Origin of the sequence: Mesorhizobium sp. M0189 (assembly GCF_040322135.1) — a bacterium.
In the GTDB taxonomy this organism is placed as follows: domain Bacteria; phylum Pseudomonadota; class Alphaproteobacteria; order Rhizobiales; family Rhizobiaceae; genus Mesorhizobium.
The window spans coordinates 1-110,601 of the sequence record NZ_JAMYSW010000017.1 but is presented as its reverse complement, the minus strand read 5'-3'; the positions used below and the strand labels follow the sequence as shown (position 1 = coordinate 110,601).

Annotated in this window: 113 protein-coding genes, 1 tRNA gene and 1 pseudogene (1 of these 115 only partly in view); 58 read left to right on the top strand and 57 right to left on the bottom strand. The window is 63.1% G+C overall.

The features are described 5' to 3' along the window. The 3 genes in view from mltA to NKJ09_RS25940 are tightly spaced (at most 38 nt apart) and all read left to right on the top strand, a layout consistent with a single transcriptional unit that may run on beyond the window. Nucleotides 1-869 carry the 3' portion of a murein transglycosylase A gene (mltA, locus tag NKJ09_RS25950; protein ID WP_352481332.1) on the top strand. It extends 238 nt beyond the left edge of the window, so only the last 869 of its 1,107 coding nucleotides appear in the window; the start codon falls outside the window, past its left edge; it ends in the stop codon at nucleotides 867-869. Beyond that, on the top strand, nucleotides 866-1,402 hold the full coding sequence (locus NKJ09_RS25945; protein ID WP_352481333.1) for a Smr/MutS family protein: 537 nt from the start codon (nucleotides 866-868) through the stop codon (nucleotides 1,400-1,402). The genes mltA and NKJ09_RS25945 overlap by 4 nt, the downstream gene beginning before the upstream one ends. Nucleotides 1,403-1,440: 38 nt before the next feature. Further along, nucleotides 1,441-1,809 carry a helix-turn-helix domain-containing protein gene (locus NKJ09_RS25940; protein ID WP_352495417.1) on the top strand — a complete coding sequence of 123 codons (369 nt, stop codon included), beginning with the start codon at nucleotides 1,441-1,443 and terminating at the stop codon, nucleotides 1,807-1,809. Between the two features lie 9 nt (nucleotides 1,810-1,818). Here NKJ09_RS25940 and NKJ09_RS25935 read toward each other — a convergent pair whose 3' ends face one another. The 3 genes from NKJ09_RS25935 to NKJ09_RS25925 form a co-directional block, all read right to left on the bottom strand. Continuing rightward, a complete protein-coding gene (locus NKJ09_RS25935; protein ID WP_023718769.1) occupies nucleotides 1,819-2,436 on the bottom strand; it encodes a transglutaminase-like cysteine peptidase in 618 nt (205 codons plus the stop codon). Nucleotides 2,437-2,648: 212 nt separating this feature from the next. Beyond that, nucleotides 2,649-3,926, bottom strand: a complete 1,278-nt coding sequence (locus NKJ09_RS25930) for a polyhydroxyalkanoate depolymerase (RefSeq protein WP_352481335.1) — start codon at nucleotides 3,924-3,926, stop codon at nucleotides 2,649-2,651. A 253-nt stretch (nucleotides 3,927-4,179) separates the two neighbouring features. Beyond that, nucleotides 4,180-4,539 (bottom strand): septal ring lytic transglycosylase RlpA family protein, encoded by a 360-nt coding sequence (locus tag NKJ09_RS25925; protein ID WP_352481336.1) that lies wholly within the window; start codon nucleotides 4,537-4,539, stop codon nucleotides 4,180-4,182. A 304-nt stretch (nucleotides 4,540-4,843) separates the two neighbouring features. Between NKJ09_RS25925 and NKJ09_RS25920 the strand changes: the two genes are divergently transcribed. Beyond that, the gene (locus NKJ09_RS25920; protein WP_023718772.1) at nucleotides 4,844-5,029 is read left to right on the top strand and encodes a hypothetical protein; all 186 of its coding nucleotides are present in this window, start codon (nucleotides 4,844-4,846) and stop codon (nucleotides 5,027-5,029) included. A gap of 59 nt (nucleotides 5,030-5,088) precedes the next feature. Here the strand turns inward: NKJ09_RS25920 and NKJ09_RS25915 are convergent, their stop codons facing one another. The 4 genes from NKJ09_RS25915 to tauA form a co-directional block, all read right to left on the bottom strand. After that, on the bottom strand, nucleotides 5,089-5,277 hold the full coding sequence (locus NKJ09_RS25915) for a hypothetical protein (RefSeq protein ID WP_023718773.1): 189 nt from the start codon (nucleotides 5,275-5,277) through the stop codon (nucleotides 5,089-5,091). A 19-nt stretch (nucleotides 5,278-5,296) separates the two neighbouring features. Next, complete coding sequence (locus NKJ09_RS25910; RefSeq protein ID WP_352481337.1) at nucleotides 5,297-6,163, bottom strand: ABC transporter permease subunit; 867 nt, start codon at nucleotides 6,161-6,163, stop codon at nucleotides 5,297-5,299. Then, on the bottom strand, nucleotides 6,160-6,933 hold the full coding sequence (locus tag NKJ09_RS25905) for a taurine ABC transporter ATP-binding protein (protein WP_352481338.1): 774 nt from the start codon (nucleotides 6,931-6,933) through the stop codon (nucleotides 6,160-6,162). The genes NKJ09_RS25910 and NKJ09_RS25905 overlap by 4 nt, the downstream gene beginning before the upstream one ends. 75 nt (nucleotides 6,934-7,008) lie before the next feature. Further along, the gene (gene tauA / locus NKJ09_RS25900) at nucleotides 7,009-8,022 is read right to left on the bottom strand and encodes a taurine ABC transporter substrate-binding protein (protein ID WP_352495419.1); all 1,014 of its coding nucleotides are present in this window, start codon (nucleotides 8,020-8,022) and stop codon (nucleotides 7,009-7,011) included. Nucleotides 8,023-8,863: 841 nt separating this feature from the next. On the opposite strand from tauA, the gene NKJ09_RS25895 reads away from it, so the two are divergent. The 3 genes from NKJ09_RS25895 (at nucleotide 8,864) to NKJ09_RS25885 (ending at nucleotide 11,415) form a co-directional block, all read left to right on the top strand. Beyond that, the gene (locus NKJ09_RS25895) at nucleotides 8,864-9,316 is read left to right on the top strand and encodes an RrF2 family transcriptional regulator (protein WP_352495420.1); all 453 of its coding nucleotides are present in this window, start codon (nucleotides 8,864-8,866) and stop codon (nucleotides 9,314-9,316) included. Between the two features lie 61 nt (nucleotides 9,317-9,377). Next, nucleotides 9,378-10,727, top strand: coding sequence for an FAD/NAD(P)-binding protein (locus NKJ09_RS25890; protein ID WP_352481341.1), 1,350 nt, complete (start codon nucleotides 9,378-9,380; stop codon nucleotides 10,725-10,727). 337 nt (nucleotides 10,728-11,064) lie between these two features. Further along, nucleotides 11,065-11,415 (top strand): winged helix-turn-helix transcriptional regulator, encoded by a 351-nt coding sequence (locus tag NKJ09_RS25885; RefSeq protein ID WP_352481342.1) that lies wholly within the window; start codon nucleotides 11,065-11,067, stop codon nucleotides 11,413-11,415. Nucleotides 11,416-11,526: 111 nt separating this feature from the next. Here NKJ09_RS25885 and NKJ09_RS25880 read toward each other — a convergent pair whose 3' ends face one another. Beyond that, nucleotides 11,527-12,174, bottom strand: a complete 648-nt coding sequence (locus tag NKJ09_RS25880) for a cysteine hydrolase family protein (protein ID WP_352481343.1) — start codon at nucleotides 12,172-12,174, stop codon at nucleotides 11,527-11,529. Then, a complete protein-coding gene (locus NKJ09_RS25875) occupies nucleotides 12,171-12,500 on the bottom strand; it encodes a hypothetical protein (protein ID WP_023718782.1) in 330 nt (109 codons plus the stop codon). The genes NKJ09_RS25880 and NKJ09_RS25875 overlap by 4 nt, the downstream gene beginning before the upstream one ends. 172 nt (nucleotides 12,501-12,672) lie before the next feature. Here NKJ09_RS25875 and NKJ09_RS25870 point away from each other — a divergent pair, with 172 nt between their 5' ends. The 8 genes from NKJ09_RS25870 (at nucleotide 12,673) to NKJ09_RS25835 (ending at nucleotide 22,106) form a co-directional block, all read left to right on the top strand. Then, nucleotides 12,673-12,840, top strand: coding sequence for a hypothetical protein (locus NKJ09_RS25870; RefSeq protein ID WP_352481344.1), 168 nt, complete (start codon nucleotides 12,673-12,675; stop codon nucleotides 12,838-12,840). 416 nt (nucleotides 12,841-13,256) lie between these two features. Continuing rightward, nucleotides 13,257-14,681, top strand: a complete 1,425-nt coding sequence (locus NKJ09_RS25865; RefSeq protein ID WP_352481345.1) for a pyridoxal-phosphate dependent enzyme — start codon at nucleotides 13,257-13,259, stop codon at nucleotides 14,679-14,681. After that, nucleotides 14,678-15,859, top strand: a complete 1,182-nt coding sequence (locus tag NKJ09_RS25860) for a cystathionine gamma-synthase (protein ID WP_352481346.1) — start codon at nucleotides 14,678-14,680, stop codon at nucleotides 15,857-15,859. Before NKJ09_RS25865 ends, NKJ09_RS25860 begins: the two co-directional genes overlap by 4 nt. Before the next feature lie 162 nt (nucleotides 15,860-16,021). Continuing rightward, nucleotides 16,022-16,999, top strand: coding sequence for a GlxA family transcriptional regulator (locus NKJ09_RS25855; RefSeq protein ID WP_352481347.1), 978 nt, complete (start codon nucleotides 16,022-16,024; stop codon nucleotides 16,997-16,999). Between the two features lie 291 nt (nucleotides 17,000-17,290). Beyond that, nucleotides 17,291-18,595, top strand: a complete 1,305-nt coding sequence (locus tag NKJ09_RS25850; RefSeq protein WP_023718786.1) for a M24 family metallopeptidase — start codon at nucleotides 17,291-17,293, stop codon at nucleotides 18,593-18,595. A 20-nt stretch (nucleotides 18,596-18,615) separates the two neighbouring features. Further along, nucleotides 18,616-19,293 (top strand): isochorismatase family protein, encoded by a 678-nt coding sequence (locus NKJ09_RS25845; protein WP_352495421.1) that lies wholly within the window; start codon nucleotides 18,616-18,618, stop codon nucleotides 19,291-19,293. A gap of 16 nt (nucleotides 19,294-19,309) precedes the next feature. Then, entirely contained in the window at nucleotides 19,310-20,317 is a 1,008-nt protein-coding gene (locus NKJ09_RS25840; protein WP_352495422.1) for an alpha/beta hydrolase, read from the top strand. Nucleotides 20,318-20,465: 148 nt separating this feature from the next. Continuing rightward, entirely contained in the window at nucleotides 20,466-22,106 is a 1,641-nt protein-coding gene (locus NKJ09_RS25835; protein WP_023718789.1) for an ABC transporter substrate-binding protein, read from the top strand. 27 nt (nucleotides 22,107-22,133) lie between these two features. Here the strand turns inward: NKJ09_RS25835 and NKJ09_RS25830 are convergent, their stop codons facing one another. Together NKJ09_RS25830 and NKJ09_RS25825 are read right to left on the bottom strand one after the other, a co-directional pair. Further along, nucleotides 22,134-23,621: a pyridoxal phosphate-dependent decarboxylase family protein gene (locus NKJ09_RS25830; RefSeq protein ID WP_352495423.1), complete on the bottom strand. Its 1,488-nt coding sequence runs from the start codon at nucleotides 23,619-23,621 to the stop codon at nucleotides 22,134-22,136. A gap of 25 nt (nucleotides 23,622-23,646) precedes the next feature. Continuing rightward, nucleotides 23,647-24,732: a PLP-dependent cysteine synthase family protein gene (locus tag NKJ09_RS25825; RefSeq protein WP_352481351.1), complete on the bottom strand. Its 1,086-nt coding sequence runs from the start codon at nucleotides 24,730-24,732 to the stop codon at nucleotides 23,647-23,649. 222 nt (nucleotides 24,733-24,954) lie between these two features. On the opposite strand from NKJ09_RS25825, the gene NKJ09_RS25820 reads away from it, so the two are divergent. Next, complete coding sequence (locus tag NKJ09_RS25820) at nucleotides 24,955-26,988, top strand: transcriptional regulator (RefSeq protein WP_036244662.1); 2,034 nt, start codon at nucleotides 24,955-24,957, stop codon at nucleotides 26,986-26,988. Between the two features lie 126 nt (nucleotides 26,989-27,114). Here the strand turns inward: NKJ09_RS25820 and NKJ09_RS25815 are convergent, their stop codons facing one another. The 3 genes and pseudogenes from NKJ09_RS25815 to NKJ09_RS25805 form a co-directional block, all read right to left on the bottom strand. Beyond that, entirely contained in the window at nucleotides 27,115-27,333 is a 219-nt protein-coding gene (locus NKJ09_RS25815; RefSeq protein WP_031212349.1) for a hypothetical protein, read from the bottom strand. A gap of 134 nt (nucleotides 27,334-27,467) precedes the next feature. Further along, entirely contained in the window at nucleotides 27,468-28,160 is a 693-nt protein-coding gene (locus NKJ09_RS25810; protein ID WP_502901326.1) for a L,D-transpeptidase, read from the bottom strand. Further along, a pseudogene (locus tag NKJ09_RS25805) lies at nucleotides 28,157-29,127 on the bottom strand (ABC transporter substrate-binding protein). The gene NKJ09_RS25810 and the pseudogene NKJ09_RS25805 overlap by 4 nt, the downstream one beginning before the upstream one ends. Before the next feature lie 907 nt (nucleotides 29,128-30,034). Between NKJ09_RS25805 and NKJ09_RS25800 the strand changes: the two are divergent. The 8 genes from NKJ09_RS25800 (at nucleotide 30,035) to NKJ09_RS25765 (ending at nucleotide 37,727) form a co-directional block, all read left to right on the top strand. Next, a complete protein-coding gene (locus NKJ09_RS25800; RefSeq protein WP_031193957.1) occupies nucleotides 30,035-30,424 on the top strand; it encodes a hypothetical protein in 390 nt (129 codons plus the stop codon). A gap of 34 nt (nucleotides 30,425-30,458) precedes the next feature. Beyond that, the gene (locus tag NKJ09_RS25795; protein WP_352481353.1) at nucleotides 30,459-30,893 is read left to right on the top strand and encodes a hypothetical protein; all 435 of its coding nucleotides are present in this window, start codon (nucleotides 30,459-30,461) and stop codon (nucleotides 30,891-30,893) included. A gap of 147 nt (nucleotides 30,894-31,040) precedes the next feature. Then, nucleotides 31,041-31,991, top strand: a complete 951-nt coding sequence (locus NKJ09_RS25790; RefSeq protein ID WP_352764053.1) for a PDZ domain-containing protein — start codon at nucleotides 31,041-31,043, stop codon at nucleotides 31,989-31,991. A 39-nt stretch (nucleotides 31,992-32,030) separates the two neighbouring features. Then, nucleotides 32,031-34,355, top strand: coding sequence for a lysozyme inhibitor LprI family protein (locus NKJ09_RS25785; RefSeq protein ID WP_352495426.1), 2,325 nt, complete (start codon nucleotides 32,031-32,033; stop codon nucleotides 34,353-34,355). Between the two features lie 43 nt (nucleotides 34,356-34,398). Next, complete coding sequence (locus tag NKJ09_RS25780) at nucleotides 34,399-34,788, top strand: lysozyme inhibitor LprI family protein (RefSeq protein WP_352481356.1); 390 nt, start codon at nucleotides 34,399-34,401, stop codon at nucleotides 34,786-34,788. Between the two features lie 15 nt (nucleotides 34,789-34,803). Further along, the gene (locus tag NKJ09_RS25775) at nucleotides 34,804-36,681 is read left to right on the top strand and encodes a M60 family metallopeptidase (RefSeq protein ID WP_352495427.1); all 1,878 of its coding nucleotides are present in this window, start codon (nucleotides 34,804-34,806) and stop codon (nucleotides 36,679-36,681) included. An 85-nt stretch (nucleotides 36,682-36,766) separates the two neighbouring features. After that, on the top strand, nucleotides 36,767-37,267 hold the full coding sequence (locus tag NKJ09_RS25770) for a hypothetical protein (protein ID WP_352495428.1): 501 nt from the start codon (nucleotides 36,767-36,769) through the stop codon (nucleotides 37,265-37,267). An 88-nt stretch (nucleotides 37,268-37,355) separates the two neighbouring features. Beyond that, on the top strand, nucleotides 37,356-37,727 hold the full coding sequence (locus NKJ09_RS25765; protein ID WP_352495429.1) for a DUF4087 domain-containing protein: 372 nt from the start codon (nucleotides 37,356-37,358) through the stop codon (nucleotides 37,725-37,727). A gap of 121 nt (nucleotides 37,728-37,848) precedes the next feature. On the opposite strand, the gene NKJ09_RS25760 is transcribed toward NKJ09_RS25765, so the two are convergent. The 9 genes from NKJ09_RS25760 to NKJ09_RS25720 all read right to left on the bottom strand — a co-directional run bounded on the left by NKJ09_RS25760 (nucleotide 37,849) and on the right by NKJ09_RS25720 (nucleotide 46,495). Beyond that, a tRNA-Leu gene (locus tag NKJ09_RS25760) sits at nucleotides 37,849-37,933 on the bottom strand. 73 nt (nucleotides 37,934-38,006) lie between these two features. Then, nucleotides 38,007-38,627 (bottom strand): 2,3-bisphosphoglycerate-dependent phosphoglycerate mutase, encoded by a 621-nt coding sequence (locus NKJ09_RS25755; protein ID WP_352495430.1) that lies wholly within the window; start codon nucleotides 38,625-38,627, stop codon nucleotides 38,007-38,009. A 25-nt stretch (nucleotides 38,628-38,652) separates the two neighbouring features. Further along, entirely contained in the window at nucleotides 38,653-39,477 is an 825-nt protein-coding gene (dapB, locus tag NKJ09_RS25750; RefSeq protein ID WP_036244690.1) for a 4-hydroxy-tetrahydrodipicolinate reductase, read from the bottom strand. Between the two features lie 5 nt (nucleotides 39,478-39,482). Continuing rightward, nucleotides 39,483-41,342, bottom strand: coding sequence for an ABC transporter ATP-binding protein (locus NKJ09_RS25745; protein ID WP_352495431.1), 1,860 nt, complete (start codon nucleotides 41,340-41,342; stop codon nucleotides 39,483-39,485). A 119-nt stretch (nucleotides 41,343-41,461) separates the two neighbouring features. Then, entirely contained in the window at nucleotides 41,462-42,487 is a 1,026-nt protein-coding gene (locus NKJ09_RS25740) for a glucokinase (protein ID WP_023718823.1), read from the bottom strand. A gap of 121 nt (nucleotides 42,488-42,608) precedes the next feature. Next, nucleotides 42,609-43,700 (bottom strand): penicillin-insensitive murein endopeptidase, encoded by a 1,092-nt coding sequence (gene mepA, locus NKJ09_RS25735; RefSeq protein WP_352495432.1) that lies wholly within the window; start codon nucleotides 43,698-43,700, stop codon nucleotides 42,609-42,611. A gap of 56 nt (nucleotides 43,701-43,756) precedes the next feature. Next, nucleotides 43,757-44,665: an SDR family oxidoreductase gene (locus NKJ09_RS25730; protein ID WP_352495433.1), complete on the bottom strand. Its 909-nt coding sequence runs from the start codon at nucleotides 44,663-44,665 to the stop codon at nucleotides 43,757-43,759. Continuing rightward, entirely contained in the window at nucleotides 44,662-45,822 is a 1,161-nt protein-coding gene (gene queG, locus NKJ09_RS25725; RefSeq protein ID WP_352495434.1) for a tRNA epoxyqueuosine(34) reductase QueG, read from the bottom strand. Before queG ends, NKJ09_RS25730 begins: the two co-directional genes overlap by 4 nt. After that, a complete protein-coding gene (locus tag NKJ09_RS25720) occupies nucleotides 45,803-46,495 on the bottom strand; it encodes a glutathione S-transferase family protein (protein ID WP_023678968.1) in 693 nt (230 codons plus the stop codon). The genes queG and NKJ09_RS25720 overlap by 20 nt, the downstream gene beginning before the upstream one ends. A gap of 161 nt (nucleotides 46,496-46,656) precedes the next feature. On the opposite strand from NKJ09_RS25720, the gene NKJ09_RS25715 reads away from it, so the two are divergent. Then, the gene (locus NKJ09_RS25715; protein ID WP_023718827.1) at nucleotides 46,657-47,463 is read left to right on the top strand and encodes an undecaprenyl-diphosphate phosphatase; all 807 of its coding nucleotides are present in this window, start codon (nucleotides 46,657-46,659) and stop codon (nucleotides 47,461-47,463) included. 94 nt (nucleotides 47,464-47,557) lie between these two features. Next, the gene (locus NKJ09_RS25710; RefSeq protein WP_352495435.1) at nucleotides 47,558-48,571 is read left to right on the top strand and encodes a flavin-containing monooxygenase; all 1,014 of its coding nucleotides are present in this window, start codon (nucleotides 47,558-47,560) and stop codon (nucleotides 48,569-48,571) included. Nucleotides 48,572-48,918: 347 nt separating this feature from the next. On the opposite strand, the gene NKJ09_RS25705 is transcribed toward NKJ09_RS25710, so the two are convergent. The 4 genes from NKJ09_RS25705 to rsmI all read right to left on the bottom strand — a co-directional run bounded on the left by NKJ09_RS25705 (nucleotide 48,919) and on the right by rsmI (nucleotide 51,789). Further along, nucleotides 48,919-49,194 (bottom strand): metallothionein, encoded by a 276-nt coding sequence (locus tag NKJ09_RS25705; RefSeq protein ID WP_352495436.1) that lies wholly within the window; start codon nucleotides 49,192-49,194, stop codon nucleotides 48,919-48,921. Between the two features lie 44 nt (nucleotides 49,195-49,238). Next, nucleotides 49,239-50,198, bottom strand: a complete 960-nt coding sequence (locus tag NKJ09_RS25700; RefSeq protein WP_023718830.1) for a complex I NDUFA9 subunit family protein — start codon at nucleotides 50,196-50,198, stop codon at nucleotides 49,239-49,241. Nucleotides 50,199-50,492: 294 nt separating this feature from the next. Next, on the bottom strand, nucleotides 50,493-50,870 hold the full coding sequence (locus tag NKJ09_RS25695) for a YraN family protein (protein WP_023718831.1): 378 nt from the start codon (nucleotides 50,868-50,870) through the stop codon (nucleotides 50,493-50,495). Further along, the gene (gene rsmI, locus NKJ09_RS25690) at nucleotides 50,863-51,789 is read right to left on the bottom strand and encodes a 16S rRNA (cytidine(1402)-2'-O)-methyltransferase (RefSeq protein WP_352495438.1); all 927 of its coding nucleotides are present in this window, start codon (nucleotides 51,787-51,789) and stop codon (nucleotides 50,863-50,865) included. The genes NKJ09_RS25695 and rsmI overlap by 8 nt, the downstream gene beginning before the upstream one ends. A 175-nt stretch (nucleotides 51,790-51,964) precedes the next feature. Here rsmI and NKJ09_RS25685 point away from each other — a divergent pair, with 175 nt between their 5' ends. Beyond that, a complete protein-coding gene (locus NKJ09_RS25685) occupies nucleotides 51,965-52,147 on the top strand; it encodes a hypothetical protein (protein WP_023718833.1) in 183 nt (60 codons plus the stop codon). A gap of 7 nt (nucleotides 52,148-52,154) precedes the next feature. Beyond that, a complete protein-coding gene (locus NKJ09_RS25680) occupies nucleotides 52,155-52,343 on the top strand; it encodes a hypothetical protein (protein WP_023718834.1) in 189 nt (62 codons plus the stop codon). 190 nt (nucleotides 52,344-52,533) lie between these two features. Here NKJ09_RS25680 and NKJ09_RS25675 read toward each other — a convergent pair whose 3' ends face one another. Genes NKJ09_RS25675 through rph form a run of 5 tightly spaced genes read right to left on the bottom strand, consistent with a single transcriptional unit; the run spans nucleotide 52,534 to nucleotide 55,857 of the window. After that, nucleotides 52,534-52,854, bottom strand: a complete 321-nt coding sequence (locus NKJ09_RS25675) for a low molecular weight protein tyrosine phosphatase family protein (RefSeq protein WP_352495439.1) — start codon at nucleotides 52,852-52,854, stop codon at nucleotides 52,534-52,536. A gap of 5 nt (nucleotides 52,855-52,859) precedes the next feature. Then, complete coding sequence (gene hemW / locus NKJ09_RS25670; protein WP_023718836.1) at nucleotides 52,860-54,023, bottom strand: radical SAM family heme chaperone HemW; 1,164 nt, start codon at nucleotides 54,021-54,023, stop codon at nucleotides 52,860-52,862. Further along, a complete protein-coding gene (gene rdgB / locus NKJ09_RS25665) occupies nucleotides 54,020-54,697 on the bottom strand; it encodes an RdgB/HAM1 family non-canonical purine NTP pyrophosphatase (RefSeq protein WP_023718837.1) in 678 nt (225 codons plus the stop codon). The genes hemW and rdgB overlap by 4 nt, the downstream gene beginning before the upstream one ends. Continuing rightward, the gene (locus NKJ09_RS25660) at nucleotides 54,697-55,107 is read right to left on the bottom strand and encodes a VOC family protein (protein ID WP_352764044.1); all 411 of its coding nucleotides are present in this window, start codon (nucleotides 55,105-55,107) and stop codon (nucleotides 54,697-54,699) included. Before NKJ09_RS25660 ends, rdgB begins: the two co-directional genes overlap by 1 nt. Nucleotides 55,108-55,140: 33 nt before the next feature. After that, on the bottom strand, nucleotides 55,141-55,857 hold the full coding sequence (gene rph, locus NKJ09_RS25655) for a ribonuclease PH (protein WP_023718839.1): 717 nt from the start codon (nucleotides 55,855-55,857) through the stop codon (nucleotides 55,141-55,143). Between the two features lie 132 nt (nucleotides 55,858-55,989). Between rph and hrcA the strand changes: the two genes are divergently transcribed. The 6 genes from hrcA to NKJ09_RS25625 all read left to right on the top strand — a co-directional run bounded on the left by hrcA (nucleotide 55,990) and on the right by NKJ09_RS25625 (nucleotide 61,442). Next, nucleotides 55,990-57,102 carry a heat-inducible transcriptional repressor HrcA gene (gene hrcA / locus NKJ09_RS25650; protein ID WP_352481369.1) on the top strand — a complete coding sequence of 371 codons (1,113 nt, stop codon included), beginning with the start codon at nucleotides 55,990-55,992 and terminating at the stop codon, nucleotides 57,100-57,102. Nucleotides 57,103-57,135: 33 nt separating this feature from the next. Next, a complete protein-coding gene (locus NKJ09_RS25645) occupies nucleotides 57,136-57,333 on the top strand; it encodes a hypothetical protein (RefSeq protein ID WP_023718841.1) in 198 nt (65 codons plus the stop codon). A gap of 101 nt (nucleotides 57,334-57,434) precedes the next feature. Continuing rightward, nucleotides 57,435-58,790, top strand: coding sequence for a PQQ-dependent sugar dehydrogenase (locus NKJ09_RS25640; RefSeq protein ID WP_352495440.1), 1,356 nt, complete (start codon nucleotides 57,435-57,437; stop codon nucleotides 58,788-58,790). A gap of 87 nt (nucleotides 58,791-58,877) precedes the next feature. Further along, complete coding sequence (locus tag NKJ09_RS25635) at nucleotides 58,878-59,495, top strand: LysE family translocator (RefSeq protein ID WP_352495441.1); 618 nt, start codon at nucleotides 58,878-58,880, stop codon at nucleotides 59,493-59,495. A gap of 164 nt (nucleotides 59,496-59,659) precedes the next feature. Then, the gene (gene cysK / locus NKJ09_RS25630; protein ID WP_352495442.1) at nucleotides 59,660-60,640 is read left to right on the top strand and encodes a cysteine synthase A; all 981 of its coding nucleotides are present in this window, start codon (nucleotides 59,660-59,662) and stop codon (nucleotides 60,638-60,640) included. A 178-nt stretch (nucleotides 60,641-60,818) separates the two neighbouring features. Beyond that, nucleotides 60,819-61,442 (top strand): glutathione S-transferase family protein, encoded by a 624-nt coding sequence (locus NKJ09_RS25625; RefSeq protein WP_023718845.1) that lies wholly within the window; start codon nucleotides 60,819-60,821, stop codon nucleotides 61,440-61,442. A 15-nt stretch (nucleotides 61,443-61,457) separates the two neighbouring features. Here the strand turns inward: NKJ09_RS25625 and NKJ09_RS25620 are convergent, their stop codons facing one another. Together NKJ09_RS25620 and NKJ09_RS25615 are read right to left on the bottom strand one after the other, a co-directional pair. Further along, the gene (locus NKJ09_RS25620) at nucleotides 61,458-62,714 is read right to left on the bottom strand and encodes an RNA polymerase sigma factor (RefSeq protein WP_352495443.1); all 1,257 of its coding nucleotides are present in this window, start codon (nucleotides 62,712-62,714) and stop codon (nucleotides 61,458-61,460) included. Next, nucleotides 62,714-63,067: a YciI family protein gene (locus NKJ09_RS25615; RefSeq protein WP_023718846.1), complete on the bottom strand. Its 354-nt coding sequence runs from the start codon at nucleotides 63,065-63,067 to the stop codon at nucleotides 62,714-62,716. Before NKJ09_RS25615 ends, NKJ09_RS25620 begins: the two co-directional genes overlap by 1 nt. 258 nt (nucleotides 63,068-63,325) lie before the next feature. Between NKJ09_RS25615 and NKJ09_RS25610 the strand changes: the two genes are divergently transcribed. The 3 genes from NKJ09_RS25610 (at nucleotide 63,326) to NKJ09_RS25600 (ending at nucleotide 66,942) form a co-directional block, all read left to right on the top strand. Further along, complete coding sequence (locus NKJ09_RS25610) at nucleotides 63,326-64,285, top strand: TAXI family TRAP transporter solute-binding subunit (protein WP_352481372.1); 960 nt, start codon at nucleotides 63,326-63,328, stop codon at nucleotides 64,283-64,285. Between the two features lie 180 nt (nucleotides 64,286-64,465). Beyond that, nucleotides 64,466-66,562, top strand: coding sequence for a TRAP transporter permease (locus tag NKJ09_RS25605; protein ID WP_352495444.1), 2,097 nt, complete (start codon nucleotides 64,466-64,468; stop codon nucleotides 66,560-66,562). Beyond that, complete coding sequence (locus NKJ09_RS25600) at nucleotides 66,559-66,942, top strand: DUF1850 domain-containing protein (RefSeq protein WP_352764040.1); 384 nt, start codon at nucleotides 66,559-66,561, stop codon at nucleotides 66,940-66,942. Before NKJ09_RS25605 ends, NKJ09_RS25600 begins: the two co-directional genes overlap by 4 nt. Here the strand turns inward: NKJ09_RS25600 and NKJ09_RS25595 are convergent. The 3 genes from NKJ09_RS25595 to NKJ09_RS25585 form a co-directional block, all read right to left on the bottom strand. Next, nucleotides 66,855-68,582, bottom strand: coding sequence for a saccharopine dehydrogenase family protein (locus NKJ09_RS25595; RefSeq protein WP_352495445.1), 1,728 nt, complete (start codon nucleotides 68,580-68,582; stop codon nucleotides 66,855-66,857). The two genes, NKJ09_RS25600 and NKJ09_RS25595, sit on opposite strands and share 88 nt — an antisense overlap. A gap of 50 nt (nucleotides 68,583-68,632) precedes the next feature. Next, complete coding sequence (locus NKJ09_RS25590; RefSeq protein ID WP_352481375.1) at nucleotides 68,633-69,019, bottom strand: thiol-disulfide oxidoreductase DCC family protein; 387 nt, start codon at nucleotides 69,017-69,019, stop codon at nucleotides 68,633-68,635. Nucleotides 69,020-69,270: 251 nt separating this feature from the next. Continuing rightward, nucleotides 69,271-69,417 carry a hypothetical protein gene (locus tag NKJ09_RS25585; protein ID WP_023718851.1) on the bottom strand — a complete coding sequence of 49 codons (147 nt, stop codon included), beginning with the start codon at nucleotides 69,415-69,417 and terminating at the stop codon, nucleotides 69,271-69,273. A 407-nt stretch (nucleotides 69,418-69,824) separates the two neighbouring features. Here NKJ09_RS25585 and NKJ09_RS25580 point away from each other — a divergent pair, with 407 nt between their 5' ends. The 3 genes from NKJ09_RS25580 (at nucleotide 69,825) to ligD (ending at nucleotide 73,819) form a co-directional block, all read left to right on the top strand. Next, a complete protein-coding gene (locus NKJ09_RS25580) occupies nucleotides 69,825-70,331 on the top strand; it encodes a YciE/YciF ferroxidase family protein (RefSeq protein ID WP_023718852.1) in 507 nt (168 codons plus the stop codon). A 125-nt stretch (nucleotides 70,332-70,456) separates the two neighbouring features. Continuing rightward, the gene (ku, locus tag NKJ09_RS25575) at nucleotides 70,457-71,308 is read left to right on the top strand and encodes a non-homologous end joining protein Ku (RefSeq protein ID WP_352495446.1); all 852 of its coding nucleotides are present in this window, start codon (nucleotides 70,457-70,459) and stop codon (nucleotides 71,306-71,308) included. 9 nt (nucleotides 71,309-71,317) lie between these two features. Next, on the top strand, nucleotides 71,318-73,819 hold the full coding sequence (ligD, locus tag NKJ09_RS25570) for a DNA ligase D (protein WP_023718854.1): 2,502 nt from the start codon (nucleotides 71,318-71,320) through the stop codon (nucleotides 73,817-73,819). A 224-nt stretch (nucleotides 73,820-74,043) separates the two neighbouring features. On the opposite strand, the gene NKJ09_RS25565 is transcribed toward ligD, so the two are convergent. Then, the gene (locus NKJ09_RS25565) at nucleotides 74,044-74,718 is read right to left on the bottom strand and encodes an ArsR/SmtB family transcription factor (protein ID WP_023718855.1); all 675 of its coding nucleotides are present in this window, start codon (nucleotides 74,716-74,718) and stop codon (nucleotides 74,044-74,046) included. 68 nt (nucleotides 74,719-74,786) lie between these two features. Here NKJ09_RS25565 and NKJ09_RS25560 point away from each other — a divergent pair, with 68 nt between their 5' ends. The 3 genes from NKJ09_RS25560 to NKJ09_RS25550 all read left to right on the top strand — a co-directional run bounded on the left by NKJ09_RS25560 (nucleotide 74,787) and on the right by NKJ09_RS25550 (nucleotide 75,770). Beyond that, the gene (locus NKJ09_RS25560) at nucleotides 74,787-75,020 is read left to right on the top strand and encodes a DUF1127 domain-containing protein (RefSeq protein WP_084642642.1); all 234 of its coding nucleotides are present in this window, start codon (nucleotides 74,787-74,789) and stop codon (nucleotides 75,018-75,020) included. A gap of 76 nt (nucleotides 75,021-75,096) precedes the next feature. Further along, nucleotides 75,097-75,429: an NIPSNAP family protein gene (locus NKJ09_RS25555; protein WP_023718857.1), complete on the top strand. Its 333-nt coding sequence runs from the start codon at nucleotides 75,097-75,099 to the stop codon at nucleotides 75,427-75,429. Then, nucleotides 75,426-75,770, top strand: a complete 345-nt coding sequence (locus tag NKJ09_RS25550; protein WP_023718858.1) for an antibiotic biosynthesis monooxygenase family protein — start codon at nucleotides 75,426-75,428, stop codon at nucleotides 75,768-75,770. The genes NKJ09_RS25555 and NKJ09_RS25550 overlap by 4 nt, the downstream gene beginning before the upstream one ends. A 6-nt stretch (nucleotides 75,771-75,776) precedes the next feature. Here NKJ09_RS25550 and mbfA read toward each other — a convergent pair whose 3' ends face one another. Further along, nucleotides 75,777-76,760, bottom strand: a complete 984-nt coding sequence (mbfA, locus tag NKJ09_RS25545; RefSeq protein ID WP_023718859.1) for an iron exporter MbfA — start codon at nucleotides 76,758-76,760, stop codon at nucleotides 75,777-75,779. Nucleotides 76,761-76,941: 181 nt separating this feature from the next. On the opposite strand from mbfA, the gene NKJ09_RS25540 reads away from it, so the two are divergent. The 3 genes from NKJ09_RS25540 (at nucleotide 76,942) to NKJ09_RS25530 (ending at nucleotide 79,185) form a co-directional block, all read left to right on the top strand. Next, the gene (locus NKJ09_RS25540; RefSeq protein WP_023718860.1) at nucleotides 76,942-77,259 is read left to right on the top strand and encodes a hypothetical protein; all 318 of its coding nucleotides are present in this window, start codon (nucleotides 76,942-76,944) and stop codon (nucleotides 77,257-77,259) included. Nucleotides 77,260-77,461: 202 nt separating this feature from the next. Then, on the top strand, nucleotides 77,462-78,439 hold the full coding sequence (locus NKJ09_RS25535; RefSeq protein WP_352495447.1) for a threonine/serine dehydratase family protein: 978 nt from the start codon (nucleotides 77,462-77,464) through the stop codon (nucleotides 78,437-78,439). A 92-nt stretch (nucleotides 78,440-78,531) separates the two neighbouring features. After that, nucleotides 78,532-79,185, top strand: a complete 654-nt coding sequence (locus NKJ09_RS25530; protein ID WP_352495448.1) for a glutathione S-transferase family protein — start codon at nucleotides 78,532-78,534, stop codon at nucleotides 79,183-79,185. 36 nt (nucleotides 79,186-79,221) lie between these two features. Here the strand turns inward: NKJ09_RS25530 and NKJ09_RS25525 are convergent, their stop codons facing one another. The 4 genes from NKJ09_RS25525 to NKJ09_RS25510 are packed head-to-tail and all read right to left on the bottom strand — an operon-like array spanning nucleotide 79,222 to nucleotide 82,950. Next, nucleotides 79,222-80,358, bottom strand: coding sequence for an ABC transporter permease (locus NKJ09_RS25525; RefSeq protein ID WP_023718863.1), 1,137 nt, complete (start codon nucleotides 80,356-80,358; stop codon nucleotides 79,222-79,224). Between the two features lie 8 nt (nucleotides 80,359-80,366). Continuing rightward, nucleotides 80,367-81,287 carry an ABC transporter ATP-binding protein gene (locus tag NKJ09_RS25520; protein ID WP_023718864.1) on the bottom strand — a complete coding sequence of 307 codons (921 nt, stop codon included), beginning with the start codon at nucleotides 81,285-81,287 and terminating at the stop codon, nucleotides 80,367-80,369. Next, nucleotides 81,284-82,237, bottom strand: coding sequence for an HlyD family secretion protein (locus NKJ09_RS25515; RefSeq protein WP_023718865.1), 954 nt, complete (start codon nucleotides 82,235-82,237; stop codon nucleotides 81,284-81,286). The genes NKJ09_RS25520 and NKJ09_RS25515 overlap by 4 nt, the downstream gene beginning before the upstream one ends. Further along, the gene (locus NKJ09_RS25510; RefSeq protein WP_023718866.1) at nucleotides 82,234-82,950 is read right to left on the bottom strand and encodes a CerR family C-terminal domain-containing protein; all 717 of its coding nucleotides are present in this window, start codon (nucleotides 82,948-82,950) and stop codon (nucleotides 82,234-82,236) included. Before NKJ09_RS25510 ends, NKJ09_RS25515 begins: the two co-directional genes overlap by 4 nt. An 88-nt stretch (nucleotides 82,951-83,038) precedes the next feature. Here NKJ09_RS25510 and NKJ09_RS25505 point away from each other — a divergent pair, with 88 nt between their 5' ends. Genes NKJ09_RS25505 through NKJ09_RS25495 form a run of 3 tightly spaced genes read left to right on the top strand, consistent with a single transcriptional unit; the run spans nucleotide 83,039 to nucleotide 85,307 of the window. Continuing rightward, nucleotides 83,039-83,512, top strand: coding sequence for a CYTH domain-containing protein (locus NKJ09_RS25505; RefSeq protein ID WP_023718867.1), 474 nt, complete (start codon nucleotides 83,039-83,041; stop codon nucleotides 83,510-83,512). Then, entirely contained in the window at nucleotides 83,509-84,453 is a 945-nt protein-coding gene (locus NKJ09_RS25500; RefSeq protein WP_023718868.1) for a CHAD domain-containing protein, read from the top strand. Before NKJ09_RS25505 ends, NKJ09_RS25500 begins: the two co-directional genes overlap by 4 nt. Before the next feature lie 41 nt (nucleotides 84,454-84,494). After that, on the top strand, nucleotides 84,495-85,307 hold the full coding sequence (locus tag NKJ09_RS25495; RefSeq protein ID WP_023718869.1) for a C40 family peptidase: 813 nt from the start codon (nucleotides 84,495-84,497) through the stop codon (nucleotides 85,305-85,307). A 109-nt stretch (nucleotides 85,308-85,416) separates the two neighbouring features. Here NKJ09_RS25495 and NKJ09_RS25490 read toward each other — a convergent pair whose 3' ends face one another. After that, nucleotides 85,417-86,211, bottom strand: coding sequence for a DUF6647 family protein (locus tag NKJ09_RS25490; protein ID WP_156948065.1), 795 nt, complete (start codon nucleotides 86,209-86,211; stop codon nucleotides 85,417-85,419). Nucleotides 86,212-86,556: 345 nt separating this feature from the next. Continuing rightward, entirely contained in the window at nucleotides 86,557-87,360 is an 804-nt protein-coding gene (locus tag NKJ09_RS25485) for a helix-turn-helix domain-containing protein (protein ID WP_023718872.1), read from the bottom strand. Nucleotides 87,361-87,475: 115 nt separating this feature from the next. Here NKJ09_RS25485 and NKJ09_RS25480 point away from each other — a divergent pair, with 115 nt between their 5' ends. After that, nucleotides 87,476-88,336 (top strand): SMP-30/gluconolactonase/LRE family protein, encoded by an 861-nt coding sequence (locus tag NKJ09_RS25480; protein ID WP_023718873.1) that lies wholly within the window; start codon nucleotides 87,476-87,478, stop codon nucleotides 88,334-88,336. A gap of 13 nt (nucleotides 88,337-88,349) precedes the next feature. Here the strand turns inward: NKJ09_RS25480 and NKJ09_RS25475 are convergent, their stop codons facing one another. The 4 genes from NKJ09_RS25475 to NKJ09_RS25460 form a co-directional block, all read right to left on the bottom strand. Next, on the bottom strand, nucleotides 88,350-90,062 hold the full coding sequence (locus NKJ09_RS25475) for a SulP family inorganic anion transporter (RefSeq protein WP_352495449.1): 1,713 nt from the start codon (nucleotides 90,060-90,062) through the stop codon (nucleotides 88,350-88,352). Between the two features lie 181 nt (nucleotides 90,063-90,243). Further along, entirely contained in the window at nucleotides 90,244-90,513 is a 270-nt protein-coding gene (locus NKJ09_RS25470) for a helix-turn-helix domain-containing protein (RefSeq protein ID WP_023718875.1), read from the bottom strand. 318 nt (nucleotides 90,514-90,831) lie between these two features. After that, a complete protein-coding gene (locus tag NKJ09_RS25465; protein WP_023718877.1) occupies nucleotides 90,832-91,533 on the bottom strand; it encodes a phosphatase PAP2 family protein in 702 nt (233 codons plus the stop codon). Nucleotides 91,534-91,547: 14 nt separating this feature from the next. Then, a complete protein-coding gene (locus NKJ09_RS25460; protein ID WP_352495450.1) occupies nucleotides 91,548-91,886 on the bottom strand; it encodes a hypothetical protein in 339 nt (112 codons plus the stop codon). Between the two features lie 203 nt (nucleotides 91,887-92,089). Here NKJ09_RS25460 and NKJ09_RS25455 point away from each other — a divergent pair, with 203 nt between their 5' ends. Then, complete coding sequence (locus NKJ09_RS25455) at nucleotides 92,090-94,081, top strand: PhoX family protein (RefSeq protein ID WP_352495451.1); 1,992 nt, start codon at nucleotides 92,090-92,092, stop codon at nucleotides 94,079-94,081. Nucleotides 94,082-94,184: 103 nt separating this feature from the next. Here the strand turns inward: NKJ09_RS25455 and NKJ09_RS25450 are convergent, their stop codons facing one another. The 4 genes from NKJ09_RS25450 to NKJ09_RS25435 all read right to left on the bottom strand — a co-directional run bounded on the left by NKJ09_RS25450 (nucleotide 94,185) and on the right by NKJ09_RS25435 (nucleotide 97,193). Next, nucleotides 94,185-94,865: a GNAT family N-acetyltransferase gene (locus NKJ09_RS25450; RefSeq protein ID WP_352481385.1), complete on the bottom strand. Its 681-nt coding sequence runs from the start codon at nucleotides 94,863-94,865 to the stop codon at nucleotides 94,185-94,187. Further along, nucleotides 94,862-95,353 carry a MarR family winged helix-turn-helix transcriptional regulator gene (locus NKJ09_RS25445; RefSeq protein WP_023718881.1) on the bottom strand — a complete coding sequence of 164 codons (492 nt, stop codon included), beginning with the start codon at nucleotides 95,351-95,353 and terminating at the stop codon, nucleotides 94,862-94,864. Before NKJ09_RS25445 ends, NKJ09_RS25450 begins: the two co-directional genes overlap by 4 nt. Before the next feature lie 137 nt (nucleotides 95,354-95,490). After that, nucleotides 95,491-96,252: an ABC transporter permease gene (locus NKJ09_RS25440; protein ID WP_023718882.1), complete on the bottom strand. Its 762-nt coding sequence runs from the start codon at nucleotides 96,250-96,252 to the stop codon at nucleotides 95,491-95,493. Between the two features lie 14 nt (nucleotides 96,253-96,266). Further along, entirely contained in the window at nucleotides 96,267-97,193 is a 927-nt protein-coding gene (locus NKJ09_RS25435; protein ID WP_023718883.1) for an ABC transporter ATP-binding protein, read from the bottom strand. 263 nt (nucleotides 97,194-97,456) lie between these two features. On the opposite strand from NKJ09_RS25435, the gene NKJ09_RS25430 reads away from it, so the two are divergent. From NKJ09_RS25430 to NKJ09_RS25420, 3 genes are all read left to right on the top strand, one after another. Next, entirely contained in the window at nucleotides 97,457-98,830 is a 1,374-nt protein-coding gene (locus NKJ09_RS25430; protein WP_023718884.1) for a cytochrome ubiquinol oxidase subunit I, read from the top strand. Further along, nucleotides 98,827-99,831: a cytochrome d ubiquinol oxidase subunit II gene (locus tag NKJ09_RS25425; protein ID WP_352481386.1), complete on the top strand. Its 1,005-nt coding sequence runs from the start codon at nucleotides 98,827-98,829 to the stop codon at nucleotides 99,829-99,831. The genes NKJ09_RS25430 and NKJ09_RS25425 overlap by 4 nt, the downstream gene beginning before the upstream one ends. Nucleotides 99,832-99,932: 101 nt before the next feature. Beyond that, nucleotides 99,933-102,467, top strand: coding sequence for a mechanosensitive ion channel family protein (locus NKJ09_RS25420; RefSeq protein WP_352481387.1), 2,535 nt, complete (start codon nucleotides 99,933-99,935; stop codon nucleotides 102,465-102,467). Nucleotides 102,468-102,695: 228 nt separating this feature from the next. Here NKJ09_RS25420 and msrA read toward each other — a convergent pair whose 3' ends face one another. From msrA to NKJ09_RS25400, 4 genes are all read right to left on the bottom strand, one after another. Then, nucleotides 102,696-103,424, bottom strand: coding sequence for a peptide-methionine (S)-S-oxide reductase MsrA (msrA, locus tag NKJ09_RS25415; protein ID WP_352481388.1), 729 nt, complete (start codon nucleotides 103,422-103,424; stop codon nucleotides 102,696-102,698). A 77-nt stretch (nucleotides 103,425-103,501) separates the two neighbouring features. Next, nucleotides 103,502-103,804, bottom strand: coding sequence for a hypothetical protein (locus NKJ09_RS25410; RefSeq protein WP_352481389.1), 303 nt, complete (start codon nucleotides 103,802-103,804; stop codon nucleotides 103,502-103,504). A 78-nt stretch (nucleotides 103,805-103,882) separates the two neighbouring features. Next, nucleotides 103,883-104,593: a DUF1223 domain-containing protein gene (locus NKJ09_RS25405; RefSeq protein WP_352481390.1), complete on the bottom strand. Its 711-nt coding sequence runs from the start codon at nucleotides 104,591-104,593 to the stop codon at nucleotides 103,883-103,885. Between the two features lie 350 nt (nucleotides 104,594-104,943). Beyond that, nucleotides 104,944-105,996, bottom strand: coding sequence for a TadE/TadG family type IV pilus assembly protein (locus tag NKJ09_RS25400; RefSeq protein WP_352481391.1), 1,053 nt, complete (start codon nucleotides 105,994-105,996; stop codon nucleotides 104,944-104,946). A 157-nt stretch (nucleotides 105,997-106,153) separates the two neighbouring features. Here NKJ09_RS25400 and lepA point away from each other — a divergent pair, with 157 nt between their 5' ends. The 4 genes from lepA to NKJ09_RS25380 all read left to right on the top strand — a co-directional run bounded on the left by lepA (nucleotide 106,154) and on the right by NKJ09_RS25380 (nucleotide 110,460). Beyond that, nucleotides 106,154-107,959 (top strand): translation elongation factor 4, encoded by a 1,806-nt coding sequence (gene lepA, locus NKJ09_RS25395; RefSeq protein WP_352481392.1) that lies wholly within the window; start codon nucleotides 106,154-106,156, stop codon nucleotides 107,957-107,959. 173 nt (nucleotides 107,960-108,132) lie between these two features. Then, on the top strand, nucleotides 108,133-108,657 hold the full coding sequence (locus NKJ09_RS25390) for a hypothetical protein (RefSeq protein WP_352481393.1): 525 nt from the start codon (nucleotides 108,133-108,135) through the stop codon (nucleotides 108,655-108,657). Nucleotides 108,658-108,936: 279 nt separating this feature from the next. After that, complete coding sequence (locus tag NKJ09_RS25385; protein WP_502896353.1) at nucleotides 108,937-109,311, top strand: hypothetical protein; 375 nt, start codon at nucleotides 108,937-108,939, stop codon at nucleotides 109,309-109,311. A gap of 525 nt (nucleotides 109,312-109,836) precedes the next feature. Continuing rightward, nucleotides 109,837-110,460 (top strand): CDGSH iron-sulfur domain-containing protein, encoded by a 624-nt coding sequence (locus tag NKJ09_RS25380; RefSeq protein WP_352481394.1) that lies wholly within the window; start codon nucleotides 109,837-109,839, stop codon nucleotides 110,458-110,460. Nucleotides 110,461-110,601 lie beyond the last annotated feature (141 nt).

Here is a 110,601-nt window from a genome sequence, read left to right as displayed (position 1 = left end):
TTGTGCCGGCCCATATAGGGGCGGAAAACGGCGGCCCAGGCCTCGTCACCGGCTTCTACGAGCCGGAGGTCGACGCCTCGCCGGTGCGCACGCGACGATTTTCGGTGCCGTTGCTAACCCGCCCGGCCGACCTTGTCGACATCGACGATGGCAATCGTCCTTCCGGCATGGATCCTTATCTTGCCTTCGCTCGTGCGGCGCCGAACGACCCGGTCGAATATTTCGACCGCGGCGAGATCGAACGCGGCGCGCTCGCTGGACAAGGCCTGGAAATCGCCTGGCTCGCCGACAAGGTCGATGCCTTCTTCATCCACGTGCAGGGCGCGGCGCGGCTCAACATGACCGACGGGGAGCTTTGCCGCGTCACCTATGCCGCCAAATCCGGCCAGCGCTTTACCGGACCGGGCAAGATCCTGAGCGACGAAGGCGAGATCCCGCTGGAAAAAGTGACGATGCAGTCGATCCGTGCCTGGCTCAAGGCGCGTCCGGAGCGCGTCGACGAGATCCTTTGGCGCAACCGCTCCTACATCTTCTTCCGCGAGATGGGCGTCGACGACCCGGAGCTCGGCCCGGTCGCTGCCGCCAAGGTGCCGCTGACACCCTGCCGCTCGATCGCCGTCGACCGGCTGCTGCACACGTTCGGCACGCCCTTCCATATCGATGCGCCGTCGCTGACCGCCTTCGACGAAAAACCGTTCCGGCGGCTGATGATCGCACAGGACACCGGCTCAGCGATCATCGGGCCGGCCCGCGGCGATCTGTTCGCTGGGTCGGGCGATGCGGCCGGCGAGATCGCCGGCGTTATCCGCAACGCCGCCGATTTTTATGCGCTGATCCCCCGGCCGCTGGTTTCAGGAGCAGACCGATGACCCGGCGCATCGACAGGCTGAGCGAGGACGACCGGGTCCTGTGGAACCTGGTGGCGCGCACGGCAAAGCCGCTGAAGGGCAAGATCGCCGTCGATATTCCCAAGCTTGGGCCGGAGATCGACGAAACCAGGCAGGTGCCGCCGCCGGCACAGGTCGCGGGCAATGCTGCCGCGGTCGCGAAACCGAAGGCGCAGCATGTTTCCCACGCACTCGACGAACCGACGCTGGACAAGCTGTCGAAGGGCCGGCTGCCGATCGAGGGCCGCGTCGACCTGCATGGCCTGACCCAGGACGAAGCCTATTCGCTGCTGTTTTCCTTCCTGCACCGGGCGCATGCCGGCGGCATCCGCTATGTCCTGGTAATCACCGGCAAGGGCTCTTCGTCGGGCGGCGACGGCGTCTTGCGACGCGCCGTGCCGTCATGGCTGTCGACGCCCGCCTTCCGGCCCCTTGTCTCCAGCCACGACCATGCCGCCCGCAATCATGGCGGCTCGGGCGCGCTTTACGTCCGTCTGCGGCGGGCGCGCTCTTGAGGATGCGCCCATGAGGATGCGCCAATGAGGATGTGCTCGTGACCCCGTTCGGCGAAAAGCTTCGCGTGCTGCGAAACGAGCGCGGCGTCACCCAGAAGGACATGGCCAAGGCGATCGGCGTCAGCGCAGCCTATCTCTCGGCGCTCGAACACGGCCGCCGCGGTGCGCCGAGCTGGACGCTGATCCAGAAGATCATCGGCTATTTCAACATCATTTGGGACGACGCCGAGGAACTGGCGCGGTTGGCCCAAACCTCGCATCCGCGCGTCAGGCTCGACACGTCCGGCCTTAGCCCGGCGGCGACCGAGCTTGCCAATCTCCTGGCCGACAACATCGAAAAGCTCGACGAAGCCGAGCTTCGCCGCATCATTGCGTCGCTCCGCGCCGCGCTGAACCGGCCGAAATGAGTTGCTTTGTTACTGGACCGAGCCGACCAGAACCTGCTGGCCGCCGCGGATCGAGACCCAACGGCCGGTATTGTCGATCGCCTGCCGCTTGAGGAAACGATAGCCGGTCTGGTCCCAGGAACGGACCTGGTCGGTCAGATTGTCGAGGATGTAGTCGCCCTTGTCGGTGCGCACCGTCAGCACGGCGTGGCCTTCGCCATCCGGCTTGCGCACGACGGTCATCAGCAGATCGGCAAACGAGACGCCCAGCCGGTTCAGCTCACGGCGCTTTTCCAGGACATAGTCCTCGCAGTCGCCGACACCCTTGTCGGGATAGGCCCAGACCTCGTCCTTGCCGTAGATGTCGAAGTCGCTCTCAGGCTTGACGGCGGCGTTGACCTTTACCGTGACGCTGAGCAGCTTGCGCCACAGCGAGCCGGTCATGCTGGCGGGCGACAGATCCTTCGGGCGGATCGAGCATTCCGACGGGTAGGTCTTGCAGAAATCATAATGGCCGATCGGCTGCGACGTCGGACCACCTGTTATCATCGGGCTGGCTGCCGAGGCCGAACTGGCCCAACCTGCCGCCACAGTAAGTCCAGCCAGCGCGCACAGGCGTAGCGTTCTCGCCATTGGTGAGGAAATCATTGTCCCCGCTTGTCCCTTGTTGTTAACGAAACGTTAAGGGGTATTTACAGTCGGTGTCAATTATGAGGATGGATTGATTTTTGCGGCATGGTTACCTGCGTGGCGCCAACGCGACTATTGTGCAACAGGTCGACCGGCCGCACGGCCCCGCCAACCGATGATTTTGGCATTGACCGACCTGATGCGGATTGACGGGCATCATCGCTGGTCGCCTATTTCTTGCCGGTCCTGACCAGCTTGGGCTTCACCGCAACACGGTTCTGGCGGCCGTAGCTGGTAATGAAATCGACGATGCGCGGCACGATTTCGGAGCGGAAGCGCGAGCCGTTGAACACACCGTAATGGCCGACCGCCGGCTGCATGTAATGGGCGTGCCTGTCGGCCGGAATGTTGATGCAGAGGTCGTGCGCCGCCTTGGTCTGGCCAAGGCCGGAGATGTCGTCGTTCTCGCCCTCGACGGTGAACAGGGCGACATTGCGGATCGCCGAAGGGTCGACCGCCACACCGCGATGCGTCATTTCGCCCTTGGGCAAGGCCTGGCGGACGAAGACGGTATCGACGGTCTGCAGGTAGAATTCTGCCGTCAGATCCATCACCGCCAGGTATTCGTCATAGAATTCCCGGTGCTTCTCGGCATTGTCGCCGTCATGCTTCACCAGGTGCATGAAGAAGTCTTTGTGGGCGATGATGTGGCGATCCAGGTTCATGCTCATGAAACCCGAAAGCTGCAGGAAACCGGGATAGACCTCGCGGCCGAAGCCCGGCACCGGCCAGGGCGCGCGCATGATGACGTTGTCGCGGAACCAGTCGATGCCCTTTTCCTGGGCCAGCAAATTGACCGCCGTCGGGTTGCGGCGCGTGTCGATCGGGCCGCCCATCAGCGTCATCGTCGAGGGCACGAAAGGATCGCCCTTGGCTTCCATCAGCGCCACCGCCGCCAGCACCGGCACCGACGGCTGGCACACCGCCATCACGTGGGTGTCGGGTCCCAGCGCATGCAGCATGTCGACAATGTAGTCGACATAGTCGTCGAGGTCGAAGCTGCCGTCGGCAAGCGGCACCATCCGGGCGTCGACCCAGTCGGTGATATGCACGTCCGCATAGGGCAGCATCGCCTCGGCCGTGCCGCGCAACAGCGTCGCATAGTGGCCCGACATCGGTGCGACGATTAACAGCTTCGGATCCGGCCGGCGCCCGGCCGGGACAGCCCGCTCGAAACGGACCAGATTGCAGAACGGCCGCGACCAGACGGTGCGTTCGCTGACCTCGACGGTTTTCCAGTCGACCACGGTCTTGGTCAGGCCGAATTGCGGCTTGCCGTAGCGGCGTGTCGTGCGTTCGAACAATTCGGCCGTTGCCGCGACCGAGCGGCCCCAGGACGTGTGTGAAACCGGATTGAGCGGATTGGAGTAGAACAGGCGCACCGCATCGGCATAGAGGCGGGCCGGCTGCAAGGCGGCATGGTTCAGTTCGTAAAGCTGGTAGAACATCGAGAACCCCGCTGCCGACTGCGATCGAAGGGCCGACGAGCAGCGCCGAGCCTTGTCTTGCGGGAGGTTAGCAACAATTTGCTGCGATGCAATACGTCAACTTGCGTGATTTATGCTCATTCTTTCGTCCAAGATGTTGGGAATCCGCCTTCAACGGCAACAGCCGGCTCAATGTGCACCTGCGAAGGCGTAGCCAAGGGTACGCCTATCGGTGCGATCGTCGGAGGAGGTGTCCGGCCTGGCGCTCTGACTGTTAGACGCGTGCCATGCAGACGGCGGTATGGCCCGAGCTGATGAAGCCGAGCTGGCTGGCGGCGCCCTTCGACAGATCGAGCACGCGGCCCCTGATAAACGGGCCGCGATCGTTGATCCGCACGACGACGCTGCGGCCATTGTTGCGGTTGGTCACCTTCAGCTTGGTGCCGAACGGCAGGCTGCGATGCGCTGCGGTCAGCGCCGACGGGTTCATGCGTTCGCCGGAAGCGGTTCTGGAATGCAGTGAGTACCAGGAGGCACGGCCGCACTGAGCGGCGGCGCTGGCAGTGGATGCGCCGACCATCAGGCCAGCCGCGATCATGGCCGCGGCAAGCGCGGTCTGGTTGCTTTTGTTCATGTGTTGGGGACTGGCTCCGTTGACAGACCCGCAGCGGTTAGAGGCGAATGAGGCAGCAAATGCGGCAATGATCTGTCGGTTCCATGACAATGTTACACGTTTGGAGTCGGTGCGAAACAATTTGTCAGAGAGTTTCCGCAGAAAGGCACAGCTTCTTTGATGATCTTCGCATCGACCTCAGCACGTCTTGCACAAGATCAGAGATTTGCATCTAAGTAGAAGTTGGCCTGACCGGGCCGCTTCTTTCGCTGTTCCATTCCGGCAGGAGCGCGGCCGATGATCGACTTGGAAAGGAGTTTTAGCAATGAGATTGATCAAAAATCTGCTGGCGTTGATTGTGCTCGCCATCGGCGTGCTGTGGTCATTGCAAGGCATCGGCCTTATCGGCGGCAGCTTCATGACCGGCCAGTCGCAATGGCTCTATGTCGGCATCGTCACCGCGCTGGTTGGCTTGGCCGGCCTGGCCTGGGCGAACCGTTCGCGCGTTTGAGCAGGCGTCGATCCTCAGGCTCCCGCCAGAGCAGCGCACAGCGGACCTGTGGCGGCTGGTCACCGCGACCAGTATTGCCAGCCCCAGTAGAAACTTTCGTCGCGCGGCGGTAAGCGGTTGCGCTCCGCGTCCAGATGCACCGGCGTCGGCGCTTTGCGTTCGTCCTCAGGCGGCTGTTTGTCTCCGGCCTTGATCAGGCGGAGCCAATGGCCGAAACGCGCAAGCAGCACAGCGGTGGAATGGGGCATCGTCACGTCTCCGATCCGGTCACTCCCGCCCCGCCCACGGGACGAGCACCCGCTCGATCCTGCGGATGATGAATTCGAGCACGAAGGCAATGGCCGCGATCACCAGTATGCCCATCACCACCACGTCGGTGACGAGGAACTGGGCGGCGGACTGGATCATGAAGCCGAGCCCGCGCGTCGCCGCCACCAGCTCGGCGGCAACCAGCGTCGACCAGCCGGCGCCAAGCGCGATGCGCAGGCCGGTCAGGATCGAGGGCAGTGCGCTGGGTAGGATCACGTGCCGGACAAGCTGCGTGCGGGTCGCGCCAAGCGCGCGTGCCGCATTGATGCGTTCCTGCGAGACGCCGCGAACACCCGATGCCGTCGACAGCGCGACCGGCGCCAGCATGGCGATGGCAATCACCAGGATCTTGGACGGCTCGCCAATGCCGAACCAGATAATGATTAGTGGCAGATAGGCCAGCGGCGGGATCGGCCGCAGCAATTCGAGCAGCGGATCGAAGATGCCGCGCCCTATGATGCTGATGCCGATAGCCAGCCCGATGGGAACGCCGACGAAAACGGCCGCGATCAGCGCTGCAAATACCCGCCACAGACTGGCGGCGATATGCTGGAGCAGCGTCGCGTCGACAAAGCCGTCACGGGCGACGACGACAAATTTGTTCCAGACTGCCACGGGCGACGGCAGGAAAACCGGCGACACCAATTGCAGGCGGGCCGACAGTGCCCACGCCGCCAGCACCACCAGAACAGTGATCGCGCTGACCATGCGGGCCGAAACGCGGCTGCGTCTCGGCCGCGACCGCGACCATGGCACGGACAGCGCGTCGGCTCCGTCGTCGGCCTTGGAGCGCTGCGGCCGCTCGGTATAGGAGGTAACGGTCATGCTGCCTCTCCTTCGAAGATCGCATCGGTCAGCTCGCCGCGCGCCGCGGCGAAGGCGGGATCGGCCTTGATGCTGCGAATGGCCTCGCCGGCTGCATAGCGCCGGCTGAAGCCGGTTTCGAAACTCCGCACCACCCGCCCAGGGTCGGGAGCCAGCACAATGATGCGGGTTGCGAGCACCAGCGCTTCCTCGATGCCGTGCGTCACCATCAGCACGCCGACATTGCTTGCCGTCCACAGATCGAGCAGCGTTGTCTGCATGCGTTCCCGTGTCAGCGCATCGAGCGCGCCCAGCGGCTCGTCGAGCAGCAGGAATTGCGGCTCGGCCGCCAGCGCCCGGGCCAGGCCGACGCGCTGGCGCATGCCCCCGGAAAGCTCCCAGATGCGCTTGTCGCCGGCACCGTCGAGCTTCACCAGCGCCAGCAGCGCATCGGCGCGCCGCGCCCGTTCACTTGGCCCGACGCCGCGCAGCCTGAGCGCAAAGGCGACATTTTCCCGCGCGGTCAGCCACGGAAACAGCGCGTCGTTCTGGAACACGACGGCGCGGTCCGAGCCTGGCGCCGTGATCGGCCTGCCGCCTACCGTGGCGCTGCCGCGCACAGGCTCGACCAGGCCCGCAGCGACATTGAGCAGCGAGGTCTTACCGCAGCCGGAGCGGCCGACCAGGACAACGAAGTCATCCTTGGCGACGTCAATCGACACGCGTTCGACGGCCGGCGCCGGCTGGCCTTCATAATGAATCGAGACTTTGTCGAGCAGGAGATGCGTCATGTGGCGTCGCCGATATTCTGAATCTGCAGGCAACGCGCGCGTCAGGGAAGGGAGGACGCGCGCATTGAGCGGTCGCTAATTCGAGGCAAGCGCCTCGCCGACATATTTCGACGACACGTATTTCGAATAATCCGGCAGCACGGCGTCGATCTTGCCCTGCTCCTTGAGGAAGGCCGACGTCGCCTCGACTGCCTTGACCGTGCCGCCACCGAGGAACTTGTCCGAGGCCTGCTCCTCGAGCGTCGGGAAGACATAGCCCCTCAGCAGTTGCGGCACGTCTTCGAGCTTGGCCCCGGTGATCCTGGCGATCTTGGCCGCTTGCGGCGAGGACACCGACCATTGATCCGGCTTGGCCAGGAATTCGGCATAGGCAGCGCCCGTCATTTTGACGAAGTCGCGCACCGCCTCCGGGTTCCTTTCGGCGAAGTCGGTGCGCACGATCCAGGCGTCGAAAGTCGGCGCGCCCCAGGCGGCGACCTGCGAGGAATCCAGCACGACCTTGCCCGACGTCTTGATCTGGCCGAGTGCCGGATCCCAGACATAGGCGGCGTCGATGTCGCCGCGCGCCCATGCCGCCGCGATCTCCGGTGGCCGCAGATTGAGAATATCGACCGACTTCGGCTCGACACCCTCATGCTTCAGCGCCGCAAGCAGGCTGTAATGCGTCGTCGAGACGAAGGGTACCGCCACCTTCTTGCCGGCAAGGTCGGCGACCTTCTCGATGCCGGCGCCGTTGCGGGCGACAAGGGCCTCGGATTCGCCGATCAGCCCGACAATGAAGATGGTCTGGATGGGAAGCTCGCGGCTCGCCGCCGCCGCCAGCGGGCTCGAGCCGACATAACCGATGTCGACCGAACCGGAAGCGACGGCGGCGATCACGTCGGCGCCGGAATCAAATTTCCGCCAGTCGATTGCCGCCTTGGTCGCGCTCTCATAGGCGCCGTCGGCCTGCGGCACCTTCGAGGGTTCGACGACCGTCTGGTAGCCGATAGTGATCTTGAGGTCCTTCGCATGGGCTGGGCCGAGAAAGCCGGCACCAGCCAGAGCCGCCGAGGACAGGAGAACGACGCGTCGCGAAATAGTGGACATGAAAGGCTCCTTGAAAAGAGAAAAATCGGATCGCTCCCTCATAGTCAGCTAAGTCTATAAGGCTTGTAGAGTTAAATCCTTCCAACCATTGCCGTCTTGTTAGAAAAAAGCCGTGAGTGGCGCGGCGCGAAGGCGGATATGGCGGCTGCAGCGGGCCTCGGCCTAAGGTCTGTTGACGGTCAGGTCAGCCGAAACAGAGACGGAATGGCGCGCACTATTGGATCTGCATTCATTGGTCAGTATAGCGGCATCGATCCTCGGGTCTCCGCTGCGTCGCTGCTTTGAACAATGGCGCAGCACCTCAATTGCCTTCTTGGCTCCACCTCGCCTCTGGCTTCGCTGTCCGTTGGAGCGACCGGCGATTGCGCCCTCAGCCGCAAACAAGAATTTTCCGTTTTGGCCCGTTCACCGGCAAATCCATGCTGCGAACGGCCGAACAATTGAAAGCGAATTTCCTGTGCTCGGGGTTAAGTCTAGTATTCTTATGGACATTGAAGGAACGGAGAGGACGATGAACGACGCCACCCTCCTTGTTGCCACGCGCGGCATGCTTTGGCCTTCAAATTCAGGGACAGAAGCTGCTGTCGGCCGGTCGGGACATTCCTGTCGCCGGCCAGTTTGCCGGTGTCCCATTGGCGGCGGCTCCTGTGCTCGTAGGGCACAAGCCCCGGCCAAAATGGCCATTGCGGCTTGAAAACGAAACAAAATCAACGTTTCTTGGCTTGTATATCATGTCACTAGAATTTATCTGTAGTGACAGCTTGGACGCGGCGGGGAGGCACGCCAGGCGTTTCGCAACCGATGGCCTTGGGTCATCGCATGACAGAGAAACGTTCGGGTTATGCTCACGAAAAAAGGTAAGTACGGCCTCAAGGCGCTCGTTCATCTGGCGCGCCTGCCGGTTGGACAGCTCGCCTTCGTCAACGACATCGCCCGCGCAAACAATATTCCGAAAAAGTTCCTCGATGCCATCCTTGGCGAATTGCGCAATGCCGGTTTCGTCCAGAGCCGCAAGGGCAAGGAGGGCGGTTATCGCCTGGCGCGCCCAGCGGACGAGATCAAGGTCGGGCACGTCGTGCGCGTGCTCGACGGGCCATTTGCCCCCATTCCTTGCGCCAGCCGCACCCAGTATCAGCGCTGCGAAGATTGCAACGAGGCGACATGCCAAGTCCGACATCTGATGCTGGAGGTCCGGCAGGCCATCGCCGAGGTGCTGGACCAGCGCAGCCTCGCCGAGATGCGCGACATCGCCGGCGACGAAGACCTTTCGGTGCCGTTGAAAATCCAGGCCTGAATCAACAAAGCCTGACCCGAGAATTCCGGAACCAATGGCTCCCAAGACAATTGGTGCGCGCATGACCGGACGCGCAAATTCGATCATTCCAACTTCGATCATCATTGTCGGTGGCGGCGCCAGCGGCGTCGTGCTTGCCGCGCATCTGCTGAAGTCGCCCAATCCCGATCTCCGCGTCAGCCTGGTCGAAAAACGCCCGCATTTTGGGCAAGGCATGGCCTATTCAACGCTGCTCTCAGCCCATGTGCTGAATGTCAGCGCGTTGGGCATGAGCGCCTATGCCGACGATCCCGGCAATTTCTCGCGCTGGCTACTTGAACGCGGCCTGGCAACGCCGGAACAGGCACCGGTCTATGCGCCGCGCAGCGTCTACGCCCGCTATCTCAAGGAGCTGCTCGACGAACTCGAGGCGCGTGAGCAGCAGACGGGCCGGCTGCGCCTGATCCGCGAGGAGAGCCTGTCGATCTCGCCGACCGCGTCCGGCGTCGAGGTGGCGCTGGCCAACGGCACCAGCGTGGTTGCGCATCTTGCCGTGCTGGCGACCGGCCATGACGAGGAGCCGGGGGCGGGGCAGGGCCACGCGATCAGGATGGGATCCGAGGCCGACAGCGCGCTCGACCCCGAAGCCCGAGTCCTGGTGCTGGGCACGGGGTTGAGCATGGTCGATGCCTTTCTGTCGCTCGAGCAGCGCGGTCATCGCGGCGCGATCGTCGCGGTGTCGCGGCGCGGCCTGCTGCCTTCGCCGCATCGCAAGGGCAATCCCATCAAGCTCGACGTTGCCGATATCCCGCTCGGCACCCAGCTTTCCTATTTCGTCGGCTGGTTCCGCGACCTGATCCGGGAAAACCAGAAGGCCGGCATCGACTGGCGCGACGTCGTCGACGGTCTGAGGCCCTTCAACCAGAAGATCTGGCAGAACTGGCCGTCCTCGGCCAAGCGCCGCTTTGTCGAGCACACCAAGGCGTGGTGGGACATCCACCGCCATCGCATGGCGCCGCAAGTCTACGCCCGCGTTACGGAGGCGGTGCAGGCCGGCCGCATCCGGCTTGTCGCCGGCCGCATCGTCGACATCGCCGCAGGCTACACCGTAGAGGTCCAGTCCCGCCACACGCAGCGCCTCGAAAGGTTCGATGTCGCCCGCATCTATGATTGCACCGGCATCGCCAGGGATATCTCGACCACCTCGAACAGCGTGGTGCGGTCGCTGGTCGACCGTGGGCTGGCACGGCCGGATCCGCTGCGGCTCGGCCTCGATGTGACCGCGGACTGCGAGGTCATCGCCGGCGATGGCACAGTATCGGCCAAGATTTTGGCGGTCGGGCCGCTGACGCGCGGCACCTTCTTCGAGATCGACGCCATTCCCGATATTCGCGTGCAGTGTGCGCGGCTAAGCAAGCGATTGCTCGGATAAGGCCCCCTTTGTCTTGACGCAATTTCGGATGCAAGACCGCCGCCGTTGGGTGAAAAGATCTCGACCGCATAACCTCGCGGTGAAGGCGAACCAGGGTGCGGGAGCTAGCTCCGCCAGAAGCCGACCGGCCAGCCCGTGGTGGTCGAGACAGCCGGGTTGGCGATGACGATCGCCACACGTTTCGGCTGTTGCGCGTTGACCGGATTGGCGTCGCGTACGCTCATCTTCGTTCTCCTCCATGGATTTTGTGGCCGGCGAGGCCGTGAGCCGCGACCCCTGGCCAGATGACCGGGCGAATTCTGCTTCCGTCGTCACCATGCCTTGCCTACCATGGCGCATGACCCAACGCGGAAGACTCTACGGCTGCCCGGTCGAGTTCGCGCTCGACGCGCTCGGCGGCAAATGGAAGACGGTGATCCTGGCGCACGTCAAGGAACAGCCGATGCGCTATTCCGACCTGCGCCGGCTGATCCCCTCGCTCTCGGACAAGATGCTGACGCAGCGCCTGGCCGAGCTTGTCGAGATCGGCTTCGTCACGCTCGAGATGTCGCCCGACGGCAAGGGGCGCTACGCCTTGACCGGGCGCGGTGAAGATCTCGCCGCCGCGCTCCAGGCGCTCTACGACTGGGGAAGCGTGCATGGCCGCGCCGAGGGCGTGCGTTTTCGCACCGATAGCGCAGCCACCTAGATCAATTCCGGGAAGCGCGGAGCGGTTTTCTGTCCGCAATTGCGAGACAAAGCGATGGAGCGGTTCGACGTTTGCGTGAAAGGGTGGATCGCTCTAGCAAGCCGACTGTCCTCAACCCGGTCCGGCAAGCGCGCTGCAGAAGCTGGCGACATCGGTGACAACGGCTTCGCCGAGGAAGCGTAGCGTCGCCATCGAGCGGTCGCGCGCCTCGCGGTTGCCGAAGCCACAGGCATCCTCGATGACCACGGCGACAAAGCCATTGTCGGTCGCCTGGCGAACGGTTGGCTCGATGCCGATCTCCATGGCGATGCCTGCGAGCGCTATCGTGCGCACGCCGCAATCGCGCAAGGCAAAGCCGAGCGCGGTGGAATCGAAGGCCGACATCGTGAGCTTGTCGAACACCGCCTCGTCATCGCGGGGTTCCAGCTCGGGCACGATCCGCGTCGCTTCGGCGTCGCGCGGGAACCACGGCTCAACTGTGTCGGGGCTGTCGCGCCGCTGCCAGGCCATGGCGGTGCGCAGCTGCGTCGCGCCCATCCATTTGCGCGGCAGCGACAGATGGCGCGTGAACGCCACCCGCATTCCGGCCACGCGCGCCGCTTCCAGCACCGTGCCGGTGCGCTCGACGATGGTGGCGGCGCCGGCCACCTGGCGGCAGATGCCGACCTGCATGTCGTAGACCACCAGCGCCGTGCGGCGCGGATCGCACCACTCAGCCAGGCTGGCCGGGATTTCGATCCCGTCGCGCGACCGGATCATGCCGCCGTCCGGTCCCACGGCTTGGCGATGTCGACGGTCGGGTCGAACAGGAATTCCAGCGGCAATGGCGCGTCGAAGGCGATGAAGTGCCATTCCAGCAGCCCGGCCTTGGACAGCGGGAAGTCCTCGGTGTAGCGCCGCGCTTCCGCGACGCTGTCGAGCTCGAAGACGATGATGACGCCGCCAATATCGCCGCGCGCATAATTCTCGCGCACGATCCCCGCCTTCCAGAGCCGCCAGACGTTCGACACTTCGTCGCGCAAATAAGGCCGCAGGTCGTCGAGCGTGACGCCGGGCTTGAAATTGTCATAGGCAAGAATCTTCATCGGCCATTCCTTGCATTGCTGTTCGACCAGCGCCGGGTAGCATGGCGGAATCAGCGGCGGCAACGAACGAGATGGTGCGTTGAAACGGCCGCACGATTGCCGTTCTGTGCCGTGCGACCCTACGGACGGCCAGGCGGCCGCGGTATAGTTTTCGCTGAGGAGGAAAAGCGCAGTGACCATCGAAAGGCTGAACCCCGAGGGCATGCACAGCAACCCGGCCTATTCGCAAGGCGTGTCGCTGCCGCCATCCGCGCGCATCGTGCTGGTCGGCGGCCAGAATGGGGTCGACGCGCAAGGCCGGATCGTCGCCAGGGACGATCTCGCTGCGCAGACCGCTTAGGCGCTCTCCAACCTGGCAAAGGTGCTCGAAGCCGGTGGGGCAAAGCCTGAAGACCTCGTCAGCCTCTCGGTCTATATCGCCGGCGACCTGGACATAGGGCCGGCCTTCGGCGCCTGGATGGCCTTCTGGGCAAACCGCGGCGTGCCCCGATCATCAAAGTGCTGCGCGTCGCCGGCCTCGGTAATCCGGATTTTCTGATCGAGATCGAAGCCCAGGCCGCGATCGCCTGAACCCTAAGCAGGTTCTGCAAATCTTTTGCCCAGCCTCGAGGCTGGCGAAGCTTTCGCGAAATTCCATTCCCCTGCTGGCGGCCGGATTGGCACGATCTATCTTCTTTACAACTGCAAACGGCTGGAAAAGACGGTAGGTTGCCGTCTTCCAGGGCGGTTGCTCATTCTGGCAACGGAGCATCTGACATGAGCAAGCACAAGATCGTGGCACCGGACGACGCATCGTCCCGCTTGCGCCCGCCCTATGCCTCGGTTCTCGATCTGATCGGGCAGACGCCGGTCGTCGAGCTGACCAAATTCGACATCGGCAAGTGCCGGCTGTTCATCAAGCTCGAAAGCCAGAATCCCGGCGGCTCGATCAAGGACCGCATCGCGCTGTCGATGATTGCCGCCGCCGAAAAACAGGGCAGACTGAAGCCCGGCGGCACCATCGTCGAGGCGACCGCCGGCAACACCGGTCTCGGCCTCGCCCAGGTCGGCATCCCCAAGGGCTACCGCATCATCCTCGTCGTTCCCGACAAGATGTCCCGCGAAAAAATCCAGCATTTGCGCGCGCTCGGCGCCGAAGTGCGCATGACGCGCTCCGATGTCGGCAAGGGCCATGCCGAATATTACCAGGACATGGCCGAAAAGATCGCCGTCGAGCTGCCCGGCGCCTTCTATGCCAACCAGTTCGCCAACCCGGCCAATCCGCTGGCTCATGAAACCACGACCGGACCGGAAATCTTCCAACAGCTCGAAGGCGACGTCGACGCGGTTGTCGTCGGTGTCGGCTCCGGCGGCACGCTGACCGGGCTCGGCCGCTATTTCGCGAAAGTCTCGCCGAAGACCGAGATGATTTTGGCCGATCCGGTCGGCTCGGTGCTGGCGCCTTTGATCAAGACCGGCAAGATGGTAGAGGCCGGAAGCTGGACCGTCGAAGGCATCGGCGAGGATTTCGTCCCGCCCAATGCCGATCTGTCGCTGGTCAGGAAGGCCTATTCCATCCCCGACAAGCAGAGCATGCTGGCGGTGCGCGACCTGCTTTCGAAGGAAGGCATCCTCGCCGGCTCGTCTTCCGGCACGCTGCTTTCGACGGCGCTCCGCTATTGCCGCGAGCAGACCGTGCCGAAGCGCGTCGTCACCTTCGTCTGCGACAGCGGCAACAAGTATCTGTCGAAAGTGTTCGACGACTTCTGGTTGGCCGAACAGGGCCTTGCCGAGCAGGAGCAGCATGGCGATTTGCGCGATCTGGTGATGCGCTCGCATCGCACCGGCGACACCGTGTATGTCGGCCCCGACGAAAGCCTGCTCAACGCCTATGGCCGCATGCGCCGCTCGGATGTTTCGCAGCTGCCGGTGCTGGACGAGGGCAAGCTCGTCGGCATCATCGACGAAAGCGATATCCTGGCCAAGGTCGAAGGCCCCTATGACAGCCGCTGGGACCGCTTCAAGGCCCCGGTCAGTACGGCCATGACCTCTACCCTGCACACGCTGCAGGCCAGCCAGACGCTGGATGCGCTGCTGCCGGTGTTCGACCGCAACGAGGTCGCTATCGTCTTCGATGGCGACGAATTCATTGGCCTGATAACCCGTATCGACCTGATCAACCATCTGAGGCGCGCCCGATGACCGTCAAAGCCACCGTATCGGGCAGGAACCGCCTCGCCTTCTCGACGCGCACCATCCATGGCGGCCAGAGCCACGACCCGACGACGGGCGCGGTGATGGTGCCGATCTACGCGACCTCGACCTATGGCCAGCAGAGCCCGGGCGTGCACAAGGGTTTTGAATATGCCCGCAGCCAGAACCCGACCCGCTTTGCCTTCGAGCGCGCTGTGGCCGACCTCGAAAGCGGCACAGCCGCCTTCGCCTTCGCTTCGGGGCTGGCGGCGATCGCCACTATTTTCGAACTGCTCGATTCCGGCGCCCACATCGTCGCCACCGACGACATCTATGGCGGCACGTTTCGGCTGCTTGAGCGGGTGCGCAAGCGCTCGGCCAACCTCCAGGTCGACTTCGTTGACTTCACTGATCTTGCCGCGGTCGAAGCGGCGATCCGCCCGGAAACCAAGCTGCTCTGGGTCGAGACGCCGACCAATCCACTGCTGCGTGTCGTCGATCTCGAAGGCGTCGCGGCATTGGCCAGGCGCAAAGGCGTGCTGTCGGTCGCCGACAACACTTTCTGCAGCCCCTATCTGCAGCGGCCGCTGGAGCTCGGCATCGATATCGTTGTTCACTCGACGACGAAATACCTCAACGGCCATTCCGACATGGTCGGCGGCGTCGCCGTGGTCGGCGACAACAAGGATCTCGCCGATCGGCTGAAGTTCCTGCAGAACGCCATCGGCGCCATTTCCGGGCCATTCGACAGTTTCCTGGCGCTGCGCGGCCTGAAGACGCTGGCGCTGAGGATGGAGCGTCATTCGTCGAACGGCCAGAAGATCGCGCACTGGCTGGAAAGCCGCCCCGACATCCGCCGTGTTATCTATCCCGGCCTGCCCAGCCATCCGCAGCACGCCATCGCCAGGCGGCAGATGCACGCCTTCGGCGGCATGATCACCATCGAGCTCGACCGCGACCTCGCCGGCACCAAGCGCTTCCTCGAGCACACGCAACTGTTCACGCTGGCCGAAAGCCTCGGCGGCGTCGAAAGCCTGATCGAGCACCCCGCACTGATGACGCACGGCTCGATCCCGGCGAAAAAACGCGCGGAGATCGGGATATCCGATTCGCTGGTGCGCTTGTCGGCCGGCATCGAGGATGGCGACGATCTGATTGCGGATCTGGATCAGGCGCTGGCGAGTTGAGCCCGGTAACAAGAAACCTTGCGAGACGTCGGCAGGACAGAGGGGGGTGAAGGATCACCGACAAGCGACAATTGTTCTGTGTCGCGCCCCGCACGCTATTCCGTTGACCCAGGCCAATTCTGCCTGAATTGTAGCGACCCGATCCTCCCGGCTCCGGAAGCTATGAACAACCGACAACGCAACCAACCGACGGCAAGCGAAGCCCCTCTCACCTTCGCCGTCCTGGTCTTCCCTGGCTTTCCGATGATGGCGTTCAGCTCGGTGATCGAGCCGCTCCGCGCCGCCAACGTGCTGGCGAAGCGGAACTGCTATCGCTGGATAATCGTCGGCGCCACCGAAGGCCCGGTCGAGGCTTCTAATGGCGTCGTCATCCAGCCCGGCTTTGCCGCCCATGACGCGCCGAAGGTCGATCGTGTCGTCGTCTGCTCGGGCGGCGATGCCGATCATCTCGTCGCGCACGATGCGGTGAGCTGGATCCGCAGGAGCCTGCGCGGCGGCGCCCATATCGGCGCGGTGGCGGATGCCGCCTTCTTCCTGGCTCGGGCCGGCCTGCTCGACGGCCATGCCTGCACCTTGCACTGGACCAGCCAGGGGGCTTTCATCGAAGCGTTTCCGGATATCGAGCTCAGGCGCGATCTCTATGTCATCGACCGCAAGCGCTTCACCTCGGCCGGCGGCGTCGGCAGTCTCGACATGATGCTGGAGATCATCACCAACGATTATGGCGCCGAGCTTGCGGCCGGCGTCGCCGAATGGTTCGTGCACAGCCCGCTGCGCTCCAGCGTCGACCGCAAGCTGATGCCGCTCAGGCTGCGGACCGGCGTGCAGAACGAACTGGTGCTGTCGGCCATCGCCATCATGGAGGATGCGGTCGAAGAGCGGCTCGGCATGGCGGAACTGGCCAACAAGCTCGGCGTCTCCTCCGATAAGCTCGAACGCAATTTCCGCTCCGAACTCAGCATCTCGCCCAACGGCTACTACCGCCGTCTGCGCCTCAAGCGCGCCGCCGACCTGCTGGCGCATTCGACGCTGATGGTGCGCGACGTGGCGCTGGCCTGCGGCTTCGCCTCGATGTCGAGCTTTGCCCGCGCGTTCCGGGAGGAGCATGGCCACGCGCCGAAGGTGATGAGGAGGCACTAGCGGCGTTAATCGCTCCACGCTGAGTTCCCGCCCACCCCCCTCTGGCCTGCCGGCCATCTCCCCCTCAAGGGGGGAGATTGGTAGCTTCGCAAGCAAAGCTCACTCGACAACTTTGGAGATTGGCGAAAGCTGAAGTGACGTCCAATCTCCCCACCTGAGGGGGAGATGGCCGGCAGGCCAGAGGGGGTGCTGTCCGGCCAGCCTGTCTACGGCATCCAGCACAACATTTGCGGTTTTCCGCACAACGCCCGCACGTCCTTTGCTCCATGGTCTCGCTTCCAGGAGGCACCCATGAGCATCGTCGTTTTCGACCCCGACAGCACCGAGGACGTTGACTTCAAGGACCGCATGCGGCATCCGGCTGCGGCCGATCCGGCCGGCGGCATGTGGTTGTCGGATACCGAGCCGTCCTTCATCAATGCCGACGCGCTGCGCAAGGGGCGACTGGTCAAGCTGCGCGCGTGGATGCGCGAGGCCGGCTATGGCGGCGTCGTGCTGTTCGACCCCTACAACCAGCGCTACGCCACCGGCTCGCGCAACATGTTCGGCTATTTCCTGCGCAACTCGACGCGCTACTTCTTCATCCCGACCGAAGGGCCGATCGTGTTGTTCGAATATCCGCAGAGCTACCATGTCTCGATGGTGCTCGACACGATCGACGAGGCGCGGCCGTCGAAGCTGGTCTGGTCTTCGGTGTCGGGCCGTGACGACGAAACAGCCGGCCCGTTCGCCGATGAGATCGCCGAATTGCTCAAGGCGCATGGCGGCGGCTCGATGAAGCTCGGGCTCGACCGCTGCAGCCATCTGCAGGCACTGGCGTTGGAAAAGCGCGGCTGCGACGTCCGGGATTGCCAGGGCGAGATTTTGGCGGTGCGCGCGGTCAAGACGCCAGAGGAAGTAAAATGCCTGCAGGTGTCGATGGCTGGCGCCGAGGCTGCGGTCTATGCGGTGCGCGAGGCGATCAAGCCCGGCGTATCCGAAAACGAGTTGTTCGCCATCATGTATGGCGAGGTGATCCGCCAGGGCGGCGAATTCATCGAAACCCGTTTACTGACCTCGGGCCAGCGCACCAACCCATGGTTCAATGAGGCGAGCGGCCGCAAGATCAGGCCGGGCGAACTTCTGGCGCTCGATACCGACACGATCGGCTGCTACGGCTATTATTCGGACTTTTCGCGCACCTTCCGCTGCGGCCCGGGCAAGCCGACCGATTATCAGAGATCGCTCTACCGCATGGCGCACGATCAGGTTCAGCACAACATCGGGGTCGTCAAGCCGGGCATGGCGTTTCGCGAGATTGCCGAAAAGGCCTGGAAGATCCCGGACCGCTTCGTCGACCAGCGCTACACCTCGGTCATGCACGGCGTCGGCATGCATGGCGAGACGCCGTTCATCGCGCATGCCATGGATTACGAGACCTATGGCCGCGACGGTGTCATCGTGCCCGGCATGGTGGTCAGCGTCGAAAGCTATATCGGCGAAAAGGGCGGCCGCGAGGGCGTCAAGCTGGAGGACGAGATCCTGATCACCGAGACCGGCACCGAACTCCTGTCGCGCTTTCCCTATGAGGACGATTTCCTTGACAGGCACGTTTGAGTGCTGACAGGCAGTTTTGCATGAAAAGCCCGATCTCGATCAAGCGCGGCAAGGCGGCGGCGGTGTTCATCGATCTCCAGGAGGAGCATCGGCGGGACAAGCGCTATCTGGTCGAAGGCTATGGCGACATTCTCGCCAACGTCCAGCGGCTGCAGCAGGCGGCTCGGGCCAACAATGTGCCCCTGTACCACTGGGCCTATATCGTCGATCTCGCCACGGCACGGCCGTTCCACCCGGTCGAGGCCAACGGCAAGTCGGCGTTTTCCGACAAGGACGATCCACTGACGGCGATCTGTCCGGAAGTGGGCCCGGCGACAGGCGAGACGATGCTGGTCAAGACCGATGCCAGCGCCTTCCGCGCGGGGCCTGCCGCCGAGCGGCTGAAGGCCGATGGCGTCGAGTGGCTGGTCGTTGCCGGCGTCTGGACCGAGGCCTGCATCGATGCCACCGTAAAGGACGCGGTGGCGCTCGGGTTTCGCGTGCTGCTGGTCAAGGATGCCTGCGGCAGCGGCAGCACGGCGATGCATCAGACGGCCATTCTCAATCTCGCCAACCGGCTCTATGGCGGCGCCGTCACCACCACCGACGGCGCCTGTCGGCTGCTGGCCGGCGAGACGGTCGAAGGCTGGCAGGTCGAGGGCTCGGTGCCATTGCGCTTCAGCTACGAAAACGCCGCCCGCCTCTACGCCGAGCTCTGAGCGGGACCGCGCCGCGATGATCACCGAGGCCGATCGACCAGAAACGACAGAGCGCGGAAAATACCAAACGCTGCTCGATCCGGAGCTGTGGGCCTATATCGACCGGGTCAATGAGTCGTATCCGCCCGAGATCGTCTACATGCCGATCGACAGGCAGCGGGCGGTCTATGACGCCATGTGCCGGGCGTTCCGCGAGCCCTATCCGTCCGGTGTCAAGGCCAGCGACAGCGCGGTTCCTGCCATTGACCATGCGATCCCGGTCCGGCGTTACCAGATGGCGGGCACGGCGCCACAAGCGATGGTCGTCTATTATCACGGCGGCGGCTTCGTCCTTGGCGGGCTCGACAGCCATGACGACATCTGCGCCGAGATTTGCGCCGGCACTGGCTTTCCCGTTCTGTCCGCAGACTACCGGCTGGCGCCCGAGCATCTGCATCCGGCGGCCTTCGAGGATGCGCTGGCCGTATTCGAATGGGCTGCGGCGACGACCGGCCTGCCGCTCGTACTCTGCGGTGAGAGTGCCGGCGGCAATCTTGCTGCCGCAGTGGCGCAGGCGACACGCCGCCATCCTCGCCATGCGATCGGCCAGGTGCTGATTTATCCCGAGCTCGGCGGTGACGAGCTAGACGGCCCCGAGCTGGACAGCAAAGAGCGCGCCGGCTCCTATGTCGAGCACGCAGAGGCGCCACTGCTGACATTGCGCGACGTCGAATTCTATCGGCATATCCGGGCAGGGAAGGGGCAGTCGCCGGAAGACCCGACATTTTCGCCGCTCGGCGATACGGACTTCTCTGGCCTGCCGCCGACCGTCGTCATCACTGCCGAATGCGACCCGCTGTCGGCTGACGGCAAGGCCTATCGCGATCGCATCCTTGCCGCCGGCGGCAAGGCATGGTGGCGCGAAGAGCCGCGGCTGGTGCACAGCTTCCTGCGCGCCCGCAAAACCGTACCGCGCGCCGGCCAGGCGTTTGAGCGCATAATCGCGGCAATAGCCGCGCTGGGCGGAGGTGATTGGCCTGAGTGACGCGGACCGTCCTCCAATCTCCACTGTCGCGGAACAGCGCACAACAACTGCGGAAACCCGAACACTGCTTCGGTCAGGCCAGCCCTATCATCACGCCACGTAAGGAGCCCGCATCCGCGATGCGCCGGCCCGACAGGGAGGATTTACGATGAAGTTCATGCTGACCGACCGGAAATTGCATCCGCAGGCGGAGCCCGTCGCCGATGGCTTCAAGAAAGGCCAGATGAACCGGCGCGAATATCTCGCCACCATGGCTGCGCTCGGCGTCAGCGCTGCCGGCGCGCTGGCGCTGGGCGGGCTTGCGCCGTCACCGGCCAGGGCCGAGGAACCGAAGCGCGGCGGCATCTTGCGTGTCGCCATGAACGTCAAGGGCTGGAAGGATCCGCGCACTTTCGACGGCGTCGAGATGTCCAACGTCGCCCGCCAGTGCAACGAATATCTGGTGCGCTGGAAGCGCGACTTCACCTTCGAGCCATGGCTGCTCGAGAGCTGGGAAACCAGCGACGACGCCCGCGTGCTGACGCTGCATGTCCGCAAGGGCATCACCTGGTCGAACGGCGACACCTTCAACGCCGACGACGTGATCCACAATCTGACGCGCTGGTGCGATGCGTCCGTCGCCGGCAATTCGGTCGCCGCGCGCATGGGCGCACTGGTCAACGCCGATACCAAGAAGGCCGTCGACGGCGGCATCGAGCGCGTCGACGATTTCATCGTCCGGCTCAATCTGCCCAAGCCCGACATTTCGCTGATCGCCGGCATGGCCGACTATCCGGCGCTGATCATGCACCGCAGCTATGAAGGCGACGGCGATCCGCTGAAGGCATTGGCGATCACTACCGGGCCTTGCGAACTCGTCGCATGGGACGCCGAGGTCGGCGCCGAAGTCCGCCGTAAGGACAAGCCATGGTGGAAGGGCGACTTCTACCTCGACGGCATCAAATGGGTCGACTACGGCTCCGATCCCAACGCCATGCTGTCGGCCTTCGAATCGGGCGAGATCGACACCGACCATGAAACCGCCTCCGACACGGTTGCGCAGACCGACTCCATGGGCCTGAGCAATTCGGAAATCGCCACCGGCTCGACCATCGTCGCGCGTTTCAACATCGGCAATCCGCCCTATGACGACATCAAGGTGCGCCGCGCCGCCCAGCTCGCGGTCGACAACGCCGCCGTGCTGAAGATCGGCATGGACAATCGCGGTAAGCCTGCCGAGAACCATCACGTCGGGCCGATGCATCCCGAATATGCCGATATCGGCCCGGCCGTCCGCAACACCGATCAAGCCAAGGCCCTGCTCGCCGAGGCCGGCAAGGCCGACCACGAATATGAACTCATCTCGGTCGACGTCGACTGGCAGAAGAGCACCGGCGACGCCATCGCCGCGCAGATGCGCGAGGCCGGGCTGAAGATCAAGCGCACTGTGCTGCCGGCCGCGACGTTCTGGAACGATTGGAGCAAATATCCCTTCTCCTGCACGGAATGGCTCGGCCGGCCGCTCGGCGTCCAGGTGCTGGCGCTCGCTTATAAGTCTGGCGCCGCGTGGAACGAGAGCGCCTATGCCAATCCGGAGTTCGACACTCTGCTCGACAAGGCCCTAGCGATGCCTGATCCCGGCGCCCGCAAGGAGCTCATGGCCAAGATCGAACAGAATCTGCGCGATTCCGGCGTTATCATCCAGCCCTACTGGCGCTCGGTTTACCGCACCTACCGCAAGGGCGTCCATGGCTGCGAGCAGCACCAGTCGCTCGAGCAGCATTTCGAGAAGGTCTGGCTCGATGCCTAGTCTCGCCGCTCGAAAGAAAGGCCGGCGTTAGCCCGTCGCGTCCGTCGCTGAAATCTCCTGCCCGAGCCGCACCGTTTCCCGGATCAGCAGGTCAAGATCGTCGCGACGGGTGCGGTGGTTGTTGATCGCCACCCTGAGGCAATGCTGGTCATGCACTGTCGTGTCGGAAATGGCGGCGATGCCTTCTTCCTGCAGCCTCAGCATGATCTCGGTGTTGAGCGCCTTCTGCCTCTCTCCCGTCTGCCCGTCGCCGCGGTGGCGAAAACAAACGATGTTAATGTTCACCGGTGCCACCAGTTCGAGAGCCGGTTCCGCCTCGATCAGCGCGCTGAGATGATGTCCCTGCGCAATGTTCTGATCGATCAGCCGGCCGAACTTTTCGATGCCGTGCTCTCTCAGCGCCATCCACACCTTCAGCGCGCGGAAACCGCGTGACGTCTGCAAGCCGAAATCGTGCAGCCAGTGGCCGGAGGCGAGTCCGCGCGGGGTCGATTCCAGATATTCCGGCGTCACCGCGAACGTGCCGCGATGCGCGGAGGCATCCCTGATCAGCGCGCAGCCGACCTCGAATGGCGCGTGCAGCCATTTGTGCGGATCGAGCGCGATTGAGTGGGCGCGTTCAATGCCGGCAACGCGATGCGAATTGTCCGGCGCAATCGCAAGCAGGGCGCCGATGCACCCGTCGACATGGAACCACAGATCCTCTTGTGACGCCAGGTCTGCCAGCGCTTGCAGATCGTCGATCGCGCCGGTGTTCACCGTGCCGGCCGTGCCGATCACGCAGGCCGGCTTGAAGCCCGCGTTACGGTCCTCGACAATCGCCGCCCGCAACGCAGCGATGTCGATGCGCAGCCCCGCATCGCTCGGGATGCGACGCAGTGCCCGGTTGCCGAGGCCGAGCGCCTCCATCGCCTTGCGATGGCAGGAGTGAAGCTGGTCGGAGCCATAGAAACGCAGTGGCTTGTCGATGCCGGCAACCCCGTGCTCGCGTATGTCGATGCCCGCCTTGGCGTTGCGCGCCACGGTCAGCCCGATGATGTTGGCCATCGAGCCGCCGCTGACCAGCGTGCCGCTGGCCGATTGCGGAAAGCCCATCATTTCCTTGCACCAGTCGACGACCTGGTTGTCCATCAACGCGGCGGCATGGTTGCCGCCGCCGAGATTGGAGCCCTGGATCGCCGCCAGGAAATCGCCGAGCGCGCCGGTGAAATTGCTAGAGCCCATATACCAGGACCAGAAGCGCGGATGGATGTTGCCCATCGGATAGGGCATCAGCTTCCCTGTGACGTCGCCGTAGATTTCGGCCAGCGGAGCCGGCGAACGCGGCAGCGGCGCCGTGAAGAAAGTCCTCACATCAACCGGCATCTCCTGCCACACCGGACGCTCTCTGACATCGCGCAGGTAAGCGACGGCATCGTCGACGATCCGATGCGACAGGACCTGCACGTCGGCCCAGTTCGAGGGGTCAAGCGTTTCCTCGGTGGCCGTGATGGCCAATCCAGGCCTCGTGTCCATACAGGCCGCTCCCGATGTGCCGCCGTCACGCCGGAAACTGGCAGCCGGGCGTCGACTGCGAAAGCGCAGTCTCCTCGGCGTCCATCTCGGCTTCGATGCCGTCGAACAGCGGTGTCGTCATGTAGCGTTCGCCAGTATCGGGCAGCATGCACAGGATCACCGAGCCGGGCGCCGCCTTTTCCGCGATCTGCCGCGCCACAGCGAAGGTCGCTCCGCCGGAGATGCCGGTGAAAATCCCTTCCTTCTGCGCCAGCGCCTTGGCCCATTTCATGCCCTCGGGCCCGGCAATCGGCACCACCTCGTCATAGAGGCTGGCGTCGATCGCCTCTTGCAGCACGTCCGGAATGAAGTCGGGCGTCCAGCCCTGGATCGGATGCGGCTCGAAGGCCGGATGGCTGGCGGCAGGCGCGCCACCGGCGCCGCGCTGCTGCGGCTTGCCGCTGCCGATCAGCTGCGCGTTGGCCGGTTCGGCGAGCACGATCCGGGTCTCCGGACGCTCCTGCCGCAGCACGCGCCCGACGCCGACGACGGTGCCGCCCGTGCCATAGCCGGTGACGAAGCAGTCGAGCCGCGAGCCGGCGAAATCGTTGATGATCTCGCGCGCCGTCGTCGCCTCGTGAATGGCGGCGTTGGCCTTGGTTTCGAACTGGCGGGCCAAAAACCAGCCATTGGCTTCGGCCAGCTCCACCGCCTTCTTGTACATGCCAAAACCCTTCTGGGCGCGTGGCGTCAGCACCACCTTGGCGCCCAGCATGCGCATCAGCTTGCGGCGTTCGATGGAAAAACTGTCGGCCATCGTCACCACCAGCGGATAGCCCTTCTGGGCGCAGACCATGGCAAGGCCGATTCCGGTGTTGCCGCTGGTCGCCTCGACCACGGTCTGGCCCGGCGTCAAGGCGCCGCTGCGCTCGCCTTCCTCGATGATGTTGAGCGCCAGCCGGTCCTTCACCGAGGCGGCGGGATTGAAGAACTCGGCCTTCACATAGATCGTCGCATGATCCGGTCCGAGATTGTTGATGCGGATCACCGGCGTATCGCCGACCGTGTCGAGAATGCTGTCGAACAGGCGGCCGCGCCCGGCGGTGGTTCTGATTTTCTGTTGATGCAACATCTCGATCTCCTCGCTTCGTCGTTGTCTCTTGTCGTCACGGGCCGGTTACAGACCGGTGGCTTGGGCGGCGAGGTTTCGAGACCTTGCCGCACTACATTTGCCTCCCGGCAATGTGGCCATGGCGGCATCCGGCGCGGAAATTCGCCGCCGGATGCACCGTGTCGCGTTTGGTGATAAAACAAAGGCCGACTGGCCAGCGTGGGAGCAGGCGTGGAAACGCACGTGGAATCCACCCGATCGGGCCTCGACGGCGAGGTGACCGGCCTTTCCGTGCGCCTGCTCGGCCCGCTGACGATCGCACGCAACGGCATCATCATCCAGCTCCCAAAATCGCGCAAGCTGCGTGCGCTGCTCGCCTATTTGGCGCTGGCGCCGCATCCGGTCGGCCGCAGCCGGCTCTGCGAGCTTTTGTGGGACGTGCCGAACGACCCGCGCGGCGAACTCCGCTGGTGCCTCAGCAAGCTTCGAGGCGTTCTCGACGAATCCGATCGGAGCAGGATCGAGGCACAGGGCGACACGGTCGCGCTCGACCTGAACGGTGTATCCGTGGATGCCGTGGAGATTGCCTCCGCCGCGACGAAGGGAATAGAGACGCTCGAGCTCGAACGCCTGCTGGCGCTTTCCCGGCTGTTCGCCGGCGATTTCCTCGACGGGCTGGAGATCGACCGCAGCCCGCATTTCAACAGCTGGTTGACCGCTCAGCGCCGCCGCTTCAGCTCATGCCACGCGGCGGTGCTGCAACAGCTTGTCGAGCGTCTCCCCAGCGATTCCGATGACGTGTCCGCGCACCTCGAAAAATGGCTGGAGCTCGCTCCGTTCGACGGCCGTGTGCATCTGGCCTTGCTGACGAGGCTCGCCCAGCGCGGCCAGTTCGGCGCGGCCGAGGAGCATATTGCGGCCGCCGCACGGCACTTCCAGTCCGAAGATCTGGATTTCGGACCCGTTCGCGACGCATGGCGGACAATCCGCTGTCAGCACGGCGCGTCATCATGGGTGCAGCCGGCCGTTCCGCTCTCGGTACCTCCTATCATGCTTGCCGATCCCAACGCCGCAACGTCGCGCAAGGCTTCGCTTGCGGTGATGCCGTTTATTGAACAGGCCGGCATCGGCGGCGTTCCTGGTGGCCCTCGCGGAGGGATTGCCGACGGCCTGACCCACGACATCATCACCCGCCTGGCCAAGCTCAGGGATTTCTTCGTCATCGCGCGCGGCTCGGTGTTTGCCTTGGCGGAGAAAAACATCGCGCCCGAAGATGCCGGGCGGCGGCTCAACGTCGACTATGTCGCCACGGGCATGGTGCGCTGCCAGGCGGGCCGCGTCACCGTTGCTGTCGAGCTGGTCGAAGTGCGCACCGCCAGGATAGTCTGGGCCGAGACGTTCGAGCGCAAGCCGGACGACATCTTTGCCGTGCTCGATGATATCGGCAACAGCATCGTCTCGTCGATCTCGGCCGAGATCGAGACGGTCGAGCGCAACCGCGCCATGCTGAAGGCGCCCAATTCGCTGAACGCCTGGGAGGCCTATCACCGCGGCCTGTGGCACATGTACCGCTTCACCCGCGCGGAAAACGAGCAGGCCCGGCATTTCTTCGACCTGGCCTTGAAGCTCGATCCTACCTTCGCCCGCGCTTATGCCGGGCTCTCCTTCACTCATTGGCAAAATGCCTTCCAGCGCTGGGGCGACCGCGATCAGGAGAGCGCCATGGCCTTCGAGGCAGCCGGCCAGAGCCTTCTCGTCGATGATCACAATCCGGCCGCGCATTGGGCCATGGGGCGGGCGCTGTGGCTGCGCGGCGAGCAGGACGGCTCCCTCATCGAGCTGGAACGCGCCGTCGACCTCAGCCCTAATTTCGCGCTTGGCCACTATGCCCTGTCTTTCGTCCACTCGCAGTCCGGCGACCCGAAGGCCGCGATCGGCTCATCCGACCATTCCAGGCATCTGAGCCCCTTCGATCCGCTGCTGTTCGGCATGCTGGGCGCCAGGGCGATGTCGCATGTCCGGCTCGGCCAGTTTGACGAAGCCGCCGAATGGGCGCTGAAAGCAGCCGCGCGTCCCAACGCCCATGCCATCATCCTGGCAATCGCCGCGCATTGCCTTGCGCTGGCGGGACGGCTGGACGAGGGTCAAGGTTTCGCCGCCGCGTTGCGCAAGACGCTGCCGAACTACTGCGCCGATGATTTCATCGGCACCTTCCGCTTCGAGCCGGACGCCGAGGCGCTGTTCCGGCAAGGCGCCAAGCGGATCGGGCTGAGGTGAAGCAGGCGCGGTTAGCCCGGGTTCTCTAAACCGCTCATCGCGGCTGGCCGCCCCCAAACATCGTCATGTCCGCAGCCCAAGGCGCCAATGGTCAGATCGGTCGCAAAATTCGTCGACCGGAGCGGGTCAGACGGGCTCAACGGATTTGACATTGCCGTCGGTATCCACGAGGCAGCTTGTCTTCTTGCCGCTGGCATCGAGTTCGACCTGGTAGGTCTTGGAATCGAGCTTGCTTGATGAAACCGGAAGTATCTTGGTGCTGTCGACGCCGCTGGCCTTGGCGACCGCATTGGCGCAAAGCAGCTGAAGGTCCGCCGGCGCCGTTTCGACCTTGGTCCTGGACATCTGGTCCTGCGGCGGCGGCGATGGCGCGCTGACGCAAGCGCCAAGGGCTCCAGCCAGGAATCCAATTGCTGTCGCCCGAATCGAAGTTCTCACTGCATTTTTTGCCGACATTGCTTGTCCCTCTCCGAATGCCCTCACACGCCTTTGTAAAGTGCCGCCCCCTGCATGAGGACGATGACCTTGGCCCCGACCTTGACGCGGGATGCGAGATCGACGATGTCGTCGTTCCTCATCCGGATACATCCCGACGACACGTCGAGCCCGATCGTCCAGGGCTCCGGGGTGCCGTGTATCCGGTAGATCGTGTCCTGGTCGCGCTCATAGAGGTAGAGCGCCCTTGCGCCGAGCGGGTTGTCCGGCCCCCCCTTCATGCCTCCGGCATATTTCACCGCCTTTGGATCGCGAGCGACCATTTCGGCCGGAGGTGTCCAGGTCGGCCACTCCGCCATACGGCCGACGCGCACGATGCCGGCCCAGCCAAACCCCTCCCGGCCCACGCCGATACCATAGCGCATGGCCTGCTGACCCGGCTGCACAAGGTAGAGAAAGTGCTGGTTGCCATCGATGATGATCGTGCCCGGCACTTCCGCGGTGCGGAACTTGACCATCTGCAGACGAAATGCCTCGGGCACTTCATTATGCGCGGCATAGTATTTGCGCGCCTTGGTGCGATCGTAGTCCACCCATTTGTGGGTTTTCGGGTCAAAAACCTGTGTTCCCGCAGCCACCGCCGCCACCGCGACAAGACCGAACGCTACCGCGACAATTGTTGCAAGGGAGCTCCGCTGGAGAGTGGCGCGCCCCACGGTCATCAGATTTCGGGTCATGGATTTGCCCACCCGTGCACCCGGGCGCCTTGTGCGGCAACCCATTGTTTGGCGTATTCGTAAGGATCCTGACGCTCCACCTGGAGCGCATAACTCATCTTGGTGATTTCCTCGGGCTTCAGCTCGACCCGTTCCAGGAACGCCACCACGTTCGGATATTTTGTGCGCAGCGAGGTGGCGTAGGCGATATGGAAATGGGCGGTATCCCATGACACCGGCGCACTGGACTTCGAGACCCAGAGCGGGTCCTCTGACGGCAGTACGATCTTCCACCTTGCCGGATCGAAGGGCGGCTCGGTAAGCCGGACAATGTCGTGCAGCTCAAAGACGTAGTGCGGCGCGTAGCAGGCAAACACCATTGGATGATCCGTGGCGACCGCGGCATCGACAGCCGCCATTCCGGCATCCTCGGGCGTCTCCAGCAAGGTCATTGTCTTGGCATAACCATAGCTGTTGGCGCGGACGCGCTCGATAGCGGTTGAGGACCAACCCTCAGCGCCTATCCAGAGTTCGCCACGCCCGTCACCGTCGGTATCCAGCGCGGCGGTTTTCTTCGGGTCGCTGAGATCCGAAACGTCGTGAATTCCAATTTGTCGGCTGCTTCACGCGTCGCGCATATGCCTTGCCAGGCCGGCACGCCAATGGGGCTGATGGCCACCGTGCCGGCACCGTCCACATACTTCTTCACCAGATTGTCGAGGTTGGGCAGCCAGATTTCGGGATGAATATCCACCTCACCCGAATTGAGGCCGGCAAAGGCGATAAGCGTCCCCATCTCGCGCACGTCGGCATCAAGCCCGAAATTTTCCTTCAGGCTGACCTTGAGGATGTTTGCCGTGGCCTGGCCCGACGGCCAGTTCGGCATCGCAATGACGAGATCAGCCGCGTGGACCGGGATGTTTAGCGCCAGCATCGTCAACGCTGCCAGCGACATTTGCCGCAGGCACTGCCGAAATCGGTTGTGCATCTCTTCCCCCCTCGCTTCGGTGCTGAAATGAACCGGGACGGGAACAAACTGTCGCGGCAAGCACCGGGTTGTGACACCAGCCCCATCTTCCGACGGGCAACTGCTGAAGGTGTGGCAGTGCGTTAGCCAAAGAGAGCGCCTTCACGTGCCTCCCCTGCACGCTACCCGATGACAATCCGACTGGGAAGATGCTCACAACGCGGCCGCGGCGCCCCCACTGCGCCTCTATGCGGCACGCCGCAGCGTTGAAAAAGTCGAATGATTGAGCGGCGTTTCTTTCGGCCTGCGCAACGGCTTGGCTGGATTCGAAAAAAATACCACAATAGATTCGGATTATAGCGATCATATAAGAAGCGATGCCGTCGCGCTATTTTACAAGGCTGTGCGAAAATTCGCAATAACATATGAAACTACTTGCAATAACACCAGATAAAGAGGAATGAAGCTAAGAGCGTATTCCGCACACTTGCTTCCGATCATATTTCAGAATCTGCTAAGATAGCCGGCGCTGGTTCCGAATTATTAAGCATTTACAAAATTCATCCCCGCAATATTGGGTTTTTCCTTGCCGCAGGCCGAATCGGATGCAACTTTTTAGAAGCACAGCCGCGTCAGCGGATTGTTGAAGCATGCTTGGGCGGACGGGGCACTAAGCATGGAGAGGAATATTGACATTCGCTAATGCGGCGGCCCCCGCTGGGAGCGTTCCCTCCCACGTAAGAGATTACGGCAACCGTCGACTAAGTCGTCGAATGCATCGCCCACAGCCTGGCTCTCGTTCGATGGCTGGCGAAGCTTTGCCCTCCTCCGATTGGCGCCAGCCTTCGCGGCAAAAGCGGCGATCGCCGCCTGCAATGGCCTTCCGATATGGACGATGTCCGCCGCCAGCCAGTCGGAGGAATGAATCATGAAACTCGTAATCTGTGCGGCCTTGGCCACTGCTTTGATGGCAATCTTCGGTTGTACCACCGACGACTACGATGGTTGTCGCGGAAAGGGCTGCCTGGTTGATCGGTCCCATAAAGGGAGCCGGAAGATAGACGACCGGCCGCAGTTCGACAGGAACGGCAATCCCAACTTCGATACCAGGGGCCGTTACATCGGCTGCCATGGGCTCGGATGTAAAGTCGACGATCCTGATGACGGGGATCAAAGCATCGACGACAGGCCGCAGTACGACAAGGAAGGCAATCCGAACTTCGATACGCAAGGCAACTACCAAGGCTGCCGCGGCATCGGCTGCGAGGTCGATACACCGGACGATGACAACTCATCGGACGACGACGATTCCGATTAGTGGACCCTCCAATACGAACGAAGAGGATGCCCTCATGTTTGAATCCAACGGTCTTATCCCGCGATGTGCCAAAATCGTGATGATCGGCCTCATGGGGTTGGGAATGACGCTGACCTTCGCTTTCGCCGCGAATGGTGCCTGCGACGGCGTAAAGGTCGATGTGACGAAGGCGCGCAAGCAGGAATATGCCCCCCTCGTTGCCTCGGCGTTGGACAACAAGGTCAAGCCAGCTCGGGTGAAGTTCATCACGATCATGGAGAACGGCAACTGGAGCGCCGCCTACGTCTCCACGCCGGTGAGCGACGACGGCGTGATGTTCTTCCAGACGGTCGACGGAAAAAAGCAATTTCGCGACGTGTGGGGCGGCTATGCCGACCCGTCGGAAAAACCTGAACTGGTATCCTGGGCGAAGAAGCTCGGAGCGCCGCAAGATCTGGCAAGGTGTTTTGCCGAGGAAGTTACGGAATGACGGTGATGATCGCTGGAATTGCCGCTGACCGTGGTGCAGGGGGAGAATGATTGGTGAGCGCTCCGGGGCGCCGGGCCTCTGAGGTCGATTCCAATCATCAGCTGCAGGATGTGCAAAATGCAAACTGTTCGAAAGTCCAGACTGATAATGCAGTTCGCCCGTGCATTGGCAACTTCAGTGAAAATGACGGCTGTTGTGAGTGTAGCCGTCCCGCACACGATCAATGTTGCGCATGCCAGCAAATATGATCTGCCGAAACCCTATGTTTCCCGGGCTCTTAACGCGGTTTTGATACCCATCAACCACGCCTCTCGGCACCGCTACCAGATCCCGCCCAAGCTTCGCGGGGTGTATGTCTTGGCCGTTGCACCCCATGGCGTTGCCGCGCGGCAAGGCATCCGGCCGGGTGACGTGCTTGCCACAGTGCGGCATCAACCGATTTCGACGCCGACCGATGTCGACCGACTCGTATGGGCCGCTCTTGCCGTGAGCGCTACCAGTTTTCTGTTTGGCGTGAACCGCGGAACAGAAGTCGCAGATGTCGTCGAGGTCAATACCAACATCACCGTCAGCAACTTCAATACCAACATCTCGGTCAACAATATCTCGCAATGGACGAGCGTCGATAACCATGAGGAGTGGACGCAGATCGTCGATCAGTACGACGACGAGATGGAGACAAGCCTCGAAGACACAAGCTATCGCGAAGACGACTCGCTGCCCGGCGACACCAGTCCAGACGTAACTCCTCCCGATGCTGATGACGATTCCGACGATAACAACGCGGACACCGATGGCGATAGCTCGGACGACAGCACCGACGGCGACAGTTCCAATGATCAGGACGATTCGAGCGATCAGAATGACGATGATGGTGATGACGACAACAACACCGACAACGATAGCTCGGATGACAATACCGACGACAATAATTCCGGTGATCAGGACGATTCGACCGATCAGAACGAAGATGAAGACTCAACGGCCGGTGATGATGACCAGGACAGCACCGACACCGACGACGATAGCACGAATGACGATGCGTCGGATGACAGTACCGGCGACGCTGACGGATCGGACGATGACGATGCCAACTAGCAGCCGACCGTGCCGGCTGTTCTAAACAGAGGGCAATCGATGAAAACCGCGATACTGACAGTTGCCGTGGTTCTGGCCATGCCAGCTTTCGCCTTTACTCAGGACATGAACAAGTGCGCCGATGCCGAGGATCTGGCCGCCCCGAACGAGTGCGCCGATGCCGCGTTCAAGCAATCCGACAAGAAGCTCAACGAGCTTTACAAGCAGATCGAAGCCCGCCTGAACGACGATGCGGATACCAAGACGCTTCTTGTTCAAGCACAGCGGGGTTGGGTCAAATTTCGCGACGCGGAGTGCAGTTTCCAGACCGCAGGATCGGTCGAAGGAAGCATGACGCCAATGCTCATCGCGCAGTGCATGGACAGCCTGACGCAATCCCGGGTCAAGGACTTCGAGGGTTACCTGAAGTGCCAGGAAGGCGATCCGAGTTGCCGCGTTCCGGCAGCGAACACATCACCTGCCGTATCCCCTGTGGCCGATGAGAACGGCCGGACCGGCCTTGCCCAGGCTACCGGCCCGATATCCATTCCATTGCAACATGTCAGGGAATACGGACTCGACAGTGATGAAGTCATCTATCACAAACTCGGGATCGTGGTGGGCATCAATGGTGCCACGCCTCGTTTGTACGAATTCGACACCGGGTCGGATGAGTTCAACGCGGAGATCGATTCGAGTGTCCCCGGCATACAGCCGGTGCCCGGCAGCAAGCCTGAAATGTACCCGTATGGAGACGGCACCTATGGAGATTGGGTACAACAGGTCCGTTTCGACAGCCTGTCCTATTACGATCCGGATGATCGCTCAAAGCCTGTCGTAACCCTCGATGGCGACTTCGCCGCGGGTCGGGTGGTGGATTACGTCTACACAAAGGGTATCGGCGACCTCGAGGATGTGAAATTGACGCAAAAGCCCGTGGGCCACCACGGCGATACGCCGGTCTATGCGGATCTTAATGCGCGCAAGAGCATGCAGAACGGCGAACCCGGTGATTCGACGACGTTTTACGGCGTCTTTGGAGCCGCCGATTTTATCTTTGCGGGAGATCAGACCACTGCCCCCGGCAGTCAAACCCAAAGCGGCTATGTGGTCTCTGCCAATGCAAATCTTGGAAAAAAGAAGACCACACCGGGTTGCGTTCCCTGCCTGGCGCTGAATTTGTCCCCCAGTTTGAGATCCCAGTTTACGGCCCTGATGCCTTGGGGCGAACTGGGTTCTCAGCTTTACGAACATTACCAGAAGAGATTCCCGCAAACAGGCGCGAACGCATCCAATGTGAACGAAGGCTCTTACCGTTATACAATTTCTTTTGACTATATGGGAAAGAAACGTTCGGTTGATTTCAATGGGCCCGTGTTGTTGGATACAGGAACGGCGACTTTTGTCTCCATAACCTCAGAGGGTGTTTTAAATAAGCTTCGATCGAGAGGATTTCAAATCAAGGAATATAGTTCTGATATAATGGACTTAAAGTTCTTTGGATTTGACGATAGCTTTAACAACAAGGAATACAGCGATGTCGTTATCGATCGCCAAAGTGATGAGGTTAACGGCAATGGAATTACTATCGGCTTACCCTTCTTTCAGTCCAATTCCGTAATGTATGATCTGGAAAACAAGACGACCGCATATTCACCCTATTTTGTCAGCGCTGGCAACTTTACGACAGACGCGGGTGCCAAGGATCAAGTTCAGCTGAATCGCGCGACCAGCGATGCTGGAAGCAAGGGATGGCTCGGACTGGCCGGCATCGTCTCCGGCGCCGGCGACTTCACGATCGAGAAGGACGCGGACGTGCGCATGACCGGGGGCAATACCTACACCGGCACAACCCATATCGCGGCCGATGGGTATCTTACCCTGGCCGGGCCGGGCAGCATCGAGCATTCCTCGCGCGTCACGGTCGACGGTGTGCTCAACCTCAATCAAAAAGGAAACCACCTGAAGTCCTGGGGAGTGGCGCACTCCCTCAACGATACGGCCATTCGCAACCTGAACGGCAAAGGCGAGGTCTATCTGGGTGCGGGCAGACTGATCCTGACAGAAGCCAACGGGCAATTTGATGGAACCATAGCGGACTTTGATGACGCCGGCATGAGCGGCGGCCTCGTTGTCGCCGGCGGCAAGCTGACGCTGAGCGGCAAGAACAACTATTCCGGCGTGACGGAAGTCGCGTCAGGGGCGCAGTTGCGCGTGACCGGCTCTTTGGCCGGTGACATTTCAGTCTCGGGATTGCTTGTCGTTGACGGGGAGGTCTCCGGCAAAGTCACGGTCAAGGAAGGCGGCAGGCTGACCGGCTTAGGAAAGCTCGGCAGCGTCACGCTCGCCGATGGTGGCAAAGCCGATCCAATGAAAACCAGATAATAGGAAAGGACAATCGATGAAAACCGCAATACTGACTGCCGCCGTGGTTCTGGCCGTGCCGAATTTCGTACTCGCCCAGGACAAGTGCTACGATGCCGCCAAGGATCAGGCCTCGCTGAATGCGTGCGCCGATGCGGCGTTCAAGAAATCCGACAAGAAGCTCAACGAGCTTTACCAACAGATCGAAGCCCGCCTGAAGGGCGACGCGGATACCAAGAAGCTTCTCGTTCAGGCGCAGCGGGATTGGGACAAATTTCGCGACGCGGAGTGCCGTTTCCAGACCGCGGGAGCGGCCGGAGGAAGCGCAATGCCAATGCTCGCCGCGCAGTGCATGGATAGCCTGGCGCAATCCCGTGTCAAAGCCTTCGAGGGTTACCTGAAATGCGGCAAGCAGGGCGATCCGATGAGTTGTCCCGTTCCGGCCGCGAATTGACACGTCGGTGCCGGGATGAAGACCTTCATCGTATCTGCAGTGCACTTGATAGCTGGGCTGTTGCTGGCGGCAATTGTTCCGGTCGCAAGTGCCGCTGAGATCCCCGAAGGGGATTATTACATCGTCGCGAAGCATTCCTACAAAGCGCTCACCGTCTTTGAAGACAGGCATGGCGAGATCGTGCTTGGTCAGTCCGCTCGCAAACCCAAGGATGGTCCCGCGCAGCTATGGACCATCACCAGGGCGACCGGGGAAACGAACGGCGCAACCTATCAGATCCGGTCTCGACGATACGGAACGTATCTTGCTGGGGGCGACGAAGACGAAAACGGGAATACGAGTGTCGTCCTCAAGGACGAGCAGTCCGCTGAGGGGCAGGCATGGCGCTTCAAGCCGCATCTGAACAGCTATGGCATCGAGCTGGATGACAGCGGCACGACGCTCAACGTCAGGGCCAATGAACGTGCGGACGACGCTCAGATCATCGTCTATGACGCCAGCTTGGACGATAACGCCCAGTGGTTGCTTTATCCGGCCGGCAATGGCGACCGACCGGCAGCGGCGTCGGCAGCGGTGTCGGAATTCGACAATCTGAACAAGCGCTATCGCCTCGCTCCGATGCCTGCAGCCACACCCGAGGCCAATAGGCTGAGACGCACGAAGCTGATGGACGATCAGCCAAGCGGTGTGTTCGTGAGAAAGGGAGAGGCAGTATCGGTTACGGCCGAAGGCCTGCCGCCTTCCCCCGACGGCTTGATGATCATGATCGGCCCGATGAACAGCTTCTATGACGAAAGACCCCAGGATGACCCGCAATTGGTCATTGCCAAGGAAGGGCGCACCGACTTCACGGCGAAGCGCGACGGGCTGATCCATTTCCGCTACGCCTACAGCGGCTTCAGTGCGGCTCTGCCTCCGATCGACGTGGCAATCGTGCGCGGCGGCAGTTCGATCCCCCTCTACGTCAAGGGAAAAACAAGCTTCGAAGACTGGCGTAAAATGCTCACCGACATGCCCGGTGCGCCATTCGTCGAGATGATAAGCGAGCGTGTTGCCATTACCGCGACCCGCAAAGTCTATATGAGGGCGCCTCAGGACGACCCTGCGGAAATTCTCGACGCCCTCGAGCAAATTCTAGGCTGGTACGATGCACTATCCGGTCTCGACGGTTCCTCCAAACTTCATCGGGCATCCCGTTTGCGCATGCACTATCAGCAGGACACGGTGACACCGGCGAAGGTCTTCGACGACGGCATATACATGTACGCTGGCAACTATTTTATGGGTGTCCCCGGCAGCAACATGGGTGATTTGCTGGACGTGAATAAGCTGCGGCAAGCGTGGTCGATCTGGCATGAAACCGGCCATATGTACCAGCAGGAGGATTGGACCTGGGGCGAGATCGTAGAAACTACGGTCAATATCTATTCCCTCAATGCCCAGGCACATTTTGGCCATCCGTCCCGCTTGAAAGAGCGCGATGACTCTACCGGCAAGACGCCGCTGGATCTGGCGGCGCGATATCTGGCGCGGAAGACGCGCGATTTCGACAATGAAAAACAAATGCGTGCCAGCGCGGATGACGACGATGAGCTTTGGGTGCGGCTGGTCATGTTCGATCAATTGCGCCGGGGTCTCGGCGAGGACTTCTATCCGAAGCTTCACCGATATTACCGCGAGCATCCACTGGACGATGCCAATAAGCAGGATGCGGTCAAGGTACAAACCTTCATCCTGCGTGCCAGTACGGTCGCAAATCAGGACCTGACCCGGTTCTTTTCCGATTGGGGGCTGCACATAGAGCAGGAAACCGCCGACAGATTGAAGCGTTTGAATCTGCCTCCAGCAGATCCTCAACTGTCGCGCGTTGGTCTGAATGTTGTTTCACGGTGAAGCCGGCGGCGAGCGTGATGCGGGAGCCAGACACGAAAGGATGCGGGGGTATCGGCATTGCGTGAGGGGCTAAAGGAGGTGGATTGTGAAACGCTATAGATCACTGCCCGCAGTAACGATTGCAGCATCTGCGCTGTTAGCATGTGCTGTGCCGGCGACAGCCCAGGGCGACCTCGGCTTCGACGTCAACGTCACGCTGTCCAAAAAAGCAGCCGCCAAGCTCGCGACTGAAAAGGAAGGGATCGTTGTCCTCGCCTCCTATTACGGTGACCCGAAGCGGAGTGCCGAGAAGCACGCCAACGAAGTCGGCCAGATCGATCTCACGCCGCAGGACGAAGAGGTCGAGATAGCGGGCACAGCGGGCCACGCCCACATCGGCGGCACAAAGGTCGACACGAAGCGTCTCGACTGGCTTGCCGGCCCTCCCGAGGTCAACGTCAACGTTGCATCCGCACGCAAGAGCAGTCCGGACAATCTGCTCAGCTGCGATTTCATCGACGGTCCACTAAGCGATGTCCAAAGGAAGCCTGTGACGCTTCATTGCGGATTGATCGAAGAAAATGTGGACACGAAGTTGAGGCCATAAGGCCTACAAAATCATGCCGCCTCGTTACCTGCGTCAACGCAGATTATCGGCGGCATGACCTGCTTTACTTAAGGAGGTAAAGGTTCTCATGCGCCCATTATTCGCTACCTGTTTCTGCCTGGCCATCATGTCCTTGCCTGCCGCCGCCTACGCCGAGCGCCGTTGTGGCTGGTACTCCAGCCCGACACCCGGCAACCTCGTCCTGACCGACAGTGACGGGGATTGGTGGATCCAGATGCAGGGGCGACCGGATCCCAAAGGCATCGACAATGTGCCGGCCTTTGACGAGCGGCAATTCGTCGAGACCAATGTGCCTGGTTCCGGCCACGGCTACGGATGCGCGTGCATGACCGTCGTAACCAACGCCAAGCAGCAAAAGATCACCAGAATAATCTCGGGCGAAATCCTTCCGCTCGTGCGCTGTCGCAACGACAGATCGCTGCCTAACCCGGACGGATAATTATTGGATACTTATGGGGTACCATGGGCGACAGCGGACATCGGCTCAAGAAAAAGGCCCGGCAAAACCGGGGCTTTTTCTTGGGGTTTCTGAACCTTATCAAAAGTTCGAAACGGGAATTTGGTGCCCAGAAGAGGACTCGAACCTCCACTCCTTGCGGAACACGGACCTGAACCGTGCGCGTCTACCAATTCCGCCATCTGGGCTGGTGCGCGCTCATTAAGCGGGCAAAGGATGAGTGTCAACGCGCTTTTTTGAAAGCCGCGTTCCTTCTCCGGCTCAGTGCTCCAGCACTTCCTTCGACGCTACCGTGGAATCGGCGTTGAGCGTGTAGATGATCGGCACACCGGTGCCGAGCTCGAGCTTGACGATCTCCTCGCCCGACTTGCCGTCCAGCGCCATGATCAGCGCGCGCAGCGAATTGCCGTGCGCCGCCACCAGCACGGTACCGCCGCGCAGCACATGCGGCTGCAGATCGTGCAGGTAATAGGGCCAGACGCGTGCGCCGGTGTCTTTCAGGCTTTCACCGCCGGGCGGCGGCACGTCGTAGGAGCGGCGCCAGATATGCACCTGGTCCTCGCCCCATTTTTTGCGCGCATCATCCTTGTTGAGGCCGGAGAGATCGCCATAGTCGCGCTCGTTCAGCGCCTGGTCGCGGATGGTCTCGAGCCCGCTCTGGCCGACAGCGTCTAGAATGTGCTGACAGGTCTTCTGCGCCCGGATCAGCGACGACGTGAAGGCGATGTCGAATTTCATGCCGCGCGCCCTGAGCTTGGCGCCGGCCGCCTTGGCTTCGGTATGGCCTAGTTCGGTCAGGTCGACGTCGCGCCAGCCGGTAAAAAGGTTCTTCAGGTTCCACTCGCTCTGGCCGTGGCGCACGAGCACGAGAGTTCTCGACATATTTGCTCCTTCAAATTTTTATGGATCAACTGGTCAGGCCGAGCACGTCCCGCATCGAATAGAGGCCCGGCTTGCGGCCGCGCGCCCACAGGGCTGCCTTGACTGCGCCGCGGGCAAAGATCGCCCGGTCCTCGGCATGGTGGGCGAGCGTGATGCGCTCGCCGGTACCGGCCAGCACCACACTGTGGTCGCCGACGACCGAGCCGCCGCGCAAGCTGGCGAAACCGATCGAGCCTGCCTTGCGCACGCCGGTATGACCGTCGCGCGACCGCACGCTGTTCCCGTCAAGGTCGATGCCGCGCCCATTAGCGGCGGCTTCGCCGAGCAGCAGCGCCGTTCCCGACGGCGCGTCGACCTTGTGCCGGTGATGCATTTCCAGGATCTCGATGTCGAAATCGTCGGCATCGAGCGCGCGCGCCGCCTGCTCCACCAGCACCGCCAGCAGATTGACGCCGAGGCTCATATTGCCTGACTTGACGATCGTCGCGTGCCGCGCGGCGGCCGCGATCCTGGCGTTGTCTTCGGCCGAACAGCCGGTGGTGCCGATGATGTGGGCGATGCGCGCCTGCGCCGCGTAGCCGGCGAATTCGACGGTCGCTTCCGGGGTGGTGAAATCGAGTACGCCGTCGGCCTTGGCGAAGACCGGGAGCGGATCGTCCCCGATCGCCACGCCGAGCCGGCCGACGCCGGCCAGCTCGCCGGCATCCTTGCCGATATGGGGCGATCCGGCCGGCGCGATGGCGCCGGCGACACGCGCGCCCGGTATGGTGTGGATGGCGCGGATCAGCGCCTGGCCCATGCGGCCGGCAGCGCCGACCACCACCAGGCCCATTTCACTCGCGGTCGGCATGTCACTCATGAATGTCTCCCGACCACCTTTTTCGCGCGGGCATTTTGCGCCGCACTCTGGATTGGCTTGCCGTCATCGACAAGCCCCAGCCCTTTCCTGCCTTGCACCCGGTGAAACCGCGCATAGACGCTGTGCGGGTCGGCCATCAGCGAGGCGTGCGTGCCCTGTTCGACCAGCCGGCCCTGCTCCAGCACGATGATATGGTCGGCATTGACCACCGTCGACAGCCGGTGCGCGATGACAATGGTGGTGCGCCCTTCCATGACATGGGTCAGCGCTTCCTGGACGCGGGCCTCGGCCTCGTTGTCGAGCGCCGAGGTGGCTTCGTCGAGCAGCAGGATCGGCGCCTGCCGAACGATGGCGCGGGCAATCGATACGCGCTGGCGCTGGCCGCCCGACAGCGTCACGCCGTTCTCGCCGACGGGCGTGTCGTAGCCTTGCGGCTGCTGGCGAATGAAATCGTCGGCCGCGGCCTGTTGGGCGGCGCGTTCAATCTCGGCGGCGGTGGCGCTCAGCCTGCCGTAGCGGATGTTGTCGCGGATGGTGCCTTCGAACAGATAAGGCTGCTGCGAAACATAGGCGATCGAGCCGCGCAGCGAATGCTTGGTGACCTTTGAAATGTCCTGGCCATCGATATCGATGCTGCCCGACTCGACGTCGTAGAAGCGCTGCAGCAGCGCAACCAGCGTCGTCTTGCCGGCGCCCGAAGCTCCGACGATGGCAGTCACCTTGCCGGCAGCGGCGACAAAGCTCAGATCCTGCAGGACCGGCGCCTCTTCGACATAGCGGAAGGACACATTGTTGAAGCGCACTTCGCCAGAGGTGAATTTCGCCTCGGCGGCTCCCGGCACGTCACCCTGCTGCGGCTCGAGGTCGAGAAGCTCGTAGATCATGCGCGCATTGACCAGCGACTTTTCCATGCCGACCTGCATACGCGCCAGCCGCCTGGCGGGGTCATAGGCAAGCAGCAGGGCGGTGATGAAGGCAAACACCGCGCCCGGCGGTTGGCCGCCGACAGTCGCCCGGTAGCCGGAATAGGCGATGACGCCGGCGACGGCGAAGCCGGCCAGCATTTCGGAGATCGGCGTCAGCCGTTCCGAGACGCGGGCGATCTTGTTTGCCCGCTGCTCGGCGCCCGCGACGAGGCCGCCGATGCGGCGCGACAGCTCGTCTTCCAGAGTGAAGGCCTTGACGATAGCGATGCCTTGCGTCGCTTCCTGCATCGCGCCGATCAGCCGCGAGTTGATCTGCACCGATTCACGGGTGATGCGACGCACCCGGCGCATCAGATAGGTGACACTGTAGATCAAAGGCGGGCCGATCAGCAGCGACATCGCCGAGAGCATCGGGTCCTGCCAGATCATGACGCCGACCAGCGCGACAAGCGACACGGCATCGCGCGCCAGCGATGTCAGCGTCATCGACAGGAGATCGCGGATGCCGTTGACGTTCTCGTTGATCTGCGCGGCGAGCCGGCCCGAGCGGGTGTCGTTGAAGAAGCTGACGCCGAGCTTCATCAGATGGTCGAAGATGCGGCGCTGATAACGCGCCACCAGATTGTTGCCGATTTTGGCCAGCGTCACTGCCTGGCCGTAGCTGGCCAGCCCGCGCAGCATGAAGGCGGCCAGGATCGACACGCTGATCAGCGCGATAAGATCGCCGCGCTGTTGGTAGAAGATCTGATCGATGACATCCTTCATGATCCAGGCTGTGAAGGCGGTCGTCGCCGCGATCGTCACCAGGCACAGCACGGCAAGAGCATAGTACCAGCGATAGTCGCGGCTGTTCTCGGCGATGATGCGGCGGATCACCGCCACGATCTCGCTGGGACGGACTTTCCCTTTGGTTGGTGCTGGAAGTGTCAAGTTGGAGCGCTTTGTGGTTTCGGTTCGGCCGGGCTGCAATTCGGCAACCTCTTAACGCCCCAATGGCGGCTTGCCTATGGCCGGGGACGGCGAAACTTCGTCGCGGCGCAGCGTGTGTCCTAGACCCGCCAGCGCCGCCCCGCCGTCTGCACGCCGAACAGCGACGGATTTCTGGCATAGGCGGCCAGCCCTAAAAGCGCCGCTAGCGGATGGGTGATGACATAGACCGGCATGCTGCGCATCAGGGCGCTATGCGGCGCCTTGTCCTCGAAGGCGGCGCGGAAATTGCCGGTGCGCAGTGCCGGCAGGATTTTTTGCGCGATGCCGCCGGTGAGAAACACGCCGCCGCGGCTCATGAACACCAGAGCGAGATCGCCGGCGGTGCGCCCCAGGCAGGTGACGAAGATCGACAGCGCCTCTTCGGCTACCGGATCGTTCTTTGCCAGCGCCGCGGCGGTGATCTCGGCGGGCGTGGTAAAGGGCGACGGCTTGCCGTCCGCCTTGGCCACCGCCCGGTAGGCATTGACTAGGCCGCGCCCGGACAGGATCTGTTCGCCGGAGATGCGGCCCTCGAGCTTCTCGATATGCGGAAACACCTGGAAATCGCGCGGCGAGCGCGGGCCGATATCCATATGGCCGCCCTCGCCGGGCACCGGTATCCAGTGATGCAGCGCATAGACCAGCCCGGCGACGCCGAGCCCGGTTCCCGGGCCGAGCACTACCCGCCCGGAATTCGGTTCCGGCGCGTCACCGCCGATCTTTTCCATATGCTCTTCGCCGAGCGCGACGACGGCCAGCGCCTGCGCCTCGAAGTCGTTGAGCACCACGACGTCGCTGAGACCGAGACTGGCGAACATCTGTCTCGGCTTGACGATCCATGGGCAATTGGTAAGCGGGATCTCGTCGCTTTCGACAGGACCGGCTACCGCCAGCACAGCTGAATTCGGCCGGACCGACGAGCGGTCGAGCACGGCCGACTGGATCGCCTCGTCGATCGTATTGAAGTTGGCGGTCTGGACGATCGTCGGCTCGCCGGCTTCGGAATTCGCGTCAAGCACGATCGAGAAGCGCGCATTGGTGCCGCCTATGTCGCCGATCAGAATCGGAAACCGCAACAGAGTGTCGTCGTCGCTTACGCCTGGCATGCTCTCGTCCGTTCCCGACGCGTATCGCCGTTCTCTCGTTGACTAGCGCATGACCGCAAAAAGGGAAATCGGTTTTCGAAGTGGAGATGCACGGATGCAGACAGCGAACACGCTGCCCGCATCAGTGCCCCGGTCGTGGCCGCGGCAGCGGAATGCGGATCTCGGGGGTCGCCACAAAGGCGTTCGCCGAGGCCGGAAGCGCTGCCGCGCCGGCTGCGACCGTCGGCGGCGGCGAAGGCTCTGCCGCGGGAGCGGGTACGGCCGCGATCGGCACGCCGTCGCCATAATAGGTGACTGCTTCCGCCGAGGCCGGAGCCGGCGCGTCGAGCACGAACTGGCATTGCCTGGGCAGGTTCGCCATCGTCATCACGTCGCGTGCCTTCGGCTTGTCCGGATTCTTGTTGGGGCGCCACGGCTCCTCGGTGAACCACCAGGCCAGCGCCTGGTCGCAGCCATCGCCTGGCGCCGTCGCTTCCTGCGCCTTGCAGTCGGGTGACCCAGGCTGGCAGCCGATACGAATGTGGAAGTGGTAATCGTGGCCCCAGAACGGCCTGACCTTGCGCAACCAGCTGCGGTCGCCTTTGACCGTGTCGCAGAGCTTCTTCTTGATCCCTGGATTGACCAGGATGCGCTCGACTTCGGGATAGCTCGCGGCGCGCCTCAACAGCCGCGTGTGCATCGGCGTCCACAGGCCATCCTTTACCAGATGGGTCTTTTCATCAACCATCAAGGTAGCGCTGATGTTTTCGCGCTCTTCGGTCGAAAGCTTGCGGTCGGGCATCGGCGTCAGCCAGATGTCGGCGTCGAGGCCGATCTGGTGCGAGGCATGGCCGGTAAGCATCGGTCCGCCGCGCGGTTGCGAGATGTCGCCGATCAGCAGGCCCGGCCAGCCGTCGGCGGCAGCATCGCGTGATAGTTTCTCGATTAGCGCGATCATTGCCGGATGGCCCCAACGGCGGTTGCGCGACGGTCGCATCACCTCCCAGTGCCGGCCGTCCATGGGCAGCGCGACGCCGCCGGAAAAACAGCCTTTGGAATAAAAGCCGATCGATTGCGCTGCTGCGAGTGCCGGCAGCTTTTTGGCGCCGAACAGCTCATTTGCCCGTTGCTCGGCGCTCGCCGTTTGCGCGGCAAGCGTTAGGCCGGCGACGGCCAGTGCTGCCGTCAGCAGCAGTGTTTTTCCCGGCAAGGCTCGCTTTAACGTCTTCCCCAAGCTGGACCCCTCCGCGATTTGAACCGCATCATACCACGCCCCGCGCAACGTATCGATCACGACCGTTTCATCGGACTGCGCGCCTCGCCGTCGCGCCAGTCGCCGCTCGCCCACATGGCGTCGAGAGCCGAGCGGTAGTCGGGGAAGCGAAAGCCATAGCCGGCCGCCTTGATCGCCGCGTTGGCGACACGCTTGTTCTCGCCATAGAAGGACCGCGCCATTGGCGAAAGTTGGGCGGTCTCGAACGGAATTTCGGGCGGCGGCTCGATGCCCATCAACCTGGCGGCATAGGCGACGACGTCCTGCGGCGGCGCCGGCAGGTCGTCGGTGACGTTGAAGATGCCGCCGCGATCGCCTTCGGCTAGATGCCAGAGAGCGCCGGCAATATCGTCGCAATGGATGCGGTTGAACACCTGGCCCGGCTTGACCAGTCGCCGGGCGGTGCCGTTTTCGAGATTGACCAGGGCGTTGCGGCCCGGCCCATAAATGCCGGAAAGCCGCAGGATCGCCACCGGCCGGTGGATGTCGTGGCCCAGTTGCAGCCAATCCTGCTCGGCTGCGACACGCATCACCGACCGCTTCGACAACGGCCGGCATTCGGCGGCCTCGTCCACCCAGTTGCCGCCATGGTCGCCATAGACGCCGACGGTGGAGAGATAGGCGATCCATTCGAGCTCCGGCATGTTGGCCACGATCACCTCGCGTGCCGCGCCCAGCACCGGGTCGCCGGCCTCGTCCGGCGCGACCGAGACGACGAGATGGGTTGTCTTCCCAAGCGCATCGCCGATTTCGGAAGTCAGCGTGCCATCGAAACGCAGCGGCACGATACCGGCTTGCCGCAGCGCCGCGAATTTTTCCAGCGACCGTGTTGTACCGAAGATCGTTGTGTCGGCATCCCTGTTGGCGCCGGCGAAGGCCCTGCCCGAATAACCGGCGCCGAAGATGAAAATCTGCTTTTTTGTCATGTATGGGCCTCGATCGGCTTTGGCAGGGCCAGAAGCCATTCGCCTCTTACCGCCTCGTCACCTTCTACTTGCAAAGCGGCTGCGGCACGTTCGGCAAATTCCTGACCCGGCACTAGCCGCGACAGCGCCCATACCGCGGCGCCGCGAACCAGCGGCGAGGCATCGTCGAGCAGCGCGCGGACGGCGCCGGCCAGCGACAAGTCCTGGGAATTGCCGGCCGCGATCAGCACGTTGCGGATAAAACGGTCACGGCCGATGCGCTTGACCGGCGAGCCCGAAAAAAGCGCGCGGAAGGCAGCGTCGTTCAGGCAAAGCAGCTCGGCGAGCGGCGGTTCGCGCAAGTCCGCGCGGGCGGCAAGCTTAGCCTCGGAGGCAGCTTGGGCGAACTTGTTCCACGGACAGGCGGCCAGGCAGTCGTCGCAGCCATAGATGCGATTGCCGATCTTTTCCCGGAACTCATGTGGGATCGGTCCTTTGTTCTCGATGGTGAGGTATGAAATGCAGCGCCGCGCATCGAGCCGGTAAGGCGCCGGAAAGGCGTCCGTCGGGCAGGCGTCGAGACAGGCGCGGCAGGAGCCGCAATGATCGTCCTCAGGCGCGTCCGGCACCAGCTCGGCCGTCGTGAAGATGGTGCCGAGGAACAGCCAGGAACCATGGGCGCGGCTGACCAGGTTGGTGTGCTTGCCTTGCCAACCGAGGCCGGCCGCCTCGGCCAGCGGCTTTTCCATCACCGGCGCGGTGTCGACAAACACTTTGACGTCGCCGCCGGCGCGCGCAACAAGCTTGCCGGCGATCGCCTTCAGCCGGCCTTTCATGACGTCATGATAATCGCGGTTCTGCGCATAGGCGGAGATCGCGCCGCGATCGCGTTTTGCCAGGATGTCGCGCGGGTCGCGGTCGGGGCCGTAATTCATCGCCAGCACGATGATCGAGCGGACCTCTGGCCAGAGCGCCGCTGGTTTGCCTCGCCGCTCGAGCGTTTCGGCAATCCAGCCCATCGAGCCGTGAAAGCCGTCGGCAACGAATTCGGCCAGCCGTTCCGGCGCCCGCGGAATCGCATCGGGCGTTGTGACGGCGACGGCGTCAAAGCCGGCGTTCCGCGCCTCGCGGTCGATCAGCGCGCGCAGCTTTGCCGTATCAGAAATCGAGGTCCGCATAATGTGACACCGGCGACAGGCCACGCACCCGGTCGGACAGAAGCGGCCGGAACGAAGGCCGTGATTTCACCCTTGTATACCATTCGCGCGCGGCGCTGTGTTCGCGCCAGTCGATCTCGCCGAGATAGTCGAGCACCGACAGTGCCGCCGCCGCCGCGAGATCGGCATAGGTGACCTTGTTGCCGGCCAGCCAATGACGGGTGCCGGCCAGCCAGTTGGTGTATTTCATGTGCTGGCGGATATTGGCGCGGGCGGCGCGGATCGCCGCCGAATCGGGCGAGCCGCCGCCCGCTGTTTCCGGCATGACCGGCTTCAGAACGCGCTCGCGCACCAGATGCCGGGTAACCTCGCTTTCCGCCTTGTTGAGGTACCAGTCGGTCAGCCGGCGGATTTCGGCGCGTTCCATCGGGTCTTCGGCGAATAGCCGCTTGTCGCGCTTGAGTACGCCGCGCGTCTCGTCGAGATATTCGGCAATGACCACTGCGCCAACAATCGGCACGTCGCCCTCGGCAAGCAGGATCGGCAGCGTGCCGGCCGGGTTCAGCGCCAGGAACTCCTTGCGCCGCGTCCACGGCTTCTCTTCGATCAGTGCCAGTTCCTCGCCATACTCGCCAAAGGCGAGGCGGACGAAGCGGCAGCTGGCGAACATCGGATGGTGGAAAAGCGTTAGCATGGTCCCGCGATAATAGAGCGCACTGGCAAATCGCCGGCTGCGCCGGTAAGTCTTGGCCGCCCGATTCAGGGGCTGTCAGGGTGCTGCGACCTATAGGGGGAGTTCTGCGCCGTGACAAGCAAGCCGTTTTCTCAAGCCCTCCCTCCAACGCCGAGGTTGCCATGGAAAGCCAGACCGTCGTCGAAGCGCTGCTGCTCGGCATGCTCGAGGGCCTGACCGAGTTTATTCCGGTGTCTTCGACCGGTCATATCCTGCTCGCCGGCCATTTCCTCGGCTTTCATTCGACCGGCAAGGCCTTCGAGATCCTGATCCAGCTCGGCGCCATATTGGCGATCCTCAGCGTCTATTTCCACCGGCTCTGGAAGATGCTGCTCGAACTGCCATACGATCGGCTGACGCGGCATTTCGTCCTTGGCATTCTCATCGCGTTCCTGCCGGCGGCCGTCGTCGGCGCGCTGGCGCATGATTTCATCAAGACGGTGCTGTTCGAATCGCCGCGGCTGATCTGCATCATGCTGATCATCGGCGGCGTCATCCTGCTGCTGGTCGATCGCATGAAGCCGAAGCCATATTACCACGATGTCGAGCGGTTCCCGACCAGGCTCTATCTGCAGATCGGGCTGTTCCAGTGCTTGTCGCTGATCCCCGGCACATCGCGCTCGGGTTCGACCATCGTCGGCGCGCTGCTGCTCGGGGTCGACAAACGGGCGGCGGCGGAATTCTCCTTCTTCCTTGCCATCCCGACCATGGTCGGCGCCTTCGCCTTCGACCTGTTCAAGAACCGCAATGTGCTGAGCAGTGCCGACCTGCCTATCATCGCCGTCGGCTTCGTCGCCGCCTTCGTCACCGCGCTAATCGTCGTGCGCTTCCTGCTCGACTATGTCTCGCGCCATGGCTATGCGCTGTTCGGCTGGTGGCGGCTGGTCGTGGGCATCGTCGGCCTGGCGGGGCTGGCAATCTGGGGGTGAGCCGGCGCGGATAGCGCAATCCCAGCCGGAACTCTGTTCTTGCCCGAAGCCGAGCCATACGATCTTGTGGACGTATGGTTCGCAGGGGGAATGCATGAGCGAAGTTCTTGACGCCCTCGTTATTGGCGCCGGTCCGGCGGGGCTCGGCGTCAGCTACTTCTTGAAACGGCAGGGCCGCGACCACCGTGTGCTCGATCGAGGCCGGATCGGCGAAACGTGGCGAACGCAGCGATGGAATTCGTTTCGACTGAATTCGCCGACCATTCGCTCCATCTTACCCGGTGATTCCTACGAGGGGCCGGAGCCCTGGGGCGCGATAACCCACCACGAATTTGTCGCGTATCTCGAAGGCTATGCCGAGCGGCACCGCCTGCCGGTAAGCACCCAAACTCCGGTTCAAGAGCTGACGAGAGACGATGGGATCTTTCGCGTCACTACGGCGGCTCGTGGCGTGCTTCTGGCGCGCAATGTGGTGATCGCCACCGGCGACCAGAACCGACAGGTCCGGCCACCAGGGTCGGCGGACTTGCCGGCGGCAGTTCGCCAAGTCGATTCTTCGGCTTATCGCAACCCGGCCGAGTTCGAGAATGGCGCGGTGCTGGTGGTCGGCAGCGGCCAGTCGGGCGGCCAGATCGCCGAGGATCTGGCGGTGGCCGGACGTGCGGTCTTTTTGGCGACCAGCCGCAACGGCCGTTGGGTGCGGCGCTACCGCGGGGGCAACATACTTAAATGGCTGACGCTGTCCGGTTTTCTCGACGTTCCGCGCAAGGAACTCGTCCTCCCCTCCGGCAAGCTGCAGGCCCGCGCGCTGGTCGGCGCGACCCATACAATCAGCCTGCAATCGCTGAGTGCACAGGGCGTGGTGCTGCTCGGCCGCTTCAGGGGCGTGGAGAATGGCAGCCTCGTCTTCGGCGACGAACTCGACGACCATATGCGATTTGCCGACGAGGTTTCGGCGAATGCCAAGCGCCTGGTCGACGAGTACATTGAGCGCGCCGGCCTCGATGCGCCCTGGCCGAGGATGATCCAGCCGAGACGGTTGCCCCGCGCTTGCCCGATCCTCCGATCCGCTCCCTCGACTGGACGGCGAGCGGCATCAGATCAGTGATCTGGTGCACGGGTTTCACCGGCGATTTCTCATGGGTCCGGCTTCCTGGCGCGCTCGATGCGGCCGGCCAGCCCGTCCACGAGGATGGCGTCGGCGCTGTTCCAGGTCTCTTTTTCGCCGGCCTCGATTTCGGGTCGACACGGAAATCGGGCACCATACCGGCCATTCCAGAGGAGGTGGCTGGCATTGTGGAGCGACTTGTCCAGGTGCGGCGGCCTTGACCTCGGCGCGTCTGGACCTCGGCTGGTCGTCGTCGGGCTGACAGCACTGGCCATATAGGGACCATATAGGGATGAGCCGGCGCAGTCATTCGGAATGGTCGCCCTGGAGACGCCAAAGGAGGTGCATCAAGGCGCGCGATCGGTCAGCGCGCTCGCACCTTCCTCAGCGGCGCAATGTGCGCAGCAGTAGATGATGTCATCCTGTTCGACGCCATGTCCGATGATCCGGCATCCGCAATGCGGACACGTCGGAGCAAGTTTCTGGACCGCGCATTCGAAGCTGTCGAATGTGTAGGTCTCCTCGGCCATCGTCACTTTGAAAGCCTTGTCGTAGTCATTCCCGCATTGATCGCATCTGGCCATGGTTCTTTTCCTTCTTTCATTGGCTTCAAGCTCGACCAACCTGTCGCGCGGCGATAGGTTCCCGCCAGGATCAGAGGGCCGTCCTAAGGCGGAGACGAGCGCGAGCCTACGCCACGGCGCTGTTCGATCACGCGGATCACCTCGTCGATATCGCGCGGCTCGATGTCGAGTTCCTTCAGGCCCGGCGCGTCGATTGCTGCCACATTATCCTGACGCATAAGATCGATCTGGTTGCGCGTTATGGGGGCAGCCGGGAGGAGTTCCGCGACGCCAGCCAAGGCGTTCCATACAGCAAACGGCACCGGCATCAGCTTTACGTGCGTATCGAGCTGTCGGGCGATCTCCCGAAGCAATTCCTTATAGGTATAGATACGCGGGCCCCCGAATTCGAATATGGATGAACCCTTGTGGCTTCGCCCGTCGATCAGCCGGCTCACTGCTTCCGCGACGTCGGCCACATAGACCGGCTGAAGCCGTGTGCCACCATCGCCGAACAGCGGATAGACCGGCAGGAGGCGTATCAGCCTCACAATGGTCGTGAGGAAAGCGTCGTCAGGTCCTGTCATGACGGCGGGACGCACAATGAAAGCGCCGGGAAATGCGTTTCCCACGGCAACTTCTCCGCGCCCACGTGCCCTTATATAATTCGAATCCGATTGAGGATCGGAGCCGATCCCTGAAATCTGGACGAACTGATCGATCTCGACCTTGCGCGACACGGCAGCGAGATCGGCCGCGGCTTTCACATGGACGCGTTCAAAGGTCTGGACGCCCTGCTCGACGTAAAGACTGATAGCATTCACGACCGCCTGTGATCCGGTAATGGCCGACCCAATCGAGGACGCATCCAATATATCCGCCTCGACTGCTTCGGGCATCCTTGTAATCGAGGAAAAGACCAGGGCCACGCGAGCCGGATGGCGAGATGCGGCGCGCACCGTGAAACCCCTTTCCAGGAGCCGCGTCACGATCCTGCGCCCGAGAAAGCCAGTTCCGCCGAACACGGTGACGATCCGTTCCTGGTTGAGATCGTCAGGATCCATTTGCCTCGCCATCCCTTGTCCTCGCACGCCTGCCACGAGGACTGCCCTGATCGGCATTTGAACCAGCCCGTCGAACATCAGGACGGTTGGAGAACAACGCAGGAACGCTTTTGTTCCAGTCAGTGCTGGGCGGAGACCAGGTCGACAAACCGATCGATTGAGCGAATCCAGGTGAGCGTCGGCACATGATCCAGGCGGCAAATGGCGCTACTTGCTTGTTCCCATCGACGAGACGACAGGCAATCGAATCTGAACCGGAGATCGCGGCAAAACCGACCCCACTTCGGGAATGACCTAGTTCCCCCCGTAAAAAACGTTCTCGACATGCACCGGCCAGCGCCACGGCAATACCGCCACCATGTCGAAGCGCACCGATAATTTTCCGTAGTCGGATTGGCGCGACAGCCAGAAATCGGCCGCGCCTTCGATGCGGCGCTCCGATTCGCGGCCGACGGCCTCCATCGCCTCGATCAGCGTACGGCGTGCCTTGACCTCGACGATCAGCACCAAATCGCCACGCCGCGCGATCAGGTCGATCTCGCCAAACCTGGTACGGTGGCGGCGGGCAAGAATCCGGTAGCCCTTCAGCATCAGCGCCGCCGCCGCCAGCCATTCACCGTGATGGCCGCGCCGGTAGGCCTTTTGCCGGCTGGCGCTCCGCCGTTCAGCCATCGCGGTCTCCGCCGGCCCCGTCTCTTCCGGCATTCCTGAGGTCGAGCAGCCGTCGGTAGAGCGTCTGTTTTTGGCCACCCGTCATCTTGGCGGCTTCCGCCGCCGCCTTGGAGGCCGGCATCTCGGCCGCCAGCGAAAGCAGCAGCCGGTCGATGTCTTCAGGCTCATCAGCGACCGCATCGGCCGGGCCGACGCAGATGACGATTTCGCCCTTAGGCGTATCGGCTGCCGCGTAATGGCCGGCGAGTGACTGCAGGGTGCCGGTCCGCATCTCCTCGAAAGTCTTGGTCAACTCGCGGCCGATCGCCGCCTTGCGGGCGCCGCCCAGCACCTCGACCATGGCACTGAGCGTCTCGGCCAGCCGGCGCGGCGATTCGAAGAAGATCAACGTTGCCGGCACCGCCTTCAGCGCTTCCAGCCGCGTCAGCCGCTGGCCGGTCTTCACCGGCAGGAAGCCGGCAAACAGAAAGGCGTCCGAAGGCAGGCCGGATGCCGTCAGAGCGGCAAGTGGCGCCGACGGTCCGGGGATCGGCACGACACGAATGCCGCGTTCCAGCGCCTCGCCAACCAGCCGGTAGCCGGGATCGGAGATGAGCGGTGTGCCGGCATCAGAGATCAGCGCTACGCTCTGCCCGGCCAGCAGTGCCGCGATCAGCTTCGGCCCGGCCTCGGCGGCATTGTGCTCGTGATAGGCGGTGGTGCGGCGGCGGATGCCGTAGCGGTCGAGCAGGACGCGCGAAACACGCGTGTCCTCGCAGGCGACGATATCTGCGGCGGCGAGCGTTTCCAGCGCGCGCAGCGTGATGTCGGCGAGATTGCCGATCGGCGTAGCCACCAGATAGAGCGCCGGCTCGAGCGGCCGGGCGGCGATCTCGGTCTGCCCGACCACATAACTGCGTTTGGCTAATTCGCCGGTCACCTGCACAACTCCGTTCGACCCTGTTTGGCACGGCTCACGCCTGGTTGCAAAAGCCTGGGTTGCAAACGCCCGGTTCCAAACGGGGTCCCGACGTGAACCGGCCGCCATGCCGTTGCCATAGTAGGGAACGAAACCGTTGCCGGCGAATTTTAACCCTGATCTCGGGAGGAGCAGGATGGACAGCCTGACGATACAGGACGTTTTCGAACCCTATTATGCCGGCCGCAAGCGCTTCGCCGCGCCAGGCGACAAGAGCCTGCGTGGCAACGCGGATGGCGAGGCCAGGAAACCGCTCGCACGCCAGCCATTGGCAGAGAGCAAGCCCGTAACCGAAACCGACAGCACGACGGAGCACTGACCGGACGATGCCCAATCGCTTCGATATTTTCATCACCCGTCTCGAAACAAAAAGCGCCCGCGATGGCGCAGCATCACATCCCACAGGCGACCAGCATTCTGCCCCGCGCGACAAGAGCGAGATCAAGCAGACCCGCTCCGGAGAAGCGCATGCCGAGAAGGACCGCGGCAAGCGTCGTTTCAAGCACGACGCTTGATCCTCTTTTCGTCATCCTGGGACGGAGCAAGGAGCGCAGCGACGCGGCGCAGACACCCGGATCCATGCCGTAATATTCAAGCGTTTCGACAGTTCAGAATTATTCTACCGCAGCATTCTTCGACAAGGGTAGCGGCATGGATCCTCGGGTCAAGCCCGAGGATGACGAAGGCGCAGTAGCGCGACAGCCTTCAGAGATATCGCGATACCTTCACCGCCAGCAACCGGACCAGTTCCGGGTCCATGAATTCATAGTCGTCGGGAATATCGAGGCAGATCACCCGAGCCTTCCTTAGACTGGCCCTGAATTTCTGCTGCAGTTTGCCGCGGTGCGCCTTTTCCATGACGAAGATGATATCGGCCCAGGCGACAAGTTCGTGCGTCAACGGAGTGTCGGTATCGTGATTGGTGCCGGCCGAAGCGACCTCGATGTCCCTGCGACCGGAAAACACCTGCTCCGCCGTCGGGCTGCGCAAGCGATTCTGGCTGCAGACGAAGAGAACGTTCTTCACCGGTACTATCTGGCCAGATCCGCCACGACGGCATCGAGCACGATCATGCCGGCCGGCGTGGCGCGCAGGCGGGCATTGCCGATCGGCGCCACCAGGCCTTCGTCCTGCAGCACCGACAGCCGTGCCGTCGACAGGCCGCGCCCGGAAAACGCCTCGTAGCGGGAAAGGTCGATGCCTTCCGCCAGCCTCAGCCCCATCAGCAGGAACTCGTCGGCTTCTTCCGATCGCGTCAGGATCTCGCCGCCGGTGACGCCATGGCCCTTGGCCTCGACCAGATTGGCCCAGGTCTCCGGCATTTTCTCGGCGATTGTCACCACGCGCCGCCCGCTCTCGACGAAACGGCCATGCGCGCCGGGACCGACGCCGACATATTCGCCATAGCGCCAGTAGGTGAGATTGTGCCGGCTTTCAGCGCCGGGCCTGGCGTGGTTGGAAATCTCGTAGGCCGGCAGTCCGTGCGCGGCGGTGATCTCCTGCGTCAACGCATAGAGATCGGCGGCAACATCGTTGTCTGGAATGATGAATTTCCTTGCTGCATGCAGTGCATGGAACGGCGTGCCTTCCTCGATGGTCAGCTGGTACAGCGACAGATGGTCGGCGGCGTGGCCGATCGCCTGCTCGAGTTCCGTCTGCCACGCTTCAGGCGTCTGGTCCGGCCGCGCGTAGATCAGGTCGAAGGACAACCGTGGGAAAATCTCGCGCGCCAGGCCGATCGCATGCAGGGCCTCATCGACATTGTGCAAACGGCCGAGAAAGCGCAGATCCTTGTCGTTCAGCGCCTGCACGCCAAGCGACACCCGGTTGACGCCCGCCGCGCGATAGCCGCGAAAGCGCTCGGCCTCGACCGAGGAAGGATTGGCCTCCAGCGTCACCTCGATGCCATCTGGTACCGTCCAGTTCTTCGCCACGGCATCCAGCACCGCCGCCACGGTCTGCGGCTTCATCAGCGACGGCGTACCGCCACCGAGAAAGATGCTTGTCACCTCGCGCGGCCCGGTGCGGCCGCGCATGGTCGCCAACTCGGCCTCGAAGGCGCGCGCAAAACGCTCCTGGTCGACCGGCTGGTGGCGGACATGGCTGTTGAAGTCGCAATAGGGGCACTTGGCCGCGCAGAACGGCCAGTGGATGTAGACGCCAAAACCCGGGCTGCGGTCGAGCAGCATGGTCATGCCGCGGCCAATCGGGCTTGCGCGAATTTCTGGAAGGCGCGGGCGCGGTGCGACAATGCTGTCGGCTGGCCCGGCTTCCAGCCATGTTTTTCCTCAGCGGTCATCTCGCCGAAGGTTTTTTCGAACCCGTTGGGCAAGAACACCGGGTCGTAGCCGAAGCCGAGTTCGCCGCGCGGCGGCCATACCAGCGTACCTTCGACCTCGCCGCGAAAATATTCAGCCTGGCCGTCGGGAAAGGCTAGGCAGATGACCGCGACAAAGCGGCCCTTGCGCTGAGCAGGCGCGATCGCGCCAACTTCCTGCAAGGCCACTTCCGTGCGCTGCATGGCCATGCCGAAGTCGCGGGGGCCGTCCGGCGTCTCGGCCCAGTTGGCAGTGTAGACGCCGGGTGCGCCGTCGAGCGCATCGACACATAGGCCGGAATCGTCCGACAGCGCCGGCAATCCAGTGGCCTTGGCAGCGGCCAAGGCTTTTATGAGCGCGTTCTCCTCGAAAGTGGTGCCGGTCTCGTCCGGTTCCGGCAAGCCGTATTCCTTGGCGGACCTCGCTTCTATGCCGAACGGCGCCATCAGATCGGCGAATTCGCGCAATTTGCCGGCATTGTGGCTTGCGACGACGATCTTATGCCCATCAAGCGAATGAACAATTGGCGAATGAACAGTCTGCGAATGCATCAGATGCCCCAGATTCTTGGCTCGGCGAATTCGATCGAATTGCCCGAGGGGTCGCGAATATAGATCGAGCGGCCGCCTTGCGGCCACTCGAACTCGCTTTCGATGGCGATGCTGTTTGCTTCCAGGTGCGCTTTCCAGCGCACGATCTCGTCGGCGCTTGCGGCGAAACAGAGATGGCCCTCGCCGACGGCGCCATGCGGCGGCACTGGCAGCCTGGCGTCGGCCGGCGGCGGCACTTTCGTCGCCTCGGCATTGAAGATAAGCAGCACGCCGTCGCCGCAGCGGAAGAAGAGATGCCTGCCCTCGACCTTGCCGAGCGGATCGAGCCCGAGGACGCCCGAATAGAACCGTTCCGCGGCAGCGAGATCCGTCACGTAGAGTGCTGATTCCAGGATTGCGGAAGGAGTCACAGGATCGTCACCCTCATCGTCATAACCTGAAGATCAGTCCACCGCCATCTGCTGCAGGCTGACCAGGCGCTGAATGCCTTTCTTGGCCAGCCCCATCAAGGCCGCGAACTGCTCTTCCGAGAACGGTTCGCCCTCGGCCGTGCCCTGGATCTCGACGATGCCGCCCTTGCCGGTCATGACGAAATTGGCGTCGGTTCCGGCCGAGGAATCCTCGATATAGTCAAGGTCGATGACCGGCTGACCATCATGGATGCCGCAGGAGATCGCCGCAACGTGATCCTTCAGCACCTTGCCCAGGCTCGCCATTTGGCGGGCTTCCATCCAGCGCAGGCAATCGTAAAGCGCCACCCAGCCGCCGGTGATCGAAGCGGTGCGCGTGCCGCCATCGGCCTGGATCACATCACAGTCGACGGTGATCTGCTGCTCGCCGAGCGCCTGCAGATCGACCACGGCGCGCAGGGAGCGGCCGATCAGCCGCTGGATCTCCAGCGTGCGGCCGCCTTGTTTGCCGGCCGAAGCCTCGCGGCGCATGCGCTCGCCGGTCGAACGCGGCAGCATGCCGTATTCCGCCGTCACCCAGCCCTTACCGGAGTTGCGCATCCAACCCGGCACCTTTTCCTCCAGGCTGGCCGTGCACAGCACATGCGTGTCGCCGAACTTCACCAGGCACGAGCCTTCCGCATGCTTGGAGACGCCGCGCTCGAAGGAGATGGGGCGCATTTCGTCGAACTGGCGTTTGGAAGGGCGCATTCAGGCTTCTTTCTTTCTTCGGAATCTTGGCCGGCTTGTAGCCGCACGGGGCGTGAGGCGCAAAGGAAAATGGACCGGTTGCGCCGACGCCGCGGAAGTCTATATCTTCGGGCCGGAGGTTTTTGGCTCGAAATGACCAAGGCAGTCGATCCCGGTTCGCAATCGCACGTGCTCCCGTCGCACGCGCTGCAATCGCCCGCGCTTCAATCGCTCGACATGCGTTCGCGCGACATCTTCCGGCGCATCGTCGATTCTTATCTGAGGGATGGCGAGCCGGTCGGCTCGCGCAGCCTGTCGCGCATCCTGCCGTCGTCGCTGTCGCCGGCCACCATCCGCAACGTGATGAGCGACCTCGAGCATCTCGGCCTGATCTATGCGCCGCATATTTCGGCCGGCCGTCTGCCGACCCAGGCCGGCCTGCGCTTCTTCGTCGATGCGTTCATGGAACTCGGTGACCTCTCCGACGAGGAGCGCCGCACCATCGAGGCGCAGGTGCGCGCCTCCGGCTCGGGCGCGACGCTGGAGCATATGCTGACCGAGGCCAGCCAGATGCTGTCCGGCATGTCGCGCGGCGCCGGCCTTGTGCTCGCCGCCAAGAACGAGGTGGCGCTGAAGCACATCGAATTCATCCAGCTCGAGCCGACCAAGGCGTTGGCCGTGCTGGTCTCGCAGAACGGCGACGTCGAAAATCGCGTCGTCGATCTGCCCGCCGGCATCACCGTCTCGCAATTGCACGAAGCCTCCAATTTCCTCAACGCCCATATTCGCGGCCGCACCCTGGCCGAAGCGCGGGTCGAGATCGCCCGCATCAAGGAAGAGACCAGGGCAGCCCTCGATACGCTTTCACAGGATCTGGTCGAGAAGGGCCTGGCGGTCTGGGCAGGCGCCGAAAGCGGGGTGCCTGGGCGGCTTATCGTGCGCGGCCGCGCCAATCTCCTGGAAAACGTCACTGCCCAGGCCGACATCGAATTGCTGCGGCATCTCTTCGAGGATCTCGAAACCCAGGACGGACTGATCCAGCTCCTCGACCTCGCCGAGGAGGGCCCGGGCGTGCGCATCTTCATCGGTTCGGAAAACAAGCTGTTTTCTCTGTCGGGCTCATCACTGGTGGTGGCACCCTATCGCGACAAGGACGCCCGCGTCGTCGGTGCGCTCGGCGTCATCGGGCCGACGCGGCTGAATTATGCGCGCATAGTACCGATGGTCGACTATACCGCGCAGCTGATTTCGCGCATGCTGCGCTAGGAGCCGCCGCGGCCTGCCGCAAGGAGAAAAAGAATGGCGCTGGAATCGTTCAAGGCCCAGATCAGCCTGCTGCTCGAAGAAATGATCAACCAGCCAGAGGATCAGCACGAGGTGCAAGAGCAGTTGCGCGAGAAGCTGCAAGAGATGCGGGCCATGGGCTTGCCGCTGCCGGCCGATCTGGTCGCGCTGGAAAAGCGCCTCGACGACGATTTCTACGCCGCCGGCAAGTGAATCGGGGTTCGGCTTCAAATCCTCGTGTGCTGGACGGCCGCTTGGAACGACCAATGCCTCATCCCGTTTGCCCTTTTCGAGGCGAATCCCGGAGGACGTTGATGATCCGATCTGGCGGCTTTGCGGCCATTGCCGCTGCTCTCCTTGTTGCGACACCGGCAGCCGCCCAGCAGGCGGATCAGAAGGTGCTCAAAGGCGAAGCCGCTTTTGGCGATTGGCACGCCGACAGGCCTGGCACCCGCCGCCTGATCGGGCCGCAAGACATGCCGCCAGCCGATCCCGCCCAATCCGCGTCGAACGGCGCCGGCGTGGCGGAACGGCCCGAAAGGGCCAAGCCAGATTTGCCGCCGGGCTTTTCGGCCGAACTGATCGCATCCGGCATCGTCAATCCGCGCGTCGTGCGCGTCGCTCCGAATGGCGACCTGTTCGTTGCCAACAGCCATGCCGACCAGATACGTGTCTATCGTCTCGCCGAGGGCAGCGCCAAGCCCATCGAGAAAGCGATCTTCGCCAAGGGGCTCAGTTATCCCTACGGCATCGCCTTCTATCCGCCAGGAGACAAGCCGCAATGGGTCTATGTCGCAAACAGCGACAGCATCGTCCGCTTTCCTTATCGCGACGGTGACCTAAAGGCATCCGGTAAACCAGAAACCATTGTCGCCAAAATCCCGTCGGGCGGTCACACGACCCGCGACATCGCCTTCTCGCCGGACGGCAAGACGCTTTATCTGTCGGTTGGCTCCGCCTCGAACGTCGCCGAGGACATAGGCAAGGAGCCGGATAGCGGCCTCGACGCCTGGGCCAAATCAAAGCCGCTCGGGGCGGCCTGGGGCTCCGAGGACGGCCGTGCCGATGTGCTCGCCTTCGATCCGGATGGGAAAAATCCCCGAACTGTCGCCACCGGCCTGCGCAACTGTACGGGCATGACCGTGCAGCCCGCCACCGGCGCATTGTGGTGCGTCGTCAATGAGCGCGACGAACTCGGCGACAATGTGCCGTTCGAATTTGCAACTGTAGTCAAGGACGGCGGATTCTATGGTTGGCCTTGGTACTACATCGGCAATCACGAGGATCCGCGCCATCAGGGCGAGCGGCCCGACCTAGCCGGCAAGGCCACTGTCCCGGACGTACTGATGCAGGCGCATTCGGCGCCGATGAATATAGCCTTCTACGACGGCAACAACTTCCCGGCGGATTATCAGGGTGACGCCTTCGTCACCATGCATGGTTCGTGGAACCGTGGCGCCAGGACCGGCTACAAGGTGGTGAGGCTCAAATTCAGGGATGGCAAGCCGACCGGCGAATATGAGGACTTCATGACCGGCCTCGTTATCTCGAACGACGCCGTCTGGGGCCGCCCGGTCGGTATCGCCATCGCCAAGGACGGCTCGCTGATCGTCACCGAGGACGGCAACGGCACCATCTGGCGCGTTACCTACGAAGACGGCCGCTCTTGAACGGCGGTGTCGCCTGCTGCGCTGGCGCAATCGAATCCGGGCCGAGGGAATTCACCCAACTTCCACATTGTGCGACAAGCGCGAATCATGACGCTCACCGGGTTCCTCGCCTATAGTGCTGCCCTCGGCATCGCCGCAGCCATCCCCGGCCCCGGCGTCACCGCGCTCGTTGCGCGAGCGCTGGGTTCGGGCTTCCGCGCGTCGCTGGCCATGTCCTTCGGGCTGATGCTCGGCGACCTGACCTATCTCACGGCCGTGGTGCTCGGCCTGGCTTTCGTCGCACAGACCTTTGGCATGGTCTTTCTGGTCATCAAATGGCTGGGCGTCGCCTACCTCGCTTTTCTTGGCTGGCGTTTCTGGACGAGCGGCATCACGCCCGAAACGGTGGAGGCGAAGAAAGGCAAGGGCGGGTTGGCATCCAGCTTTGTAGCTGGTCTCGCCGTCACGCTCGGCAATCCGAAGACGATGATCTTCTACCTCGCCATCACCCCGACCATCGTCGATCTGAAGACGATCACGCTGGTCGATTACGGCATCCTTGTCGCGCTCACCATCGTCGTCCTGCTCGTGGTGCTGGTGCCTTATCTGGCGCTCGCGGCCAAGGCGCGCTGGTTCCTGAAGTCGCCGCGGGCGCTGAGGGCACTCAATCGCACCGCCGCCGGTTTCATGATCGGGGCAGCGGCAGCTATCGCCGCCCGCCAATAGACCTCTTTCGCCAAGCCGGCCAGGAATTGTCACACCTTTCCAAGGCGGGGTATTCGGCACGAACTTCACTCGGATATTTTCGATCGACAGCCTATCTTGCGCGGCGGATGGCTCTATCTTATGCCCGCCCGACTCTTGCCGCTTGACCTCTGGGAGGAAAATCAATGAACAAACCCGCCACCCCCACACACGTGCCCGGCCGCGGCCGCATCTATAATTCGATCACCGAGACGATCGGCGACACGCCGTTGGTGCGGCTCGACAAATTCGCCAGGGAGAAGGGTGTCGTCGCCAATCTGCTGGCCAAGCTCGAATTCTTCAACCCGATCGCTTCGGTCAAGGACCGCATCGGCGTGTCGATGATCGAGGCACTGGAGGCTTCTGGGAGGATTACGCCCGGCAAGACCACGCTTATCGAGCCGACCTCGGGCAATACCGGCATCGCGCTCGCCTTTGCCGCCGCCGCCAAAGGCTACAAGCTGATCCTGACGATGCCGGAAACCATGTCGGTCGAGCGCCGCAAAATGCTGGCGCTGCTCGGCGCCGAGCTGGTGCTGACCGAAGGGCCGAAAGGCATGAAGGGCGCCATCGCCAAGGCCGACGAGCTGGCCGCGACGCTGCCCGATGCCGTCATTCCGCAACAATTCGAGAACCCGGCCAATCCGGAAATCCATCGCCGCACCACAGCCGAGGAAATCTGGAACGACACCCATGGCGAAGTCGATATCTTCGTTGCCGGCATTGGAACCGGCGGCACCATCACCGGCGTCGGCCAGGTGCTGAAGAAGCGCAAGCCCTCGGTGCATGTCGTCGCCGTCGAGCCGGAGGCCTCGCCGGTACTGTCCGGCGGCCAACCCGGCCCGCACAAGATCCAGGGCATTGGCGCCGGCTTCGCACCAAAAATCCTCGACACGACGATCTACAACGAGATCGTCAAGGTCTCGAACGAGGATTCGGTCGCCAATGCACGGCTCGTCGCCCGTCTCGAAGGTGTACCGGTCGGCATCTCGTCGGGTGCCGCCCTGCAGGCGGCAATCGTCGTCGGCTCGCGGCCGGAGAACAAGGGCAAGAACCTCGTCGTCGTCATCCCCTCCTTCGCCGAGCGCTATCTCTCCACGATCCTATTCGAGGGATTGGGTGCTTAGAGTCTGGACAGGAGTTTTTGGCCGGTTCGTAGCGATCCTTCGCGCTGCCCCTCCGGCATAAAAAGTTCTGTTTCGACGCTTCGGCGTGGACTGCTGAAAAACCACCTGTGGCGGGCGTCGTTCGCTTGAGCGGCGAGTCACTTCCAAATCGTCGCTGCACCGGCAGGTGGAGGACTTCATGTACAAGCTCTATACGCGTGCCAATACCGGCGGCTTTGTCGTCGAGGCGGCGCTTGCTTTAGCGGGAGTGCCTTTCGACCAGATCGATGTTCCAAAAGGCCGACCCAACCAAGCCTTCCTCGACATCAATCCCTTGAACCAGGTCCCGGTCCTGGTCTTGCCGGATGGGCATTCGATGACCGAGTCGGCGGCAATCTGCATCCTGCTCGCCGAACGCTATCCGGAAGCAGCTCTAGCGCCGGCAGCGAACACACCTGACCGCGCCGACTTCCTGCGCTGGATGTTTTTCATGTCCTCCGTCATCTATTCGGCTGACCTGCGGTTCTTCTACGCTCATCGCTACACGACAGATCCCGGCGGCGTGGAAGCCGTCAAACAGGCGGCGGTCTCGGAAATGGATCGCGGCTTCGCCATTCTCGATGCCGCCCTCGAAGGCCGCGACTGGCTGGTCGGCGACCGGCTCTCGCTGGCCGACATCTATCTCGTCATGTTGGTGGCTTGGCATCCCGAGGTCGCGAAGATTCCAACCGCTTGGCCGAACATCGAACGCCTGTGGGCCAATTTGCGGGAACATCGGGTGATAAAGAGGCTGAATGCTTCCCACGACATGTGGCCGGCCTAAGCACTCCGCCTTGTCTCAGTGTCTTTCCGCGCGGTCGAGACCTGCCCGTCGTTCCTGCAGGAACCGGCGCACGGCCGGATCGCGTTCGAGGCCGATAGCCCGGTCATAGGCCTCGCTCGCTTGCGGAACTCTGCCGAGTCTTGCCAGCAGGCCCGCTCGGGCGGCCCAGTAAGGTTGATAGTCATACAGCCGCTTGTCGCCGCTGAGTTGATCAAGGGCGCCCAATCCTGCCGAAGCACCTTCGGCCTCGGCAATCGCCACCGCACGGTTGATCGACACCACCGGCGAGCCGGCAATCACCGACAGCGCGTCGTAGAGCTCCTTGATCGCGACCCAGTCGGTGCCGCCGGTCAGCCGCCTTGTCGCATGGGCTGACTGCACGGCGGCCTCGAGCTGGTAGCGGCCGACCACGCCCTTGGCAGCGGCGCGCCCGAGCAGCATCTCCGCTTCGTCGATCATTGTATCGTCCCACAGTGCAAGATCCTGCTCCGCTAGCGGCACATAGTCGCCTGCCGCATTGCGCCGCGCTGCGCGCCGCGCTTCGGCGAACAGCATCAGCGCCAGCAGGCCGAGTGCTTCCGGCTCATCCGGCATCAGCGAGGCGACCAGCCGGCCGAGCCAGATGCCTTCGGTCGCGAGATTGCGCCGCTGCGCTTCGGTGCCGGCGGGGTCGGACCAGCCTTCGGCAAACGCCGCGTAGATCGCTTCCAGAACGGTGCCCAGCCGCTCGCCGAGTTCGGCCCGCTCCGGCACGCGGAACGGAATGCCGGTCTCGCGGATGCGGGCCTTGGCGCGCACCAGGCGCTGGCTCATCGTGGCCGGCGAGACAAGAAAGGCCGAGGCGATGGTCGCTGCGTCGAAGCCCAGAACCGTCTGCAGGATCATCGGCGCGCGGATACCGGCCTCGATCGCCGGATGAGCGCAAGCAAACATCAGCCTGAGCCGCTCGTCCGGCAGGTCTTCGTCGGCCATGCGTGCCTCCATCTCCTCCGCGATCAGCCTGAGGTGGTCGCGGCCCGCCTCGCTTGTCAGCCGCCGTCTGAGCGCGTCGACGCGGCGCCGGCGCGCCACCGCCAGCAGCCAGGCTTCCGGCTTGTTGGGCACGCCCGCCTGTGGCCAACGCTCGAGCGCCGCTGCAAAGGCATCGGCCAAGGCGTCCTCGGCAGCGGCCACGTCGCGCGTGCGTGCGGCGAGATAGGCGACCAGCTTGCCGTAGCTTTGCCGGGCGGCCGCTTCCGCCGCCGCCCGTGCGGTGTCGGGCAGTTCAGGCATCACATGGTGAGTTCCCAGATCGGCCGCACCTCTACCGTGCCGGTGCTGGCGCCCGGGCAGCGCGCCGCCCAGGCAATAGCCGCGTCGACGTCCTCCGCTTCGATCATATAGAAACCGGCAAGCTGCTCCTTGGTGTCGGCATAGGGGCCGTCGAGCACGTTGGTCTTGCCATTGGCCATCCGCACCGAGGTAGCGGATTGCGTCGGCTTCAGCCGGTCGCCGGCGAGCCAGGCGCCCGATTTCTTCAGCGCTTCGGTGTAGGCGACATAGGCGCTCGACATCTGTGTCACCGCATCTGCCGGCGCGGCCGCCATCCCCGCTTCGTTTCCGTAGATCAAAAGCATATATCGCATGGTCTTCTCCCGTTTCTCGAAGGCCGCATCGTTGCGAGCCGGACGTATGTCGCGCGGCCCTGCCCGATTTCGACAGGCGCTGGAAAAATCTTTCGGCCGCGATGCGATCTCGCGCAAGCGCCGATGTGTTACGGCATCGCCTAGCCGTTCGTCTAATCGCTGCTATTGCGGGTTGGCATTTCCCGCCCGCTGTCTAAACTCGCTTCGCTTCGTGCCGCTGAGGAGGGCACGGCGGCGCATTTTCAGGGAGGAAATCGCATGCTCAATTTCAGGACGAAATTTGTTGCAGCCGGCGCGCTGGCGCTGTCGCTTGGCCTTGGCGCGGTATCGGTCAAGGCACAGGAATTCATCAACGTGCTGACCGGCGGCACGTCGGGCGTCTACTATCCGCTCGGCGTAGCGCTGTCGGAGATCTATGGCAAGGGCATCGAAGGCGCGCGTACCCAGGTGCAGGCGACGAAAGCGTCGGTCGAAAACCTCAACCTGCTGCAACAGGGCAAGGGCGAGATCGCCTTTGCGCTCGGCGATTCCGTCAAGCTGGCCGCCGAGGGCAATACCGAAGCCGGCTTCCCAGGCAAGCTCGACAAGCTGCGCGGCATTGCCGCCATCTATCCCAACTACATCCAGATCGTCGCCAGCAAGGAGTCCGGCATCAAGACGCTCGCCGACCTCAAGGGCAAGAGCCTGTCGGTCGGCGCGCCGGCCTCGGGCACCGAGCTCAACGCCCGCACGATCTTCGCCGCTGCCGGGCTGAAATACGAAGACCTCGGGCGGATCGAATATCTGCCCTTCGCCGAATCGGTGGAGCTGATCAAGAACCGCCAGCTCGACGCTACGCTGCAATCGGCTGGCCTGGGCGTTGCCTCGATCCGCGACCTCGCCACCTCGGTCCCGGTCAACATCGTTGCCGTGCCGGCGGAGGACGTCGCCAAGATCGGCTCGCCCTATCTTTCCGTGGTCATCCCGAAAGGCACCTATGAGGGCCAGACCGATGATGTCGCGACCGCCGCCGTCGGTAATTTCCTGATCACCAGCGCCGATGTCTCCGACGAGACCGCCTACCAGATGACCAAGCTGCTGTTCGAGCATCTCGACCAACTCACCGCTGCCCATGCCGCCGCCAAGGCGATCGACCCGGCCAAGGCGCTCGACGGCATGCCGGTGCCGCTGCATCCAGGCGCCGAGAGGTATTACAAGGAAAAGGGATTGGTGAAGTAAGGCGCCATCCCTCCCCCTTGAGGGGAGGGTGGCCCGCAGGGCCGGGAGGGGTCCTCGGCGACGCGCTCCATCGTTCAGGCAAAGGTCGAGGCAGTTGAGGTTACCCCACCCGTCCATCCGCCTTCGGCGGCTGTCCACCCTCCCCTCAAGGGAGAGGGACGCCCCCCAGGAACCCCGCCAATGACCGAAACCCCGACCGTTCTTTCCACCACAGCCGAAATCGCTGTCGAAGGCCTGCCACCGGGCTTCGGCGAAGGCATCGCCGGCAAGGCGGCTTTTTTTATCGCCGTCGCCTTCTCCATCTTCCAGATCTACATCGCCGCCTACGGCAGCCTGCCGAGCCAGGTCGTGCGCGCCATGCATGTCGGCTTCCTGCTGCTGCTCGGCTTTGCCCTGATCGCCAATCTGCGTGCCAAAAGCGTCCCGGCGAAAGCAGTCTTCTGGACTCTCGGCGTGCTCGGCTTCGCCACCGGTCTGTACAACTGGGTATTCTATGCCGACCTCATCCGCCGCTCTGGCTTCCTCACCACGCCTGACCTGATCGTCGGCGCGGTGCTGGTCGTGCTGGTCTTCGAGGCGGCGCGGCGGTTGATGGGACTGCCGCTTGCCGTTATTGCGTTCATCTTTCTCGCCTACGCATTTGCCGGCAATCATCTGCCACCGCCTTTCATCCATCGCGGCTATGATTTCGCCCAGCTCGTCGACACCTTCGCCTATGGCACCGAAGGCATCTACGGCACGCCGATCTATGTCTCGGCCGCCTACATCTTCATCTTCGTCGTCTTCGCCGCCTTTCTCGAACGCGCCGGCATGATCGCGCTGTTCAACGATTTTGCACTTGGCCTGGTCGGCTCATGGCGCGGCGGCCCGGCGCAGGTCTGCGTGCTGTCCTCGGCGCTGATGGGCACCATTTCCGGCTCCGGCGTCGCCAACGTGGTGGCCAGCGGCCAGTTCACCATCCCGCTGATGAAGCGCTTCGGCTTCCGCTCGGCCTTCGCCGGAGCCGTCGAGGCGACCTCGTCGATGGGCGGCCAGATCATGCCTCCGGTGATGGGTGCGGTTGCCTTCATCATGGCCGAGACGCTGAACATTCCCTATGCCGCGGTGGTCAAGGCGGCGATCATTCCGGCGCTGCTCTATTTTGGCGCCTGTTTCTGGCAGGTGCATTTGGAGGCCGGCAAGGCCGGCCTGCACGGCATGGCCAAGGCCGACCTGCCCAATCCGTGGGATGCGGTGAGACAACACTGGCCGCTGGTACTGCCGCTCGCAGCACTGATCTATCTGCTGTTTGCCGGCTACACACCGGTCTTCGCCGGCACCATGGGCCTGGCGTTGACCATTGTGCTTATCCTCGGCACGCCGCTGGCGGCATCGATCGGGCCGCTCGCCTTCCGCGTCGTCTTCTGGCTGGCGCTCGGGCTTGCCGCCGCTTCCTTCATGAAGTTCGGCGTCAACATCCTCAGCCTGGTCATCGCCGTGCTGGTCGTCGCCTGCCTCACCTTCAAGGGCGGGCGCGAGACACTGCGCATATGCGTCGATTCCCTTGCCGAGGGAGCAAAGAACGCGCTGCCGGTCGGCATTGCCTGCGCCATCGTCGGCATCGTCATCGGCACGCTGACGCTCACCGGCATCGCCTCGACCTTCATCGGCTGGATCATCTCGATCGGCGAGAACAATCTGTTCCTGTCGCTGCTTTTGACCATGCTCACCTGCCTGGTGCTCGGAATGGGCATCCCGACCATTCCCAATTACATCATCACCTCGTCGCTAGCCGGGCCGGCGCTTCTGTCGCTCGGCGTGCCGCTGGTGGTCAGCCATATGTTCGTCTTCTATTTCGGCATCATGGCTGATCTCACCCCGCCCGTGGCGCTGGCCGCCTTCGCCGCCGCACCCATGGCCAAGGAAAGCGGCCTCAAGATCGGCATCCAGGCCACCAAGCTTGCCATTGCTGGCTTCGTGGTGCCGTTCATGGCGGTCTATACCCCGGCGCTGATGCTGCAGGACCCCGGCCCGATCGCCGCCCAGTTCGGCTATCCCGTCGAGGTCGCCTACATCGTCATCAAAGCCTGCATGGGCATCGTCCTGTGGGGCGCCGCCGCCGTCGGCTTTCTCGCCCGGCGCATGGCCTGGTGGGAACGCCTCGTCGCCTTCGCCGCTGGCGTGCTGCTGGTTGCGGCGCTGCCGCTCACCGACGAGGCGGGCTGGGCGCTGTCTCTTGCCTGGATCGGGTGGCACTGCTGGCGCGCGCGGCAGGCGTCACTGGCCAATTCGGCATGAGCCTCTGCATCGTCGCGGCCGGCAAGACGATGACGCTCGCGGTCGCCGCCTTCACGCTCTCCTGGACGCATTCTGTGGAGAAGACCCAGTGGCAGGAAGACTGGAAGGTGCTGCCGTCCGGCCTGCAACTCGTCGAGGCACGAATCAAGGGCTCGGGCGCCGGCATGGAGCCGCCGCAAGGCTCGGCGCTGCGCGACGGCTGGTGGGTCTATGCGCTCCGGGTCGGGCCACAGCGGCGCCTGGTGCTCGCCGCCTCGGGCGCCACGGGTCTAGGCTGGACGCTGTGCACGGCTCAGGACTGCCGCGAATTTGGCAAGGTGGCAGGCGACACGATCTCGCTGGAGCCGTGCGGGTCGGAAGGCTCTAGCCAGCCACGGTAGCGGGCGATCATGCCGGCAAGCGGATGCGAGATATCGACATGGAAGCGGAAGCGGCCATCCTCCACAGTTTCGTAGGAAGTCGAGCGTGGACCGAGCCAGATCGGCAGCGGCAAGCCAAAAAAGCTCCAGCGGCGCAAGACCAGTGCCAGCCGGCCGTCCTCGGCAACCAGTGCCATCGCGAAGGTCAGCGGGCCGAAGCGTTCGCACAGCAGGCGCTGCGATCGACCCCGGCCTGCGAACTGTAGGCTCGAAAAACTGTGCTTGCCGAATGTCCGCGTCCAGGTCTCGCCGCCCTTGTCGGTGTCGAAGCGGACATGAACCGGGATGTCCTCGCTTGCTCCGGGGAAGCCGACCATCCAGGCCATTAGCCGGCCAAGAACATTGTGCCCGCGTTCTACGCTAGCGCGGCCTGCGGCCGTGATCGTACGGTCATGCATTGACCGAATTGCCTCGGGAAGGCCTTGCCAGGCGGCACCGAGCAGCTCGGTATAGAGCGGCTTGTCCTCGTCCGCGGCCCCGTTCCTGAAGCCGGTGTAGATCGTCCGCCCGGCGAACAGGGCCTCATAGTCCCGGAGCTCTAAATCGCGCACCGCCGCCCGTGCGCCCGGCGCGGGCTGATGTCCGGCCAGCACTTTGCGGACCAGCGCTTCAACCGCCATCGACGGGATCAGCGGCCCATCGTTGCCCTCGGCCAAGAGATGCCACGAGCGCTTGCCGGTGGCGCCCGCGCGGTCCGATCCCTCCACCTCGACGAACATGCCGCCGCGATGCTCGCCCCAGCGCAGCCGGTTCGTCGCCTGATGCATCAGCGGCGCCAGCGGCGAAAGCGAACCGATCAACCCGGCGCGCACCAGCCAGGCGAGGCCGATCAGGGCGCGGTGCAGCACCTCGGGTACCGGCCCGGCTCCCATCCAGATGGTCCTCGCCTCCGGCCAAAGCTCGGCCAGAGCACGCAGGTCCGGAACGTCGACCAGCGAGAACAGCGTGTTTCGAAGCGGCAGCTGGCCCGGCGGCGCGATAGTATAGCGCAGCTGCTCGGTAAACGGACAGCCTTGTTCGGAACGGCCATTACGAACAAGGCGCACCGGCTGACCGGTGTAACCGGCGATAGCGCGAATGACGTTTCCGCCGACACCGGCGAAGGGCGACGGCGCGATGCCGCCGCGAATTCCGTCGACCCGCGTCAGGTCCGAAGACAGGCGGCGCACAACCGCCGCCGTCAGCACCGGAAAGCTCGAGACTCCGGATAGCACGAAGACGCCGGCGTTTCGCGCCGCCTCGTCGAACGCAGAGACACCGGCGACGAAATCCGAGCCGTCGGCAAGATCGAGATAGTTGACGCGCCGGGCGATGCATGCCTCGATCAGGCCATAGCATCCCTCGCCATAGGCCTGGAACGGACCGCTCGCGTTGACCACAATATCAGGCTCAAATGCAGCGAGTTGCACGGCGAGATCGCCGTCACGGTCGAACAGTGCCGGCACTAGTTGCGCTGCGGTCGGGGCGCGCTTCTTGCAATACGCGTCAGCCTTGGCGAGCGAGCGCCCGGCGACGAACAGGATCAGATGGGGCTCGCCCTCCAAAAGCTCGACGGTGCGACCGCCAAAGGTGCCATAACCGCCGACGACAAGAACCTTCATCCGCAGTTCCCCCAAAATGCCCCGCGCCGCTCCCGGCCACGGCGATGAGCCTAGCCGATCAATCTTGCCCTCACCTCGGCGGAAGGGATTTCACAATTGTCCTTCTTGCCGAACAGGGCGTAGCGGTTCTTTGCGATGCGATCGTAGAGCCAGTCGCGAAGCGGGCGCGGCAACAACAGCAGGATCCGCGCCGCTCGCCATGGCCAGCCGAGTTCGGCCATGACGGCAACGAAACTGTCCAGGCGTGTGAAAGCCGCGCCATCGACGATGACGAGATTGGTCTCGTAGCGATCCGTCTGCAGCCCGTATTTCTTGAACAGCATCTCGCCGAGCGGCGATTGCGCCGTTACGAAATGGAAGTGGCCCTTGCGGTCGAGCTTTACCACCGTCCGCACAAAACCCGAGCACAACACGCAGACGCCGTCGAATACGATCAACGGGCGACTTGATTCGAATTCTGGCGGCTCAGGAGAATGGTTCGGCTTGACGATCACGTGGCGCCCGGCAGCTGGTGTCAGGCGACACTAAGCCTGCCGGCGGCTGGATCAAAGCCCGGAATGTTAGAGGCTTGGCGTTGTCGCCCGCCGTCTGTCGGTCAGCGCAGGGCGCTCGGCGCGATAGGTCGTTGACCGGTTGTCGGCGTCGGGCCGGCAGATACGGCTGTCGTGACGGCTTTCCCTGGTCATCATCAGTGCACGCTGATCCCAAGCGTGTTGCCACGGCGCGCGCAGGCGGGGCCTGGGCCGCGCATGTAATAGCGCTCGGGCCGATAGGTCGGCGCGACGAATTCGCGAATGGCGGCGGCATAGCCGGCGATTTGATTCCAGAAGCTCATTTTACTCGGTCCCTGTCCCGTTTCGGATGTCCCTTCCGAATTGCGGGGATCATAGCGTCCAGGCGTGAATAGTCGGTGAACGCGATGTTAATCTCTGGTCGAAAATGCCTTTGTTCATGGCTGCAATGCGGCTGATTCGCGGTGTTTCCGTGCTGTCCGTCGGCATTTCGCCCAGTGTGACTTTTGCATCACATATGTTTCGCCTGAATGTCGCCGAGGCGCGCGTTTGTTTCACTTTTGCTGCCACGGCGAAATTTCCGTGCACGTGGTCGAAAAACCAGGAACCCGCCCGTCAGCCGCACGTTGATTTCCCAGTGCCGGGACGAACCGGCTGCGCGGGCTGCAGCTTCCGGCTGGAGCCGCAGCCAAAAATCCGAAACAGCAAGAGCAATGGAAAGGCAAAGGCCATGGGCTTCTTTTCGAAGGACATCAAAACACTCGACGATCTCTTCGTGCACACGCTGCGCGACATTTATTACGCCGAGAAACAGATCGAGAAATCGCTGCCGAAGATGATCGACAAGGCGAGTGATCCGCAGTTGAAAGCCGGCTTTGAGAAGCATCTCGCCCAGACCAAGGGTCATATTCAGCGTGTCGAGCAGGTGTTCGAGCTGCACGGCGTGAAGGCCAAGGAAGTCGACTGCCCGGCCATCGATGGCATTCTCGAAGAGGCCGATGAGGTCAGCGGCGACATCGCCGACAAGGAGGTCCTCGACGCTGCACTGATCGCGTCCGCCCAGGCGGTCGAGCATTATGAGATGACCCGTTACGGCACCTTGATTGCCTGGGCCAAGCAACTGGGCCGCAGCGACTGCGCCAATGTGTTGGCCAACAACCTCAAGGAGGAACAGGCAACCGACCGCAAGCTTACCGAGATGGCGGAAAGCAAGATCAACCTGCAAGCCGCCGAGTAGGGCCGCGATCGAGAATGGAGTTCAGGCAAGGCTGGGCCGAAAGCCCGGACTTGCCTTTTGCGCCGCCGGAACCGGAACGGACTTTGCCCGTTCTCGGTTGAACGTTGTCGCGCAGGGAGTTTGTCATGGCGCCGCGCCCCGCCTGGAGAGGGTATCTCAAGCTTTCGCTGGTCACCTGCGCGGTCGAAGTGACCAATGGCGTCACCCAGGCCGAAAAAGTTTCGTTCCGCGTGCTCAACCGCAAGACTGGCAACACTGTCAGGCGCGTCTATGTCGATTCGGCAAGCGGCAAGCCGCTCGATGAAGGCGACGAGATCAAGGGCTACGAGATCGGCGACGGCGACTTCGTCCAAATCGAGGAGGAGGAGATCGAAGCCGTCCAGATCGAATCCTCGCATACGATGAGCCTCGACGGGTTCATCGAAAAATCTTCGATCCAGCAGATCTATCTCGACACGCCCTATTATGTGACGCCTGCGGACGATGTCTCGGAAGAGGCTTTTGCCGTCATCCGCGACGCCATGGCCGCCAAGAAGACGGCGGGCCTTGCCCGCATCGTGCTCTACCGCCGCGAGCGTCCGGTGGTCATCGAGCCGCTGGGCAAGGGCCTGCTGCTGACGACGCTGCGCTATGGCGATACGGTGCGCAGGCCGGAGATGGTGTTCGGCGACATTAAGCCGGTGACGACCGACGCCGAGATGATCAGGCTGGCCGAACACATTGTCGATGAGAAACGGGCGAAGTTCGATCCTTCCGAATTCGAGGACAAATACGAAAACGCGCTGATCGAGTTGGTCCGCGCCAAGAAGGCCGGCAAGAAGGCACCGAAGACCAAGGCAGAACCGCGACCCTCCAACGTCGTCAATCTCTTCGATGCACTGAAGAAGAGCCTTTCGTCGGAGGCCAGCCCGCCGGCAAAGGCCAGACGCCCGGCAAAAGGCGCCAAGTCCAAAGCCGCCCGGCGCAAATCGGCTTAGGATCAGACCATGGCCGGCCTCGAGCAATATCACGCCAAGCGCGATTTCAAGAAGACCGCCGAACCGGCCGGTAAGCTCGCGCGCGGCAAGAAAGCCGTGCCGGGTGGCATCTTCGTCGTCCACAAGCATGCCGCCACCAGGCTTCACTACGACCTTCGCCTTGAGCATGGCGGCGTGCTGTGGAGCTGGGCGGTGACGCGAGGCCCGAGCCTCGACCCGCATGAGAAGCGGCTCGCCGTGCATGTCGAGGACCACCCGTTCGACTATGCGCCGTTCGAAGGCACAATCCCCAAGGGCCAATATGGCGGCGGCTCGGTCATTGTCTGGGACGAAGGCACGTGGGTCCCCGAAGGCGACCCTGCCAAAGGGATGAAGAAAGGCCATATCAATTTCGAACTGCATGGCCACAAATTGCATGGCGCCTGGCATCTGGTGCGGCTGAAGCCGCGGCCCGGCGAAAAACGCGACAACTGGCTGCTGATCAAGTCCGACGATGCCGCCGCGCGTCCCGGTGAGGACATTTTGCAGGAGGCGCCGCAATCGGTGAAATCCGGCCTGACCATCGAGGACGTCGGCGAAGGCAAGACCGCCGACGGCAAGAAGCCAAGCGTCTGGCAGTCCGACAGGCCGGCCGCCGGCAAAGCGAAGGCTGTCGCGGCAAGGCGGCTCGAATTCGTCGAGCCGGCGCTCGCCACGCTGGAGCGGGACGCCCCGCCCGGTAAGGACTGGCTGCATGAGGTGAAGTTCGACGGCTATCGCATGCAGGCGCAGCTTGCCGGTACCGAGGTGCGGCTTTTGACACGCACCGGCCTCGACTGGACCGACAAATTCGGTGGCTCAATTGTCGCGGCACTTGGCGGCCTGAAATGTACCGATGCCGTCATCGACGGCGAAATCGTCGTGCTGGCGGATAATGGCGTGTCGTCCTTTTCGCTGCTTCAGCAAGATCTGTCGGCGGGCCGTACGGACCGTTTCATCTACTATGTCTTCGACCTGTTGCAGCTCAATGGTCAAGACATCCGTTCCGAGCCGCTGGTCGAGCGCAAGGAAAGGCTGCGCAGCCTGCTCGCCGGACAGACCGAAGAGCAGGCCGTGCGCTTCAGCGACCACTTTGCCGAGCCCGGCAAGATCATGCTGGAGCATGCTTGCCGCCTGGGCCTCGAAGGCGTCGTCTCCAAGCGTGCCGATGCGCCCTACCGCAGCGGCCGTGTTCCCTCGTGGGTGAAGTCGAAATGCACGGCGCGCCAGGAATTCGTCATCGGCGGCTACACGCCGTCGGACAAGACCGGGCGTGGCCTGCGCTCGCTGCTGGTCGGCTATCACGAGGGCGGCAAGCTGCGCTATGCCGGCCGCGTCGGCACCGGCTTCACGGCCAAAGGCACCAACGAGCTGAAGAAAAGGCTTGATGCGCTGAAGACGACAACCTCGCCCTTCGACAGCGCGGTGCCAAGAGGCAAGGGGCTGGTCTGGGTCAAGCCCGAACTTGTCGGCGAAGTGGAGTTTCGCAGTTGGACGTCGGACCGTATAATACGCCACGCGTCCTTCCAGGGATTGCGCGAGGACAAGCCGGCGGAGGAAGTCGTGCAGGAGAAACCGAAAGCACGCTCAGCCACGGCAGAGCCGAAGCCAAAGCCCGCCAAAACCGCAGGCGCGGCGAAAACCTCGGTTACGCTGTCCCGCCCTGACAAGCTTCTGTGGCCCGAGGAGAACGTATCGAAGCAGGATCTGGTCGATCACTACGCGCTGGTCTGGCCGCGCATGAAGCAGTTCGTCATCAACCGGCCGCTCAGCCTCGTGCGGGCGCCGGACGGTGTCGGCGGCCAACGCTTCTTCCAGAAGCATGCCTCGGCCGGCATGCACGACAAGATCGCCGTGATGAAGGATCCGACCGACGGCGAGGAGATATTGTTCATCCGCGATTTCGACGGTCTCGTGGCACTGGTGCAACTGGGCGTCGTCGAGATCCATATTTGGGGCTCGACCACCGACGAGCTGGAAAAGCCCGACCAGATCATCTTCGATCTCGATCCCGACGAGGGCGTCGACGTGAAGGCGGTGCGCGCGGCGGCACTCGACATCCGCGGCCGGCTCGACGAACTGTCCCTGCCGAATTTCGTCAAGACCTCGGGCGGCAAGGGCTACCACGTCGTCGTGCCGCTGAAGCCGTCGGCGGATTGGGACGAGGTCAAGGGCTTCGCCCATGAGTTCGCCCGAGCGCTCGAACAGGCCGCACCCGACCGCTACACGGCGACGCTGTCGAAGAAGGCACGCACGGGCAGGATTTTCGTCGATTATCTGCGCAACGGCCGCGGCGCCACCACCGTCGCCCCCTATTCGTCGCGCGCCAAAAAGGGCGCCACGGTATCGATGCCGGTGACCTGGGCGGAGATCGAGGCCGGATTGCCGCCCAACGCCTTTCCGATCGGCGACAAGACGACGCTGAAGCGGCTCGGGCAAGCCGACCCCTGGGCGGATTTTTTCAAGCAGGCCAAGCTGCTCAAGCGCGACTAGTGCATGTCGCGCAAAAGTGTGCAGCGGTTTTGCGATAACGACATGCATCAAAACAAGGACCTAAAGCGCATCGCATGAGGCCGGTCGAACGCGACGCGCTTTAAAGCAATTCCAGGAAAAGTATGAAAAGGTTTTCCGTCCGGAATTGCGTCAAAACAAAAAGACAGAGCGGTTCGGCGTTTCCGTGAAACGACGAATGCGTACTAGCGCGTCGAAGCGATCTGTCAGGCGAGAAACGTGTTCTCGAAGGCCTGCTTGCCTGCCGGTGAAAAGATCACGGCACGGCTGTCCTTCTCGCGCCGCGCCCATTTCTCGGCGAGGATCTTGTCGAGAATGGCGGCGCCCAGCGTGCCGGCAAGGTGCGAACGCCGCACGCTCCAGTCGAGGCACGCCCGGCACACCGGTCGCCGCGCTTTGGTATGGATGTCGATGCCGATCGCGGCGAAATGCGAGGCGGCCGACGGCCCAAGCTGGATCTCCTTGTCGTCGCGCAGGAGCACTTGTCGAGCGACAAGACGCTCCAGCATCGCCACCGCCTGCTCGCCGGCGAGGTGGTCGTAGCAGACCCGCGCCACGCGCATGGCCGCGTCGCGAGGGCCGGGTCGCACCCTCTGCGGCCCGACAGCAGCAGCGACGCCGGTGATGGCTTCGATCATTCCTGCCACCTGCGGGCCGGCGAGGCCGTAATAGCGGTGCCGTCCCTGGCTCGCCAGCGTCAGCAGCCCGCCTTCCATCAGCTTCGATAGATGGGAGCTCGCTGTCGGAAGCGACACGCCGGCTTCGAGTGCCAGTTCGCTCGCCGTCAGTGCTGTGCCGCCCATCAGTGCGGACAGCATGTTTGCCCGCGCCGGATCGCCGACCAGGCTGGCAATGCGGGCTATGTCAGGGCCTTCGCGCATAGTTCGTTCCTCATCGAAGCATCCTCGTCAGACAAGCATTAATCTCGATGCAAATCAAGGAGACGACGATGCCTGCAAGGACCATTCTCAGCGCCGCGCCTGCTCGCCGGCCGTTCCCGTTAATTGTCTTGCGCCGCTTGCGGCTGTGGCTCCTGAAGCGGTGGTACGACCGTCATTCGCAGCGCCTCGATCTCGCCGAAATCGACGATCATCTGCTGCGTGACCTTGGCCTGACACCCGAAGACGTCCGTCGCGAATACGCGAAATCCTTCTGGCAGCATGATCAGCGAGGGATTGCCTAGCATATCGATCTTCGGAACGTTTCGACCCGGCTCGAACTGTGGTCGCAAGAAACATCCACCCGCCAAGGAGGCGAAAATGACCATTACCTGCTTCATCCGCTACGAGATCGATCCGTTCGGCAAGGCGGCGTTCGAGGAATATGCCCGCAATTGGGGGCAGGCGATCCCGCGCTGCGGCGCCGATCTGATCGGCTATTTCGCGCCGCACGAAGGCTCGGCCACCACGGCTTATGCCGCCTACAACATCGACAGTCTTGCGGCCTACGAAGTCTACCGCGCCCGGCTCGCCGCCGATCCCGCCGGCAAGGCGAATTACGAGTTCGCCCGGCGGGAAAAATTCATCCTGAAGGAGGATCGCATCTTCCTCAAGCTGGCCTCCGCGCCGCATGGTCCTTTGGTGAAGCCATGATCGCCGTCATCTTCGAGGTCGAGCCGGCGGCGGGCAAGCGCGAAGCCTACCTCGGCATCGCCGCCGACCTGCGGCCGCTGCTCGACGGCATCGACGGTTTCCTGTCGATCGAGCGCTTCCAGAGCCTTGCCGATCCGAACCGCATCCTGTCGCTGTCCTTCTGGCGCGACGAGGAAGCGGTGAAGGCCTGGCGCAACACGCAGGAACATCGGCAGGCCCAGAAAGCCGGGCGCGGCGGTATCTTTGCCGACTATCGTTTGCGCATCGCCCACGTCGTGCGCGACTACGGCCTGACCGAACGCGCCGAGGCGCCAGCAGACAGCCGGGTGGTGAACGGATAGGGGCTGCTATGCATTCCCGATCAGCACCCCTGCCGCAAACACCAGCGCGCCACCCAGCACCACCTGGAAGGCGGCGCGCCAGAATGGCGTCTGCATATAGCGGTTCTGCACGAAGGCGATCGCCCACAGCTCGAAGAAAACCACCACGGCGGCGACAATGGTCGCCGTCCAGAAAAGCGGGATGAGATAGGGCAGCGCATGGCCGAGCCCGCCCAGCGTTGTCATGACGCCGACGGTCAGACCGCGTTTTGCCGGCGAGCCGCGGCCCGACAACTTACCGTCGTCGGAGGCCACTTCGGTGAAACCCATCGAGATGCCGGCGCCGATCGAGGCAGCAAGCCCGACCAGAAAGGTCTGGAACGTGTCGTGCGTGGCAAAGGCGGCGGCAAAGATCGGCGCCAGTGTTGACACCGACCCATCCATCAGCCCCGCCAGCCCCGGTTGTACGTAGGTCAGGATGAACTGGCGCTGCTCGGCCGCCGCCTCTTCGTCCTTGACCGCGCCCGGCACATGCTTTTGTTCGAGCCGCTGCGCCAGTGTCTCGTGGCCCTGTTCTGCGATCGCCAGATCGTCGAGCAGCTTTCGCGTCGACGCATCGCCTGTGCGCTTGGCCGCCTCGACATAGAACAGGTAGGCCTGCCGCTCCATGGCCTCGGCTTGGCTGCGCACATGATCGACGCCGAGCGGCCTCACCAGCCAGTCCGGTTTGCGCTCGTAATAACCCTTCACATGTTCGCGCCGGATCAGCGGTATCCGCTCGCCGAAACGCTTGCGGTAAAGCTCGATCAGTGAATCGCGATGGCCGTCCTCTTCCTCCGCCATCTCTTCGAACACTTTGGCCGATTGCGGAAAGCTTTCCGCCAGCCCGTCGGCATAGGCGCGATAGATGCGCCCGTCATCCTCCTCGGAGGAGATGGCGAGCGCCAGGATCTCCTGTTCCGAGAGCGATTCAAAGGAACGGCGGCCGAGGCCGAAAACGCGGGAAAGCATGAGAAATTCACCCTAGTTTAGAATAGTTCTAAACTATGACCTTGCACGTCGCCGGTCAATCGTGCGTGCTCCACTCATGCTCAAAAGCTACAGATTTCGAAACCCCGAGCAGGTCGTCGTTTGCTATCGGTGAACGTTCACTTATATAACCGAATCTGAACCAAGAGAAAGGAACCCGCAGATGCCGGAAAAACAGCAGCCGTTTGATCCCAAACCAGTCCTCGACCTGATCGCCAACATCGAGGCGGATCTGCAGCGCCTGAAAGGCCTGGTCGAGCAGCAGGTCGAAAAATTCGATCCCGCCAATCCGCACAACAAGGCTCCCGATGGCAAGTTGACTGAGGAGGGTGTCGAGTGCTGCTATCGCCTGTTCGACGAGGGCAAGTCGCGCTATTCGGTCGCCCAGCAGATGAAGATCTCCTTCGCCGCCGCCACCCACCGCTTCAACACCTGGCGTAAGATGGGCGGTCCCAAACGGCAAAAGACGCTGTTGGGGTGAGGAGCGGCGGCCAAGCCGGTCAATCGGCAACGATTTGTCGATTGAAGCGACGACCGCATGGCGGAGAGACGAGGAGGCGGCAGGTGGCAGGCACGCTCCTCTCCTGCCTGCAAGACGAATTGTAACCGTCACATTTTTTCATTGGTGCGCGGCCTCCCTTTCCGTGCACCATAGGCGGTCTCATTTCTTGCAGGACCTCGCCATGACCACCCCTCCCGGCATCGCCGATATCCGCAGCGCAGCAGCGCGATTGTCCGGCCTGATCGTCGAAACGCCGCTGATCGAATCGCCGGAGCTGAACAAGCGCTTCGGCGCCAGGATCCTGTTCAAGCCCGAGACGTTGCAGCGCACCGGCTCCTTCAAGTTCCGCGGTGCATACAACAAGCTCTCCTCGCTCTCGGCGGAAGAACGCGCTGGCGGCGTCGTCGCCTTCTCGTCGGGTAATCACGCGCAAGGCGTTGCCGCCGCAGCGGCGATGTTCGGCGTCAAGGCCGTCATCGCCATGCCCACCGATGCGCCGGCGATGAAAGTCGGCAATGTCAGGAAGATGGGCGCGGAAGTGATCACCTTCGACCGGGTCCGCGACGATCGCACTGCCGTCGTCCGTTCTTACGTGGAAAGGGGCATGGTCCTGGTGCCGCCCTACGACGATCCGGCCATCATCGCCGGCCAGGGCACGATCGGCCTCGAATTGATGCGCCAAGCAAGCGCGCTTGGCGTCAGCCTGGATGCGGTAGTCGTTCCCTGCGGCGGTGGCGGCTTGAGCAGCGGCATTTCGATCGCGGTCAAGGACGCCTCACCGGGCACCGCCGTCTGGGCCGTGGAACCCGAGCATTTCGATGACACACGCCGCTCGCTGATCAAAGGCGCCAGGGTGTCGAACGCGCCCGGCCACACCTCGATCTGCGATGCCCTTCTCGTCGCCGAGCCGGGCGCGATCACTTTCGAGATCAACCGCAAGAATCTCGCCGGCGCCATCACCGTTTCCGACAAGGCGGTGGCACAGGCGATGCGCGATGCCATGGCTTGCCTGAAGCTGGTCGTCGAACCTGGCGGTTGCGTCGGCTTGGCCGCGCTGTCGTCAGGCGAGATCGACCTTGCCGGGAAATGCATTGCCGTGGTGCTCTCCGGTGGCAATGTCGATCTCAGCACCTATGCCGAGATCATTGCTGCCGGCTAGGATAGCAACCAGTTCCAGGTCATGTGCCGATTCGAGGTGCTTGAGCGTCCGTTGCGCCCGGTCGAACCGGTACCCTTCAAAGACTGAGATCAATGAAACTGTTCTTCAGCCGCAATCCCAATCCTCGCCTCGCGGTCGCGGTGGCACGGTATCTCAAAGCCAAGGTCGAGTTCGAATTCGCCTCTCCCTTCGCTCCGGGGCAGGCCGAGCGCTTTCGGCCGCTCAATCCAAATCTTTCATTGCCTATCCTTGTGGGCTTGGGAAAAAGCCTCTGGGAGGCCGACGCCATAGCCTGCCGGTTTTCACGCGACACGCATTCGCATTTCTGGCGCACCGGCGACGACGAGCCCGAGATGATCCGATGGCTGAGTTGGGGCAAAGAGAACTTCGCAAGAGCCTGCGACGTCGTGCATTTCGAACGCGGGACCAAACAGCGCTATGGGCTCGGCCCGATCGATCAGGCGCGGGTTGAGGAGGGCCTGAGCGACTTCAGCACCGCCGCCGCAATACTTGATGCCGAGCTTTCCGAGCGAGACTGGCTGGTCGGAAGTTCGGTTTCCTATGCCGACTTTCGAATGGCGACGTTTCTGCCCTTCAACGACGTCGCCCGATTGCCGCTCGATGATTATCCTTCTGTCGGTCGCTGGTATCGGCAGCTTGAAGAAATCGACGCCTGGCGCGATCCCTTCGAAGGGCTCAATGCGCCTGAATTGGCGCCGGTCCCGGGTCAGGCCAAGCCGGTGTGAATCTCGGTCATTTGCACAAGCGGATCGAGTTCGACCCTAATCCAACGTCCGGCGGAACCGCACCAGCGCCACGCCGGCGAACAGCGCCACGAACACCACCAGCCAGCCGATCTCCGTTGCCACCGCCGGCAGCTCGGCGCCCTTCAGCATCACCGCGCGGATGATGCGCAGGAAATGCGTCAGCGGCAGCACCTCGCCGAAAATCTGCGCCCAGTCCGGCATGCCGCGATAGGGGAACATGAAACCGGACAGCATGATCGACGGCAGGAAGAAGAAGAAGGTGAGCTGCAGTGCCTGCATCTGCGTGCGGGCAATCGTCGAGATCGTATAGCCGAGCAGCACCAGCGCCAGCACGAAGATCAGGACGGCCGTCAACAGCAGCGACATCGATCCGGTGAAGGGGATGGCGAACAGAAGCTTCGATGCCGCCAGCACCACCAGCACCTGCACGGCGCCGACCGCCAGATACGGCAGCACCTTACCCAGCATGATCTCGAGCGGGCTGGACGGCATCGCCAGAAGGTTCTCCATCGTGCCGCGCTCGGTCTCACGCGTCAGCGCGATCGAGGTCATCATTACCATCGTCATCTGCAGGATGACGCCGAGCAGGCCGGGCACGATGTTGTATTGCGATACGGCTTCCGGATTGTAGCGCCGGTGCACTACGACCTGGAGCTGGCCCCGGGCAGCTTCGGCCGCTGTCTCCTGCATGCCGCGCGCCCTGAGCAGCGCCTGGTTGGCAACGGTGCCGAGCGTCGAGATGGCGCCGCTGGCGACGGCCGGGTCGGTCGCATCCGCCTCGATCAGGATCTGCGGGCTGTCGCCACGCTCGACCCGTCGGGCGAAATCGGCGGGAATGGTGACGACGAAGGCAACGTCGCCGCGCGCCATCAGGAATTCGGCTTCGGCGGCACTTTGCGCGACATGGTCGAAGCGGTAATAGCCGGTGGTCTGCAGCGCCGAAACCATGGCTCGCGTGTAAGGATCGCTGCTCATCGCCACCAGCGCTGCCGGCAGGCTCTTCGGATCGTTGTTGATGGCATAGCCGAACAGCACCAGCTGCATCAGCGGCACGCCCAGCATCATGGCGAAGGTGATGCGGTCGCGCCGCATCTGGATGAACTCCTTGATCAGCAGCGCACCGAGCCTGGCGAAGGAAAAGACGCTGTTTATCCCGTTCTTCATCCCATATTGTCCTTCGAACCGGACATGAACTGGATGAACACATCCTCCAGGCTGGTCTCGCCGGGCGAGACCCTGACGCCCTTGTGGTCTTTCTCGACGTCGGCGAGCGCTGCCTGAAGCGCCGTCCTGTCGGAGCCGACTACATGCAGCGTCGCGCCGAACGGCGCCACCTGGTCGACGCCTGGGCGGCCATGAAGTGCGGCAGCGACCTGATCGAGCCGCGGCCCTTGCAGGACGAAGGTGGTCAGCCCGGCATTCCTCACCACGTCCTCAACCGTGCCGGTGGCCAGCATCTTGCCATAGGAGATGTAGCTGATGCGGTGGCAGCGCTCGGCCTCGTCCATGTAATGGGTGGAGACCAGCACGGTCAGCCCGCCGCTCGCCAGCCGGTGGATCTCGTCCCAGAATTCGCGCCGCGCCTTCGGGTCGACGCCAGCCGTCGGTTCGTCGAGCAGCAGCAGTTTCGGCTTGTGCATGATGCAGGCGGCCAGCGCCAGCCGCTGCTTCCAGCCGCCGGACAAGGTGCCGGCCAGTTGGTTTCTGCGTGATGTCAGGCCGAGCTCCTCAAGCGTCTTGGCCACATGTTCGTCGAGCGGCTTCAGCCGGTAGAGCCGTGCCACGAATTCGAGATTCTCGCCGATGGTGAGGTCTTCGTAGAACGAGAATCTCTGCGTCATGTAGCCGACTTCGCGCTTGATCCGCAGGCTGTCGGTGCGGATGTTGAAGCCCAGAACCGTGCCTTCACCCTCATCGGGCGTCAGCAAGCCGCACATGATGCGGATGGTCGTCGTTTTGCCCGAGCCGTTCGGCCCGAGGAAGCCGACGATCTCGCCCTCGGCCACGGTCATCGTCACATGGTCGACGACAGTCTTGTCGCCGAAGCGTTTGACCAGGCCGTGCACGTCGATGACGTTCATTTTCCGATGTCCGCCAGATCGACGTCGACGATCTGCCCGGGCTGCAATGCGCTGGCGTCGCCTTCCGGCCGCGCTTCGACCAGATAGACCAGCTTTTGCCGGGTCTCGAGCGAGTAGATCACCGGCGGCGTGAATTCCGGATCCGGCGACACATAGCTGACGCGTGCCTTCACGCCCGATCCGCAACCATCGCAATGGACGTTGAGCAGCGTGCCGACCTCGACCGAGGAGAACGCGCTTTCCGGCACATAGACGCTGAGCTTCACTGCGCCGTCCGGCAGTATGGAGATGACCGGCGCGGTCGGCCCGGCTGTATCGCCGGGATAGCGGATGACATCGTTGACCCTGCCGGGCGAGGGCGCCGTGAGCACACGCTTCGACAGTCGCCATTGCGCTTGCTCCAGCGCCGATTGCGCCTGCCTGACCTGATTGTCGGCGGCCTTGATCGTCTCCGGCCGTGCCGGCAGGCCGCCGACAGCGAGATTGGCTTCCGCCTGGCCGACCTGCGCGTTGGCCGTCTCCAGCGCCGCGGAAGCCGTATCATAATCGGCCTGCGTGCCGGTGCCGCGTTTGAACAGATCGCTGGCGCGGCTGTATCTGCGTTTGGCGTCGGCGGCCTGCGCTTTGGCCATGTCGACCTGCGCCCTGAGCACTGCAATCTCTTCCGGCCGCTTGCCGACCTGCAGGTCGGCAAGTTGCGCCTGGGCCTGCGCGAGGGCCGCCTCGGCCTGCGCGATGGCGATCTTGGCGTCGGCGTTTTCCAGCGTCACCACCGGCGTGCCGGGCGCTACGCGGTCGCCGCGCTTGACCGCAATCGTCTCGACCTGGGCCACCTCGATCGGCGCCAGCAGCACATAATCGCCCTCGACGTAGCCGACGGCGAGCGGTGCTGCCGGCGCGCAGGCGCTGAAAAGCTGGGCGGCAAGCGGCAAAGAACAGAGCAGGCTCATGATCCACGATCCTTCCGGACAGCCAAATCGCGCCGAGCTAAAATCGCGCTGAGATTGTCGGTTACTGTTGCCGCGATCTTGCCGGCCTCGTCATCGCCGATCTCGCGCCAGCCCATCCGGCGCATAACCGCCTCGCGGCCGATGCGGAAATAGACGACCTGGCCAATCAGCGTGAATACGGTGAGTTTAGTGCGCTCGCTCTCGGCCGGCTCGCCCGTCGACTGTTCCCAGATCAGGCAGAGCCGGTGATGCGCCGGTTCGAACACGCCGTCATAGATACGGTCGAGCGCGGCGGTTGGATGCGACAGCTCACGCAGGACGAACTGTACAATCTCGCCGGCTTCCGGCCTTGCCGCGATGAAGGCGACCATCCGCTCCAGTGCGACGGCTAAATGTGCCCGCGCGGCCTCGGTGTCCGCCAATGCCGCGGGCGGCGCTTGCAGATTGCCGATCGCCTGGCCCGCAATGGTCTGGATGGTGTCTACGATGTAGTCGGCCGCCGCGTTGCGGAGCCCTTCCTTGCCGCCGAAATGATAGGCGATCGAGCCGATATTGGCCTTGGCCTCAGCCGCGATCTGGCGCGTCGACGTGCCGTCGAAACCCTGGCGTCCGAACAGCTTCAGCGCCGCGCGCACGAGGGCCGTCCGCGTCATATCCGCGGCAGTCTTGGGCGCTTCATGAGGAAGGCCGCTGGCACTGGGCGATTTGATCATGGTCTATACTTTAATCAATCGAATGATTAAAGTCAACTGCGGTCAAGCGGCTTGCCAACTCTGGCCGTGCGCGCTTTAGTGCCTCGCCATGGGCAAGGAAATCGAGCGTAAATTCCTGGTCTCAGGTGAGGAATGGCGGGGAATGGTCAAGGCGGACATTCATATCCGTCAATTCTATCTTGTCGCCGAGCCTACCCGCACGGTGCGTGTGCGCATCAGCAATGATGCCGCTGCCAAGCTGACGCTCAAGTTCGGCAGCCAGGCCCGCGAGCGCGATGAATTCGAATATCCGGTGCCTTTGGCGGAGGCGCAAGAGATGCAGGCCTTTGCCATCGGACGTGTCATCGAGAAGACACGCCACCATGTTAGACACCGCGGCTATCTCTACGAAGTCGATGTCTTCGGCGGGACGCTTGCGGGGTTGGTGATCGCCGAGCTCGAGACGCAGGAGGATGTACCGGACGAAATGCTGCCAGATTGGCTCGGCCGCGAAGTCACCGGCGAGCCGAGATTTTACAACGCGTCGCTCGCCCTTGGGGGGATTCCGGAGATCGTCGCATGAGCTTTCGTATCGATCCGCGCATGTCGCTGACCGGCGAGGTCAGGCGCATCCTCGCCGAGGAGATCGGCAGGGCGCTCGTTCATCTGGACGCGGCGCATGACAGGCCCGAACAGGCGCTGCACAAGTGCCGCAAGCGGTTGAAAAACGTCCGCGCTTTACTGCGCCTAGTTCGTTCCGGGGACGAAACATTCTGCGTGACCGAGAATCAGTGCTACCGCCAGGTGGCGGCCCTGCTTGCCGGTCCGCGTGAGGCGACTGCGCTGGTCGAAACAATCGACCGGCTGGCGGCAAGCTTTCCCGAGCAAAGTGCCGGCGGCGGTCTCGGTGCCGTCCGCGACAGGCTCGTCGCGCGCCAGCATGAGTTGCATGTCGGAGCGGGCCTCGACGCTGCGATAGGCGCGGCGGTTGCCGCTTGCGAGGAAGGTGTCGTCCGCATCGACAAGCTCGCTTTGCCCGACCAGCCGGAGCAGGCTGCCGACGTGCTCGCCGAAGGCGCGCGCATCACTTTGCGCCGCGCCAGGAAAGCGCTGGACAAGGCCGCTTCGCGCGGCGCGGCCGATGATTTTCACGATCTGCGCAAGGCGGCCAAGACGCATGGCATGCATCTGTCGCTGCTCGGCAGGCTGTGGCCGACGCCGATCAAGACGCGGCGCAAGGCCGTCGACGAACTGGGCGAGCGGCTCGGCGAACTGCACGATGTGCTCGTCATGCGCGCGCTTCTCGATGCCGAGGACCAGCCGCTTGGCCCCGCTGAGGAGACGCGGTTGCTTGGCAAGCTGCTGAAGCGCTCGGAAAAGGGCCTGAAAAAAACCTGCCTCGCCGAGGCGGCCGAGCTTTTCGGCGACAGTCCGAAGCGCTCGACGAGGAAGCTCGCCCGTAAGGTGCGCGAGGATCTCATAGCGGTACCGCACGAAGACGCCGGCGCGCCTGGCGTGGGCTGATCATGGTCTAATTTGTCGCCCTGTGGTAATCGCCGTCTGGCATGACCGAGCCCGGCGACACGCTTCTGGACCGACTTGGCCGCTGGCTTGCCGGCCGGCTGCAGGAGGAATCGTCCGGCTACGAGCCTTACACGCCGTCGGACGCCGAAACGCTACGCCGCACGCTCGAGCCCGGCGACATCCTGCTCATCGAAGGCAACCAGAAGATCTCGGCGGCGATCAAATACCTCACCCAGTCGACCTGGTCGCATGCCGCCTTTTATGTCGGCGATGCATTGCCGGAGCCCGAGGACGGGTCGGAACGGCGGCGCCTGATCGAGGTCACGCTCGGCGATGGCTGCATCGCCGTGCCGCTGTCGCGCTACCGCAGCTACAACACCCGCATCTGCCGGGCGAGCGGCCTGGCTCCCGACGATCGCGAAGCGGTCGTCGCCTTCATGATCGGCAGGCTGGGTCTCAGATACGATCTCAAGAACATATTCGACATGCTGCGCTACTTCTTGCCGACGCCGCCGGTGCCGGTGCGCTGGCGCCGCCGCATGCTGGCTTTCGGTTCCGGCGACCCGACGCGCGCCATCTGCTCGTCGCTGATCGCCGAGGCTTACGGCCAGATCCGCTACCCGATCCTACCCGAGATTACCCGCGCGCCCGGCCGTGCCTCGGCCCAGTCGAGCTATTCGCGCAAGGAAATCCTGCACATCCGCCATCACTCGCTCTACACGCCGCGCGACTTCGACCTGTCGCCCTATTTCCGCATCGTCAAGCCGACGCTGGAATACGGCTTCGACTACCGGCAGATGGTCTGGGATGACAAGGCGGTCGCGGCCGCTCCGGAGACGAAGACCGCCGGATAGCCGCTCGATCTCGTGGTTTGAGCATGGGGCCTCCGAGAACCGGTTTTGCGGCCGATACTCTGGGGTAAGAAGCTCAGTCAGACTGGCTGCCCCCGAAGCGGCTTCAGCATCAATACAGGCAGTTCGTGCGAACCAACAGCGTGAAAGGATCGAGCTCAAATTCCTTCAGAAGGTCGCTGCCGAACAAGGCAAGCCACCGCTCTTGCGCCTCAAAGGCCGCCTTCTCGCGTTCTTCCGCGCATGCAAACTTCAGCCCGGCCACGGTTTGGACGTGATGGACCAACTCATGCACAAGTACCGACAGCTCCGCCGGGGTGCCGCCTGTCCAGCCCTCCGGCAAGAAGATAGTCCGTGCTTCGTCATCGTAGATAGCAATAACAGTGGGCTGCTTGCCAACATTGTCCGGACTGGCAAAATTGGGGCTGCTGTTCCAGCGATCCGCCGCCACGTCGCGAAACCGCAAACCTGCCATCCTGCGCGCAGGTACGAAGCTTACCGCCGGGGGCTCTTCGATCGACGGAAGGCCGAGTTCAGACGAAAGCCATACCGCTATTGCCATTAGCGCGGCCGGCTGCGAGCGGTCAGACATCTTCATGGGAGCAAGAGCACCAGGTGCGCCGGGCAATTGGATGCCGGGCCGGGCGGGATCGGGTCCCATAAGCTCCGAGTCGCCCGCGGGCGCGGCAAGCGTCGCTGATGCTACTACACCGGGTGCGCTGAGCAATTCGATATAAGGCAGGACCAACGGCGGCAATCCTGAGCCTGGATCGGCATTGGGTCCTCTAAGCTCCGGCTCGTCCGCGGACGCGGCAAGTGTCGCCGCCAGGATCACGCTTAGGACGCAAGGCAAGCATGCCCTTAAGAGCGCGCTCATGGTCACGACCTCCTTGATCGGCAGCGCCATCAATTTGGGAGACACCGCCGTGATGAAGAAACAACGCCACGAAAGAGCGTTCAGGTTTGCATTGCGGTCAACGAATGCGACGGCTTCGCGACGTGCTCCCGTAACCTGCGAAGCGATGCATAAATTACTGGCCGGTGTCCCGTGCGCACCTCCTGACGCCGGCCCCGGACTGCAAAGCAGCCTGGATAATCACAGGCTCACCCTACGCAAGCCGATGTCCATGCACATCGGCACGGTCACCCAATTTATAGGCGCCGCTTGCCTAGTGTTCGCGGCTTACAAGGCGTCTGTGGAGGACAGCAGCCTAAACCCAAGAATCCGACCTCAGTCGTTCCGTGATTTGACCTAGGCCGGCAGACGTCGTCCGTTTGCGGCGGCCGCAACTCGATTGTCCGTCCGCGCGCCTGCGTCGCGCGGATGTGGCCCGATCGGCATGATCACCGGGAACGGCGTTGCGCCGAACGCAAACGTCCATTTGTAGCCGACCAGCCCGTCTTCGGGCGTCGTGTGCTGGTCGTGATGAGCAAGCAATTTGGCGCGCTCCGCCAATTCCTCCGCCTCGCGCCTGACCATTTCCGCCGTTTCCGGCCGCATCCGCCTGGAGAAGCTGACGAATGTCGCCTCGCGCTCAAGATGGGTGATGGCCCAGCCGATGAAATTCTTGTTGGTCATCTCGAACAGCGGCCGCAATGGCCCGTCGAAATTCCACTGGATCGGCGCCTCGACCAGCAGCCTTGCCGACAGGCCGCCACCAAGCGCGACTAGGCCGAGTTCCTCGAGGTCGCGCAGATAGAGGAACATCGAAGCCTCGCTCAACCCTTGTGAGCGCATGATGCCTTCTGGCGTGAATTTCTCGGAAAGCATGACGAATACGAACAGCAGTGCCGGCCGCCCGGCGAGCCTGCGCTCGATCTCCGGCGCGATCCGGTTGGCAGGTCCCGGTCCCCTGTTCATCGAGCCGAGCACGTTCTCCAACTCCACGCCGGCGGCATCGCAGATCTCGATCAGCCGGTCGAGCTTGCAGTTGCGCTCATGGAAGATGCGCTTCACCGTCGGCTCGGAAACGCCCATCCGCTCGGCAAGGACACGGTAGGTCACGCCCTTGGCCTTAAGCGTCCGCTTCAGCGCTTCGAAGATCGGGCCGTTCATGGGATGCACCTCTTTTACGCGATTTGGTATCAGCCTTCGGTACTAGTCCCGATACATCTTCCCGAAAAGTATCGAAAAGCCTAGCTCTCCCCCATTCCATTACAGGAGACTAGCCATGAAGAGCCTCTTCACCTCGATACTTCTCGCTCTGGTCGGCATCGCCGCCGCGCCGGCAGTTCAGGCGGCCGAACTCTGGCGCGCTACCGGGCTTGAGCAACCGGAATCGGCGCTGTTCGATGCCGCCGGCAAACGCATCATCATCTCCAATATCGTTGGCAATCCCGGCGACGCCGACGGCAATGGATACCTGTCGGTCCTGTCTGTGGACGGCAAGATGGTTACGCAACATTGGACCGACGGCATGGACGCGCCCAAGGGCATGGCGATTGCCGACGGCAAACTCTACGTCGCCGACCTCACCCATGTGCGCGTCGTCGATCTCGCAAGCGGCAAGCTAACATCGACGATCGACTTGCCGAACGCGGTCTTCCTCAACGACGTGACCGCCGACGCGTCCGGCAAGGTCTACGTCACAGATATGCTTGCCGATACGATCTATCGCATCGACGGCGACCGGCCCGAACTGTTCGTCAGGGATGCGGCGCTTGCTTCGCCGAATGGCATCTTCGCCGATGGCGGCCGGCTGATCGTCGCTTCCTGGGGCAAGGGCATCAAGCCCGATTTCAGCACCGCGGAGCCGGGCGGCCTGCTCTCGGTCGATCTCGCCACCAAGGCAATTGCGTCACTGCCCGGCGCAGAAAAGTTCGCTAACCTCGATGGCGTCGTCGCCATCGGCGGCAGCGTTTACGCCACCGCGTATATGACCGGCACGCTCTACAGCTACAAAGCCGGCGGCACGCCGCAAGCGGTTGCGACGTTCAAGCCGGGCAGCGCCGACATCGGCACCGACGGCAAGTCGACAATCTTCGTGCCGCTGATGAACGACGGCGAGATCGCGGCATTAGGCCTCGACTAAGCCAGCCATCGGCTCAGGCGGCGGGCGCGGCTTTCTTCAGCTGCGCCCGCGCATCCGTGATCGAGGCGGCATAAGTCACCAGCGGCCGCTTGACGCCGTGGTTGATCAGCATGCGGCGTATCTGCGGTGAAGCGCCTAATATAATGAAGCGAACGCCGGCGCGGCTGGCCTTGTGGGCCGCGCCCTCGATGACATTGGCCGCCGTCGAATCGAAGAACGGCACCGCCGAACAATCGAGGATGAAGTTCCTGCGCTGGTCGGCGATGCGGTCCAGCACCGTGCCGACGGTCGAGGCGGCGCCGAAGAAGAAGGCGCCCGATATCCGGTAGACGACAGTATCGGCATCGCTCGCCTCGCTGGAATCATAAGCGCTGGCGCGGTCGGCGACGTCTTCCTGCACCAAGGATTGATGGTCCGCCTCCACCGCGATGCTCTTGGCCATGCGGTCGATGAACAGGATTGAGCCCAGCGCAAAACCGACGACGATGCCTTCAGTCAGGTCGCGGAAGATGACGATCAGGAACGTCGCCATCAGTACCAGCGCATCGCCGCGCGAGGCGCGCAGCAAGGTGGCGAAGGCCTGTTTCTCGAACATGTTCCAGCACACCACCGCCAGCACGCCGGCAAGTGCTGCAAGCGGGATATAGCTGGCCAGCGGTGCCGCCACCAGCATCAGGGCAAGCAGGATGGCCGAGTGCATCATGCCTGAGACCGGTCCATGCGCGCCGGCCCGTACATTGGTCGCGGTGCGGGCAATGGTGCCGGTGGTGCAGATACCGCCGAACAAGGCGGAGGCGATATTGGCGAAGCCCTGCGCCACCAACTCGCAATTGGAGCGATGCCGCCTTCCGGTCATGCCGTCAGCGACGACGGCCGACAGCAGCGATTCGATCGCCCCGAGCAGCGCAAAGGCGATGGCGTCCGGCAGCACGTCGATTATCCTGTCGAGGCTGAGCGGCGGGAAGGCCGGCCATTGCAGGCTGCGCGGGATGCCGCCGAAGCGCGTGCCGATCGTTTCGGCCGGCATGGCGAGCAATGCCACGACGAGTGATGCCAGCCCGATGGCAATCAGCATGGCCGGCCACTTCGGCCGAAACCGCTTCAACAGCGCAATGGTGATGATGGTCAGTGCCGCCACCGCGGTTGCGGCGAGGTTGATCGTTCCGGCCGCCTCGCCGATGGCCATCAGCTTGGGCACCAGCGGCCCCGGTTCCTTGCCGGCGAGCTTCAGCCCGAAGAGTTCGACGATCTGGCCGGAGAAGATGATGACGGCGATGCCGGCGGTGAAGCCGACGGTCACCGGATACGGGATGAACTTGATGTAGGTGCCAAGCCCGAGATAGCCGATGGCAAGCAGGAACAGGCCGGCCATCATCGTCGCCAGCAGCAAGCCGTCGACGCCAACTCGCGCCACCGTCGCAGCCACCAGCACAATGAAGGCGCCGGCCGGGCCGCCGATCTGGAAACGGCTGCCGCCAAGCGCCGAGACCAGGAAGCCGCCAATGATCGAGGTGTAGAGCCCGCGCTCCGGCGTCACGCCTGAAGCAATGGCAATTGCCATCGACAGCGGCAGCGCCACGATGGCGACAGTCAGCCCGGCGATGGCATCCGCCTTGAAGTGCGCGAGCGTATAGCCCTCGCGCAGCACCGTCACCAGCTTCGGCGTGAACAGTTCGGAAAATGTCGGCCGTGCCGGTTGATGCACTGCCCGCCGGGTCTGATCCATCGAGTGCCTTCCCCATGAAACCAAGGAGGCGGCGGGATCGTCGGCAGGACTGTCGGCGGTCGCCGTCGCGACTTGGAGCGGCGTGCGTCCAAATCGACGCACAGGTACGCTCCAACACTTTTGAACCGCGCATTGGACTATCCGAAAATCGATTTCGATTTTCGGCGATGCGGCAGTACCGTCAGCCTTGCGGGTTCTGCGGCGTGACAGGCTTGAGGCGAACGCCCCTGCCGCCACGCTCGCTCGCCTGGTTGTCGCCGATCAGCTCGACCCCGGCCTCTTCAAGGGCCTGGATGACCTTCATCAGCGTATCGACCACGCCCCGGACCACGCCGTCGCTCGCTTCCATGCGCTGAATGGTTGGAAGCGAAACCCCGGCGCGCTCGGCGAGCGTCTTCTGATCGATGCCGGCCAGCGCCCTCGCGGCACGCATCTGCGCGGCAGTGATCATCGGCCATAACCCCCGTCTGAGTCTGCGATATCACGTGTAATACCTTCATTATGATGGTTCAAGCATCATCTTGCATATGTGAAACATGCAGCACTCTTTGCCAGCCGATGCGCTAGCATGCTACAATTTCGGCATCGTTTGGCGGGACATCCATTGCGATCCCGATTTCACAGGCAACGACTCAAAAAGGATGAGCAGGTGAAGATATTCAATGCGTTGGCGACCTCGACAGCCTTGCTGTCGATGGTTTTCCTGCTGGCAGGCTGCGGTCATGGCCTGATCAACAGGCTGATTTGACCGCAAATCGACTGACATGAGTCAGGTGCCGCCGGCCCGCCCGAGCCATCGCTGCAGGAACCGGGCCGCAAGCCAGCACAGCATCGCCCAGGCAAAGCCGGCGCACCAGCCGGCCAATACGTCGGAGGGCCAGTGGACGCCGAGATAGATGCGGCTGATGCCGACCACCACCGTCGTCAGCACCGCCAGACCGAGCACATAGATCTTCGTTGTCCGCCCGGGCAAAAACCGCGCCGCCATGCTGCCCAGCGTCAAATATGTCACCGCCGACAGCATGGCGTGGCCGCTCGGAAACGAAAGTGATGCCACGTCGGCGAGATGCGAGACCAGATCGGGGCGCGGCCGATCTATATCGAACTTGAGCACGCTTGACAGGACCTGGCCGCCCGCTACCGCGATGAACATGAGAAGCGCCGCGCCTGGCCTGCGGATGAGGAGCAGATAGACGATCATTGCTGCCGTGATCAGCACCAACACGCTGGCGCTGCCGAGGCTGGTGATGTCGCGCATCGCTCCTTCCAGCCACGCCGGTCCGATCGGATTGTCGGGTTGGCCGGCCTTGCGGAAGGCAAGCAGGATTTCGGTATCGAAGGCATGCGGCGTAGTGGCCCGCGCCATCTCCATTAGCTCCTCGAACCCCCACAGCCCGCCGGCAATGATCAGCCCGGCCAGCAGAACCGGGAACTCCAGCCAGTTGCGCAGTCTGCTTGCGGTCTTCTTCATCGGCCCGATCGCAGTTACAGCCTTTGCAGATAGGGTCCGAGCGTGATCAGCGCCACAGCTGCGATGGCAAGCATGATGCCGGTCGCCTGCAAGGCATTGACGCGCTCGCCGAAGAAGACCAGCGCCACCACATTCACCGACACCAGCTGGATCACCGCTGACAGGCTGAACGACACCGACATGCCGAATTCACGGATCAGCCTCAGCATGATCAGATTGCCGAGCGAATAGAGCGCCAACGTCAGCACGATCTTGCCAAAGCTCGGCGCCAGTCCCCATTGCTTCGCCGCCGTCGCCGCAAGCAGGAAGATCACTGTCGAAATGCAGAGCTGCCCAAGTCCCCAGAAACTCACTTTTTGCTCCTCCCGATGCGGTCCTTGCGCGCCTGCCGCAGCTCTTGTTTCCGAAGCGCCGGTCGCGGTCAAGCGGGGCTGATGTTGGGCACGAAATCGCAGATGGCAATTAGCCGGCATGTCATCAAACTGTGACCTGCCGGCGATACCGGATTGGCCAGGCAACACGCTCCAGCAATCCATCCAGCCAGAGGCAGGCCCCTATGACCGAACATCGCACCCCTGACGCCCATTTCCGCACCAGCCTGCTCGAGGAAAACGATGGGCCAGGAGCCAATCCCAGCGACAACCGCACCATGGGTGAGATCATCGCCGCGCGGTTCTCGCGCCGCGGCTTCCTCAACGGCTCGCTTGCCGTCTCGGCCATAGCCGCTACCGTCAGCCCGCTGGCGCTGATCACCGCCGACAACGCCCGCGCCGCCGAAGGCTCCGCCTTCGCTTTCGACGAGCTCGAGGCCGGCATCGACGACAAGCATCACGTTGCACCCGGTTATGACGCCGACGTGCTGCTGCGCTGGGGCGATCCGCTGTTCGCCGATTCGCCGGAATTCGATCCGACAAAACAGTCGGCGGAAGCCCAGGCCAGACAATTCGGCTACAACAATGACTATGTCGGTTATATCCCGATCGACGGCTCGGCCGAGCACGGCCTGCTGGTGGTCAACCACGAATACACCAATCCGCACCTGATGTTTCCGGGCCTCGTCACCATCGTCGATGGCAAAGCCAAGCAGGCGCCTCTCAGCAAGGAACAAGTCGACGTCGAGATGGCCGCGCATGGCGGCACCATTGTCGAGATCCGCAAGGAAGCCGGCAAATGGCAGGTCGTTCGCGACGGCAAGCTCAACCGCCGCATCACCTCCAACACCGAGATCGCGCTGTCCGGCCCCGTCGCCGGCCACGACCGCGTCAAGACCAGCGCCGACCCGACCGGCACGAAAGTCGTCGGCACCGTCAACAATTGTGCCGGCGGCGTCACGCCGTGGGGCACCTATGTCATGGCCGAGGAGAACATCCACGGCTATTTCTCGGGCGAGCTGCCGCAAGGCCACAAGGAAGCGGCCAATTACAAGCGGCTCGGCATTCCCGAAGGTGCTTATGAATGGGCAGCGCATTACGACCGTTTCGACATCGGCAAAGAGCCGAACGAGCCGAACCGCTTTGGCTGGATCGTCGAGGTCGACGTCCAGGATCCGACTTCGGTGCCGAAGAAGCGCACCGCAATGGGCCGCTTCAAGCATGAGGGCGCCGAATCGATCGTCGCCAAGGATGGCCGTGTCGTCTTCTACCTCGGCGACGACGAGCGCTTCGACTATGTCTATAAGTTCGTCACCACAGGCAAGTTCAATCCGGACGACCGCGCCGCCAATATGGATTTGCTCGACGACGGCACCTTGCATGTCGCCAAGTTTGCCGACGACGGTTCGGTCGAATGGCTGCCGATCGTCTTCGGCCAAGGGCCGCTGACGGCGGAGAACGGCTTTGCCAGCCAGGCCGACGTGCTGATCGAGACGCGCCGCGCCGCCGACCTGCTCGGCGCCACCAAGATGGACCGCCCTGAAGACATCCAGCCCAATGCCGCCAACGGCAAGGTCTATGTCATGCTGACCAACAATTCGAAGCGCAAGGCCGATCAGGTCGACGCCGCCAACCCGCGTGCCGAAAATGCCTTTGGCCACATCATCGAGATCGTCGAGGACGGTGGCGATTTTGCCGCCACCAAGGGCAAGTGGGAGGTGCTCTTGAAATGCGGTGAGCCCTCGGTTGCGGCAGTCGGCGCCACCTTCTCGACCGCAACCACGGCCAATGGCTGGTTCGGCATGCCGGACAATTGCGCGGTTGATTCGACCGGCCGCCTCTGGGTCGCCACCGACGGTCAGGGTCCGAAGGCCACTGGCCGCACCGACGGTCTGTGGGCGGTCGATACGGAAGGGCCGGCGCGGGCGACCTCAAAACTGTTCTTCCGCGTGCCGATCGGCGCCGAAATGTGTGGTCCCCTGTTTGCGCCGGACGACCAGACCGCTTTCGTTGCCGTCCAGCATCCAGGCGACGGTGGCGAGGACTGGGAGGCTTTCGGCCGTCCGTCCTACTATGAGGATTTGTCGACCCGCTGGCCCGACTTCAAGCCGGACATGCCGGTGCGGCCGGCGGTCGTTGCCATCACCAGGCAAGGTGGTGGCAAGATCGCGGTCTGACACGCAGCAAGGTCTTGCAGTCTCAAGGAAGGATTTCGGCGATACGAAATCCTTCCTTTCCCGATGCGGGATGCATCCATGCTACGCATTATGCGCCGACGAATCATTCGGTGCGCTGAACCACGGCCACATTCATTGTGCTTCGCAACCTGAAGCCAATGGACTCGTAAAGTCTAATGGCCGTGGCGTTGCTGGCATAAGCGTGGAGATAGGGAATTTCGTCGCGCGCCACTATCCGGTTTGCCACGAATATGGACAACAGCTTGCCCAGGCCACCGCCGCGAAATTTCGGATGTGAGCACACTCCGCTGAGTTCGGTATAGCCAGGTTGCTTCATGCGCTCGCCGGCCATTGCTGCAAGTCTGCCCTCGATTTTCACACCCCAAAAATCGCCCAGGCTCAAGGCTTCGAGCGTGAATGGGCCAGGCTTGGTGACCAACGCCAGAGCCAGCATCTCAGCGGCGTCGTCTCGCGTCAGACGTTGCACGCGCCCGTCGGACACGATCTGCAATGGCTGCTCGGCAATCATCTGAACCCCGGCCGCGGTCGAAGTCGCGGAAAGCCCCGTGGGCAGAGCAATGGCGTCCGCTTGAAGCAGGATCACACTCTCGCCCGGGGAGACAAGCTTTTCGAGCGCCCGCAGGCTTTCCGCGTCGTCCGCGCCAGTGGCGGCGAAAGGAACAATCGACGGCCGATATCGCCTGGCGAGGTTGCCACCTTGCGCGAAGGCCTGATGTCGCGTCTGAAGCGCGCTCCAGATCGGGCGGTCAAGCAGGTGTTTCATTGCACGGCATCTCTCGGTTTTGGTGCACGACGGTCGAGAGGAGCCGCGGCGAGGCCGTCCTCGATGGCGGCCAACTGATCGAGAAGCGGCCCCGAAAGATCCGCGCACAGATCCGCGACGGCGTTCTCGATGCGCGGCCAGACCTCGCGCTTTGCGACATCGACCAGCCGCCGGCCGTCCCTGGTGAGGGAGACGATCCTGCGCCGCTGGTCATCGATCGACGGACTGACCTCGAGCAATCCCAACTCGGCGAGAAGCGAGACGCTTCGCGTTACGCCTGGCTGCGCGATGCCAAGGGATTGCGCCAGTTCCCCGACAGGCAGGGGGCCTAGCCTGTCGAGCGCGGCCAGCAGTGGGTACTGGCTCGCCTGAACCGGAACATCCAGCCGGTCGAGAAGGCGCTGCGCCTCCGCTTGCAGTTGCTCGCCTATACGCTTCATCCTGCTGCCCAGGCACAGGAAGCCAAGCGATCGTATGACGTCTTCCATAGGCCAATCCGCCTCGCGATAAATCATAACATGATATATAACAAAACATGAAGGTCAAGGGGCTATCGTTGCAGGGGCTGCACTCAGTGCTGTTTCCGTTGATCGATAAGGCTGCTTTGCTTGGCAAGGCCAATCGATCAGTTGCGCAGCCGGTAGCCGGTTCTGAAGATCCAGGCGACGATCGCTATGCAGACAAGCAGGAAGACCACCGTCATGCCGAGGCTGACGCCGACCGAAACGTCGGATTTGCCGTAGAAGCTCCAGCGGAAGCCGCTAACCAGGTAGACCACCGGGTTGAACAGCGTCACCGTGCGCCAGATGCCGGGCAGCATGTTGATCGAATAGAAGCTGCCGCCGAGGAAGGTCAGCGGTGTGATGATCAGCAGCGGCACCAGCTGCAGTTGCTCGAAGCTTCTTGCCCAGATGCCGATGATGAAGCCGAACAGGCTGAAGGTCACGGCCGTCAGCACCAGGAAAGCGAGCATCCAGAACGGATGCTCGATCGTCAGCGGCACGAACAGCGAGGCCGTCGCCAAAATGATCAGGCCAAGCACGATCGACTTTGTCGCCGCACCTCCGACATAGGCGATGACGATCTCCAGATAGGACACCGGCGCCGACAGCAATTCGTAGATCGAGCCGACGAATTTCGGAAAGTAGATGGCGAAGGAGGCGTTGGAGATCGACTGCGTCAGCAGCGACAGCATAATCAGCCCCGGCACGATGAAGGCGCCGTAGCTGATGCCGTCGATCTCGGTGATGCGCGAGCCGATGGCCGAGCCGAAGACGACGAAATAGAGCGACGTCGAAATGACCGGCGAAACGATGCTCTGCAGCACAGTGCGAAGGGCGCGCGCCATCTCCACCCGATAAATCGCCCATACCGCATGAAGGTTCATGGCCGCGCGCGGGTTCATGCCTGTTTCCTCACCAGATTGACGAAGATCTCCTCGAGCGAGCTGTTTTCCGTATCGATGTCGCGGAACTGGATGCCGGCCGCCTCGAGCTCGCGGATCAGCGAGGCGACGCCCGGCCGTTCGCTCTGGTTGTCATAGGTATAGGTCAGCTGCCCGCCATCGGGCGAAAGCTCCAGCGCGTAGTGCGAAAAAGCATCGGGAACGGTGGCCAACGGGCTGCGCAGTTCCAGCACAAGCCGTTTGCGGCCAAGCTTGCGCATCAGCTCGGCCTTGTCCTCGACCAGCACGATCTCGCCGCGGTTGATGACGCCGACGCGATCGGCCATCGCCTCGGCTTCTTCGATGTAGTGCGTGGTCAGGATGATGGTGACGCCGTCTTCGCGCAGCCGGCGCACCATCGCCCACATGTCCTGGCGCAGCTCGACATCGACGCCGGCGGTCGGTTCGTCGAGGAACAGGATTCGCGGCTCGTGCGACAACGCCTTGGCGATCATCAGCCGGCGTTTCATGCCGCCGGACAGCGTGATCGCCTTGGCGTCCTTCTTGTCCCAGAGCGACAGGTCGCGCAGCACTTTTTCGACGAACGCCTTGTCCGCCGGCTTGCCGAACAGGCCGCGGCTGTAATTGACCGTCGCCCACACGCTCTCGAAGGCATCGATGGTCAGTTCCTGCGGCACCAGCCCGATCAGGCCGCGCGCAGCGCGGTAGTCGCGGTTGATGTCATGGCCGTCGACCGTGACGGTGCCCGACGAGCGGTTGACGATGCCGCAGACGATCGAGATCAGCGTCGTCTTGCCGGCGCCGTTCGGCCCCAGCAGCGCAAATATCTCGCCGCGCACGATATCGAGATTGATCTCCTTCAACGCCTTGAAGCCGGTGGCGTAGGTCTTCGTGACCCCGGAAATCGAGATGATCGGCTGCATGGCTGAAAACGGCTGCTTGAAACAGAGTTGTTGATTTAATCCGCTGAATGTCGGTGCGCAAATCCGGATGTCAATGGCGCTCCTGACAGTTCTGGACATCGAGGTTCGCCGGAATAGGCAACACCCGCCTGGTCGTCCAGCAAAATTCCACGCAAAAGCAGATTAACCGGCACTGCGGCGTTCCGCCTCGCGGCGGGACGCCGCTTTGACCGCCCGGCGCATGAAGCCTATCCTTGTACAAACAAGCAGCAGCTGGAGCCGCCATGGACCCGCTCATCCTGTCGCGCATACAGTTCGGCGCGAACATCTCGTTCCACATCCTGTTCCCGGCGATCACCATCGCGCTCGGCTGGGTGCTGCTGTTCTTCAAGCTCCGCTACAACGCGACAGGCGACTCCGCCTGGATGCGCGCTTATTTCACCTGGGTTAAGGTATTCGCGCTGTCCTTCGCCATGGGCGTGGTTTCCGGCGTCACCATGAGTTTTCAGTTCGGCACCAACTGGCCGGGCTATATGGAGACGGTCGGCAACATCGCCGGCCCGCTGCTGGCTTACGAGATCCTGACGGCCTTTTTCCTCGAGGCGGCGTTCCTCGGCATCATGCTGTTCGGCTTCCGCCGCGTCTCAAACCGCGTCCACACGCTGGCGACGGTGCTGGTAGCCGGCGGCACCACTCTGTCCGCCTTCTGGATCATCGCCCTCAATTCGTGGATGCAGACGCCGGCCGGCTTCGAAATTCGCGATGGTGTTGCGCACGCCACCGACTGGTGGGCCGTTGTCTTCAATCCGTCCATGCCCTACCGGCTCGTTCATATGCTGCTTGCTTCGGGGCTGACCGTCTCGTTCCTGATCGCTGGCCTGTCGGCGCTGCGCTATCTCTACGGCGATCGCTCGGAATCGATGTGGAAGGCGCTGCGCACCGGTGTCTTCGCCGCCGCGATCCTGATCCCGATCCAGATCTTTGCCGGCGACCAGCACGGCCTCAACACGCTTGAACATCAGCCGCAGAAGATCGCCGCCATGGAGGCCAACTGGAACACCGGTCCCAACGTGCCGCTGGTGCTGTTTGCGCTTCCCGACGAAGCGGCCAAGGAGAACAGGTTCGAGCTCACCATTCCCGACGGCGCCAGCCTCATCCTCAGGCACAGCGCCGGCGGCATCGTACCGGGGCTGAACGATTATGCCGGCAACCATCCTCCGGTGTTTCCGGTGTTCTGGGGCTTTCGCATCATGGTCGGCACCGGCCTGTTGATGCTCGTCGTCTCCTGGTCGGCGGCCTTCTTCCTCAAGCGTCGCCACAGCCTGCCTAAGCCGCTGGCGCTGGTCATGGTGCCGATGGCACTGTCCGGCTGGCTGGCGACGCTGGCCGGCTGGTACACCACCGAGATCGGCCGCCAGCCCTGGCTGGTCACCGGCGTGCTGCGTACCGCCGATGCTGTCGGCCCGGTCGCCGGCAGCCATGTCGCGCTGTCGCTCGCGGTCTATCTCATCCTCTACGTGCTGCTGCTGATCGCCTATCTCGGCGTGTTGGTGCATCTGGCATTGAAGGCGGCGAAGGATGGTGACACCTCGCCGCTGCCGGGCGTCATGAACAGGCCGCTGTCGCAGCCGGTTGCGCAACCGGGAGAAACATCATGAGCTTCGACTGGCCGACCCTGTTGCCTCTGATCTTCGCCGGCCTGATGGGCCTAGCCATCCTGATCTACGTCATCCTCGACGGCTTCGATCTCGGCATCGGCATCCTGTTCGCCGCAGCCGAAGACACCGAACAGGATACGATGATCGCCGCCATCGGCCCGTTCTGGGACGCCAACGAGACCTGGCTGGTGCTGGCGGTCGGCCTGCTGCTGGTCGCCTTCCCATTGGCGCACGGCACCATCCTGACCGCGCTCTACATTCCGGTTTTCGTGCTGCTGGTCGGCTTGATCCTGCGCGGCGTCGCCTTCGATTTCCGCGCCAAAGTGCCGGCCGGCAGGAAGCACCGCTGGAACCGCATCTTCTTCCTCGGTTCGGTCATCGCGTCGCTGGCGCAGGGCTATATGCTCGGCGTCTATGTGCTCGGCCTCGACGTCGGCCCTGGCGGCATGGCTTTCGGGGCGCTCGTGGCGCTCTGCCTTGCCGCCGCCTACGCGGCGATGGGCGCGGCCTGGGTCATCTACAAGACGGAAGGCGACTTGCAGAAGAAAGCGGTGCTGTGGCTGCGCACGGCACTGGTGCTGACCGCGCTCGGCATGGTTGCAGTATCACTGGCCACGCCCTTTGCCAGCGCGCGCATCTTCGACAAATGGTTCGTCTGGCCGGCCATGCTCTATTTGTCGCCGTTGCCGATCCTGTCGGCAGTGCTGTTCCTGTGGCTGTGGCGCCAGACCTTTCATCTGCCGAAGCCCGACGATCGCCACGCGCTGCTCCCGTTCCTGACATTGGCCGCGATCTTCACGCTTGGCTTTGCCGGGCTCGCCTGGTCGTTCTACCCCTTCGTCGTGCCCGACCGGCTGACCATCTGGCAGGCTGCTTCGGCACCCGAAAGCCTGGCCGTCATCCTGGTCGGGACAGTCGTCGTGCTGCCGATCATCATCTTCTATTCGTTCTTTGCCTACCGCGTGTTCGGCGGCAAGGCGACGGATCTGACCTATGACTGACCGGCTTCGCCGGCGCCGGCCGAAACAGAATATTCATCTTCAAGCGGAATAACCTTCTCTGGCCGGCCCAGCAGAATCGCCGGCAGAAGAAGGGCAACAGAATGACCCCCTTTTTTGCGGCGAGACAGGATCGGCTGTTGCTGATGCTGATCCGGACGGTCGCGCTGGTCGGCGCACTCGCGCTTGCAGGCCTGCTGCCGGCCATGCCGCAGGCGCATGCGCAGGACGCGGCCAGCTGGACCGGCGTGTGGGACACGAAATGGCGCGGCGGCGGCGCCCAGATCAAGTTCGAGCAGACCGGCGCCGACGTAAAGGGCGTCTACCCGCTTTACAGCGGCCGTATCGAGGCGAAGGCCGAAGGCGACAAGCTTGTCGGCCACTGGTTCGAAGGCGACCGCCAGGGCGCCTTCACCTTCGTCCAGTCGCCTGACGGCGAAAGCTTCATGGGCCGTTTCGATGTCGCCACCGCCGAATGGTGGACAGGCGTGCGCGTCAGCGCCGTCGAGGACGTCCGTGTCGACCAGTCGAGCCCGATGAGCACCATGCGCTCGTTCCTGCAGACGATGAACGAGAGCGGCGCCGACAACGTGCCGCGCGCGACCGGCGGCGGCATGGGTCTTGCCGGTCTGGCAGCGGGCCTCGTCGACGTCACCGAGGCCGACCGCGGCGGCCTCAACATGCCCGATTACACCAAGCTCCTGTTCACCGTCATCGACAACGCGACGTTCCGCCTGTGGAGCCTGCCGCATGATACGATTGCCGGCGACGAGGTGACGGCGACGCTCCCGCAATATGGCACCAGGGTTTCCTTCGATCTCACCTTTCGCCGCAAGAATGGCGAGTGGTCTATCGTCGGGCCGCCACTTGGCCAGCTTCAGGCCAAGCTCGCCGAATTCCAGGAAGCGCGTGGCGAAGCCGTCGACATGGTCGACGATCCGAGCAGGCTCGCCTCGCCACGCGATACGTTCAAGGTACTGTTGAGCGGCCTCACCGAGGCCGGCGATCCGGCACAGGCGGCGCTCGACCTGCGCAACTACAGTCAGGCGGTGCGCGGCGACGAGGCGTTCCTGCTCGAGCGCTATCTCAAAAAGGTCATCGACCGCATCGGCTATGTCTACTGGCAGGAGATCCCCGACGACCCGAAGAGCAACACCCCCTTCATCTATTTCGAGCATCCCGCCGGCAACATCGTCATCGGCCCGGTCGAGACCGAGAAGGGCAAGATCTGGCAGTTCACGCCCGAGACGCTCGTCCACATCCGCGCGCTCTACGCCGACGTGGAAGACGTGCCGGTGGCGCCGGAGTTCGCTGCCTTCGCCAGCACCGACCCGTTCTTCATCGCCCGTGGCCTCGCCCGCGAGATCAGCCCCGGCCTGCTCACCCGCGCCGGACCGATGGAGCACTGGCAGTGGTGGATGCTCGGCCTTGCCGCAGTGGCCGGCATCGTTTTCGGCTTCATCGCCAATGCGCTGATTTCCTTGATTGTGCGAAGGACGGACAGCTCGGCCTTCTTCCGCATCGTCGAATGGGCGGTGCGTTCGATCGTGCTTGGGTTCTTCCTGCTGTTGACGCTGCGCCCGCTCGGTCTGCCGCAAGTGGTCGCCGCCCCGGTCAAGGCAATCGCCTGGAGCCTGATCGTGATCGGTGCCGTGCCGGTGGTCTGGCACCTGATCGGCAAGGTCGCCGAACACTATCGTGGACTGTGGCAAGTGCCCGGCTACCACGACACGCTGATTTCGCTGTCCACCGGCGTCGCGCGCGTCGCCGTGCTGGTCGTCGCCTTCCTGCTGTTGGCCGAAGTGCTCGCCATTCCCTACGAAGGCGTCATTGCTGGTCTCGGCATCGGCGGTCTGGCGGTGGCGCTGGCGGCGCAGCCGACGCTGCAGAACTTCCTCTCCGGCCTGACGCTCTATGCCGATCGGCCGGTCAGCGTCGGCGACTTCTGCAAGTTCGGCGACCAGTCCGGCACGATCGAGCATATCGGCATGCGCTCGACACGCATCCGGTCGCTCGACCGCACGATCATCTCGGTGCCGAATTCGGATTTCGCCGGCATGCAGATCGAGAACTACGCGCATCGCGACCGCACCCGGTTCGCGACGACGCTGCAGCTGCGCTACGAGACGACGCCCGATCAGCTGCGTTACGTCCTGGCCGAGCTGCGCAAGCTGCTGATCGCCCATCCGCGCGTCATCGACGAGCCATGCCGCGTGCGCTTTGCCGGCTTCGGCGCCTATTCGCTCGACATCGACGTGTTCACCTACGTCAAAACCGCCGACGTGGCCGAATTCCAAGCCATCCGCGAGGACATCCTGTTGTCCATGATCAACATCATGGATGATGCCGGCGCGCAGTTCGCCTTCCCTTCGTCACTGGAATACAGAGCCACCGATCTTGCGGTCGACGACGAAAAACGCATCGCCGCGGAGAAAAGGGTCAGCGATTGGCGCGAGGCGGAAAACCTGCCTTTCCCCGAGTTCAGCCAGATCGACAAATTTGCCCTCAACAACACGCTTGCCTACCCGCCTCGGGGCTCGGCGCATTATCGTGAGACAGAGCCCGACCCGGACTCGGCCGAGGCAAAGGCGACGCTGGAGAAAGTGCGTTGGAGCCTGCCCTGGAAAAAGGGGAGGTAGTTTCGAGACGTTGGCGGGACAGCACCCCCCTCTGGCCTGCCGGCCATCTCCCCCGCAAGGGGGGAGATTAGCAGTTTCAGCGCTCCGCTCGTCCTGAACGTTGGAGATTTGGCGAAGGTCGAGGTGATAGCCGATCTCCCCCCTTGCGGGGGAGATGTCCGGCAGGACAGAGGGGGGTGCGAAGGATCGCCGACGCTTATTCTCCGTCGCGCCCGCCGGCGCAAAAAATCAGCTCTTGTTGGCGGCCAGCACCAGCACCGGCTTTTCGCTGTAGAGATTGGGGAACAGCCGCTTCAGATTCTCGACCTTGGGCAGATCATTGTAGACGATATAGGGATAGGTCGGGTTGAGCGTCAGGAAGTCCTGGTGATAGTCCTCGGCCGGATAGAAGGTCTTGCCGGTCTCCAGCGTCGTCACGATCGGCTTTGCAAACACCTTGGCCCTGTCGAGCTGGGCGATGTAGCTTTCGGCGATCTTTTTCTGCGTGTCGTTTTCGGCAAAAATCGTCGAGCGGTACTGGGTGCCGCTGTCCGGCCCCTGGTAGTTCAGTTGCGTCGGATTGTGCGCGACCGAGAAATACACTTGCAGCAGCTGGCCATAGGTGACTTTGGACGGCTGATAGGTGATCTCGACGGATTCGGCGTGGCCCGTCCGGCTGGTACCGACCATTTCATAGACGGCCGTGTCCTTGTCGCCGCCGGCATAGCCGGAGACCGCGCTGGTTACGCCGTTGACGTGCTGGAACACGCCTTGGACGCCCCAGAAGCAGCCGCCGGCGAAGACCGCCTTTTCGGTCCCGGCGGTGGCCTTCTCGTCCATTGCCGGCGGCGGGATCACCACCGCGTCTTCGGCCGAGACTGCCGGCGTCTGCCAGAACACGGCAGCGGCGGCCGTGAGAATGAGCGCGGCAAGTGCTGTTTTTGCGAAAATCGACGATCGTTTCAGGGCTCCGGTCATGTCTGATCTCCCATGATGCTGGTGTGGATTATACGACGGATAGGTCCGCCGGGCTCTCACATTGCTGTGCGCATCGCCTATTTGGCCGGAGCCATGGCATCGCAGGCCTTGGTCGCCTCTGCCTTCTTCATGGCGTCCGTCTCGGCGGCGGCCTTGTCCATGCAGTCGGCCTTCATCGGATCGCCCGCCTTCATCGCAGTTGTGGCCATTGCATCAGGCGCCATGGCGCCGGCCGGCTTCATGGCATCGGTTGCCGGCTTCATGGCGTTTATCGCCATCGCCGGCTTCATCGCATCTTCGGCCCGCGCCGCGCCTCCGGTGAACAGCGCCGTCGAGCAAAGTGCGAGGGCGAGTGCCGCCAGGGTCAGGTGATTGGTCATGGTGGTCTCCTTGGGTTATGGCAGGGTTGATCGCATGCGGCGGTGCCGCTGCGGCGTTGCGCAAATTCGGAACGGGTTCTAATTCGCAGCGGCACCGAGGATCGGCCCGCCGCCCGGCACCTGGACCAGCACCGCGGTGCTGAGGCCGCGTGCAGCGGCCGGCAACGGCAGCGCGGTGGCGTCGCCGGTCCAACTGCCCAGCCTGGTCAGCGAATGCACGACATTGGCGTGCGGCAGCGTGCGCCCGGTGTTTTCGCCGCGCGCCACCGGCACCTCGACGACGCCTTGCCGGTAGTGAACCAGCCAGACATCGGCCCTGCCGCCCGGCACCGGACCGGCGCCGATGCTGACCTTTCCACCGGCGAGCGACAGCGAAGGTCCGTCGGCGTGGCCGCCGCTCGAAATCAGCTGCTCGATCTCGCCCGGCCTGGCGCCGACGGCATCGGCCTTGCCGTTGACCACCACTTGCGGCGTGAACGGGCCGGAACGGCCGAGCGACGGCTCGTAACTGACCTGACGCTGCGTGAATTCGTCTTTGCCGAATGTATCCTTCCAGCCGAGATAGTCCCAGTAGGTGACGTTGAAGGACAGCGCCAGCACACCAGGCCGGTCCTTGACCTTGATCAGATTGGCATTGGCCGGCGGGCAGGACGAACAGCCCTGGCTGGTGAACAACTCGACGACGGTCAGCGTCTGGCCGGCAGCCGCGCTGGTTGCCGAAAACCCGATTGCCGAAAACAGTGCCAGGGAAAGCCCGACAAGGGCCGTGCTGCGTTTCGATCCGGTCATCGCTGTCCTCATGTGCGGTTCCATGTCCAAACTTCGCCGCCGACGCACGGTTCGTTACAGCATCACCGCTTCGTGATTGAGGAGAAGTCCAAGTTTTTTCGTCTTAGGGATTGGCGAGAGCCGAGGCGACATCCGATCTCCCCCCTTGTGGGGGAGATGTCCGGCAGGACAGAGGGGGGCGCCACCGAGCGTCATCCTACGTGGACGCCGAGTAACGCCAACTCGATGCTAGGATGGGCCAAGCGGATTGGAGGTTGCCAGATTTGCAAATTACGAGAGCCGCGGGACAGCGCCCCCTCTGGCCTGCCGGCCATCTCCCCCACACGGGGGGAGATCGGCACTTGGCCCGGCTATTGTGTAAGCACGGTCTCCGAAGGCCGCTTGTTGAAGGCGCACTTGCCGGTCACCGTGTAGAAGAAGTCGGCATTCGAAATGGCTGCCGGTACGGGATTGCCGCCATCTTCCCAAGCCTGTTTGCTGCTCTGGCCGCATGGCACGAGCGTGAAGATATCGACGGTTTCTCCGTTCGCAATTTCGACGCCGTCGGCGTAAAGCCGGTTCGATGTCGCCGGATCGTTCGATTTGAGCACGGATGGATTGCCGGACGGCACATCCATCCGCAGGTACAGCTGGTCCATCTGGCTGACGTCGATCACCGCACCAGCACTCGTCGCGGGATACATCGTGCTGACGCAGGTGGTTGCGTATTTCCTGCCGTATGAGTCGGTCTGGGTGATCGTGGTGCTGGGCAAGCCGTAGAAGCTGAGCACCGTGGCGGTCGTGCATACTTGCTGCTGGACCAGCGTGGTCGTCGTTCCGTTGATCGTATACACGCTGGCTGTGCCGTAGCCCTTAGGGTCGCCATAACCGTTGTATGTGTAGTCGATCTTCATCAGCTTGTTAGCCAGCGTGTCACCAAACTTGGTGCCATAGAGCGTCATCGTTTTGTTCCAATAGCCCGAGATCTTATCGACTTTGAACGTGGCCTCCACCAATGCCGGCCGCTTTGTCACCGCCGACGCGACGCCGACCTGCACCGTGTTGATCTTGACGATCTGCATGAAACTCGTCGGCATGGCGAAGCCAGCCGAAGCCTTGATGCTGGCAGCGCCGTCGGTAGCGACGACGAAGCTGTCGAGCTTGGCCGTGCCTTGCCCGCCATTGGCCAGGTATGCCTCCTGCAGCTTCACCTGGCGGTCCGCCAACGTCGTGGTCGTCTCCAGCGTCGTGATCGACAGCGACGCGGCATCGAGCGCGTTCTGCATCGAGGCCCTGGTTGAAACCGCCGAGGTATAGTCGATGGAAAAACCCAATGCGGCAACCATCGGCATAAGCAAGATGGCGAGCATTGGCGCGAACGAGCCGCTCACCGAGTTGAGAAATTTGCGTGCGGACAGCGGCATTCCGATCCCCCGAAACGGCGATAGACCGGTGGGCTATCACGCCGGGCGCAAACTATGCTCTAATCTCATGGATCAAAGTTTAACGACTTTGGCCCCCGCCGCCGCTCCCGCGCCCCGCCGCTTGCCCATGCAGCGTGCCCCTGCTAAAGCGCGCCGCATGACCACGCCGATCAAAAACATCCGCAATTTCTCCATCGTTGCCCATATCGACCACGGCAAATCCACGCTTGCCGACCGGCTGATCCAGTCGACCGGCGGGCTGGAGCTGCGCGACATGAAGGAGCAGGTGCTGGACTCGATGGACATCGAGCGCGAGCGCGGCATCACCATCAAGGCGCAGACGGTGCGGCTGAAGTACCGCGCCAATAGTGGCGAGGATTACATCCTCAACCTGATCGACACGCCCGGCCATGTCGACTTCGCCTATGAGGTGTCGCGTTCGCTGGCCGCCTGCGAGGGCTCGCTGCTGGTCGTCGATGCCTCGCAAGGTGTCGAGGCGCAGACGCTGGCCAATGTCTACCAGGCCATCGACAACAACCACGAGATCGTCGTGGTGCTGAACAAGGTCGACCTGCCGGCGGCCGAGCCCGAGCGCATCCGCGAGCAGGTCGAGGAGGTGATCGGCATCGACGCCTCCAACGCCGTGTTGATCTCGGCCAAGACCGGGCTTGGCATTCCGGACGTGCTCGAGGCCATCGTCAACGATCTGCCGCCGCCGCGCGAGGGCGACATAGCGGCGCCGCTGAAGGCGATGCTGGTCGACTCCTGGTACGACGCCTATCTCGGCGTCATCGTGCTGGTCCGCATCATCGACGGCGTGCTGAAGAAGGGCCAGACCATCCGCATGATGGGCACCGGCGCCCGATATCTGGTCGAGCGCACCGGCGTCTTCACGCCCGCCCGCGTCAATGTCGACGAGCTCGGCCCCGGCGAGTTCGGCTTCTTCACCGGCTCGATCAAGGAAGTCGCCGACACCCGCGTCGGCGACACCATCACCGAGGACAAGCGCCCGACGGCGCAGGCCCTGCCCGGCTTCAAGCCGGCGCAGCCGGTGGTGTTCTGCGGCCTGTTCCCGGTCGACGCCGCCGATTTCGAGGATCTGCGCGCCGCGGTCGGCAAGCTGCGCCTCAACGACGCGTCCTTCTCCTATGAAATGGAAACCAGTGCGGCACTTGGCTTCGGCTATCGCTGCGGCTTCCTTGGCTTGCTGCATCTGGAGATCATCCAGGAGCGGCTGGAGCGCGAGTTCAATCTCGACCTCATCGCCACCGCGCCCTCGGTCGTCTACCGCCTGGCTTTGACCGACGGCACGGTGAAGGAATTGCACAACCCGGCGGACATGCCCGACGTGGTCAAGATTGCGGCCATCGAGGAGCCGTGGATCCGCGCCACCATCCTGACCCCGGACGACTATCTCGGCGGTATCCTGAAACTCTGCCAGGACAGGCGCGGCATCCAGTTCGATCTGTCCTATGTCGGCAAGCGTGCCATGCTGATCTACGACCTGCCGCTCAACGAGGTCGTGTTCGACTTCTACGACCGGCTGAAGTCGATCTCAAAGGGCTACGCCTCCTTCGATTATCACCTCACCGACTACAAGGAAGGCGACCTGGTCAAAATGTCGATCCTGGTCAATGAGGAGCCGGTCGACGCGCTGTCGATGCTGGTCCACCGCACGGCCGCGGAAAAGCGCGGCCGGCTGATGTGCGAGAAGCTGAAGGAGCTGATCCCGAACCATCTGTTCAAGATCCCGATCCAGGCGGCCATCGGCGGCAAGGTCATCGCCCGCGAGACCATCTCGGCGCTGCGCAAGGACGTCACGGCCAAATGCTACGGCGGCGACGTCTCACGCAAACGCAAGCTGCTCGACAAGCAGAAAGAGGGCAAGAAGCGGATGCGCCAGTTCGGGAAAGTGGATATCCCGCAAGAGGCGTTTATCCAGGCGCTGAAGATGGGGGATTGAACGGGGTTACGCCCATTTCCCCCGTGGCCGGGCTGTTCCCAATTTCGAGCTGACCGAACCGCCTCCCGATGCGATTAAATATGCGCCGGCCAATGCCCTTCGCTTTAGGCAGCGGGCCGCCATTGGAGAAGGTCCCGTCTTGAAGTATCCTTGAGCTTGGAAGGGAGGTCCCGATGCGTCCCGCCAGCCCTGCTATCTCCGACACGATCGCCGCGATCGGCCTTGCCATCGGCGGCGCGATGGGCCTCGTCGGCACCTTCGTCGAGAGCGCGTCCCTTCGCGAAACACTCTGGACGATCGACGGCGTCGCACTGGTGGTAGCAACCGCGCTGCTGACGATGAAATATCAGCGGCTGGGCAATGACTGCGTGGCGGCCGGATTTCTGACCTTTCTCGCCGGCGAGAGCCTGCTGCTCGCCGGCAATGCGGCGGGGCTTGAGGCCAGCGTGCCCTCCTATGTCGGCGGTATCTCGCTCTGGGCGGCGGCGCTGGTCATGGTCAGCGCGCCGAAAACCTTCGCCCTGTGGATGCGGCTCACCGCTGTCGTGGCGGCTGTGCTGTTCGTCGTCTCAGTGGGCCTGATCCTCTGGGGCACCCCTTTGCTGCCGACCTCGGCGCCGCTGCCCGCTGCCGGATATCCCTTCCTGGTGCTCACATTCATCGGCTGGATATGGACCCTGCTGAAGCCCGATCGTTGAGCCCGTCGGACCGCCCCTCTCCGGCAGCTTCGCGGCCACCTCTCCCCCACCATGTGGGGGCGAGGAACCCAGGTCTTGTGAGGCTTCGGCGATTGGCGGTTTCCTCGCCCCACGAAGTGGGGAGAGGTGGTTTGCGAAGCAAACCGGAGAGGGGTCTTCCTTGGCAGCCTCGCGCGTCTTGCGACGCAAATGCCGCAATCACCTCTTCCACCCTTCAACCCGCCATGCCATGTTCCCCCGCGCGGCCGAGCAGGCCGTTTCATTCCGGGGGGAATCATCATGTTGTCTTACGCTTTCGCGCGCCGCGTTGCCGCTGCGCTGTTCATCGTCGGATTGTTTGCGCCCGTCGCGCATGCCGGCGATGTCACGTTCGAGATCAAGAACAGCCATCCCAACGCCATGCGCGTCGAACTGTACAGCCAGGACCGCGACCACGTCTGGCCGGGCAACAATCAGGATTATTATCTCAACGACGGCGAGACCAAGTCGATCCCGCTGTCCTGCAATGACGGCGAATCGATCTGCTACGGCGCCTGGGTCGATGGTGACGAGAATACCTATTGGGGTGTCGGCCCGGCCAACGCGGAAAAATGCGACGATTGCTGCTACACCTGCAGTGGCGGCGAGACCGAGGAAATCGATCTGGTTCCGTGAACTGTCTCCCTTTTGTTCGAGGGCTATTGCACACCGGCAAGCGCCCCCTCACCCGGATTGCCAACCGAATTGCGAAGGGGAATTCGGGGCAATCCGACCTCTCCCCGAGGGGAGAGGAAGTCGCCTGCACTGGCGCCAGCCTCTTCTCCCCTCGGGGAGAAGGTGGCCGCGAAGCGGCCGGATGAGGGGGACTCCCGTATGCGATTGCCTCACCCTTGTGGGCCAGGTGGTCGTACAGAGGCCATAGCAGCGGAGCGCTGTCCCGCCAACGTCGGCCGGCAACGCCGGAATTCAAAGCTGAAACAAAAAACCCGCCTCGGTGGGGCGGGTCGTTGGAGCCAATTGGCACCATAGTCGGATTACTAGCATAGCTGCCGGCACAAAGCAAGAACAAAATGTGGTGCTGCGAGCAAAAAATGCGAATTCCCTTCCCGCCGCGCCCGAGGTCGGCCCTCACGGTGGAGAATGCTGCCTTGACGTCGTCCTGGCCGTCGCCATAGCGTAGTCCGAGAGGAGATCCCACCCATGGCAGTGGTCGAAGGCGAAAACATAGAGATCGGCTTTTCGGGAAAACGTTGCATCCATTCGCGCAACTGCGTGCTTGGCGATCCGCGTGTCTTCGTGCCCAATGCGCCCGACCAGTGGATCCACCCCGAGGCGGCCAGCGTCGAGAAGATCGTGGCGCTCGCCGAAGGCTGCCCGTCCGGCGCCATCACCTATGTCCGCAAGGATGGCGGGCCGCAGGAACAGCCGCCGGTAGTCAACATTGTGCGCATAAGGGAAAACGGCCCGCTGGCCCTGCATGCCGAGATCGTGCTGGGCGGCGAAACGTTTTACCGTGCCACGCTCTGCCGCTGCGGCGCCTCGGAAAACAAGCCGTTCTGCGACGGCAGCCACAACAAAGCGGGCTTCACCGCCACCGGCGAGCCGGCGCTGAAAGACACGCCGGCGCTGGAAGCCAGGAATGGCCCGCTGACCGTCACGCCGACGACCAACGGCCCGCTCAAGCTCGAAGGCAATCTCGAAATCGTCACCGGCACCGGCCACACGGTCGACCGCACACAACGCACCTTCCTCTGCCGCTGCGGCCACTCCGCCAACAAGCCGTTCTGCGATGGCAGCCACAAGCGCGTGGGGTTTGTCGGGTAATTGCCAAGGTTGCGATCCGTCACACCCCCCTCTGTCCTGCCGGCATTGGGCGAGCCTGCAGCGTGTTCGCCCGTGGCCCAGCCATCGCGGCTTTATCGATCGGCCGGTATCCGCTAAGGGGCGGAGACGAATTCTCCGGAC

Coding starts and splice junctions, on each gene's coding strand:
- NKJ09_RS25945 (WP_352481333.1), top strand. CDS start 866: ATGACCCGGCGCATCGACAGGCTGAGCGAGGACGACCGGGTCCTGTGG.
- NKJ09_RS25935 (WP_023718769.1), bottom strand. CDS start 2,436: ATGATTTCCTCACCAATGGCGAGAACGCTACGCCTGTGCGCGCTGGCT.
- NKJ09_RS25930 (WP_352481335.1), bottom strand. CDS start 3,926: ATGTTCTACCAGCTTTACGAACTGAACCATGCCGCCTTGCAGCCGGCC.
- NKJ09_RS25925 (WP_352481336.1), bottom strand. CDS start 4,539: ATGAACAAAAGCAACCAGACCGCGCTTGCCGCGGCCATGATCGCGGCT.
- NKJ09_RS25920 (WP_023718772.1), top strand. CDS start 4,844: ATGAGATTGATCAAAAATCTGCTGGCGTTGATTGTGCTCGCCATCGGC.
- NKJ09_RS25915 (WP_023718773.1), bottom strand. CDS start 5,277: ATGCCCCATTCCACCGCTGTGCTGCTTGCGCGTTTCGGCCATTGGCTC.
- NKJ09_RS25910 (WP_352481337.1), bottom strand. CDS start 6,163: ATGACCGTTACCTCCTATACCGAGCGGCCGCAGCGCTCCAAGGCCGAC.
- NKJ09_RS25905 (WP_352481338.1), bottom strand. CDS start 6,933: ATGACGCATCTCCTGCTCGACAAAGTCTCGATTCATTATGAAGGCCAG.
- tauA (WP_352495419.1), bottom strand. CDS start 8,022: ATGTCCACTATTTCGCGACGCGTCGTTCTCCTGTCCTCGGCGGCTCTG.
- NKJ09_RS25895 (WP_352495420.1), top strand. CDS start 8,864: ATGCTCACGAAAAAAGGTAAGTACGGCCTCAAGGCGCTCGTTCATCTG.
- NKJ09_RS25890 (WP_352481341.1), top strand. CDS start 9,378: ATGACCGGACGCGCAAATTCGATCATTCCAACTTCGATCATCATTGTC.
- NKJ09_RS25885 (WP_352481342.1), top strand. CDS start 11,065: ATGACCCAACGCGGAAGACTCTACGGCTGCCCGGTCGAGTTCGCGCTC.
- NKJ09_RS25880 (WP_352481343.1), bottom strand. CDS start 12,174: ATGATCCGGTCGCGCGACGGGATCGAAATCCCGGCCAGCCTGGCTGAG.
- NKJ09_RS25875 (WP_023718782.1), bottom strand. CDS start 12,500: ATGAAGATTCTTGCCTATGACAATTTCAAGCCCGGCGTCACGCTCGAC.
- NKJ09_RS25865 (WP_352481345.1), top strand. CDS start 13,257: ATGAGCAAGCACAAGATCGTGGCACCGGACGACGCATCGTCCCGCTTG.
- NKJ09_RS25860 (WP_352481346.1), top strand. CDS start 14,678: ATGACCGTCAAAGCCACCGTATCGGGCAGGAACCGCCTCGCCTTCTCG.
- NKJ09_RS25855 (WP_352481347.1), top strand. CDS start 16,022: ATGAACAACCGACAACGCAACCAACCGACGGCAAGCGAAGCCCCTCTC.
- NKJ09_RS25850 (WP_023718786.1), top strand. CDS start 17,291: ATGAGCATCGTCGTTTTCGACCCCGACAGCACCGAGGACGTTGACTTC.
- NKJ09_RS25845 (WP_352495421.1), top strand. CDS start 18,616: ATGAAAAGCCCGATCTCGATCAAGCGCGGCAAGGCGGCGGCGGTGTTC.
- NKJ09_RS25840 (WP_352495422.1), top strand. CDS start 19,310: ATGATCACCGAGGCCGATCGACCAGAAACGACAGAGCGCGGAAAATAC.
- NKJ09_RS25835 (WP_023718789.1), top strand. CDS start 20,466: ATGAAGTTCATGCTGACCGACCGGAAATTGCATCCGCAGGCGGAGCCC.
- NKJ09_RS25830 (WP_352495423.1), bottom strand. CDS start 23,621: ATGGACACGAGGCCTGGATTGGCCATCACGGCCACCGAGGAAACGCTT.
- NKJ09_RS25825 (WP_352481351.1), bottom strand. CDS start 24,732: ATGTTGCATCAACAGAAAATCAGAACCACCGCCGGGCGCGGCCGCCTG.
- NKJ09_RS25815 (WP_031212349.1), bottom strand. CDS start 27,333: ATGTCCAGGACCAAGGTCGAAACGGCGCCGGCGGACCTTCAGCTGCTT.
- NKJ09_RS25810 (WP_502901326.1), bottom strand. CDS start 28,160: ATGACCCGAAATCTGATGACCGTGGGGCGCGCCACTCTCCAGCGGAGC.
- NKJ09_RS25800 (WP_031193957.1), top strand. CDS start 30,035: ATGAAACTCGTAATCTGTGCGGCCTTGGCCACTGCTTTGATGGCAATC.
- NKJ09_RS25795 (WP_352481353.1), top strand. CDS start 30,459: ATGTTTGAATCCAACGGTCTTATCCCGCGATGTGCCAAAATCGTGATG.
- NKJ09_RS25790 (WP_352764053.1), top strand. CDS start 31,041: ATGCAGTTCGCCCGTGCATTGGCAACTTCAGTGAAAATGACGGCTGTT.
- NKJ09_RS25785 (WP_352495426.1), top strand. CDS start 32,031: ATGAAAACCGCGATACTGACAGTTGCCGTGGTTCTGGCCATGCCAGCT.
- NKJ09_RS25775 (WP_352495427.1), top strand. CDS start 34,804: ATGAAGACCTTCATCGTATCTGCAGTGCACTTGATAGCTGGGCTGTTG.
- NKJ09_RS25765 (WP_352495429.1), top strand. CDS start 37,356: ATGCGCCCATTATTCGCTACCTGTTTCTGCCTGGCCATCATGTCCTTG.
- NKJ09_RS25755 (WP_352495430.1), bottom strand. CDS start 38,627: ATGTCGAGAACTCTCGTGCTCGTGCGCCACGGCCAGAGCGAGTGGAAC.
- dapB (WP_036244690.1), bottom strand. CDS start 39,477: ATGCCGACCGCGAGTGAAATGGGCCTGGTGGTGGTCGGCGCTGCCGGC.
- NKJ09_RS25740 (WP_023718823.1), bottom strand. CDS start 42,487: ATGCCAGGCGTAAGCGACGACGACACTCTGTTGCGGTTTCCGATTCTG.
- NKJ09_RS25730 (WP_352495433.1), bottom strand. CDS start 44,665: ATGACAAAAAAGCAGATTTTCATCTTCGGCGCCGGTTATTCGGGCAGG.
- queG (WP_352495434.1), bottom strand. CDS start 45,822: ATGCGGACCTCGATTTCTGATACGGCAAAGCTGCGCGCGCTGATCGAC.
- NKJ09_RS25720 (WP_023678968.1), bottom strand. CDS start 46,495: ATGCTAACGCTTTTCCACCATCCGATGTTCGCCAGCTGCCGCTTCGTC.
- NKJ09_RS25715 (WP_023718827.1), top strand. CDS start 46,657: ATGGAAAGCCAGACCGTCGTCGAAGCGCTGCTGCTCGGCATGCTCGAG.
- NKJ09_RS25710 (WP_352495435.1), top strand. CDS start 47,558: ATGAGCGAAGTTCTTGACGCCCTCGTTATTGGCGCCGGTCCGGCGGGG.
- NKJ09_RS25700 (WP_023718830.1), bottom strand. CDS start 50,198: ATGGATCCTGACGATCTCAACCAGGAACGGATCGTCACCGTGTTCGGC.
- NKJ09_RS25695 (WP_023718831.1), bottom strand. CDS start 50,870: ATGGCTGAACGGCGGAGCGCCAGCCGGCAAAAGGCCTACCGGCGCGGC.
- NKJ09_RS25685 (WP_023718833.1), top strand. CDS start 51,965: ATGGACAGCCTGACGATACAGGACGTTTTCGAACCCTATTATGCCGGC.
- NKJ09_RS25680 (WP_023718834.1), top strand. CDS start 52,155: ATGCCCAATCGCTTCGATATTTTCATCACCCGTCTCGAAACAAAAAGC.
- hemW (WP_023718836.1), bottom strand. CDS start 54,023: ATGACCATGCTGCTCGACCGCAGCCCGGGTTTTGGCGTCTACATCCAC.
- rdgB (WP_023718837.1), bottom strand. CDS start 54,697: ATGCATTCGCAGACTGTTCATTCGCCAATTGTTCATTCGCTTGATGGG.
- rph (WP_023718839.1), bottom strand. CDS start 55,857: ATGCGCCCTTCCAAACGCCAGTTCGACGAAATGCGCCCCATCTCCTTC.
- hrcA (WP_352481369.1), top strand. CDS start 55,990: ATGACCAAGGCAGTCGATCCCGGTTCGCAATCGCACGTGCTCCCGTCG.
- NKJ09_RS25645 (WP_023718841.1), top strand. CDS start 57,136: ATGGCGCTGGAATCGTTCAAGGCCCAGATCAGCCTGCTGCTCGAAGAA.
- NKJ09_RS25640 (WP_352495440.1), top strand. CDS start 57,435: ATGATCCGATCTGGCGGCTTTGCGGCCATTGCCGCTGCTCTCCTTGTT.
- NKJ09_RS25635 (WP_352495441.1), top strand. CDS start 58,878: ATGACGCTCACCGGGTTCCTCGCCTATAGTGCTGCCCTCGGCATCGCC.
- cysK (WP_352495442.1), top strand. CDS start 59,660: ATGAACAAACCCGCCACCCCCACACACGTGCCCGGCCGCGGCCGCATC.
- NKJ09_RS25625 (WP_023718845.1), top strand. CDS start 60,819: ATGTACAAGCTCTATACGCGTGCCAATACCGGCGGCTTTGTCGTCGAG.
- NKJ09_RS25620 (WP_352495443.1), bottom strand. CDS start 62,714: ATGCCTGAACTGCCCGACACCGCACGGGCGGCGGCGGAAGCGGCCGCC.
- NKJ09_RS25615 (WP_023718846.1), bottom strand. CDS start 63,067: ATGCGATATATGCTTTTGATCTACGGAAACGAAGCGGGGATGGCGGCC.
- NKJ09_RS25610 (WP_352481372.1), top strand. CDS start 63,326: ATGCTCAATTTCAGGACGAAATTTGTTGCAGCCGGCGCGCTGGCGCTG.
- NKJ09_RS25605 (WP_352495444.1), top strand. CDS start 64,466: ATGACCGAAACCCCGACCGTTCTTTCCACCACAGCCGAAATCGCTGTC.
- NKJ09_RS25600 (WP_352764040.1), top strand. CDS start 66,559: ATGAGCCTCTGCATCGTCGCGGCCGGCAAGACGATGACGCTCGCGGTC.
- NKJ09_RS25595 (WP_352495445.1), bottom strand. CDS start 68,582: ATGAAGGTTCTTGTCGTCGGCGGTTATGGCACCTTTGGCGGTCGCACC.
- NKJ09_RS25585 (WP_023718851.1), bottom strand. CDS start 69,417: ATGAGCTTCTGGAATCAAATCGCCGGCTATGCCGCCGCCATTCGCGAA.
- NKJ09_RS25580 (WP_023718852.1), top strand. CDS start 69,825: ATGGGCTTCTTTTCGAAGGACATCAAAACACTCGACGATCTCTTCGTG.
- ku (WP_352495446.1), top strand. CDS start 70,457: ATGGCGCCGCGCCCCGCCTGGAGAGGGTATCTCAAGCTTTCGCTGGTC.
- ligD (WP_023718854.1), top strand. CDS start 71,318: ATGGCCGGCCTCGAGCAATATCACGCCAAGCGCGATTTCAAGAAGACC.
- NKJ09_RS25565 (WP_023718855.1), bottom strand. CDS start 74,718: ATGCGCGAAGGCCCTGACATAGCCCGCATTGCCAGCCTGGTCGGCGAT.
- NKJ09_RS25560 (WP_084642642.1), top strand. CDS start 74,787: ATGCCTGCAAGGACCATTCTCAGCGCCGCGCCTGCTCGCCGGCCGTTC.
- NKJ09_RS25555 (WP_023718857.1), top strand. CDS start 75,097: ATGACCATTACCTGCTTCATCCGCTACGAGATCGATCCGTTCGGCAAG.
- NKJ09_RS25550 (WP_023718858.1), top strand. CDS start 75,426: ATGATCGCCGTCATCTTCGAGGTCGAGCCGGCGGCGGGCAAGCGCGAA.
- mbfA (WP_023718859.1), bottom strand. CDS start 76,760: ATGCTTTCCCGCGTTTTCGGCCTCGGCCGCCGTTCCTTTGAATCGCTC.
- NKJ09_RS25540 (WP_023718860.1), top strand. CDS start 76,942: ATGCCGGAAAAACAGCAGCCGTTTGATCCCAAACCAGTCCTCGACCTG.
- NKJ09_RS25535 (WP_352495447.1), top strand. CDS start 77,462: ATGACCACCCCTCCCGGCATCGCCGATATCCGCAGCGCAGCAGCGCGA.
- NKJ09_RS25530 (WP_352495448.1), top strand. CDS start 78,532: ATGAAACTGTTCTTCAGCCGCAATCCCAATCCTCGCCTCGCGGTCGCG.
- NKJ09_RS25520 (WP_023718864.1), bottom strand. CDS start 81,287: ATGAACGTCATCGACGTGCACGGCCTGGTCAAACGCTTCGGCGACAAG.
- NKJ09_RS25515 (WP_023718865.1), bottom strand. CDS start 82,237: ATGAGCCTGCTCTGTTCTTTGCCGCTTGCCGCCCAGCTTTTCAGCGCC.
- NKJ09_RS25510 (WP_023718866.1), bottom strand. CDS start 82,950: ATGATCAAATCGCCCAGTGCCAGCGGCCTTCCTCATGAAGCGCCCAAG.
- NKJ09_RS25505 (WP_023718867.1), top strand. CDS start 83,039: ATGGGCAAGGAAATCGAGCGTAAATTCCTGGTCTCAGGTGAGGAATGG.
- NKJ09_RS25500 (WP_023718868.1), top strand. CDS start 83,509: ATGAGCTTTCGTATCGATCCGCGCATGTCGCTGACCGGCGAGGTCAGG.
- NKJ09_RS25495 (WP_023718869.1), top strand. CDS start 84,495: ATGACCGAGCCCGGCGACACGCTTCTGGACCGACTTGGCCGCTGGCTT.
- NKJ09_RS25490 (WP_156948065.1), bottom strand. CDS start 86,211: ATGGCGCTGCCGATCAAGGAGGTCGTGACCATGAGCGCGCTCTTAAGG.
- NKJ09_RS25485 (WP_023718872.1), bottom strand. CDS start 87,360: ATGAACGGCCCGATCTTCGAAGCGCTGAAGCGGACGCTTAAGGCCAAG.
- NKJ09_RS25480 (WP_023718873.1), top strand. CDS start 87,476: ATGAAGAGCCTCTTCACCTCGATACTTCTCGCTCTGGTCGGCATCGCC.
- NKJ09_RS25475 (WP_352495449.1), bottom strand. CDS start 90,062: ATGGATCAGACCCGGCGGGCAGTGCATCAACCGGCACGGCCGACATTT.
- NKJ09_RS25470 (WP_023718875.1), bottom strand. CDS start 90,513: ATGATCACTGCCGCGCAGATGCGTGCCGCGAGGGCGCTGGCCGGCATC.
- NKJ09_RS25465 (WP_023718877.1), bottom strand. CDS start 91,533: ATGAAGAAGACCGCAAGCAGACTGCGCAACTGGCTGGAGTTCCCGGTT.
- NKJ09_RS25455 (WP_352495451.1), top strand. CDS start 92,090: ATGACCGAACATCGCACCCCTGACGCCCATTTCCGCACCAGCCTGCTC.
- NKJ09_RS25450 (WP_352481385.1), bottom strand. CDS start 94,865: ATGAAACACCTGCTTGACCGCCCGATCTGGAGCGCGCTTCAGACGCGA.
- NKJ09_RS25445 (WP_023718881.1), bottom strand. CDS start 95,353: ATGGAAGACGTCATACGATCGCTTGGCTTCCTGTGCCTGGGCAGCAGG.
- NKJ09_RS25440 (WP_023718882.1), bottom strand. CDS start 96,252: ATGAACCTTCATGCGGTATGGGCGATTTATCGGGTGGAGATGGCGCGC.
- NKJ09_RS25435 (WP_023718883.1), bottom strand. CDS start 97,193: ATGCAGCCGATCATCTCGATTTCCGGGGTCACGAAGACCTACGCCACC.
- NKJ09_RS25430 (WP_023718884.1), top strand. CDS start 97,457: ATGGACCCGCTCATCCTGTCGCGCATACAGTTCGGCGCGAACATCTCG.
- NKJ09_RS25425 (WP_352481386.1), top strand. CDS start 98,827: ATGAGCTTCGACTGGCCGACCCTGTTGCCTCTGATCTTCGCCGGCCTG.
- NKJ09_RS25420 (WP_352481387.1), top strand. CDS start 99,933: ATGACCCCCTTTTTTGCGGCGAGACAGGATCGGCTGTTGCTGATGCTG.
- msrA (WP_352481388.1), bottom strand. CDS start 103,424: ATGACCGGAGCCCTGAAACGATCGTCGATTTTCGCAAAAACAGCACTT.
- NKJ09_RS25410 (WP_352481389.1), bottom strand. CDS start 103,804: ATGACCAATCACCTGACCCTGGCGGCACTCGCCCTCGCACTTTGCTCG.
- NKJ09_RS25405 (WP_352481390.1), bottom strand. CDS start 104,593: ATGACCGGATCGAAACGCAGCACGGCCCTTGTCGGGCTTTCCCTGGCA.
- NKJ09_RS25400 (WP_352481391.1), bottom strand. CDS start 105,996: ATGCCGCTGTCCGCACGCAAATTTCTCAACTCGGTGAGCGGCTCGTTC.
- lepA (WP_352481392.1), top strand. CDS start 106,154: ATGACCACGCCGATCAAAAACATCCGCAATTTCTCCATCGTTGCCCAT.
- NKJ09_RS25390 (WP_352481393.1), top strand. CDS start 108,133: ATGCGTCCCGCCAGCCCTGCTATCTCCGACACGATCGCCGCGATCGGC.
- NKJ09_RS25385 (WP_502896353.1), top strand. CDS start 108,937: ATGTTGTCTTACGCTTTCGCGCGCCGCGTTGCCGCTGCGCTGTTCATC.
- NKJ09_RS25380 (WP_352481394.1), top strand. CDS start 109,837: ATGGCAGTGGTCGAAGGCGAAAACATAGAGATCGGCTTTTCGGGAAAA.